A 110309-nucleotide genomic window follows, 5' to 3' on the forward strand; every position below is an offset into this window, starting at 1 on the left:
CGACAAGCGCTGATCCGGGCTGGCCGGGCGCCGTGCTGCCCTGATCAAACCGGCGGGGAAATCCGACAGCGGTGCGCTTCGTGTTTCGGCCGGCTGGTCTGGATCGTCTGCACGCGGGAACCCTGCGACCTGCTCGGCGCTTCTGGTTGACCCGACCAGAGGAGATGCAGGATGGACCGCTTCACGGGAGGCTGCCTTTGCGGCAGGGTTCGGATCATGGCGATAGGAAGGCCCTATCGCGTCGGGCTCTGCCATTGCCTCGACTGCCGCAAGCATCACGGCGCCCTTTTCCAGGCGTCTGCGATCTTTCCCGAACATGCCGTGTCCAGCGAAGGAGAGGTCGCAGAATATCGCGGCCGGTTCTTTTGTCCGCATTGCGGTTCATCCGTCTTTGCCCGCTCGGGTGACGAGGTCGAGGTGAATCTTGGATCGCTGGACGCACCTGACCAACTTGTTCCCACCTATGAAAACTGGACGATCCGGCGCGAGGCCTGGCTGCCATCGTTCCCGACCATCAGGCAATATCGGCGAGATCGGGACCCGACGAGCCGATTTGAAGATTAGGCCTTGCGCCGATCGGCAAGCAGCGCACCACAGGGATCTCCGGAAGCGAAAGCGATCCCGGCACATGATCGGGCTTACAGTCTCGAAGCAACGGGCCTATTCCGGGGCGAGAGCAATTGATCGGAGAACACGGATTTGGCTCCCTCGCGTCTGGCCTCCCCCTCATCCGCCGGTGCCGCTCCACCGCGACTGATCGAGATCGTCGCAGCGCTTGCGACCGGCAGTCTGCTCACGCTCATGCTCTTGAGCAACAGCACCATGGCCGCACATACCACGCCGCTTTTCTCGTCGCTGACGGCCCATGGCGTCGGAACGGTCGTCGCCGGCATCGTCCTTGCCGCGCTTTGGCCGATGCATCGAACCGGGACTGGCCGTTCTGCCCGCAGTCCTGGCCGCGCGCCGCTTTGGGCCTATCTCGGCGGTCTTTCCGGCGCATTGACGGTCATGCTGACATCCTCTGCCGCCAATTCCATGCTGGCGCTGACCGGGACGCTGGCGATCGGCCTTGCCGGGCAGGTCGTTCTTGCGTTGATATTCGACTGCTTGGGCGCGATGGGGCTGGAAAAGCGGCTGCCCCGTCGCAAGGATCTGTTTGCGCTGGCCGCAATCGTCGCCGGCACCATCCTGATCATCTTCGCCCGAGGAATGGGCTGATGGCGGCGATGATCCTATTTGCCTTTGCCGCCGGGATGCTGGTGACCCTGTCGCGCCAGATAAATGGCCGGCTGGCCGTTGAAACATCCGCGTTGCAATCCTCGTTCTGGAACCATCTCGTGGGATTTGTCGCCCTTGCGGTCGTCACGGTCTTTGCGGGCAGCTTCTGGCCCGACGGGGCGTCCGGCGCGCCTTGGCTTGCATGGATCGGCGGTGCGGTCGGCGTGGCTTTCGTGGGAGGTGGCAGTTGGCTGATCCCTCGACTGGGCGCGGCGATGACGGGAGGATTGCTGGTCGCGGGGCAGATGCTTTCGGGTGTCGTTCTGGATCTTGCACGCGGACAGGACGCGATCTTCTGGATGCAGATTGCTGGCGTCTGCCTGATCCTGACCGGTGTGTTCATCAGCCGCCGCTAACGCAGCCTCGCCGCCGCGATGGAAGGATTGAGTTTCGGGGCGCTTGGCCATAATGCGCAAGGACGGCCCCGCGACCACATCTTTCGAGCAGACCGAATGTCCGAAGCAGTTTTCCAATGGAGCCCGAATGCGCGCCTGAACGTCGCCGGCCGCTGGCTGGATGAGGGCGACGATGCCGTGACCGCGCTTGAACGCGATCTGGCCGACCTTCGCAGCGCGATCCGATCGGGGCAGGAATTCACGATAGGGCCGACTGGAATTCAGATCGTCGTGCCTGGCAAGCGAGGCTATTTCCGCAGCCTTTCCTCGGGGACGACAGGCGCCGCGAAATCGATCCGCCGCAGTCACACATCCTGGATCGCAAGTTTCGAGGTCAATCGCGCCTTTCTCGGACTGGGCCCAAGCGACCGCTACGGCATGCTGGGAATGCCGGCCCATTCCCTGACACTATACGCAATTTCCGAAGCGGCGCATCTGGGCGCCAATCTGCATTGCCTTGGCGGGCTCAGGCCGCGCCGTCAGGCCCAGCTGTTGGCCGATGCCGCTGTCACCGTGCTTTACGCCACTCCGACGCAGTTGCGCCTGATCTGCGAGACTCAGGTGCTCTTGCCTGACCTGCGCCATATCCTCTGCGGTGGCGGTCGCCTTCCGCCGGGCCTGCGTGCCCGCATCGCGGCGCTTTGCCCCCATGCCGTCATGCGCGAATTCTACGGCGCGGCCGAGACAAGCTTCATTGCCTGGGGCGACGGCAGCGGCCCTGAAAACGCGGTCGGACGCGCCTATCCGGGTGTCGAATTGAGGATCGGGAGCAAGGGGGAAATCTGGGTTCGCAGCCCCTATCTGTTCGATGGCTATGCCGAGGGCGACAGCCCGGACACGAAGTGGTCGGACGGCTATGTGACGGTCGGAGAGATGGGGGCGCTTGATGCGGATGGCTTCCTGACCGTATCGGGTCGGCAGAACCGCATGGTGACGATTGCCGATCAGAACGTCTTTCCCGAAGACATCGAGTCCCTGTTGCTGTCTGACCCGGCCATAACCCATTGCGCGGTCATTCCCAGGCCCGACCCAAGCCGGCTGGTGTCGCTGGTGGCGGTGATCGCAGGCAGGTCAGATCCGGAATTGCGCGATCAAATGCTTGGGGTCTGCCGCGAGGCATTCGGACCGCTTGCCGCGCCCAGACAAGTGATCGAACTGGCGGATTTTCCTGTGACCCCTTCAGGCAAGCCGGATCTGCGGGAAATCGCGCGGCGCCTGGGCATCGACGAATGACCGGGGTCAAGATCGTCGCCGCCTTGCGCTCTGCGGTCGCTCCGCGCGGGGGGGCGCTGGCGCGGCTGGATCTCCACGAGCTTGCTTCCCCGGTCCTGCGCAGCCTGATCGGCGCGGTTGGTCTATCACCTGATGATGTCGACGAGGTCGTTCTGGGCAATGCGCTGGGTGGCGGGGGCAATCCCGCCCGGATGGTTGCGCTGGCGGCCGGTCTGGCGGAAAGGGTCGCCGGGCTCAGCATCGACCGGCAATGCTGTGGCGGCCTGGATGCGCTGGTCATCAGTTCGACCATGATCACCTCGGGGCTGGCTGACGTGGTCGTTGCGGGGGGTGTCGAATCCTATTCGCGCCGGCCCCTGCGCCTGCGCACCGATCCGGACGGGGGCGAGCCGGTCGCCTATGATCGCCCGCCCTTTGCGCCCTGGCCCGCGCTTGACCCGCCAATGGATGCGGCGGCTGACGCCTTGGCTGCCGAGCTGGGGATCACGCGCGAGATGCAGGACCTATGGGCCGTCGAGAGCCACCGCAAGGCTCGTGCCGCCGACCTGGCGGCTGAGATCGTGCCGATCGGCGGGGTTGATCGCGACAGCTTCACCCGCGACCTGCCATTGCGCCTGGCCGCACGCGCGCCGAGCCTTGCCGGCACCATCACTGCGGCGAATTCGGCGGTCGCCGCAGATGGGGTCGGGCTTTGCCTTCTCGTCTCCGATCGGGTTTCCGCGCGGATCAAATGTAAAGGTTTGACCTATCGCGGCGGCATCACGCTTGGCGGTCGTCCCGAGCGGCCCGGCGCCGCGCCGGTCGTGGCGATGAAACGGGTGCTGTCCAATGCCGGGCTGTCCCCGGACGAACTCACGGTCGCCGAGATCATGGAGGCTTTCGCGGCGCAGGCCATCGCCTGCACCCGAGGCGTCGGGATCGATCCGGCGATCGTGAACCCCGGCGGCGGCGCGCTGGCCCGTGGTCATCCGATCGGGGCCTCGGGGGCGATCAACGCCGTGCGGCTTTTTCACGAACTGCAACGACGCGGTGGGACGGGGATCGCCGCGATCGCGGCGGCCGGGGGGCTTGGAACGGCTGTCCTGATGTCGCTTAGCTGAACCCTCGCAGGACGGCATATTCCTCAAGCGGATCGCGCTCGGTCCGGACATCGTTCACACGCGCTTCGGGGTCCGCGTAACCAAGCGCCATGCCGCAAACGACCATTTCTTCCGATTTCAGTCCAAGATGGGCATGGGCAATGTCGGCATAATTGGCAAGCGCCCCTATTCCGCAGGTCGCAAGCCCGCGATCTTGCGCGGCAAGCATCAGGGCCATGATCGCCATGCCGAGATCCATGAAGCAGCCCTTGCCCATGTCGCGCCGGATCGACACGACGATTCCGACCGGTGCGGAGAAGAACCGATAGTTCTCGAGGAACTGGGCCTTTCGGCCTTCGATATCCCGCCGCCCGATACCGAGCTGGGAATAAAGCGCATAGCCAGCGGCGCGTTGCTTTGCCTTCAGTTCAGCCGGCATCGGATTGGGGAAATAGGAATATTCCGCCACCGGGGGTCGGCCGCTTGCCGCCATGTCGACGAGCTCGCGGCTGAGCGCGGCCAGCGGCTCACCCGTCAATACATGGAAACGCCCGGGCTGCAGGTTGGCGCCGCTGGGTGCAGTGCGTGCGGCGCGCAGCACTTTCTCGACTTCCTCCCTAGGAACCGCGTGAGGAAGAAAGCCCCGCACCGAACGTCGATCACGCAGGAGTTCGTGCAGTGCCATTAATCCAACCTCCATGCCAAATGTCGCCACCCGGCTACCCGATCAGCCCCGCCCATGAGGCCTGTCGCGACTTGCGTCAGACAGCCAAGAGAGGCTCGTCCGACGGAGCGCGCTCTGAGCCATATTTCGGGCAGCGTCAACCATCACCGGCAGTCAAACACCTGAGGCAGCGGCGTCGCTTGTGGAGAAGCGGTCGGCTGCGGAACCCTTGCCGATACCGCGCAAGAGCCAGAGCCCCCAAAGCAGGTTGGGCAGCACGATCAGGAACGGTACCAGCAGTCGCGCGGGCCCCGCCGCGGTTGCGCCACCTGCTGTGTGGTCGTTGGCAATCGACTGGGCGCCGAGAACCACCAGAAAGCACACCCAATCCCACAGGGCGTGGAAGACGATGGCAACCCAAAGGGACCCGGTGCGAAGAAGGATCGCGACAAGCAAAAGCCCCGTGCAGGCAGCCGCGATCGCCTGGATGAATGCCGTGCCGAAACTTCCGGTCAGGAAACCGTTCAGAACATGAACGAGTCCGAAGCTCGCCGATGTCCAGATGATCGCTGGCCAGATGCGGAGCCGGAGGTTGATCGCCCGGAACAGCACACCGCGGAACATCACTTCTTCGGAAAAGCCGACAAGAAGGGTATTGGCCAGCACCATCATCATCACGCCGGGCGCAGGCAGGCCCAGAAAGACGGCCCACAGAAACAGCAGCAGGATGAACAATCCCGGCAGCCACAGAACCCTCAATGTGGCGGAGGCTGGCGCGCGAAATCCCAGATCGCGCCATCCGGCCCAAGACATCACGCAAACCAGAAGCAGGCTGGCCAACAGAACCTGCCAGGCGATGCCGCTCGTCGCAAGCTGCTCGAGCCGGATATGACCGTTGCCAAGTCCGGCGCCGAAAAGCGTGATTGCCGTCCAGAGGGCGAGCGTGGCGATCGCGATGGCCAGCCGGTGCCTGATGGGATAGGGGCGCGATAGCAGCGTCATTCTCATTTCCTGCCGACAGGATCATTCGATCGTGACGCGCAAATCGAATGCGTGGCTTGCGCTTTCCTTGTTGATGACCTCGATGACATGATCGCCGGATTGAGACAGCGGCTGCCGATATGCCGTCACGGCGTCGGTTCCTCCCTGCAGGACAGAACCGTCGGGATTGCGAAGGATGTAGTACATCTCCCCGCCCCTTGGCTCGATGCGCAGGTCAAGCACCTGTCCCTTTCGTGCGGCAAGCACGAATTGTGTCGCACCTCCCGCCTCAAGCTCGCCAGAAATTTCGGCTCCGCTGGTGCCGTCTGCAAGGCCGATACGCCGGGGTGCAAGAGCGTCCTGGGCATCAGAGCGTGCCAAGGCCGCCTCGGATTCGGCTGCATCGGCCGGCTCGAGCGTTTCGACCGTGCCATCCTTGTAGCCGAAGCATTTCCACATCCGGCCATCCGCATCCTGAAGGATGATCATCGAACCCGCCTCTGAATACATGCTGTCCACCACCTGACCTGCCGGGCGGGTGGTGCGATCGCTCTCGTCCAACTTGTCGATGCAGGCGTCAATGACCGGCTGGACAAGAGGATCTTCTGCCATGACCGGTTGGCTGGCGGAAATCAGCACGAAGAAAACGGGCAGCGACTTCATGGTCGTTCCTTTTCAGGCAGGAAACAGCGGGTGTCGCCATGATCTGGAACTGCTGGACGTCTCGGTGTCAATCCGCCCCAACATCGGCCCGGGAAAGGTTGACGCTCCGATCTGCCCGAGGGCTTGGCCGGTCGGGCATGGTCCGTCGGGCAAGCCGTTATGAGCCACCCCCTGCTAATGCGGGGGGTGGCTGCTGTATCGGATGATCGCGGTCGCCGTTCATGGGGGCCCCGCGAGTCTGGTGCCGCACGATTGGTGACGGGCGGCCAGGCACCTGCCGTTCAGGGGGCCTGAAACGACAGGCCAGATTCCTAGAAGTGAACCGACCGCGCGGTGCCCGATTTCTCGAGCGGAGGCGCGAACCTGGTCAGGTCGATGCCTTCGACGGCCGACTTGTATTCGTCGGCACTGGGCGTTCTGCCAAGGATCGCCGACAGCACGACAACCGGGGTCGAGGCCAACAGGGATTCACCCTTCTTCTCGGCGCTGTCTTCGACGACGCGGCCCTGGAACAGGCGGGTCGAAGTGGCCAGAACGGTATCGCCCTTCTCTGCCTTTTCCTGGTTGCCCATGCACAGGTTGCAGCCCGGGCGCTCGAGATAAAGGATGTTCTCGTATTCGGTCCGCGCGGTGTTCTTGGGAAGCAGGTCATCGAACTCGAAGCCCGAATATTTCTGCAGGATTTCCCAATCCCCCTCGGCCTTCAGCTCGTCGATGATGTTGTAGGTCGGGGCAGCGACCACGAGCGGCGCCTTGAACTCGACCTTGCCCTGAGATTTTTCAAGGTTTTTCAACATTTGCGCAACGATCTTCATGTCGCCCTTATGCACCATGCACGAACCGACGAAGCCCAGATCGACCTTTTTCGTGCCGCCGTAATAGGACACCGGACGGATCGTCTCATGGGTATAACGCTTGGACACATCGGCATTGTTCACGTCGGGGTCGGCGATCATCGGCTCGTCGATCAGGTCAAGATCGACGACGACTTCGGCGAAATACTTCGCGTTCTCATCGGGCGCGAGCGCGGGCTTTTCGCCCGAACGGATCTCGGCGATGCGCGCATTTGCCTTGTCGATCAGTCCGTGCAGGGTCTTGGCTTCGTTCTCCATGCCCTTGTCGATCATGATCTGGATGCGCGACTTGGCGATTTCCAGCGACTCGATCAGGGTGTCGTCCTGCGAAATGCAAATCGACGCCTTGGCCTTCATCTCGGCCGTCCAGTCGGTGAAGGTGAAGGCCTGGTCGGCCAGCAGCGTGCCGATATGGACCTCGATCACGCGGCCCTGGAAGACGTTGTCGCCGCATTGCTTGAGCATCTGCGCCTGCGTTGCATGGACCACGTCGCGGAAGTCCATATGCGGCTGCATCTTGCCCTTGAAGGTCACTTTCACCGACTGCGGGATCGGCATGGTCGCCTCGCCGGTGGCCAGTGCCAGCGCCACCGTGCCCGAGTCGGCGCCGAAGGCCACGCCCTTTGACATGCGCGTATGGCTGTCGCCGCCGATGATGATCGCCCAGTCATCCACGGTGATGTCGTTCAGCACCTTGTGGATCACGTCAGTCATCGAGTGATAGACGCCCTTCGGGTCGCGCGCCGTGATCAGGCCGAAGCTGTTCATGAACTTCATGAGCTTCGGAATGTTCGCCTGGGCCTTCTTGTCCCAGACGGATGCCGTATGACAGCCCGACTGATAGGCCCCGTCGACCAGCGGCGAGATGATCGTCGCGGCCATCGCCTCGAGTTCCTGGGCGGTCATCAGGCCGGTCGTGTCCTGCGAGCCGACGATGTTGACACGAACGCGCACGTCCGAACCGGCATGCAGCACCTTGCCCGGGGTCACACCGACCGCATTGCGGTTGAAGATCTTCTCGACGGCGGTCAGGCCCTGACCTTCAACCGAAATTTCCTTGTTCGGCGCAAAGACCGGGGTCGGCTCGACGCCCAGCGTTTCGGCGGCAAAGGTCTGAAGCTTCTTGCCGAAGACGATGGCATAGGAGCCGCCGGCCTTCATGAACTCGACCTTTTGCGGGGTGAAGGCAGCGGCCACGTCAACCAGCGGCTTGCCGTTTTCGTCGCAGAGAGTCTTGTCCTTGGCGTTGATCGTCAGAACCGTGCCGGTTTCGACCGAGTATTTCTGTTCAAGGATCGCATTGCCGTCATTGTTCAGGATCGGCTTGCCGTCCGCATCGGCCTTCTTGACCCAGTTCTTCAGGTTGATGCCGATGCCACCGGTCACGTCGACCGTCGTGGCGAAGATCGGCGAAATGCCGTTCGTGCCGGCGACCACGGGGGCGATATTGACGAAGGGCACATAGGGGCTGGCCTGCTTGCCGGTCCAGAGGGCCACGTTGTTCACGCCGGACATGCGCGAGGAACCGACGCCCATCGTGCCCTTTTCGGCGATCAGCATGACCCGTTTGTCGGGATGCTGGGCTTGCAGCGCCTGAATCTCGGCCTGAGCTTCGGGCGAGATCATGCATTTGCCGTGCAGCTCGCGGTCCGAACGCGAATGCGCCTGGTTGCCCGGTGAAAGAAGGTCGGTCGAAATATCGCCTTCGGCGGCGATATAGGTCACGACCTTGATCTCGTCCTCGACCGCTGGAAGCTTGGTGAAGAACTCTGCCTTGGCGTAGCTTTCAAGAATGCCTTTGGCGATCTCATCACCCGCCTTGAAGGCGTTGCCCAGCCGGGCCATGTCCGCGTCGTAAAGGAAGACCTGCGTCTTCAGCACTTCGCCCGCTTTAGTCGCGATTGCGGCATCTTCGCCAAGCGCCAGATCCAGAAGAACCTCGACCGAGGGGCCGCCCTTCATGTGCGACAACAATTCCAACGCGAAGGCCGGGGTGATCTCGGGAACGACCGCTTCGCCCAGGATGATCTTCTTCAGGAACTGCGCCTTGACGCCTGCGGCGCTCGTCGTGCCCGGAAGGGTGTTGTAGATGAAGAAATCCAGAGACGCCTTCCGGTGCTCGCTTCCGGCGTCTTCGATCTGCGTTATAAGCTCTTCGACCAGCGCACCATCATCGATGGGCTTGGGATGCAGGCCCTCACCTTTGCGGGTTTCGATTTCGGTTAGGTAGTCTGTGTACAAGCTCATGACGTTCCCTACATAGCAGTGCTGGATCAAGCTAGAACACCGGGCCGCAAGAACATCTGGCGAGCGATGGGCAAGCTAATTGTATACCGAAGTATACCAACCAGGTTCCGATGGCAAGATGTTCGACGCCGGATCATGGCCCTTCGGGCGCCGATCCCGCGCCCCACCAGGCCGGACCGCGGGTATCGCTGTCGCGAAAGGGGATACGACCATCGTGGTTTCCCGGCAAGATGAAGCTGGGGACCGGCGCTGCTGAAACGCCGCCTTTCAAATCCACATCGAAGGGGGCGTCTGCAGCAGGGTCGGGTCGCGTTCTTCGAGACATTTCAGGAATGTCGGAACAAAATCCGGCGGAAGCTCCTTTCCGGCCTCTCGTGAGATCGTCGTCCCGGCCTGGGGATCCGAGGCCATGACTGCGTCGAGTTCGTCTTGATCGAACGGTTTCCCTGACAGCCCAGACAGTTCCAGGCACAGTTCGCCGGGCCTGTCCTTCATGTCTGCATAGTCGATCACCCGGATGCCCAGCCCGCCTGCCTTTGCCTTCCGGATATCCGAAACCATTCGGGAAAGATTGTTCGCGAGAACCCGGGGATCGGCGCCGAAATGCTGTCCGAAGGACTTGGCCCATCCAACCGGCTCGCGCACGATGAACAGGCTTTTGCTGTCCGGGTTCAGCGATGAAAGGGTTTCACAAAGATGCGTCACGCGCGAGCGCAGCTTTACCGCGAAATACCGCTGCCCACCTTCTGCTTGAGCCTTCCACGCGAGGTCATTGAGCGCGACCCGCGCGAGACGAAGGCGCAGGTCGGGGTCCTGTCTGAGATTCTTGTCACTTGCCAGATTGGTAAAGGTATCCGGCTCTGACCAGGTCGCGACCCCGGCGACTTTGGCAATCTGCGAAAAGAGTGTGGAGCCGCACCTGCCGATCGAGAAAATCAAAATGGGGGTTGAGGGCATCGGTCCAAGCCAGGGCGCCAATTGACTGAAAGGCACGGAATAGGCCTCGACCGCGGCTGTCCTGATCGCCTGATAGTAGAACGGTGCTTCTCTGGGGTCACGCTGATCCCCGATCCGCAGCCAGACGGCCTCGGCTCGGGTCGTGTCGAAGTGATCAAGATGCAGGTCCGCGAATTCAGAAACCTCCATGTCGATCGCCGCAGATTGCGTGCAGTCGTAAATTCTCGGCGCCGCCATTGCGATTTCGGCACCTTTGATGCCCCTGACCTGCCGGTGGCCGACGCGAAGAGTGCGGTCTTGCCGTTGATGGCAGGCAAACGCCGCCTGCAAGACCTGCCTTTGATGGGGATTGACCATCCCCCAAACCCCACGAAGCCGGACCTTCTGCATCCGATCGCGGCGCTTGGGCCCCATGCGCAGGATCCGGTTCACCATCTGGTCGAGCGTCAGCGAAGGATGGCGGATGACATCCCGGCCAACCGGCCGTTGATCCGCCAGCTCAAGCACGGCAGAGCCAAAGTGCGCGGTATCGAAGAGTTCGGGAAGAAGTTCGCAGAGATTTCCCGCATCCACATTTCGCGCGGCGAGCGCTGTTTGCAAACAGGCGCGAAAATCGCGGGGCGATGCGTCAGGGCTGGTCTCCTCCCGCCGGATCAACATTGCTTCTTCGACAAGCGCGCGGGACGACCTGAAAAAAGCCATCTCGAACCGGTTCGCGGTATCTTCCCGGGCCGATTCACCCGGTCGAGAAACCATGAGAAAGTCCTGTTGAAGCGCCGCCATCCGATCAAGCAGCTTTCCGAGGTCGGGAACCGCTACCTCGTCCCGAAGATAGATGAAACGGTCCGCATCGGGGAAGGCCTTCAGCGCCAAAGCCATGACCAGATCGATATGAGACCTGCTTGACCGCCCGGCCCCGAATTCAGCCTTCGAGGCCGTCTCGTCCAGATGCAGTCGTGGCCATTCGCCCCGCCCGTTATCGTAAGCGTTCCGATCTATCGCGATGGCAAAATTCTGGGGACCGATCGCATCCGCGTATTGCTGGCAAATGGCCTCTTCGCAGTCCGAATAGCATTGCGTGTGGTAGATGATGATCTGTTTCATTCCGCAGTGGCCGCTCCGCAAGTTGGCGTCAGGTTAGTCGCTGGGGCGGGACAATCAACCATATCGCACTAGGCCTTCACGATCCGGCGGGCCTGCAAACCCAGCCTTGCCATCACGTTCCTCGTATCGACGATCAGGCCGGCACCCGCGACGGTCGAATAGTCGATCGCGTCATGATCCGTGGCGATCAGGACGGCATCCACGTGGTCGATCAATTCCGGGGTCAGCTCGGCCGAACGCCGTCCCCTGTAGGCGGAATAATCGCGCGTCGAAGGGATCTCTCGCACAAGAGGATCGTGAAAGATCACCTTGGCGCCGCGTTCCTCGAGAAGTTCCATGAGCTTGAGCGAGGGGCTTTCGCGCAGATCGGGCACGTTCTTCTTGTAGGCCATGCCCAGCAAGAGGATCGTCGACCGGCTCAGCGCCTTTCCCTCATGCCGGTCAAGCGCCTCGGCCAGCCGCGAGACGACATGACGCGGCATTGCGGCATTGATCTCTCCTGCCAGTTCGATGAAGCGCGTCGGCAATTCGTATTCGCGCGATTTCCATGTCAGGTAGAAGGGGTCGATCGGGATGCAATGCCCGCCCAGGCCCGGCCCGGGATAAAAGGGCATGTATCCGAATGGTTTGGTCTTGGCGGCCTCGATCACTTCCCAGATATCGATGCCCATCGCGTCATAGACGATCTTCAATTCGTTCACGAGCGCGATGTTGACCGCTCGGAATATGTTCTCGGTGATCTTCACGGCTTCTGCGGTTGCGGTAGAGGACACGGGTACGATCCGCTCCAGCGCCGCGCCGTAGAAGGCCGAGACGAGCTCTTGCGCGGCCGGGCCGTCCGCCGCAACGACCTTGGGGATGGCGGCAGTCGAAAAGCCGCGATTGCCCGGATCTTCGCGTTCTGGCGAAAATCCAAGGAAAAAGTCCTGCCCGGCCCGCAGCCCCGTGGCTTCCAGGATCGGTCGCAGGATCGTGTCCGTCGTGCCCGGCCAGGTTGTCGATTCGAGCACGATGAGCTGCCCCGGCCTGAGCACTTGCGCGATATCCCGGCCGGTCTGCTCGACGAAGCGAAGGTCGGGTTCACGATGCGCGGTCAGGGGTGTCGGGACGCAGATCGCAATGACATCGCATTCGGCGAGGCGGGTCAGATCACCGCTGGCCTCGAAGCGTTGATCATCCCGAGCCGCCTTCAGGGCATCTGACGAAACGGCCTCGATATAGCTTTCACCCTGGTTCAGTTGGACAATCTTGGGCGGGTCGATGTCGAAACCGATCACATGATACCCGCCTGAGACGAGCGTCATCGACAGCGGCAGACCCACATAGCCAAGTCCGATGACGCCGGCCTTCGCCTCGCCAGTCTTGATCCGGGACATGAGCGCGGCGGCAGTGTCAGGTCGGTTCATCGCATCATCCCTCTGGCTCCGCGCTGACGGTTGAAAATTTGCGGCGCGGCTGTCAAGCTCGGTTGGGCAAGCTTGGCATCGCGGGTGCCGGAATGCCGGAAGTGTTGCCTACAAGCGGACGACGATGCGCAATCTTGCCTTCAGCCTGTCTCTGGCCCTTGCCTGGGCGATTTGCCCGAACGTTTCATGGGCGGTGGAAGAAACCGTGCTGCATGACGGCTTCGATGGCTCGGATTTCACGCCCGAGGGTGGGCTCTATTATCGCGAGAATTTCGAGCAATCCGCCGGTGAGGTGGTGTTTCAGTCGAAGATCATCCGTTCCGGTGAGGGCGCATTGCAGCTGTCGGTCCGCCCGCTATGCCCCCCTCATGCCGAAGGATGCAGCGAGCGCGCCGAGATCTGGGAAAGGACCGGCTTGCGGGTGCCCTATGACAAGGGTGTCTGGTATGGCTTTTCCATGCGCTTTGACGACCCGGTTCCGGTCGATGACCACCGCTACGTCATGGCGCAATGGAAGCGCGAGATCGGCCCCGAGGCGGACGGAGATTTCAGCCCCTTCCTCGCCTTGCGGATGCGATCGGGCGTGATGTTCGCGACGGTCGAGACGAATTTCGTGGCCCCGCCGCCCGATGCGCCGCGCCCCGAAGCGGGGCAATGTCCCGCAGGTTGGGCCGCAGTCTGGTTGCGCCCCGAAACGCGGCAGATGCGCGTTCTGGTTGCGCGCGCCGAAAGCTGGTCTTCGAACACCGGACCGGAATTCGATCATTGCACGGATGCTGTCACGATCAACGGCCCCGCATTTCTGCCTGAAGCCACGGCGGAATGGCACGATTATGCCTTCTATACCCTTCCGGGCCCGAATGGCGGGGGCATGATCCATATCGTGGTGGATGGTGCCAGCGTCGTGACCGTGTCAGGTCGCATAGGTCACGACGATATTGGCCTGGGTGCGAACCAGTATTTCAAGTTCGGACCCTATCGCGATGCAGGTGAGGGGAAATGGTCGCTCTATTACGACAGCTTCGTTCGGGCGCCCGATTGCGACAAGCTGCTGCCGGCAGATCTGTGCAAAGGGCTTGAGTGAAAATCGCCTTCTACGCACCTTTGAAGCCGCCAACCCATCCGGTTCCTTCCGGGGATCGGCAGATGGCCATTCTGCTGATGACGGCTCTGAGACGAGCCGGTCACAAGGTCGAGCTTGCATCCGAGTTGCGTGCCTTTCTGCCCGATGACAGGGATGCGCGCGCCTTCTCCGATCTTCAGAGCGCAGCCGCCGCAGAGCGAGAGCGCCTTTCGCGACTGTGGCGCGACGGGGCGCCACCCGATGCCTGGTTCTGCTATCACCCCTATTACAAGTCACCCGATCTGATCGGTCCTCCGCTGGCACGGGAATTCGGATTGCCCTGGATCAGCGCCGAGGCTTCGTTGTCGGGCCGGCGAGATCGCGGGGTCTGGGCCGAATGCCAGGCCGCCGTGACCGAATCGGTGGACCGTGCTGCGGTGAATTTCGCCATGACGGCACGGGACCGCGACGGCTTGCGCGCGCGTGTACCTGCGGCCCGTATCTGCGCGCTTCCTCCGTTTCTCGATCTTGATGATTGGCCGCGACGCTCCCTGCCCAAGGGGGGGCGGATCGTCACGGTTGCAATGATGCGCAGGGGCGACAAGATGGAAAGCTACCGCGCGATGGCCGCTGCCCTGCAGATGCTGCCGCCTGCCATCGACTGGAAGCTGGGCATCGCGGGTGACGGGCCCATGCGAAAGGAGGTGGAAGCGCTTTTCCCGCAGGATCGCGTCGAATGGTTTGGGCAGGTTCCGTCGGACAAGCTTCCCGAGTTTCTGGCCGCGGGCAGCGTCTATTTCTGGCCCGGCTGCGGCGAGGCCTACGGCCTTGCCTATCTCGAAGCGCAGGCGATTGGTCTTCCGGTGGTTGCATGGTCGGCCGCCGGCGTGCCCGAGGTCGTGGCTGATGGGGAAACGGGCTTATTGGCGCCCGAGGGGGATATCGCCGCCCTTGCGGACAACCTCGCGCGCTTGCTGGGCGATGACGATTTTCGCGTCAGGATGGGCGCAACGGCGCGGGCAAGGGTTGCCGAGCGGCATGGGATCGCCACCGCGGCTGACATCCTTGATCGCGAATTCAGGGCGGCCATCGGATGATGCGGGAAAGGGACCTGGCCGAACGCGCTTTGGCTGATCGTGCCGTTGCGGGCGTGCCCGTGCAGTTCTGGTGGCGTGACGACGATGCGGTGTCCCCTGAACCCGCGCTTGATCGGTTGCTGGCGATGGCCAATGCCTTTGACGCGGCTCTGACCTTGGCCGTGATCCCCGCGCCCTGGAATTCCCGGGCGTCCGGGCCCGAGCTTGCAGACAGGCTTGCGGATGAGCCCCTGGTCCGTGTGGCCGTGCATGGCTGGTCGCATCGCAATCATGCGCCCGAAGGACGGAAACGGCAGGAATTCAGCCCCGACAGGGCGAACGAAGAGATGCGGGATGAATTGCGTCGCGGGCTGACGAAGTTGCAGGAACTGCATGGTGCACGCGCCCTGCCGCTGCTGGTGCCGCCGTGGAACCGCATCGCGCCTGCCCTGTTGAAGCATCTGGCCGAGGACGGCTTTCGGGCGATTTCCACTTTCGGGCCTGAAACGGAAGTGCGGGGCCTGCGTGTCGTCAACACCCATCTCGACGTCATCGACTGGCGCGGCGGCAGGGTCGCATGCGACCCCGAGGCGATGTGGCGCGAAATCAGGTTTCGGGCGGAATCCGGCCGTGCATTTTCGGGCCTATTGACCCACCACCTTGTTCACGGTGAGGATACCTGGTCCTTCATCGCCGAACTGATCGGCGCGACGAAAGCAAACGGGGCGGTCTGGTTGCCTTTCGACGAAATCAGCGACGCCTGAGTCGCCGCGCTTGCATTATCTGTCAGACGACATGGCTTTCTTTGCGACGTCTGCATCACCCAACTGCGCGCCCAGGGACCGAATGACGCCTTCGCTGCTTTTGCAGCAAGACGTCATGAGCTGCATGAAACAGCTGCTGTTGATGCGCAGGACTTCCACATCGGTCAGCGCCGTGACCGTCGCGCGCCGCGGCGTGTCGTTCAGCATCGATGATTGCCCGATGATGGCCACTGCGGCGTCGCTTCCTGTCTTGGTATAATGGCTGTCCTCGACGGATTTGAAAACGTCGACCGAGCCAGAAAGGATGACGTAAGCGCCCGCACTCGCTTCACCTTCCCGGAACAGGACCTCCCCCGGGGCGAAGCTTTCCCGATCAGAGGCGAAGCACAGAACCTTCAGCCGACCGGGATCGACCCTCGACAAGAGGGGAAGTTTCCGCAGAAGTGCAACCTCGTCTTCGAGCAGCATACGCAGCCCCTTTCAGCGCCTTCGCCATCCACGCCCTTCCTCTTCGGGGGACCCGTAAGAGGGTGTCATGTGCTGGCTACCTGAAAATCACCAAGATTCTTGTTCACGTCCCGCTTTCCAGAATCATCGGCCTGGACCAATCGTCCTCTGGAAAATTCTGCCTTTCTCACAAAGTGGTGTGCCAGAACCGGATTTGCAAGCACCCAGACAACGCCGGCAGGTTCTGGCTGATGCGCAAGAAATGCAAGGATGTCTCCGATCATGCGTTCCTGGAACACAGGATCGACACCGGACAGTGGCTCGTTGAAGACGTAGTAGTCGGACTTGCGCAGCAATGTGCGGGCCAGTGCCAGCCGCTGCCTTTGCAGCAGGTTCAGACGACGACCGCCCGCGCCGATATCATAGGCGAGCCCCAGCCCCATTATCCTGTCGCGCAGTTCCCTGTTCCCGGTCATCGCGTCGCGCAGGACCGACTTGACGCATTCCGCGATGCGGTCTTCGGACCTGCCCATGCGGCGATTGACCTTTCCGAACAGGATATTGTCCATGATCGTGGCCCGCTCCATGTAGACCGTCGGATCATAGGGTTGCAGATTATCGCGCAGGTCGGCGGGCATGTCGTCGTCCAATGTCTTGCGCCCGGCGACCAGCAGGTCGCGCAATTCGTCATCCAGAAGCCCGAAGCGGTATTTCGGCTCGATATAGGACATGGACAGTCTCACCAGGCGGACCCTGTCTGAATTGCTTGCCCTTTCCATTCCACCCGTCGCGGTTCGCGCGACGATCTGTTCGAACTCCGGCAATTCCTCGGGGGTCATGTAGGTGAGCCATTGCAGCAGATCCGGATTGTCGGCCATGCCGCCGAACAGGTCCAGCGTCACCTGCGCAAAGCTTCGGCCCAGATCAAAAAGGCGCGGCAAGAGGCCGGTCGATATCAGCGCCTCGCGGAAAAAGGGATGCCGGACGATCGCGACAATCGAGGCCTGCCTTTCGGTGGGAATGCCGAACAGAAGGTTCTCGCCAATCGTCGCCTCGCTGTTGTAGCGATCCGGTTCAAAGGGCAGGATCGCCGAAACGAGGTCGCGCTCGGCAAGTCGTTCACGCAGTTTGCGGCGCATCTCGAGAATGTCCGGAGCGATCATCGCTGCGAATTCCGGTGTGACCGTCTGATGGACCGCGAAGGTCATGATGTCGCCATGCAGACCAACGACCTCGAGCACCTCGTAGATCGACCCCATGATGTCGTTATCCGTCACGGCGGGTTGGATCGCGTCATAGTCGATCCAGTCGGAATCCTTCTCGAAGATCGGGTTCCCGGCCAGCCGGGCTTCCTTCAGCCGCCACTCGCGATCGAAATGACCCTGGGGCAATTCTTCGGCATGTGCCGCGCCGGGGCGACGTTTCAGGGCATAAGTGACGTTTTCCATGACAGTGCCGCCAAGCAGGTGGATGGCGGGCCCGGTATAGCCGATCGCACGCCCCGTCACGCGTTCGGGCAATTGGGCAAGATCGTGTTGACCCAGCAATATCCTGCCCTGTGACGGTGCGATCAATCCCGCCATGACGTCGCCCACAAGCGGGGCCCCGCCCGAGGATTCCCCGATCACGGCAAGCGTCTCTCCGCGGTCGACCTGCAGCGAGATATCATCCAGCAGTGTCGTGCCCAGATCATTGCGCACCGACAGCCGATGCATGGCCAGAGGGCCGATGCTGTCGGGGGGGATCTGGGCGTCGATATCGTGGCGCGCGGGATCGACCAGCCCTTCGGCCTCGAACTGCTCGATGACCTGCTCGTATTTCACCTGCATGTCCTGTCGCGCCAGATCCCAGTCGATCAGTTCCTTCAACGGTCCCGGAAGTTCCTTGTAGGCGTTGATGACGGCGATCAGTTGCCCGACGTCCAGCTTGCCCTGGATCGTGAGATAGCCACCGATCGAGTAGAACAGGAATGGCGTGAGCTGCGCGATGAAGTTGTTCAGGAACTTCACCAGAAATTTCCACTGGTAGATGTCATAGCGAATCCGAAAGATCCGACCCAGCCGCGAAACGATATCGGCCCTTTCCCAGTTCGTGGCATCATTGCTGTGAATGGTCTGAATGCCGTCGACGATCTCGGCCACGCGTCCAGCCAGTTCGCGCGCAGTCAATTGGCGCTCGCGGCCAAGCACGATCAGCCTGCGCCGCATGCGGGGAATGATCGCGACCTGCACCCCGGCCATCGCCGCGGCCAGCACGCCCAGCCAGAAATGCTGGACGAAGATGAAGGCCATCGCCGTCAGGGCCTGCCCGCCCAGCATCGCTGGCTGGGTGAAGGCATCTGCCGCGAAGCCGCCAAGCGGCTCGATCTCGTCCTTCACCAGGCTTGCCATCTCGCCCGATTTCGCCTGGCGAAAGCGTTGCGGCGGAAATCGCAGGATGCGGTCCACCAGTTCGTAGCGGGTCCGCCGCAGCAGCCTTTCACCAAGCAGCCCCTTGCGGACATTGACGAAGAATTTGAAAAGGCCGTTGATGATCACAAGCCCAAGAAACGTCAGGCTCAGCGCAAACAGCAGGGGCACGCGCTCAAGCTCGATACCGTCGAAGAACCGGACCTCCCCGATGAAGGGCAGGTTCAGGGCCAGATCCAGAAAGGGCTGTGTGCTGCCCGCTCCGTCGAAGCCCATGCCCTGAATTGGCCGGTTGACGATCTGCTTGGGCAGGTCCAGCGCGAGATAATAGGGTATCATCGACACAAGCACGATGCAGACGATCAGGATCTGCTCGCGCTTGGTATGCATCCAGATGTAGCGAAAGATATTCGGTTCCATCGAAGACGATCTCATTGCCGCGCCAATCCCGGCGGACTGTTGCTTGCGGTTCGAGGAGCACGTCCCCCTCAGCCGATGTTCCGGAGTTCTGTCAGATTGTACAAGATGTTGGCAGTCTTGGCCGCGCCGTCAAGGTCCAGACTGTCGGGCGACGGTCGCGGCGCGGACAATGCTCGGGCGATCGCGGCCGCGAGGCGTTCGCCGCTCAGGTTCTCTTCCGGCAGCAGAACGGCCCTGCCCTTCGCCTGCAAGAGACATGCGCGGGCCGTCTGCTCAGTCTCGCCGCCCGCGGCGAAGGGCACGAGGATCGAGCGGCATCCGGCTTGCAGAACATCGCAGACGGTGTTGTATCCGGCCTGCGAAATCGAAAGGCGCGCACTGGCAAGAACCGCGGCGAAATCGCTGCGAAAGGTTTCGATCGTCACCTGACCTGCCGCCATCGCCGCCGCCTGCTCAACCAGCACGCTGCGCGTCGCAACCTGAAGGTTCGGCCCGCAGATGATGCAATGGCGAAGTTGCGACGGAAGGATCGCGGCAGCCGCCATGGCCGCGAGGGCCAGTTCTGCCCCGACGGCACCGCCGCCCGCCGAGACGACGATATCGAACCGATCCGCCGAAGGCTCGGGCCGGGCAGGTGCCACAAGCCCGGTATAGACAACCCGAGAGGCAATTTCCGCGGCCCGCGAAAAGCTGTCCTCGAGACGCGCGAATGCCGGGTCGCCATGCACGAGAACCCTGTCATAGTGATGCAGGATGCGTGCGACCGTTTCCGCATCGCGTCCGGGCTTGGTTCTTGCTTGCAGGATATCGCGCAGGGAACAGCACAGGACTGGCCGGGGCCGCGTTGCTTCGATCACTTCAAGCAAAGGGTCAAGTTCGAACCGCATCTGCCTGCGACCAAAGGGAAAAGCCTCGGTAACGACGACATCCGGGCGGGACTGGCGGAAAAGCTCCAGCAGTCGATCGCGCCGCGCCTCCAGGAAAGCCGCGTCGACCGGGCGCCCTTCGGCATCGGCCAGTCCCGAAAACCCTTCCCCGGCGGATTGCACCGGGGGCAAGGTGACATGACGCAGGCCGGTCGGGGGAAAACCCGTAACGGGGAGCCCCCCGGTCACCAGCGTGACTTCGGCGCCGCGCGCGACGAGCGCCGAGGCGATGCGGCTTGCGCGGGCCAGATGCCCGATCCCCAGAAGGTGCTGGACGTAGAACAGGATATGTGGTGGGCGCGTGCTCGGGTTCATCGCGCCCTCCAGCTTTCTCGGAAAAGGGCGCTCAACTCGGCAATGCCGCAATTGTGGTCGAACTCATTGCGGACGCGTGCGAGCGCGGAGGCTCCCAGGGTTTCGCGCAAATGCGGATTGGAAATCAGGCGCTGCAATGTGATGGCCAGTGACTCGTCATCCTCCGGGGGCACCAGTACCCCGGTGTCGCCATCCCGAACGAATTCGGGGATCCCCGAGAGTTCGGTTCCGATGCAAGCCAATCCCTGGCTCGCGGCCTCGACAATCACATTGGGCAGGCCATCACGATCACCATCGGAAGTCGTCCGGCTGGCCAGGACGAAGAGATCGGCATCGCGGTAGGCCTGAAGCACCTCGGATTGGGATTGGGCGCCGCGCCATTCGACACGTCCGGATAGGCCAAGGCTTTCGGCCAGCGCTCGAAGCCGCGCCAGTTCGCCACCGCCGCCGATATGGACCAGACGCCAGTTCAGCGTTGCGGGCAGTCGCGCAAGGGCCTCAAGCAGGACATCAAAGCCCTTTTTGGGAACTGCACGGCCGACCGTAAGCAGGCGAACCGGGCCCTCGGCTTGCGCTCCGTCACGGGCAGGACGCGATCCCACAGGCGCAGGAAAGCGGTCAAGGTCAAGCCCATGATAAGACAGATGGACAGTTGCAGCCGGGGCCAGATCCAAAAGCCTTTTCCGACCCACCGCCGTGCAGGTGACCGCCCAGTCGGCGTCTTGCAGTTTTTCGGCCAATTCCCAGTCGGGCGAGGTCCAGATGTCCTTAGCATGGGCAGAGATGGTGAAAGGCAAGGCCAGCAGGCAAGCCGCGTAGCGGGTGACCGAGGCGGGCGTATGCGCAAAATGCGCATGCAGCCATACCGGGCCGGGCGGCATTTCTGCCACCATCACCATCGCCTGCCCGAAGCGTCGGATGCGGTTCGTGGTCGGGTCCCTTGCGAGGTCGCGCAGGAACAGCCGGGCAGCGCGCCCGATGCCCGGACGACGCAGGCAGTGCCAGAAGCTTCGCGTGACGCGCCAGGGTTCCTGATAAAGGTATTCCGGCAGATAGCTGACCGGAGCCTTGATCTCGTCATGGACGGGGTGGCGGCGGGTATCGGTGGGGTGGCGAAGAGACAGGATCCTGAGGCTGAAGCCCTGCCGCTCAAGTCCGAGGAGTTCTTGCGCAATGAAGGTTTCGGACAGGCGTGGATAGCCCTTGAGCACAACGACCAACAGGGGATCAGCACTCATGAGCTATTCTTGACCGCCTGCAGCAATGGATTCGGGGGCGCACGCAGCCACTTGCCGACATCTTGCGCGATGCTCTGCTGGCCATTCAGGTTCAGAAACCCTGCTTCGCGCGCTAGACGGGAAAGCGATGGGCGGGGCGCCGTGGGCAGGTCGCGAAGCATCTTTGCCATTCGTTCGGGATCGGTCGCCACTTCGCTGGGCATGACGCGGGCAAGTCCCAGTTCTTCGGCCCGCAGGGCGCGTATCGCCTGCTCCATCCTGGGCCGGGTGCGCGGCACGATCAGCGCGGGGCGGTCGAAGCTGAGGATTTCGCAGAACGTGTTGTATCCGCCCATCCCCACCACGCCGACCGAGCCCGCCACGAGGTCCTCCAACCGGTTGTCGAATTCGATCACCTCGATCCGCGGCAGATCCGCCGCTGCGGCGATGAACTCGGCGCGTTCCTTGATCGGCAGGTAGGGGCCCAGAACCACGAAAGTCGGACAAAGGCGGCGGTCCTGACGATGCGCCGCGAAGACGTTCTGGATAAGCTCGGCGCCATCCCCGCCGCCCCCGGTCGTGACCAGAAGGTAATCGCCTTGGGGTCGGATCTGCGTCCCCTCGGATTGGATCTGCGAACGCCGCAGAAAGCCCGTATAGCGCATGCGCGAGCGGATTGTTTCCGATACGGCGAGACCCGAGAGGGGGTCGTGGAAACCCTCCGGCCCATAGACCCAGATCGCGTCATAATAGGCCTCGACCTTGCGCAACAGATCCTTGCGTTCCCATTCAGGACCCAGAAACTCGGGGGCATCCATGATCTCGCGCAGACCCAGGACGAGGCGTGTGCCACGGGTCTTCAGAAAGGCCAGTGTTTCCTCGATCTCGCCATGCAGCCCCATCGGCTCCTTGTCGGTAATGAAGATGTCGGGGCGAAAGGTTTCGGCCGTGTGGCGGATGATCGCGCGACGGATCTCCAGCGTATCTTCAAGCGAGGTGTGCTGCGCCATAGACTGGTATTCGCCGTTTCTCAGCTTGATCACGCTGGGGATCTTCACGAAATCGACGCGCACGCGATAGTCGAAGGCGCCAGCGATCGTCGTGCCCGAGATGATCATGACCGACAGGCCATGATATGCATCGACAAGTGCATGGGCAATTTCACGGCAGCGTCGCAGATGACCAAGCCCGAACGTGTCGTGGCTGTACATCAAAATCCGTGCGTTATCGAGCCGGGGGATCATCGCTGCTCCTGCGTTGCGGATATGGTATTCTTCATTTCTCTGCTCCTCGCCAGAGCCACTACGGTCATCTGTACGGGTCCGCCGCATCGCGCAGGCCGTCGCCCAGGAAATTGAACGCAAGGATGACCAGCACAACGGGCAGCATGGGCCAAAGCAGCCAAGGATAAAGTGCGACGATATTGATCCCGCGTGCCTCGGTCAGCAGGATGCCCCAGCTTGTGACAGGCGGACGAAGCCCGAGACCCAGGAAGGTCAGCGCGGTTTCGCCAAGGATCATGCCCGGCACGGACAGGCTGGCACTGGCGATCAGATGGGACAGCACACCGGGAAGCAGGTGTCGCCCGATGATCCGGGGGCTTTTCGCGCCCATCAGTTCCGCCGCCAGGACGTAATCCTCTTCCCGAAGCGCGAAAAGCTTCGAGCGCACCGCCCGCGCCTGCCCCGTCCAGTCGAGCATCCCAAGGATCACCGTAATGCCCAGATAGACCAGCAACGGGCTCCAACTCAGCGGGATGATCGCCGCGAGCGTCATCCAGAGCGGGATCGAGGGAATCGACTGGATGACCTCGATCGAGCGCTGCATCATGTGATCGAACCAGCCCCCGCGATAGCCTGCGATCCCCCCGATCGTGATGCCCAGGACAAAGCTGACCAGCGTTCCCAGCAGTCCGATCGTCAACGAGATGCGTGCGCCATGCAGGATGCGCGAAAACACGTCGCGGCCCAGCCGGTCAGTGCCGAGCAGATTGAAGCGGCCACCCTCGGCCGGACAGAACAGGTGCAGATCGGCCGGGATGGACTTCCAGAAACGGTAGGGCTCGCCGTGGCAGAAGAAGCGCAGCCGCTGCACATCGGACGTGTCATCCGTATAGATCCGGCGCAGGTCGTTCATGTCGAGCCGCATGGTCTGACCATAGACGAACGGGCCGATCAGTTGGCCTTCATGAAACAGCCTGACCTTCTGCGGCGGGGCGTAGATGTAATCCAGGTCGCGGCTGTCGAGCCTGTAGGGGGCAAGAAACTCGGTGATGAGCAGCGAGCCATAGAGCAGGATCAGGAAGGCGCCTGAAATGACCGCCAGGCGATGGCGGCGGAATTTCAGCCAGGTCAGCCGAAGCTGGCTGGCGCTTCCTGTCATCGCGGCATAGCCCGCCGGTTCGGCCGCCGGATCGAAGGGAATGTCCGAGACATAATGTGGCAGATCGGTCCCGGGGGGTGGCAAAGGTGCGGTCATCCGCGCCTCCCCTGCAGGCGGATCCGCGGATCGAGCAGGCTTAATGCGATGTCCGAAACCAGCACCCCGACCACGGTCAACGCCGCGAGGAACATGAGGAAAGATCCAGCCAGATACATGTCCTGGCTTTGCAGCGCGTGGATCAGCATCGGCCCGGTGGTTTCCAGCGAGAGAATGATCGCGGTCACCTCTGCCCCCGAGATGATCTGCGGCAGGATCGAGCCGATATCCGCGATGAAGAAGTTCAGCGCCATGCGCAGCGGGTATTTCAGGACGACGCGACGGGGAGAAAGGCCCTTGGCCCGCGCGGTGACGACATATTGTTTTCCCAACTCGTCCAGCAGGTTTGCCCTGAGCCGTCGGGCCATGCCGGCCGTTCCGGCGGTCCCGATGATCAGGACCGGGATCCAGATATGCTCGAGAATGGATTGGAACTTCTGCCAACTCATTGGTTGGTCTAGGTATTTCAGGTCCATCATGTGTCCGATCGAGGTGCCGAACCAGACATTGGCGAAATACATCAGGATGATGGCCAGCATGAAATGCGGCACGGCGATCCCCAGCAGACCCAGCAGGGTCAGGCCGTAATCGCCCCAGCTATATTGCCGCGTGGCCGAATAAAGCCCGATCGGGAAAGCCAGGATCCAGGTGAAGACGATCGTGACCACGCTGATCAGCACGGTCAGCCAAAGCCGGTCCCCCACGACCTCGTTCACCGGCATGCGGTATTCGAAGCTGTAGCCGAAATCGCCATGCAGCATGCCGCCGACCCAATGCAGGTAGCGCACAGGGGCGGGCGCGTCGAAGCGATAACGCGCCTTCAGCTCCTCGATCTCCTGCAGGTTTGCCGGCTCGCCCAGCATCTTGAGTTCCTGCACATAGCTTTCGAAATAATCGCCGGGCGGCAGTTCGATGATGATGAAGATCAGGATGGAGATCACGATCAGCGTCGGGATCATCACCAGCACGCGCCCGAGAAGATAGCGCAGCATCGCCTAGTTCCCTTCCTTCAGCCAGAACGTGTCGGGCATGTAGATCCCAAGAAGCGATGTGGGCTGAAAGCCGATCAGGCCGGTTTCAGGCACGTTCTGCAGCCGCTCGTTGCGCACGACCGGCTGCTTGGCGCTGTTCACGGTTCCAATCGTAAATACCTGATCTGCATGGATTTCAAGCATCCTGTGCCAGATGTCGATACGTTCGTCATGGCTGCGCGACCACCGCCAGCGGCCCACCAGCTTGACCAGTTCCTGCGCCTCGGGAAGTGCAGGCGGAGCCCCTTGGGCGCCCTTCGAGGCATAATGCACCCCCCAGCGCGGCCAATGATACTGGTCCTCGCTCGTTGGGGCCAATTCATAGGGCGGCATCTCGGCCGTCGGGACGGCATTGTCGAGCCCCATCCAGACCGACATGCTTGTCAGTCCCGCCATATTGCGGCTGCGGAACAGGTCGCGCTGCGACACCCTTGTCCAAAGCGCGATTCCGATCGCATGAAAATGCTCGGCGATCAGTTCCAGCACATCGGTTTCGACCGTGCTTTCGCCGGCTGTCTCGGCCATGATGCCCGCGACGCGCCCGTCGGGCAGTCTGCGGTAGCCATCCAGACGGATCGCGGAAAGATCCGTCTGGTCCAGAAGCGCATTGGCCTGTTCCGGGTCGTGCTGCGCCCATGCGCGGGCGAATTCCTCGCGGTAGAGTGGGCTTTCCGGCATCACCGTATTGGCGCTTTCGCGGGCAAGTCCGAAAAACAAAGCCTTGTTGATTTCGGTCCGGTTGATCGCCAGCGACAGGGCCCGGCGGATACGGACATCGCGGTAAAGCATGCTCCAGACCGGATCGGCGCAGGTCATGTTCGGCAACAAGGCGACGCGTGACCCCTGGGTTCTGGTCCATAGATCGACCTTGATCGGAAACCGCGTCTCGGCCTCTTTCACGAGGGTATAGTCAGAGAATTCGACACCGACCGCCTGCAGGTCGCTTTCCCCGGTCGCAACCTTGGCCGGGATGATGTCGTAGGTCGAGACGTTCAGCACGACGCGATCGACATAGGGCAATTGGCGTCCGTCCTGGTCGATCCGGTGGAAAAAGGGGTTCCGGTCGAACACGAACTGCTGGGCAGGCGGCGCGGTGCGCGGACGCCAGGGGTCGAGCGTCGGCAGATCGGGGTTTTCGGGCCGGGTGATGCGGCTCATCTTCTGATGCAGTGCCTGCCAATCATCGACACGCTGCTCATGCACGTACCGATCCAGTTCGTCCCGCCGGGCGAAGGACACATGGAACTGCTTCATGTAATGGGCGGGCATGCAGATGCGCAGCGGTGAAGGCGCGGCAAGCAAGGGCAGGAAGTCGGGCAAGGGCGCGTGCCAACTGTAGCGAACCGTTAGCTCGTCGAGCAGTTCGAAGATCGGCCCCTTTCCTTCGAGCCGCATCTCGGGGGGCATCCCGCCCAGATCGTCGCGAAGGATCACGTCTTCCCAGCAGTAGCGGAAATCCTCGGATGTGAAGGGGTGCCCGTCCGACCAGCGATGCCCCTTGCGCAGGCGAAGCGTGAAGACCCGATCTTGATCCACCTCCCACGAATGCAGGATATCGGCAATGAAGTTCAGGTTCATATCGTAGCCGACCAGCCGGGCATAACCGTTGATCGGCATGTAGCGGATATCCCGCTGGCCGCCGATCAGCATGCGGATTGTCCCGCCATGTCGTCCCGGACTGCGTCCCAGCGCAGGCATGTCGACGATCCTGGGTTCCAGCGGCACGCGCTGCCCGGCGGGCGGCAGCTCGCCCGCTTCGATAGGGTCGTCGAGATAGGGCGAGCCGATCAATGCCTGCGCGGCTTGCGGCCCGACCAGAGCGCCTGACGCCATCATCACCAGCGTCTCGCGGCGGGTGATGGCTCTTGCGCTCATCCTGCGGCCTCCCTCGGGATCGTGTCGGCGAGGCGCGCGGTCGGGTTCATCCTCACCAGATGCCCGCCCCCAAGATCGATGAGGTGACCGGGTTGATCCGGCGTCTCGCGGAAGGCATCCGGCCATAGAAGCTCGGCCTGCTCGGCTGGAATGCGCGCGGCCAAGATGTCGAGGCGTCGGCCGGGATCAGGGACAGGGACCGCCGCCAGAAGCGCCCGAGTATAGGGGTGGACGGCGGCTTCCATGATGATCCGCCGGGGGGCGATCTCGACCAGCCTGCCGCGCCACATGACCGCGATGCGGTCCGCCATGTAGTTCACCACGGCCAGATCGTGCGAGATGAACAGATAAGTCAGGTGCAGTTCTCGCTGAAGATCCTTGAGCAGGTTCAGGATCTGGGCCTGCACCGATACGTCGAGGGCCGAGACGACCTCGTCGCAGACGATGAATTCCGGGGCCAGGGCGAGCGCGCGCGCGATCCCGATCCTTTGCCTTTGCCCCCCTGAGAAGCTGTGCGGAAAGCGCGTGGCCGCCCCGTCGCCCAGCCCGATCGCGTGCAGCAGGGCCGAAACCATGCGGCGCCTTTGCGCAGGGCTGCCCCGGCGGTGGATATCCAGCGGTTCGGCCAGGATGTTTCCGACCGTCATGCGGGGCGAAAGCGACGAAACAGGGTCCTGAAAGATCATCTGCACACGGGTGCGCAGGGCGTCGAGTTCGGCCCCGTCAGCTTCTGTCATGTCGATGACGCTGTCGCCGGAATCGAAGATGATGCTGCCCGTGTCCGGCTGCATGGCCCGCACAAGCAGCTTGCCAAGGGTCGTTTTTCCCGAACCGCTTTCCCCCACGAGGCCAAGACATTCGCCGCGCAGGATATCAAGGCACACATCGTCGACTGCGCGGGCGGGGGTCTGCTTGGGCGCGAAAAACGACCAGCTTTCATGGCGCGGCAGAAAGGATTTCGTGACATTGCGCAGTGAAATCAGCGCGCGCGGCCGAAGTGAGCTGCGCCTTGGCTCGGCGTGCAGCAACCCCATACTGGCCAGTTCCTGAATGCCTTCCGCGGGGATCTCGCGCAGCGGCCTGAGCCGTTCCCTGCCCTTTTCCCCAAGCACGGGGACCGCGTTGATGAGCCCGCGAAGATAAGGGTGGGTCGGGTCACGGAAGATCGCCTCGGTCGTGCCTGCCTCGACCACCCGGCCATGATGCATGACCACGACCTCATCCGCGACATTGGCGACGACCCCCAGGTCATGGGTGATCATCAGGACCCCGAGCCCCAGCTCCTCCTGCAGATCGCGGATGAGCGCGAGGATCTGGGCCTGTATCGTCACGTCAAGCGCGGTGGTCGGCTCATCCGCGATCAGCAGCGACGGACCGCAGATCACTGCCATGGCGATCATTGCGCGCTGTCGCATTCCCCCGGACAGCTCAAACGGATACATGTCGAAAACCCGATCGGGCCGACTGAAACCGACCCGGCCCAGCATGGTTTCGCAGCGTTCGCGGGCTTCGCGCGCGCTGAGCAGCCGATGCAGCCGCAATGCCTCGGAGACCTGGTTCCCAATCGTGTGCAGCGGCGAGAAAGAGGTCATCGGCTCCTGGAAGATCATGCCGATCTGCCCGCCGCGGATCGCGCGGATCTGCTTGCCGTCATGCGGCAGATCCAACAGGTTCACGGGTGCGTCCTCGCTGCTGTGGAACAAGACACGTCCCGTGACCCGCGCGATCCGGGGCTGCAGGCCCATGATGGTCAGACCGGTGATGCTCTTGCCCGACCCCGACTCTCCCACAAGTGCTGTGATGCGTCCCGGCAGGACGCGCAGGCTTGCCCCGTTGACGGCGTGCAATTCACCTTTTAGCAGAGGAAATGCCACGTTCAGCTCTTCCACGCGCAGCAGGTCACGAGTGTTCGGCAGCTTGTCCAAGCGCTTTTTCCCAGATCATGTGCGAGTGTCAGCTTATGGGCCCGCGCGCACCTGTCGAGAGCGAAGATGAGAAAATTGAGCAGGCAAGGAAAAATCCCCGACCAAACGACTGAAAACCGGTCCTTCCTGCCGGAAACGGAGCCTGCCATGTCAAGCAAGGACCGCCTCGTCCGGGACATTGAAATCGCGCTGGAGCTCGGCAAGGCCGGCAAGCTGTCCGAGGCCGAGATGCGGCTTGCCCGGATCGCGCAGGATGAGGATGCCGCAGTCCTTGGGCCGGTCACCGAACTTGGCTTGCCGCGCAAGCTGCATTCGGCCCGGCTGAAGCTTGCGAAACTTGGCGCGGATGTCGCTGCCCTCACCGGGCTGCGCGCGACAGCCGTCCCGCCGCACGCCCTTCTCGCGGACCTGTTTCCGATCAGCGACGATACAAGAGCGGCCATGGCGGAAGCCTGTTGTCGCAAGGTGCCACGCATCGTTCACCAGATATGGATCGGCGAGCGCATACCCCGGCCCTGCGAGACATGGCGGCAATGGGCGGCACGCCACGGCTGGGAATACAGGCTTTGGGATGAAGCCGCCCTGTCCCGGCTTGGCTTGTCGGACGATCCCGCCTGGTGTGTGATGCGACAGATGGGCGACTTGCCCGGGGCGGTCGATGTCGCGAGATACCATATCCTGCTGCGCGAAGGCGGGCTTTATCTTGATTGCGACTGGTATCCGATCAGGCCGGAGCTTGGCCCCACGGCGCTGTTTCCCGAATGCGGCATGTCGGCCATTGCCGAGGCCGGACCCCGCCTGGTCGGAGGGGGCGGCATGCTGCTTGCCAATGGCCTGATCGCGACCCCGGCGGGCCACCCTGCCCTGCGCAGGTTGCTGAATGCGCTGCCCGAAGTGGTTGAACGGCTTCGAGGTGGTCCGGCCTGGTGGCTGACCGGGCCGCTACCCTTTACCCTCGCCCTGCGAGGCGGACCGTTCACGGTTCTCGACAGCGCCTTCGTGGCCGGTCGCCTGCCCCGTGGCGCGGAGCTGCCCGAGGTCCTTCGGGCGGTCGAAGAGGCTCGGCAGGGTGCCGGCGTCCTCCTCGAGTGGAAGGACTGGTAGTTCACCGGGCGGGGGTTCCGCTTCTCGGACCGACAAGCGGTCGATCCGGCCATCGGGAAGCAGTCGAAAGATGGCGTCCTGCGGTGCCTCCAGCCGCAATGCCTCTGTCAGCGGAAGCCCGGCATGCAGCCCGCGCATCATGCGCCCGACTAAGCCGTGGCTGACAAGCGCAACAGTGGGTTCACGCGCCGCGTCCGCAAGCACTGACCCGATCCGGCCAAGGACGGCCTCCTGGCTTTCACCGGCAGGGGCGTGAAAGACCCATCGACCACCGGGATGGAGCTTGCGAAGTGACGGGGATTCGACCGCAATCTCGGCTCGGGTCTTCCCCTCCCATTCCCCAAGCGAGACTTCACGCAGCCGGTCGTCCTCGCGGATCGAAATGCCGGGGATAACCTGCGCAATCAATCGAGCGGTCTCGCGCGCTCGCGGCAAGGGGCTGACCCAGAGCATACGGGGTTTGTCGTGCCTTTCCAGCAGCTTGCCGCAGGCCAGGGCCTGCCGCCGCCCCTCGGCCGTCAAGGGCGAATCCGACCAGCCCTGATAGCGGCCCTGCAGGTTGAATTCGGTCTGGCCGTGGCGCAAGAGATAGATCATGGTCTTTCCTTCCCGGCCAAGTCCAGCGCGCGGCCCATCGCATCGGCAAATCGAGGTTTCGCGACAGGATCAACCGGCCGGGTGATCGCCATCCTGGCCGCAAGGCTCGATCAGGATCGGTTCGCCGCCCGTGCTGCCCAGCGTCACGCAATCCGCACCGCAAAGGCGCCAACCCGAACCGGTCGCGCCCGAGGCGGCAAGAACCAGACGCTGGATTGGCTGGCCCTTCGGTTGCCAGACCCACCAACGACCTTCCCAATGCCCGCCTTCGCCCGGCTCCATGCCGGCGCCCGATCCCTTTACCGCCGCGCGGGTGTTCGAAAGCCCCTCTTCGGTCAGCTGCCACTCCTCGCGCCAGCCTTCCTTTTCGACCGAGTGCACCCATTCCAGCGTGAACCGCCCTTCCGGCGCAAGCGCGATGATGAGTGTACCAGCCATCAGGCACAGGCTCATGCCGCGGCGCCCCTTTCCCGGCGTAGCCACAAAAGCAGGACGAAGCTCGCGACCAGCGCGAAACCAATTTCGTCCGTCAGGGGCAGCGCAGCAACCAGCGTGAAGGCTCCGGCCATGGCGAGTGCGCGTTCCCATAGGGCAAGCGGACGCCCAAGCCAGCCGATCACCGCAGCACCCCACAGCGCGAGCGCACAGACCGCCTTGAAGACGACATAGGCGACCGCAGCTGGATAGCCGATCTGGCTGGCCAGCGGCCCGCCGTCCTGCAGCATCAGCGCGGGAGTATAGACCGCCATGAAGGGCACGACGAAGCCCGCCGCCGCGATCTTGACGGCTTCGAGGCTGATCTTGAGCCCGCTTTCCCTGGCAATCGGCGCGGCGGCAAAGCAGGCCAGCGCTACCGGTGGGGTCAGGTCGGCGAGGATGCCGAAATAGAACACGAACATGTGGCTGACGATCAGCGGCACGCCCAAGCCCAGCAGCGCCGGCCCCGCGATCGACGAGGTGATGATGTAGTTCGGGATCGTCGGTATTCCCATGCCCAGCACGATGCAGGTGATCATCGTGAGAACGAGTGACAGCAGCAGGCTTGTTTCCCCGACCCCGACGATGAACTGGCCGAAGGTCGTGGCGGCGCCGGTCAGGGTCATCACACCGATGATGACCCCAACGAGCGCGCAGGCGATACCAACGGGCAGGGCCGTGCGCGCGCCATCCGCCAGACTGTCGCGGCAGGCGATCAGGGTTTCGCGGCCACCCCTGGAGATGGCGTTGATCGCAATGAGGACGGCGACGCCGCCAAGCACGACCTTCATGCCAAGCGCGAAGAACGATGCCGCAACCATGCCGAGCGCGATCCAGAAGATCGTGCGGATCACCCCTTCGGGAAGGCCGAGAGCCGCCGAGCTGCCCAGGATCAGCATGGCCGTCAGCCCCAGACCGACGGTGCCCGCAAAAAGCGGCGTGTAGCCCGAGAAAAGCAGGTAGACGAGCACTGCTAGCGGCAAAAGCAGATACCATCTTTTGCGCAGCGCGGTACGGGGCGATGGCAGCTCGGATTTCGCAAGGCCGCGCAGGTCACGCTTGCCGGCTTCCAGATGCACCATCCAGAACACGCCGAGGAAATAGAGGACCGCCGGGATCAGAGCGGCCTTGACGACCTCGACATAGGGAACCCCCAGCGTCTCGGCCATGATGAAGGCGACGGCGCCCATGACGGGGGGCATGATCTGCCCGCCCATCGAGGCCGTGGCCTCGACCCCGCCGGCAAAGGCGGGCCGATAGCCGAACCGTTTCATCAAGGGGATGGTGAACTGGCCGGTGGTGACCACGTTCGCAACGCCCGAGCCCGAGATCGTGCCCATCAGGCCCGAGGACAGCACCGAGACCTTGGCGGCACCGCCCATCTTGTGACCGACGAGCCCAAGCGAGACATCGGTGAACAGGCGGATCATCCCGGCTTTTTCAAGAAACGACCCGAAGAGAATGAAAAGAAAGATATATGTCGCCGAGACGTAGATCGGGATGCCGTAGATCCCCTCGGTGCCATAGGCCATCTGCTCGATCACCTGCGCGAAATCGTAGCCGCGATGGTCAAGCGGAGCGGGAAGATGCTCTCCCCATAACGCATAGGCAAGGAACGTGCCCGCGATGACAGGCAGCGCCGGCCCCATCATCAGCCATGCTGCGACGAAGACTGTGACAAGCGCGATCACCCCCATGACGATGTCGCGGGTTTCGAGATCTCCTGCACGCAGCAAGAGTTCGGTATAGTCGACCCATTGATAGGCGGCGACCGCAACCCCGCCAGCAGCAAGCAGGTAGCTGATCGTCCTCCCCAACCGACCGTGCCCCTTGGCCAGTGTCAGCAGTGGCAAGCCCAGGGTCAGCAGGAAGCCCACATGCACCGCACGCACGACCTGACTGGGCAGGTCGATGAGATGGGCGGCAATCGAGATCTGAAAGACCGAGAAGGCCACCGCGATCCAGAACAGGACGCGCCCCTCGGCGGTGGGCGGAAAGCCCTCATGCAATGCGTCGGGCCTGCCCTCGCTGGCCGGGGCATCGCTGGTCTTGGCCGTCATGATCTTCTCCCTGATCGTCCGCGGCCCAACCGGGCCGCGGCTTCGGCGAACTTACATCAGGCCATTTTCCTTGTAGTAGCGCTCGGCGCCGGGATGGAGCGGGATGGGCAGTCCCTTGACCGCGTCTTCGCTGGTGATCCCGGCGGCCGCCGAATGGGCAGCCTTCAGCGTCTCGAGATTTTCAAAGAGCAGCTTGGTCATCTGGTAGGCCGTCTCGTCGGATACCGCCTCGCTGGTCACCAGGAAGTTCACGACGGCCACGGTCGGCACATCGGCATCCTGCCCGTCATAGGTGCCGGCCGGAATGGTCGAGGCGACATACGGCGCCCCCAGCGTCTCGACCACCTCGGCGGGAACGGACAGGAAGCTGATCTGCTGCGAGGTCGAGAGGTCCTTGAGCGCGGCATTGCCCAGCCCCGAGGATTGCAGCGTCGCGTCGATCTGACGGTTCTTCATCAGTTCCACCGATTCCGCAAAGGGCAGGTATTCGACCTTGCCAAGGTCCTCATAGCTCATCCCCAGAGCCCCGAGGATCGCGCGGGCATTGAGTTCGGTGCCCGATTTCGCGGCGCCGACCGACAGGCTCTTGCCCTTCAGATCCGCGACGGTCATCGCGCCCGCTTCCTTCAGCGAGGCGATCTGAATGACGTTGGGATAGATTGCGGCGATGGCGCGCAGCTTGGTCAGGGGTTCCTTGAAACCGGCCTCGGCATTGCCCTCCCAAGCGTATTTCACGGAATCGCCAAGCGCGAATCCGATCTCGCCCTTGCCCTGCTGCAGCAGGTTCAGGTTCTCGACCGATGCCTTTGTCGCCTGCACCTGCGTCCGCGCGCCATCGATTCCCTTGGCGTAGATTTCCGAAAGCGCTACGCCAAGCGGATAATAGACGCCGGAAGTGCCTCCCGTCAGAACGTTGATGAATTCGCTGGCATGGATGGCAGGCGCCGAAACCAGCGCGGCACCGGCGAAAGCCATGCCAAGCTTGATGTTATGAAGCATTCCTATTTCCCCCCTGTTTGACCTGCCTCACCACAGGTCTTGGCCCAACCTTGGGAAAAATCGGTTGCTGCGTCATCCAAAATCTTGCCTGCGGCGGGAAAATCTGGCCGCAGTTCGGCCGGCTTGGTCGGTATCCGGAACTGGCTCGCCGCTCTGCCCTCTCGCGAAGTTCCGCAGATCGCCCCTTGCCGGAACGCGGCGGCGCATCAGGTCGGGTGCGGTGCCGTCAGTCGCGCTGCGATCGCCCTGAGATGGCGCAGATCCGTTCCGCAGCAACCGCCAAGAACACGAAGATTGGGCAAGACGCGCCTGAGCTCGGCGAGTTGTCCGGCAAGTTCCTCGGGATTCCCGTCATCCAGCGCTTCGGCCGCATCCAGTTCGGCATGGCTCTGACGGGATGCGTTGGCCACGATGCCCGCGAGCTTCGTCTGCCACGGCCCACCGTCGAGGCCGCTTGCCACGTGATCGGGATGGGCGCAGTTGACCACCACCGCCTCGGGCTCGGCTTTCTCGACCAGCTCCGCCACCGCGGCGGAAAGCGGCGTCCCATCCGCAAGCCTGCCATCCGTCTCGATGGTGAATGCGATCAGGGCGGGAATGCCCACCTGTCGCGCGGCGGCCGAAATCCCGATCGCTTCGCCCGCCGCGCCCAGCGTATAGGCGCTGACCAGATCGGCCCCCGCCTCGTGAGCCGCGGCGATCTGAGGCAGGTGATAGCGGGCAGCCGTCTCGGCAGCTGCGATGCCCGGTTTGTAACCATCGCCGCGCGGCCCGATCTGGACGCTAAGCCGTATCGCGACATCGGCACGGGCCGCGGCGGCATCGCGTGCCAGCGACACCCCGTCACGGGTCACCCGCGGCAGGTCTGGCGCCTTATAACCAACCGCCAGGGCGCGGTCGGGATTGGCCATCCATGTCGGCGTGTCGAGGATGATCCCGACGCCAAAATCACCCCCGATCTGGATTTGGGCGTCGTAATAACCTCTGAGCCGGGCTCGACCTTCCTCGCTGTCAAGCATCGGAAAGGCCGCGAAGCTTCGCAGATCGTAACCGTGATTGAAGATCAGATCCGTTTCCATGCCCGTCCAGGCGATCCAGATCCGATCCAGCGTGAGTGCCTCGGCGCTGGACATGGCTGCCCCTCCGTTGCTGAACGCAGGGCTGATGATACGCTTTCAGCGCGATCTTTTCAGCCCCCTTTCAGCCCTGCTCGGTTCCGACGGCCCAGTCCAAGGTTGCACAACTGGCAGCTTCCGGTCGGTCGCAGATCAGGACAAGCCTGTTCTGATGGTCGGAATACTGCACGAGGATGTTGACCCCTGCCTTTGCCACAGCCCGCGAAATCGCGCCAAGCTGGCCCGGCGTTCCCTGTTTCAGCTTTCGGATCACGGGCCTGCGCATTGCCGTCACCTTAATGCCCCCGGCTTCGGCGGCCTGTCTTGCGGCCTTGCCGTCGCGGAAAAGGAAATGGGCGGTGGCGCGTGTTCCCGTAGCGAAGACGCCCCCACCCTCGAAGGGGATGCCAGCCTGGCCCATCACCTCTCCCAGATGCGCCAATGAGCCGGGGCTGTTCTCAAGATCGAATTCAAGATCGTCCATGCCGACCCCCTTTCACTGATGAATGCGACGGCTGTCGTCCGGCGCTTCGCCGCGCGCTTCCATCCCGTAATCCCGCGCCACTTCTGCGATACGCAGCCGATAGTCGGAAAAGACATGATCCCGCCCTGCCGCCTGCGCCTTGCGATGCGCCGAAAGGTTGCGCCACGCCGCAATGGCCGCTTCATCCCGCCAGAAGGACAGTGACAGAAGCTTGCCGGGATTGGTCAGGCTCTGGAATCGCTCGATCGAGATGAAACCGTCGATCCCGGCCAGCAATGGCCTGAGCTCAGCCGCGAGATCGAGATATTCCTGACGTCTGCCTTCGGCCAGTTCGGCCTCGAAGATCACGGCGATCATGCGCCTGCACCGTTCGCGGTTGCGGGAATTGGCGCGGGGCGCCGCCCCCATCGGGAACGAGACGCCACGTCCGCGCGACGTTTGAAACTGATTGAATGGGACAATTTGGCCTGCCTTCCTGAATGCTCCGGCAAGAATAGCAGATTGGCGATGTGGGATGGTTCGATTAATATCGAACCATGAATGAAAGTCCCGATATCGCGCGGATCGCGGCGCTTGTTGCGGATGGTGCTCGCAGTTCCATGCTGCTTGCCCTGATGGACGGGCGGTCCATGACGGCCACCGAGCTCGCAGGGCGCGCCGGCGTCACGAAGCAGACGGCCAGCAGCCATCTGGCGAAGCTCGTCGATGGTGAGGTGCTTTTTGTCGAGTCGCAGGGGCGCCATCGCTATTTTCGGCTCGCTGGCGCGCATGTGGCGACGCTTCTCGAAGCATTGATGGTATTTTCAAGCGATGCGGCGGCGCCCCTTCGGACCGGACCCAAGGTCCCCGAATTGCGCCGAGCCCGCATCTGTTACGACCATCTGGCCGGAGAAATGGGCGTCGAACTTTACGATCGGCTTCGCGAAGACGGTTGTCTGACCGGAGATCTTGAACTTACAGCCCATGGCTGGGATCGGTTGCGCGAAATCGGTCTTGCACGTGATGTCCTGCCGCGCAGCAATCGCCCGCTCTGCCGGACCTGCCTTGATTGGAGCATGCGGCGCCATCATCTCGCCGGGTTGATCGGAAAGGCGATGCTCGACCGGTTTTTCGCGCTTTCATGGGCGCGCAGGCAGCCGGATTCGCGCATCATCCGTTTTTCGCCAGAGGGTGAGCGCCGTTTCCGGCAATGGCTTGGCGCAAGCCGGTAACGGCGGAACACTCTGAGAAGCGGGTGGGCAAACCGGATCTGCCCACCCGAGTTTTCTTGGCCGATCGGCGCAAGGCATTAAAGCGAACTGGAATCCTTCCAGTAATCCGTACCGCCATCCGTGGCATGACGATTGATCTCGGCCAATTCCTCGGGCGAGAAATCAAGCCCCCCGAGCGCGCCAAGCGAGTTTTCAAGCTGCCCGACGGTGCGGGCCCCGATCAGGGCGGAAGTGACGCGCGGATCACGCAGGGCCCAGGCGATTGCCATCTGCGCAAGGGTCTGACCACGGCGTTCCGCGATTTCGTTCAGGGCGCGGATGCGTGCCACGATCTCGGGCGACAGCGAGGCTTCGCTCAGGAGACGGCCTTTCGTCGCCCGCGTCTCTTCAGGGATACCATTGAGGTATTTCGAGGAAAGCAGACCCTGCGCCAGCGGCGAAAATGCGATGCAGCCGGTGCCCAACTCGTCTAGCGTGTCAAGCAGCCCGCCTTCGATCCAGCGGTTGAACATCGAGTAGTTCGGCTGGTGGATGAACAGCGGAACCCGTTCCTCGCGCAGGATGGCCGCTGCCCTGCGTGTCAGTTCGGGCGAATAGCTCGAGATGCCGACATAAAGCGCCTTGCCCTGCCTGTGCAGTTGGGCCAGCGCCCCCATCGTCTCTTCGAGGGGCGTCGTCGGGTCGACGCGGTGCGAATAGAAGATGTCGACATATTCCAGCCCCATCCGCTTCAGCGACTGGTCGAGGCTTGCAACCAGATATTTCCGGCTGCCACCGATGCCGCCATAGGGGCCGGGCCACATTTGCCAGCCAGCCTTGGTCGACACGATCATCTCGTCCCGATGCCGGGCAAAGTCCGAGGCCATGACGCGGCCGAACATCTCCTCGGCAGAGCCGGGCGGCGGACCATAATTGTTCGCCAGATCGAAATGCGTGACACCCAGGTCGAAGGCGCGGCGCAGAATAGACCGTCCGGTTTCGAAGACGTCGACGCCGCCGAAATTCTGCCACAGCCCCAGCGATATTGCCGGCAGGTCGATACCGCTCCGACCGCAGCGACGATAGACCATATCCCCGGCATAACGATCCGGGTTTGCCGCGTATGTCATGTTGATGCCTCCATATCCGAATTGCCCAGACGCCTGACTTCAGGCGGGATCTTTCCGGGGCAGCATTCTCGTGTCTTTTGCGCTGACGCAAGCCGTCTCGGCGGTCAGCCGCCGCATATTCGGCAATTGTTAGCCGAAGGGCTAAGTTTTTCTTGACTGCCGCGCGCCCATTGGGATAACTAAGCCATATGGCTAAGCATGATGCCCGGCTCGACCTTCTGTTCACGTCGCTTGGCGATCCGACTCGGCGGGCCATCCTGGCCCGTCTTGCCCGCGGCGAGGCAAGCGTGACCGATCTGGCCTCGGCCCATGACATGGCGCTGCCTTCGTTCATGAAGCATCTCCGTAAGCTGGAGGAGGCAGGGCTGATCTCGACGACCAAGGAAGGGCGGATCAGGTCCTGCGCGCTGTCGCCCGAGGCTTTCGCGCCGGTAGAAGAATGGCTGAGCGAGCAAAGGGCGATATGGAACGACCGGCTTGACCGGCTTGATGACTATGTCGGCAATCTCATGAGGGAGAGAATGCATGGAACTCGACCCGAAGACTGACCTGAAGCTGGAACGTATCGTGAAGGCTCCCCGCGCACTTGTGTGGGAATGCTGGACCACCCCGGAACATATCAAGCATTTCTTCGTTCCACGGCCGCATCGCGTGACAGAATGCGACATCGATCTTCGGGTCGGCGGAAGGTTCAACACCGTCTTCGATGTCGAGGGCAACGAGATGCGCAACGAGGGTGTGTTTCTTGAGGTCGTGCCCCAGCAGAAGCTCGTCTTTACCGATACCTATACAGAAGGCTGGAAGCCCACCGAGAACCCCTTCATGACCGCCATCCTGTTGCTTGATGAGATGGCCGATGGCGCCACCCGCTATACCGCGATCGCACGACACCGGACGCCGGATTCGCGCAAGACCCATGAAGACATGGGGTTTTTCAGCGGTTGGGGAACTGTGGTCGATCAACTCGAGGAATACGCCCGATCGCTTGCGCGATAATGGCAAAGGCGAGGTCAATGAGGCATCGTCGCTTGCGTTATTCCGGCCTCGCCCTTCACCTAGCGACGTGACCGCGAGAAGTTTTCCGCGAGCAGGCGGAATCGCTTCATCGCTGTCGTCTCTCGGCGGCTTGCGCGGGACAGAAGCGAGACCGGGAACGAGATCGAGTAGCTGTCCGTCACGCGCCGGATCTGGCCACGCGCGGCCAGGGGGGCAGCAGCATGGGGCGGAAGATAGCCTAACACGGGCAGCGCCCCGAGAATGATCGCGACAGCCTCGAGATTGGCGGCCGTTGCGGCAGCCGGGCCAAGCGACAGGGGAAATCCATCCTCGGGCGTGAGGTAGTAGCTGCGGCGCACCCATCTCTGCGCCTCGAGGGTCGCCGCGTCGACGACATGCGGTGCGCCGTGGAAAAGCGGGTGCGAGGGTCCGCAATGGATGAATTGTCGCTCGTTATACAATGGAACGAAGTCGAAATTCGGATCGTCCATCGGAAAGGCGCCAATCGCCAGGTCGAGCGCCTTCTTCTGAACCTGGTCGGCCAGCGCGGTCTGAATGTCCTGCACGATCTCGACATTCACATCCGGCGCGCGTTCGTGGAACTGGCGCAGCAACTCGACGACCGGGAAGCGGGGATCGGCCGACACATGGTCCATCAGGCCCAGACGCAACGTCCCCACCGCCCGGCGGGACAGATCGGCCGCCGTCTGGGTGAAATCCTCCATCGCGACATTCAGGCGGGCATTCGCTTCTAGCAGCGAACGGCCCCGCTCGGTCAGGCGAAATCCGCCCGGCCCCCGATCGCAAAGCCGAAAGCCCAAACGCTTCTCAAGCCCCGAAATCTGGGCGCTGATCGTCGATTGAGACACGTCAAGCTGGCGTTCGGCAGCAGCAAAGCTGCCGCATTGGTGGATGACTTCGAAAACCCTGAGCGCGCGAAGATCGGCAGCGGTCAATGATGTCAGCATTGGGCTCCCCCCCAAAGCATCGATCCGCAACGATGCTTTTTATCGAACTGGCATGATGGTTCTAGAGGCAAGTTACTGCTACCGCGTCAAGTCAAATCGGCGGGAGGGGCCATTCGCGATGGAGATACCCCATCCCCGAGGGAGGAAAACAATGGCCGGGCGACAGATATCGACCATCGCAAGATGGCCCGTTCCTGTCGACGCGCGTTCGTTGGCCGGTGCTGCGATGCCCCATCGACCAACGCTCATGGCCTTTACCACTTGGAACCGTCCGCAAGATCGGCGCGGGCGAGTCTGAAAGGAGACCTAATGACCGACATTGCTCACGTTTCGCAGTCGCGAAACCTCTGGCTGAAATTCGCGCTGCCCTCGATTCTGGGCGCCGTCGTCTTTCTCGCCCCAATCCCGAATGGCGCCAGTTTCACGATTCCCTTCGGCATTCTGATCGACTGGGTCAATGACAATTTCGGAACGCTGGTCAGCGCGCTGCTGATTGCCGTCACGGTGATTTCCGCCGCCGCGACGATCGCATTCTCGGTTTTCCGGCTTGGGCCCCAATCCGGTTTTCTGGCCGAGACCTTCCGGGTGTCGCCTGCATGGCTGGTGCTCCGCACGCTGGGCGCGGCATTCTGCCTGCTTTACTTCACGGGCACGGGACCGGCTTTCGTGACGGCGGATTCAACCGGGGGCACGGTCGTCGGCTTCCTGATGAAGAACCTTCTGGCGCTTTTCTTCTTTGCCGCGATCGCCTTGCCGCTGTTGACCGATTACGGATTCATGGAATTCGTCGGCGCGTTCATGTCGCGGATTTTCAAACGCCTGTTCCGCCTGCCCGGGCGTGCGGCCATTGACGGCCTCGCCTCTTGGCTTGGTGCGGCGCCGGTGGGTGTGATGCTGACCGTCCAGCAATATGACATGGGTGTCTATAACCGTCGCGAGGCCGCGACCGTCGCCACCACCTTCTCGATCGTTTCGGTGCCCTTCTGCTATGTGATCGCAAAGGTCGTCGGCCTGCAGGACATCTTCTTCAGCTACTATGCCTCGGTCGTGTTCATCGGCTTCGTCTGCGCCCTGATCCTGCCGCGGATTCCCCCGCTGAGCCGCCTGCCCGAAACTTTCGCCCATGGCCGCGCCAGCGAGGAGACCGATGTCATCCTGCCCGGTGAAACCGCGTTCCAGGCCGGAATCCGCATGGGCCTGGCCCGCGCCGATGCTGCTCCGGGGCCGACAGGGTTTTTGAAGAACGGTGTTCGGAACCTGATCGGCATCTGGTTCGGTCTTGTGCCTGCCACGCTAGCCGTCGCCATGATCGCGCTGATCCTCGCCGAATACACACCGCTTTTCACCTGGCTCTCGATGCCTTTCGTCCCGGTGCTTGAGTGGTTCAATGTCGCCGAAGCCCAGGCTGCCGCGCCCGCGCTGGTGATCGGCTTCGCCGACATGTACCTGCCCGCGCTGATCGGGGCCGAGATTGCCAGCCAGGAAACCCGTTTCCTGATCGCCATCCTCTCTGTCTCGCAGTTGATCTACATGTCCGAAGTCGGAGCGCTCTTGCTGCGCGCCAATCTGGGGCTCAATCTTGGCCATCTTGCGATGCTGTTCGTGATCCGCACGATCATTGCGACCCCCATCGCAATCTTCCTGGCCAAGGTCGTGATCTTCTGAAGAAAGGACATCCCATGGTCACCGCAATTCCTGCCACGCCCGGCTTGCCCGCCGAAAGCCGTCACGAAACGGCGATGACCGTGGGAGAGGCACTGCCAAGCCTGCTTGAAGCGCATGGCATCGACACCGTGTTCGGCATTCCCGGAGTTCACACCGTCGAACTTTACCGGGGCATGGCGAACACTTCGCTGCGCCATGTGACGCCGCGGCACGAACAAGGCGCAGGCTTCATGGCCGACGGCTATGCCCGCGCCAGCGGGCGGCCCGCCGCCTGCTTCATCATCTCGGGTCCGGGCATGACGAATATCGCCACTGCGATGGGCCAGGCCTATGCTGATTCGATCCCGATGCTGGTCATCTCAAGCGTGCTGAACCGCAACGAGCTGGGCCGCGGCGAAGGTCGGCTTCACGAACTGAAGAACCAGAGTGCGCTGGTTTCCGGGGTCTCGGCCTTCAGTCATACCGTCATGTCCGCCGAGGATCTTCCTGCGATCATCGACCGGGCTGCGGCCGTGTTCAACTCGGCCAGACCGCGACCGGTGCATATCGAATTGCCGCTTGACGTCATCGTCGAGCCGGCGGGACGGATCGCACTGGATCGGCCGCAGCAGATTTCGGTTCCCGCGCCCGATGCAGTCGCCGTCGCGCGCGCTGCCGAGTGGCTCGGGTCGGCGCGCCGGCCGCTGGTCATTCTTGGCGGTGGCGCGGTTGCAGCCGGCGATTCCGCGCGGCAGATGGTCGAGGCGCTGGGTGCTCCCACCCTGCTGACGATCAATGCCAAGGGGCTGCTCGTGCCGGGCCATCCCCTTCTTGTCGGCAGTCTGCTGCCCCAGTCGCCGATGCTTGACGAGCTGCGCGACGCGGACGTCGTCCTTGCCGTGGGAACCGAGCTGGGGGAAACCGACACGCTGTTGTTCGGCGCAAGGCCCCGGATCGACGGACGACTGATCCGCGTCGACATCGAGGCCGAGCAGATCATGCGCAACGCCCAGCCTGCACTTGGGATCGTGGCCGACAGCCGGAGCTTTTGCCCCGCGCTTATCGCCGCACTTGGCGACACGCCTGCCCCCCAGACGGACCGCACCGCCGCGCTAAGGGCCAAGTCGCTCGCCACCGTGACACCGGTCTATCACACGCATGGGCGCATCCTCGATCTTATCGCCAGCGCTTATCCCGATGCGATCTTTGCGGGGGATTCGACCCAGCCGGTTTACGGCGGAAACCTGACCTATGACGCACAGCGACCACGCAGCTGGTTCAATTCGTCGACCGGTTTCGGCACGCTCGGCTATGGGCTGCCTGCGGCGATGGGCGCCAAGCTTGCCTGCCCCGAAAGGCCGGTGATCGGACTGATCGGCGATGGTGGCCTGCAGTTCACCGTGGCCGAGATCGCCTCTGCCGTGGAGCTGGGCCTTTCGTTGCCGGTGATCGTCTGGAACAATCGCGGCTATGGCGAGATCAAGACGTATATGCGTGATCGCGGCATTCCCGAGATCGGCGTGGATATCCTGACCCCGGATTTCCAGATGATCGCACGCGGTTTCGGCGCGAAGGCAACAAGGGTCGAAACGCCTTCCGCACTGCTCGAAGCACTGGCTGCCGCTTTCTCGGAAAACGGGCCCACGATCATCGAGATCGAAGATCACGTGGCGCAATCCTGGTACCAGACGGCCTGATTGCCACAAATGACTGCGGGCGGGTGGAACGGCATGAAGGAAATGCCGTTCCGCCCGCCCCTTTCATTGGACGATCCGTCAAATTGCCGGAGGCGGGTCAGCCGCGTCGCGCGGCGTCGATCGTGGCGACGTCGATCTTTCGCATGGTCATCATCGCGGAGAATGCCCGTTTTGCCTCGTCACCCCCGGCGGAAAGCGCCTCTGTCAGGGTTCGGGGCGTGATCTGCCACGAGATGCCCCATTTGTCCTTGCACCATCCGCAGGCGCTTTCCTCGCCGCCATTGCCGACAATGGCGTCCCAGTAGCGATCAGTTTCGTCCTGGTCCTCGGTGGCGATCTGGAACGAAAAAGCCTCGCTATGCTGGAAGATGGGCCCACCGTTCAAGCCAAGGCAGGGAATTCCCGCTACGGTGAAGCTGACCGTCAGAACGTCTCCGGCCTTTCCAGACGGGTAGTCGGTGGGCGCGGTGTGGACCGAGGTGATCGCGCTGTCGGGGAACGTTTCGGCATAGAACCGGGCGGCCTCTTCTGCCCCCTTGTCGAACCAAAGGCAGATCGTGTTCTTCGCGACGGTCATGACATGTCCCTTTCGTTCGGTCCGCCCGATCGGCGAACATCCCGTCAGTGAACGTGCCCATGCCCGGAGGCGTTCCCGCCGAGCCGAGCGATCAGACGCCGCGCTTGTTGCCCCAGACCAGCACGTGAAGCTGCGGCAGCACGCGGGGTGTGAACCAGCGATCACCCGTCACCTTTTCGATCAGCCAAAGCAGCCGGTCCACAGCCACCTGCAGATCGACGGGATGGGTCGGATCGACATCAGGGTTTCCGGGCTGCAGGAACAGCGGCAGATCGGGGTAGCGTTCCGCTGCATCCCGCGCCCAGCCATAGTCGACCTCATCGAAAATCACGATCTTCATCACGGCCTGACCACATCCCCGCGCAAGCTCGAGACAGCGATCGAACTTGCCCCAATCGATCTGCTCGCCGCTCGACGGCGGCTTGGGGCTGAGGACCAGCGTGTCGAGCGCGGCGAACCATGGCTGCGCGACAGAGCCCTGGGTTTCGCAGGCGAACCGGTAGCCTTCCTCTTTACCCAATGCGATCAGCGGCCCGAAATCCTGGATGGCGGGGTTCCCGCCGGAAATGGAAACCGTCAAGGGCAGGCCGCCGGACAGGCGGCGGATCTCGGCCATCACCTCGTCATGGCCCATCGCGGCCCAATCATGGCGATAGGCGCTTTCGACGGCATGCAGGCTGTCGCACCAGCTGCAACGATAATCGCATCCGCCCGCACGCACGAAGACGGTGGGCTCGCCGATCAGGGCGCCCTCACCCTGCACCGTCGGTCCGAAGATCTCCGCGATGCGAAGCGTCACGGCCGATACTCCGCCCAGGTCTTTGGCGTTTCCGAGACGCGAACCGCCGAGGTTTCCGGCCAGCGCGAGTGGCACCATTCAAAGAAGTGCAGCGCCATGTTCTCGGCGGTCGAAGGGCCGTCCAGCACATCGTTGAGATGGCGGTGATCGAAGACCTCGTCGATATAGTCCTTGAGTGGCTTCAGCTCGTGATAGTCGCGCACGAAACCATCCCCGTTGAGCGAGGCCGAGGCCAGTTCGACGACCACCACGTAATTATGGCCATGAAGCCGCGCGCATTGATGATCCGCGGGCAGATGCGTGAGCTGATGCGAGGCCGAAAAATGAAATTCCTTGCTGATCCGAAACATCAGGCGCCCCCGTGATCGGCAATGGCCTGCCGCCAGAAGTCAGGATCTTCATATTCGGTCGGGTCCTCGACCCTGGCGAGATGAAATGCCTCGCGCCGTTCGACGCAGGTCCCGCAGCGGCCGCAATGCTGTGCGCCCCCCTTGTAGCAGGACCAGGTGGCGGCAAAGGGCGTGCCGTGATGGGCACCCTCGGTCACGATATCGGCCTTGGTGCGATGCACGAATGGCGTCCAAAGCGAAACATCGGCATAGCCGTCGAGCGCGGCGCGCTGCATCCGGTCGAATGCCTCGGTGAAGGCCGGGCGGCAGTCGGGATAGATGAAATGGTCGCCGCCATGCACCGCGGTCGCCACCGCCTCGTCGCCATTCGCGGCCGCGATGCCATAGGCCACCGCGAGCATGATCGCATTGCGGTTCGGCACGACGGTGATCCGCATGGTTTCCTCGGCATAGTGGCCGTCGGGCACGTCGATATCATCGGTCAGGGCCGAACCGGTCAGGGCCGCGCCTATGGTCCGCATGTCGATGACATGGTGCGGCACGCCAAGACGACGGGCGGCCGCGGCGGCGAAGTCGAGTTCCTTCAGATGTCGCTGGCCGTAGTCGAAGGACACGAGGCGTGTCAGTTCCCGCGTCCCCGCGGCGACATGGGCAAGCGAAACGGAATCCAGCCCGCCCGAGCAGATGACAAGTGTCTTCATTTTCTTCAGTCCTTGTTTTGATGACCGGGTAGGCTGCGACCGGTATGCGGGGCGTATAGGATCTGGGGGCGACGAACGCAATGACCGATGCCCCTGTCCCGCGGCGCCCCAATGTCCGAACGCATCACGATCCGCTGAATTTCGCTGGAACGGCTGAAACAATCGTCCCGTCTGCCGTGACCAGCAGGAAGTTGCCCGGCACCAGCAGCCAGCGCTGACCGCCCTCGGGCCTGCTCAGGTCGTGGTTCAGGTGATCGACGATCGTGCCCCCGCCAGTATAGCGCATGCCGGACTGGTAGCCTGATGCGGGGTCGGCCCCCTCGGCGTAGCGGTAGATCCGTCCGACCGGTTCCGGCGCGGAGCATGCAGAAAGAGTGCCCAGCAGCGCCAGCGCAAGTGCGATTTTCATGTCTTTCATTCCTGTTGCGACGACACGCCCGATCGCCAAAGGCCATCCGCATACTGCGTCGTTTGCGGCCTGTTCGTTTCAGCGCGGGCAGTCGCGGCGCCTCGCCGCGCTGACTAGTACGGAGCTGTTTCGCCGATTGGTCCCGACGGTGATCCTTCATTTCCAGGATCGCCGTTTTGTAAGCGGATGTTTCTGCCCGGCGGCCGGAAAAGCTTCCTTACAAATCTCTGGATGCGGTCCGGCGCGGATCGGGCATGTCTGGCCAAAGGGTATGCGACGCGCCCGCGATCGGGGGATTCCAGACCAGGCAATGCGGATAGGATCATGGCAACGACACAGGATCGTAACCGAAGACACCCAGTGCGGCTGCGGGATATCTCGGCCCACCGGCATCCGGGACGACCAGATAGACACATTCGCCCGGCGGCAAGGGTGTTCCCGCTTGGGATTGCGCCTTGGCCGACGCACAATCGCTTCAAGTCCCGCCCTTTCGAAAAAGGAAGACCTGCCATGATCCGCCGCGATCTCGCCCCCCTCGCCCGAATAGCGATCCTTCTTGCAGCCCTGTCGGCAGGTGCGGCACAGGCGCAGCAGCCCGCGCAGGGTCCCAGGCAGGTCGGAACGATCACCCTGCGCACGGAGTCCGTGCCACTGATCGTGACCTTGCCCGGCCGCGCCGTCGCAAAGGCCGAAGTCGATATCAGACCAAGGGTCAGCGGCTTCGTTACGGAAGTACTCTATGATCCGGGCAAGCCCGTCGAGGTGGGCACGCCCATGTTCCGTATCGACGCGACCACCTACGAGGCCGCAGTGGAAGAGGCGCGCGCCAACCTGGCCTCTGCCAGGGCAGCGGTGCCGCAGGCAGAGGCCGCCTATGACCGAAGCCGGCAATTGCAGGGGACGGGATCGACAAAGGCCCTGCTGGAAGAAGCGCAGGCCACGATGGAAAAGGCGCAGGCAGCCGAGCAGGCCGCGACCGCCTCTCTGCGCCTTGCCGAAACCGAACTGTCCTGGACCACGATCACCAGCCCTCTCGCGGGAATGCCCTCGGTCGCCGAGGTGTCACCCGGTGATCTCGTGACTTCGGGCCAGAGCGACGCGATGGCGACAGTCACCCAACTCGATCCGATAGATGTCGACATGTATGAGCCCTCGGCCCGGATGCAGCGCATCCGCGATCGGATCGATGCCGGACAGGTCAGCATCGCGCAGACATTGAACGCCCAACTGACGCTGGAAAACGGGTCCAGCTATTCCGTGACCGGCGAGATCGTCGCGCCGGGATACAATGTTTCGACCTCGACCGGCTCGATCGACTTCCGGTTTCGGTTCCAGAATGCCGAACTGCGCATCCTTCCCGGCATGTTCGTGCGCGGCCAGATCGAAATCGGCGAGGTCGAGGCGATCCTCGTGCCGCAGATCGCGGCGACGCGCGAGCGAGACGGATCGCTGACCGCCTGGGTTGCCGAGGATGGCAAGGCCGTGAAGCGCAGGCTGACCGACGAGGGTGTCTACCAGAATGATTGGATCATCGCGGACGGATTGCGCGACGGAGAGGAGCTGATCGTGAACGGGATCACCAACCTTGCCGAAGGGGCCGAGATCGCGCCGATACCGGTCGAGATCGACGAAAGCGGCGTCATCCGTGACACGCCCGCCCAGACCCCGGTAACGGAGTAAAGCGCCATGGCCCGTTTCTTCATCCACAGGCCGGTCTTTGCCTGGGTCCTTGCGATCGTCACCATGCTCGCCGGTTTCTTCGGCCTGTCCAGCCTGCCCATCGCACAATATCCCGACATTGCGCCCACCACGGTTCGGATCAGCGCAACCTATATCGGGGCCTCGCCCGATATCGTGGAAAACTCGGTCACCTCGGTCATCGAGGACGGCATGACCGGGCTTGACGGCCTGATCTACATGACCTCGACATCGTCGCAGGGCTCAAGCTCGATCTCGCTGACCTTCGATGACAGCGTCGATGCGGATATCGCGCAGGTTCAGGTCCAGAACAAGCTGCAGCTCGTCACCTCGCAACTGCCGGATGCGGTGCAAAGCCAGGGCGTATCGGTCACGCGCTCGACCTCGTCGATCCTGATGGTCGGGGCGCTGACCTCGACGGATGGCAGCCACAGCTCGATCGAGCTCGGCGATCTCGTCGAGCAGTCGATCAAGAACCCGGTGCAGCGCACGGCGGGTGTCGGTTCGATCAACACCTTCGGATCAGGCTATGCGATGCGGATCTGGCTCGATCCGGTCAGGATGGTGCAATATCGGGTGACCGCTTCCGACGTCGTCTCGGCCGTCTCCGAGCAGAACACGAATGTCACCGTCGGCAGTCTCGGCGCGCAGCCCACGGTCAAGGGCCAGCAATTGACGATGCAGCTTTCCGCGCAATCGCAACTGACCTCGGTCAAGGAGTTCGAGCGCATCCTGCTGCGGACCGAAACCGACGGCTCGACGATATTCTTGGGCGATGTCGCAAGCATCGAGATCGGCCAGGAGGAATATGGGACGCATTCACGGTTCAACGGCAAGCCTGCAGCCGGTTTCGGGGTCAACCTTGCCACCGGAGCGAATGCCGTCGATACGGCGAAGGCAGTGCGGGAGGTGCTGGACAAGTTGCAAACCTCGCTGCCGACCGGGGTCGAAATCGTCTACCCCTATGACACCTCTCCCTTCGTCGAGGAATCCATCAACCAAGTCTATCACACGCTCATCGAAGCCGTGCTGCTGGTGTTTCTGGTGATCCTCGTCTTCCTGCAGAGCATTCGCGCGACACTCATCCCGACCTTGGCGATCCCGGTCGTCCTGCTGGGCACCTTCGGCGTGCTGGCCTTCGCGGGCATGTCGATCAATACGTTGACGATGTTCGCACTGGTCCTGGCGATCGGCCTTCTCGTTGATGACGCCATCGTCGTGGTCGAGAACGTCGAGCGCGTGATGGAAGAGGAAGGGCTTGGACCTGTCGAGGCCACCGAAAAAAGCATGGACGAGATCTCGTCTGCGCTGATCGGGATCGTCATGGTGCTTTCGGCGGTGTTCCTGCCAATGGCCTTCATGTCGGGATCGACGGGGATTATCTACAGGCAGTTCTCGATCACGATCATCAGCGCCATGGTGCTGTCCTTGGGCGTGGCGCTTGTCCTGACCCCGGCGCTTTGCGCCACATTGCTGCGCCCGCGCAAGCATGGCGATGGCATCGCCCCGGCGCGCTGGTTCAACCGCAACCTGGAACGGGCGACCAACGGATATGCCGCCGTTGTCGCGCGCTTTGTCCTGCGCCCCTTCCGCTTCCTCGTCGTGCTTTTGGCCTTCGGGGCCGGAGCCTACATGCTTTACCAGAAGCTTCCCGGATCGTTCCTCCCATCGGAAGATCAGGGCGTTCTGATGGTCATGGTCGAGACACCGGAAGGATCGACCACGGCGCGGACCGAGGCCCTGATCGAAGAGGTCGAACAATATGTCCTGAACACCGAAAAGGACACGGCCGAAAGCGTCCACGCCGCGTTGGGCTTTGGTTTCGGCGGATCGAGCCAGCGCAATGCGATGATCTTCGTCAAGCTGAAGGATTTCGAGGACCGCGAAGGTTTTGATGCCGGCTCGATGGCGACGCGCGGTAACATCCATTTCATGTCGAACAAGAACGGCCAGGTGATCTTCATGCAGCCGCCTGCGATCCCCGGCATGGGCAACACATCCGGCTTCACCATGCAGCTCATCGACCAGTCGGGACGAGGCCAGGAGGCACTTGCCGATGCCGCAAACGAACTGGTCGAAAAGGCGACGGCCGACGGGCGCGTCACCAGCCTTCAGGGCAACGACCCGCCCTTCGAGACCTCGAGCAGGATCACCATCGACCAGCAGAAGGCCGCAGCTTACGGCCTGTCAATCTCGGATTTGAACGAAACCCTGTCGATCATCTTCGCAAGCGCCAATGTGAACGATTTCGCGCTTGGTGACCAACTCCGCCCGGTGATCGTCCAGGGCGAGGCCGAGGCGCGCATGCAGACGGAGGATATCGAGAAATGGTATGTCCGCAATTCGGACGACAGGATGGTGCCCTTCACCGCCTTCACGAGCCAGCAATGGGACCAGAAGGCGCAAAGCCTCGCGCGTTATGGCGGAACCCGGTCGATGGAAATCTCGGGCGCGGCGGCGGAGGGCGTGTCGTCAGGAACGGCGATGAATGTCATGGAGGAACTCGTCGCCGATATCGAGGGGGGCTATGGGACGGCCTGGACGGGCCTGTCCTACCAGGAACGGCTTTCCGGCAATCAGGCGCCGATGCTCTTCGCCCTGTCCGCGCTTGTGGTCTTCCTTGCGCTCGCAGCGCTTTACGAAAGCTGGACGGTGCCTCTTTCGGTCATGATGACGGTTCCGATCGGCATCGTCGGCGCAATGTCTGCAGCACTGGTCTTTGGCCAGTCGAATGACGTCTATTTCAAGGTGGGCATGCTCACGACGATCGGTCTTGCGGCCAGAAACGCCATTCTGATCGTCGAGTTTGCCGAGATGCTGCGCAAGCAGGGCAAGCCCCTTGTCGATGCGGCGATAGAAGCCTCGCGCATGCGGCTGCGTCCGATCCTGATGACCACGCTTGCCTTCATGCTGGGGGTCCTGCCCCTTGCGACGGCCACAGGTGCGGGGGCTGCCTCGCAGAAATCCATCGGGATCGGAGTGCTGGGCGGCATCGCTGCCTCGGCCGTGATCGGCATCTTTCTTGTCGCGGTCTTCTATGTCGCCGTGCTGACCTGCGTGGGATATTTCTCGCGTGCGAGATCCTAGAAAAACCCGCCCCAGTCATCTGCCGGCCCGGCGCAGTTACCAATTGCGCCGGGCATTTGCGTCAACCTGGCCGCAGGATCAGCCGATCATCTTTGCAGTCACCTCGACCAACCGCTTGGCCTGGTGGGCGACGGCGGCCCGCCCCTTGTCATCGAACTTTCCTGCCTCGGTCGAAAAACCATAAGGATTGCCTCCCGCTTCATAGAGGACTTCATCGGTATAGCCGGGTGGCACGATGATCGTGCCCCAATGCATCGCCGATGTGTAAAGCGACAGAATAGTCGCCTCTTGGCCGCCATGGGGGTTCTGTGCGCTGGTCGTGGCGGTGAAGGTCTTGTTCGCGAGCTTGCCCGCAGACCAGACACCGCCCAGCGTGTCGATGAAGGCGCGCAACTGGCTTGGCCCACCCCCGAAACGGGTCGGCGCGCTGAAGAAATATCCGTCGGCCCAGACCATGTCGTCCGGCGTGACCACGGCAATGTCCTGCACCTTCTCAAGCTGCTCCTTCCAGGCCTCCTGCCCGTTTACCACGGCCTCGGGTGCGGTTTCCGCGATCCGCAAAAGGCGCACCTCTGCGCCGGCCTCTTTCGCGGCCTCGACGGCGGCAAGGGCAACCTGATGGTTGGTCCCATAGGTCGAATAGAAGACAACTGCGATCTTGGGTTGTGACATCCCTGATACCTCTTTCTGTCTGCTGGGAAAGCTCTTGAGCGGGTCGAAACGGCAGCCGAGAGGATCTGCCGGAATTGTTTACTTCGGTCAGAGCATGGAAATATCCGCCGTCTGGACATTCTGTCGTCATAACGCAGCCTGCGCGCGATGGTTTCAGCCACCTTTACCGGCCCCCTTGGAAAACTTGGCGCAGCAAGCAGGGATGCCCGGCCGTGTTTTCCAGGTGCGGCACGTTTTTCAAAAGGGCGAGGGCACGCTTTGTCCCGCATTCCGGTCCTGTCATCTCCCGCAGTCAATGCCCGGCAGGACAGCCCTGCTCAATGATCATGCATGCCTTTTCCGGCGAGAATCCGCGCCAGTGCCTTCTCGATCCGGCCATGTCGTGTGGCTGGCATTTTTGGTTGCGAGAAATGCAGCACCCACCCACGGCGCCGCCCAGGTGTCAGCAATTCGAACGCATGTCGGAACTGGGGGTCGCTGTCCAATCGGTCGACAAGCTCATCCGGATAATCAAGATCATCCTTCGGAAGATCGACCTTTGCCCCCGACCGTTCGATTTCGATCGCCTCGTGCACATAAGCGCCGAGAACTGGCGCAAGCCGTTCGATCTCTGCAGCATCGGTAAAATTGGCGCAGCGCGAGGAACGCGAGTTCGGACCCGGAGCCTCAAGAATTCCCTCCGGGTCCCGAAGCAGCACGCCCTTGAAGAAACCAATGGTTGCGCGGTCCTTGAACCCCCAAAGGATCGCGACATTGCCGCCGCCATAAGTGTAGACCGGAGAGCTCCATTTGAATTCCTCGACCAGCGGGCTGTCGAGAAGAATCTTGCGCAAGAGAACGAGTTCGTCACGCCACGCGGTCTGAGCGGCGAAGAACTCATCGATTCTTTCGCGATTCCCTTTCATGTGCGCTCTCCGCAACGAGATCATCAATGTCGCGTGCGAAATTCGATCTGTCGAGTCCCGTCTGATATGCCCCGGCCGGGACTGTCCGGATGGGATGAAAACGCGAAGGAAGCGATGGGCCAAAGCGATCGCCGAGCGTTTTTCGGAAAGTGGGTTCGAGCAATTTCGTTATGAATATGCTTAATAATTTAATTTGAATTGCAATGCAATTTATATTGCACCATAATGGGCAGCATGACGCATAACCCGTCCCCCCGTTCTCGTTTTGGCATCCGCTTCTCTATCCTCGCGCGCCGATGGCGGCGCGCGCTGGACGCGCATCTGGCGGCTGCGGGCCTGACCGACGCAACCTGGGTGCCGCTTGTGCACCTGCGCGAAAGCGGCCATGCGATCACGCAAAAAGAGCTGGCATTGCTGGTGGGCGTCGATGGTTCGAGCCTTGTCCGCGTTCTTGACATCCTGTCGCGGCAAGGACTCATCGAGCGACGCCCCGACGCCAGCGACGGCCGCGCAAGATTGATCCACCTGACAGAACTTGGAGAGCAAAGGGTCACGGAAATCCTCAAGGCCCTGCGTGAGGGAGAGGAAAGGCTGCTCGTCGATCTTGCAGACAGTGATATCGCAACCATGCTCGAGTGCTTTGACAAGATCGAAGAACGCCTTGCCCCCGCGACTGACAGCAAGGACACCAGCCGATGACGAGCGCCGGACCGGGCCCGGAGCTTCGCCCTTCGGCGGAACGGCCTACAGGTCGGATAGAGGCGATGCGCCACCTGATGATGCGCCACCACCTGCGCGACAGCTTTGCCCTGGGCAAACAGCCGTTCCTTTACAATTCGGGCCTTGCCGGGTTGCAGGCCGGGCTGACCGTCGCCATTGCCCTGCCGCTGATCAACCTTTCTCCTTGGCCGCATCTGATCGGTTTCGGTTCACTTGGCGCGCTGATTGCGCTCTTCGGTCGTTTCGCACCGCATCGCGACCGCAGCCGCGTCGTTCTCGCCTGTGGCTTCTGGCAGGTCATGGCTGTTCTGGTCATGTCGACGACAGCCTTGCTGGGGGCGCCTCTGCCGCTCCAGTTCGCATTGTTGGCGCTGTCTTGCGGGTTCTTTTTCTTCGTCGCGGTCACCGGCAGCTTCGGCCCCCCGGGGGCGCTGATCTTCGTCTTTGCTGCAGGCGCCTCCATGGGTCAGGTCGGTTCACCGACCGAACTGCTCGAACGCGTTTCGGCTACGGCGGTGGTGGCGGCGCTCGCCTGGATGGTCTGTCGAACGACCGAAACCCTGCGCCGCCCTGCGCCGGCAGATCGGGCCTTTCCCGCAGAACCCTATCGTCCCATCGGCCATAGGCTTTTCGCGGCGGGCAGGATCGTGGCCGGATCGGCTGTCGCCATATTTGCCAGCCATGCTTTCGGCGCAGACCATCCGGCCTGGGCGGCGATGGGCGCACTGGCCGTGATGCAGGGCTCCCATCTGCACATCAGCCTTAATCGTGCCTTGCAGCGCATGGTGGGCACCATCCTCGGTGCCATTCTGGCCTGGCTGATCCTGTTTCAGGGTCCCTCGCTCTGGGCGATCATCTGCGCCCTGTTCCTGCTCCAATTTGCGACCGAGATGATCATCGGCGCAAACTATGGTCTGGGGCAGGTCCTGGTGACGCCGATGGCATTGCTGATGAGCCACCTGGCCGCACCACATGTCGCCGGAGCGGCCATGGCACCAGAGCGGATTCTGGACACCCTGCTTGGCGTTTGTGTCGGCATGGCCTGCGCGGTCCTGTTCTCAAGCAATGACGACAGGCGATATCTGGCCCGGCACAATGCCGAGAAGACCGGGACCCAAATGACCGCGCGTTGATCAGGGTGTCCCGACAAGGTGCCTGTTCACGCTCGGCGATCTCTTATCTGTCCGGGCCCCAAAACTCCGGCCCGGCGGCAGGCACCCCCGGTGACTGTCCAAACAGCCCGCCCTCACGACATTGTGCCGCGAATTCCGGGTCACTCGGGCCCCGATTCCTTGGGTGCTCGCCAATTCCCGGGTAAGATGAGGTCTGCCCGGGAAACCGCACGAATGTCAGGAGGCTTCTCATGACCAATATCCGACATGATCGCCGAACATTGCTGGTCACCGGTGGAGCCTTTCTGGTCACTGCCGCGTCTGGCCTGCTGGTACCCGCCAAGGCAAAGGGGCTTGCGCCTACGCCATCAATGCGGGGCGGTGCAAACAATTACCGGCCCGGTGCGCCGCTGGTCAATCGGATCGGCGGCGGCGGCTTCTGGATGACGGGGACGGTGCGGCGTGCGGGCGACGGCGCGCCGCTTGAGGGGCAGCGCATCCAGATCTGGGCGCATACGACCGAAGGGCATGAACGCGACCCGCATAGTCACGGCGCCACCCTGACCGATGCGAGCGGCATATTCCGCCTCGAGATGCCCCAGATCGTCCCGGCCTTCGGTCAACCTCATGGCCACCTCGCCTATGACAGCGGCCAGTTCCAGACCGTCTTCCTGCGTCCGGTGATGCGGAGCGCGCGCGACAAGAGCCTGGAGGCGCATTTCATCCTGCAGCCGGCCTGAGACTTGCCCGGCCAGGACAGACGCCCGTGGCGACACTTCGCGATCTGGATCGCGCTTGCTCTCGTCATTGCGGTGCCGCTCATGGTGGCGGCTGAAAGCCCTTTGCTCGCATGGCGCAGGCCGGTCTACATCATCGCCGGTTTTTCCGGCATCGTCGCCATGTGCCTGCTGCTGCTGCAACCCCTTCTGGCAGCGGGACACCTGCCCGGGTTCCGGGGGGGCCGCGGGCGCCGCGCCCACCGCTGGACTGGCGCGACGCTGGTGATGCTGGTGCTTGTCCATGTGGCCGGGCTGTGGATCACCAGCCCCCCGGACGTGATCGACGCGCTTCTCTTCGTCTCTCCCACGCCCTTCTCGGTCTGGGGCGTGATGGCGATGTGGGCTATTTTCCTCATGGCGCTTCTTGCGATACGGCAACGGCGCAGCCGGTCTTGGCATCTCGGTCATCGGGCGGCAGCACTGGTTGTCATCGTCGGAAGCGTGGTTCACGCCCTTCTGATCGAGGGAGCAATGGAGCCGCTGACCAAGGCCGTGCTTTGCGCGTTCGTTCTTGTCGCAAGCCTTCTGGTCATCTTTGGGCACCGGATCAGGGCGCCTTCACGTTGACGGCGAAGCTTTACGGCCGTGGCGCCCTTTACTCACCCCAACTGCGTTGCCGCTCACCCCATAGCTTTTCGCCGACAAGACAATCGGCCGCAGGCAAGGCCTGTGCCCGGATCAGTTCTTCTCGGACCAAGGGCGAGCGCCCCGCGACCTCAAGGACCAGCTTATGGCGCACGGCGGCCGCGAACTGGTCCCAGCTGGTGACCGAAATTGAAAAAGCGCCGGTGCCTCCGATTACGCAATCGACATAATAGCGATCCAGGTCGGGAATGCTGCTCCAGCCGCCATATCCGTCCTCTGAATCCGTCATCAGCGGCAAGCCGTTGATGGTGATGCCCCGCATGACCGCCGCATCGCGGGCCTCGGTCACGCTTCCGCCCTGATTGTTGGGCCCGTCGCCGGAAATGTCGATGACCCGCCGCGTGCCGGCAAATCCGTTCCCCTCGAAGAGATCAGAGGCAAAATCGATCGCGCCCGAAATGGAGGTGCGCGAAACCGGCGGAGAGACGCCCGACTCTATCAGCGTGGCGAAAGCCTCTGCCCCAGCAGCGCTGTCGATCAGCGTCCATGGTATCGCGACGCGTTGAGACTGCGCCCCTGCCCATTCGACATAGGTCACCGCGATGCGCTTCCAGTCCCCGTAAAGGATCGCCTTCTGCAGCTGGATGCTGCGGAAGGCCGCGGCATATCCCTGGCGCTGAATTGCCCTCTCGTCCGGATCGACCGAGCGCGAAACATCCACAGCCAGCACCAGCTCGACCCCGACGCCCATATCGCCCGCAGGCGTTTGCGCAAGTGCGGGACTGGTCAGCCCGGCCAGCACCAGAAGAGACGCCACGGAAGAGTGAAAGGGAACTTGCATGTCTCCAGCCTCGCCAAAACCGGCGCGTGCACCAAATCACAAATGCGAAACATCGCCTGGCTGCCCCAATTAGCCCAGAAACTTTTCGAAGTTGCCAGATCCCGCTTCGGATGCAGAGGGGGCACGGGCCCGCTAGAAATTTCACAAAACAGTCACGCATTTATAACCTGTTTGTTACCAATCGGCTCAAAACACGCGCTCCGCAAGTCCCCTGTCCCGCAGGGTTTCACTGGAGATACAATACATTGCCTAAACTAACGACCACGGTGTCCGCGACCGCCCTCGCGCTGGCACTTGTGCAAGCCAGCGCCGCTTCTGCCGACGCTCTCGACACCGTCCGCCTGTCGTCCGTCGACAATTTCCGCGATGTAGCTGGCACGACGACGGCCTATTCCACGGCCAAGAATGGGGTGATGCGATCGGGCGTCTTCTATCGCTCGAATGCGCTGACCCTTTCGGACGAGGATCTCGCCACGATCGAGACGCTGGGCATCAGCGACGTCTATGACCTGCGCACCACCAGCGAGATTGCTTCGACCCCTGACCGGATGCCCAGGGGCGCGAGCTACACGAACGTGAATATCATCGGCGATATCGGGACCGGCTTCAGCCTGACCAGCGCCGAGGCCTCGCGTGCGATGATGGAGGATGCCGAGCGTTCCTTTGTCAATGACAGTGACGTGCAGGATCGTTTTGCGACGCTGTTCAACGGACTGGCCTCGGCCGAGGATGCGGCGCTTTTCCACTGCACTGCGGGCAAGGACCGGACGGGCTGGACTGCGGCAGTGCTGCAAGGCATTGCTGGCGTGAGCGATGCCGACATCATGGCCGACTATCTCGCCACCAACGCATACACCGCCGACCGCGTGGCCGAAACCTATGCCTATTACGAGTCGCATTACGGGACAGCCTTCGCCGAGGCCATGGAACCGCTTCTGGGTGTCGAGGCGAGCTTCCTGCAGGCCGGCCTCGACGAAGTCGCGGCAAACTACGGGACGATGGAAAACTACGTCACGCAGGGACTTGGGCTCTCGCAAGAGACGCTTTACGTCCTGCGGGGCAAGATGGTCCGCTACGCCCTGCCCGGCCAGGAAGATCTGACCGGCAACGCCGCGGCCGGTGCGCGCGTGCTCAGCGACCTGCAGGACAGCGATCTTTCGGGGGCCTACACGAACTACAACTACTACCTGCAATCCGCGATAGATGCCGGCACTTTGGGCGGGGTCGAGACGACGGTTGGCGGGCAAGTCCATGCCGATGCGGCCAGTTCGTTGCTGCGCGAGATTTCCCTGATCGACGCTGCCGTTCCCCATGCGTCGGGCCGCGCGATGGAAGACGGGCAGCAGCAAGTCTGGACCAAGGGTCTGACCTTCCACGAGGAAAATGACGCTCGCCCGGGCATTGCGCGCAGCGAAGGCGACGTGACCGGCTTCATGTTGGGTGCCAGCAAGCGCTTCGACAGCCAGATGTCCGGCTATGTGGGTGCGGGCACGCTGAACGGCTCGACCTCGTCAGCCGCGGGCGAGGTCGATACCGATCAGGTCTTCGTCACGCTGGGTGGTCGTTACGGCTTCGAAAGCCTCGACCGGGGCGCGTTCGCCGCGGTGAACTTCACGGCGGCCCAGTTCGATTATGACAGCAAGCGCCGGATCGGCGGAGGCCTTGGCACGGCGACAGGCAGCACCGATGGCAACCTTTACGGCGCCAGCCTGAAGCTTGGCTACGACTATGTCACGCCTGCCTATCGCGTGACGCCGACCGTCGGAATTCGCTTCAGCCATCTCAAGCGCGATGCTTTCACCGAGACCGGCAGCGAACTCGCCCTGGACATGGACGAGCTTTCCGAAAACCGCCGCGACTTGCTGCTTGGCGTCGAATTTGAAGCCGCCCCGACCCAGCTTGGCAAATGGAGCATCTCTCCCGCCGTCAGTGCCGCCTATGAGCATTCTCTGGATGACGGTGCCACAAACAGCCGCGGCTTCATCGAGGGTCTGCCGATCGACCAGGTCTCGGCCTTCGACAGCCGCGACATTTTCCGCATCGGAGCTTCGGTCAACGCAAAGATCGACCAGATCACGATATCGGCCGAGGGTACCTATCAGGATGAAAATCCGGGTGGTCTGATTTCGGTCAGCTACGCGTTCTGACAAACCTGCTTCCGGCGGTGGTGATCCAGACCCCGCCGGAAGCTCGCCGCGGCAATCCATTGCCGCATGGCTGCGTGGGTGCTTTCGCACGCTTTTGGCACCCGCGCATCACAGCGTGACGAAGCTTATTTTCCGCAGGCACAGCAGCGTCTCGATCGCCGAACATCTGGGCGTCACCGAAGGAACGTTGAAAATTCATCCTTCTAACATCTATCGGCGGTCGGGAATCTTCAGCCAGAGCGAAGTTTTCCAGCGTTTTATCGATCATCTGTCCGAATAGCCGCGCAACCTCTTTCACGGGGAAAATGAACCGGTCTGGCTTTCGGTCATTATCATCTAGAGAGCCCAACACGAAGGACAACGCATGTCGCGCTGGCAATGGATGCTGCGACAATTGACACGCAGGCTTTGGTTCCGAGCCTCACTCATCGGTTTGCTCGGTGTCTTTACCGCCATTTTCGCGGCATTCGCCGAAGAATTCGTGCCCTGGAAACTGCCCGGAAAGATCGGGGCGGATGCGGTCGAGAGCCTGCTCAACATCATCGCATCAAGCATGCTCGCCGTGACCACATTCTCGCTGAGCGTGATGACCTCGGCCTATGGCGCGGCGACAAGCAATGTCACGCCGCGCGCCACGAAATTGCTTGATGAAGATCGCGTGACCCAGAATGTCCTTTCGACATTCATCGGCACCTTTCTCTTCAGCATCGTGGGCATCATCGTGCTGAAGACCGGGGCTTATGGTGAACGCGGCCGGCTGATCCTGTTCGCGGTCACGATCGGCGTGGTCGCGCTGATCGTCATCACGCTCTTGCGCTGGATTGATCACCTGACGCGACTGGGACGCGTGGGCGAAACGACGAACCGGGTCGAACAGGCAACGCGGAACGCGATCGAACAACGCCTGGCGGCGCCCTGCCTGGGGGGGCTGCCGCTTCGTGTCGGAAGCGCTGTCCCCGATCACGCCATTTCGGTGATGTCAGAGGAAATCGGCTATCTGCAGAACATCGACATGCCTGCGCTCGCGGAATGCGCCGATAAGATCGGGGCGACGATCAACGTGCCGCTCAACCCCGGAAGTTTCGTCTACCCGGACATGGCGCTGGCCTGGCTGGACGTAGACGAGGGGCGGCCGGACGATGAGGTCATCGACAAGATCCGTGCGGCCTTCACCATAGGGATCGAGCGCAGTTTCGACCAGGACCCGCGCTTCGGACTGGCTGTCCTGAGCGAGATCGCCTGCCGCGCCCTTTCGCCGGCCGTGAACGATTTCGGCACGGCGATTGACGTCATCGGCAGGACGACCCGCCTGATGGCCCTGTGGGGGAAAGAGAAAAGCTCCGACGAGGTGGACTATCCGAAGATCCGCATCCCGCCCCTGCAAGACGATGATCTTTTCGAGGATGCGTTCATGCTTGTGGGACGGGACGGGGCGGGCCTGATCGAGGTTCAGCTTCGCCTCCAGAAGGTTCTTCTCGCATTGTCGCAGATGGGTGGTCCCGAGTTCCGGGCTGCCGCCGCCAGGCAAGCTGAAATGGCCATGGATCGCAGCGCCGAATGTTTGGCCTTCGAATCCGACAGGCATCGCCTGACGGTCGAACTGGAAGCACGAAAAGCGATAGGTCCGCGACGGAGCGGTTAGTCAGAAAAAAGCCTCCAACCAGCACCGGACGATGATCGGATCTGCGCTCACCTGTTCTTGGGATTCGTCTTCTTCGTCGTTTTCGCCGCCCCGCGGGTCGCGGGTTTTGACCTTGTCTTCACCGAGGGTGCGTCGGCCGCCTTCAGCGTCGCACCGAGCTTGCCAAGCCGGTCTGCCGTATCCTTGCCGACAGCTTCGCGCGGTGGGTTCGGGCGGATCGCCGCGATCTGCTTCAGGGCTGCTTCCTCGGCGGCGATGGCTTCGTCATATCGTGCGAGAACCGCCTTTTTCTCGGCGTTCAGCCGTTCGATCCGGATTTCGACCCGCTTGATCATCTCGGCCGCCGCATCCACCCTGACCGAAGTTTCCCGGACGTCGCTGCCGAAGCGCTTGCCGGCCTCCTCGAATATCCTCTTCTGCTCTTCGATCACCTTGCTCACGCTCATCGCTCGTCTCCTTCAGAAAATCAGGTTGAAGCTGGACTCGGGCGCGGGGAAGTTCGGACCGTTGACGATGCCGGATGCCGTGACATTGCCGATCACGGTTCCCGGCATATTGCCAAGGTTCATCGACGGATGGGCGAAGCTCAGGGCCTTTACCTGATTGCCCATGACGACACCCGCAGTGCCGTCGAGGATCACCGATGCGTTCCCTGCCCCGGCGACGCCCCCCTGGTGCATCACGTAGTTGTTGCAGAAGAACACCCGTTCGAACCTGATGGCCACATTGTCGGAGATGTTTGATTGCCGCAATTCGACCAATGCCCTGTTGCCCTTGCCGATGAACTTGTTGTCGACGATCTGGCAGGAAAAGCCGAAGCTGATCACGCGATCGCCGAAGGTGAACCGGATTTCCAGCAGCCCCTGCATCAGCAATGCACGATCTTCGCGACCATCGGGAACGCGCGCGAGGTCTGAACAGGACACCAGATTGGATTCGACGCGGGCCTCGAGGATCAGGAAACCCATGATCCCGGCCGCGGCCTGGGGATTGGCGTCGCCTTCGACGGGAAGCCCGGTATCCAGCACCTCATTGGCTTCGACATGCCATTCGCCAAGAATGAAGAAGGCGCCGATCCCGCAGGGGAACGGCCCTGCCGTCCCGCAATTCGCAACCCGGTTCTCGACCACGGTGATGCGCCCAAGGCAGTACATCGCGAGCACACCAAAGGACCGGCAATCCGTCACTCGATTTCCGCGCACGCTCGCGCCAAGTTCGCCGCTCAACCCGATCGCGATTTCAGTGCCGCTGATGGCATTCGCCTCGATCACGGCGTTTCGGCCATTCGTGGCTATGATCGCGTTTGCCCTGCCGGAAATGGTGTTGCCGGCGATGCGGGGCGACAAGGCCTCGTCACATGCCACGGCCGGCGCTCCTTCTGCCGCCGCAGGCGTCATGTCGTTATCCGAGAGATCGACCCCCATGGCATCGCGGATGAAGACTGCCGTCGTCATGCCCGCAAGCATGTTGGCCGAGAGGTTCACCCCCGTTGTGAGATGCGCCACATCGTCGGGCACGCCGATCAGGATGCCAATATTGCGCGCCGCGTCGGTGGCGGTCACGTCGATGCGGTTTTCAACGATGACAAGCCCCGAGCCCGTCGCGCGGATGCCGGCGCGGGCACTTCCCCGGAAGCGGATGGTGTTTCCGCGCAGCACGGTTCTGTCAGCCGCGCTGTCGATGCCGTGCCGGGAAATTTCGGCATCAGGCGCTTCTTCGGTTTCGGAAAGCGAGACGAGATTATCCGCGACCAGCGATCCGAGAGCGAGCGAGAAGCGCTCTTGCCCGGTGGCGTCATCATTCAGACTGACGCCCGTGGCCGCACCCGCGATACGGTTCCCGGTGATCGTCAGGCGCCCGATCGCACCGGGCGCGGCGATGCCGCTCAGCCCTTCGAAACCCTCGCCCCCGAGGTCCAGGCGGTTCGTCGCAAGGATGATTTCCTCGGAGCGGTAGCCGGCAATAATGCCGATCACCGTGCCCGCAATCGAGCAATCGCGTATCGTGACGTCATAGCATGCGACGACGACGATCCCCGAAGACGATGTGCCGCGTTCGGCGGCACAGGCGCAGTCGTGAACACTGATCCCGCTGCTGTCGAGAATTTCGACGACACCCTGGCTGCCCTCGGCCGCCCGGTGGGAAAACGCGATGGTGTGGACCTCGATCCCCGTCGTGCCGAGGATGCTGAGCGCCGGTCCCGATCCATCCAGCCGGACGTCCACCCCATGGCATTCGCCATGAAGCGTGATGTTCGGTGCCGAAACGACGATCGGGACCTGCAGGACATGTTCGCCGGGCTTGAGACAGACGCATCCGCCGACATCGTCGGGCAAGCTGTCGATCGCTGCCTGGATATCCTCTCCGGGACGCACGACGACCGTGCAGCAGCAGACCTCTTCGATCGGATCGCGGCAGTCCGAGAAGACCTCGGTCCACACCCCACCTGCCGCCTCGGCCAAGGCAAGTCGGCAGTAATGAAGCTGGTTGTCCTGCGGCGGCGCAAGATCCAGCTCCTCGACCGAGCTGTCGGCATAGCGCGCGATAAAGCTCCAATTGTCCCCCGGACGGAAATCGCCGCCGAAGGGGTCGAGGGTCAGCGCGACCTCGACGCCGTCTTCGAGGTGAAGGAAGGTGCCATCCGTCGGCGCTGGGATCAGGCCGTCCGCACCAGGCAGGTCCAGATCGACGACCAGCGTGCCTGTTTCATCGCGCACCTGTCCCGTCTGGTCCCAGCGCCGGACCACCGGAAAGAAGCTCTGGTCGGCATCGGGACCCGCGCCGTGCAGCCGGATGGTCCCGGCTGGCAATGCGGCTTCCAAGGTGATCGTGTCGGACGGATCGTCGACCGAAAGGATGCGCGCGATGACGCCCGGAGTTTCGGTCAGGACCCGCACCTCATCGGTGATCTCGACCCAGTCGCCGGGATTGAAGCGCAGGAAGTCATCCTTGGCGACCTGCGCGACCTCAAGGACATCGGACGCCGGTTGCGAAAGGATCGCGGTGGCGACAACGGCATTCGTGCGCGAGAACTTGACCAGCGGCGTGCCGTCCGGCGCAATGTTATGGATAGCAAAGAAATAGGTGCGATTGTCAGTGCCGCGAAAGGCGGCGTCGGGCGGCAACAGGCAGGGGTCGGGATCGGTGGCAGCCGGGTTCGCCCGCGTGGTCAGGCGCGCGGCCGAAGGCGCGATCAGGGCGCTCCAGCCAGGGATATCCTCATCATCGGTATCGCAATCGATGCCAGGGCCGACAGGGCCAAAGCTGCGCACCTGCCAGACGGTCTGTCGACGCGCGAATGTATCGGTGAAGATCGCCGGATCGAGGATGGACGGGTCGTTGAGAAAGGTCGTGTCCCGCTGCCATGTGACCAGATAGATCAGATGCGTCCCGTCTTCGGGCGGGTCGGGCGTCACTCCCGGCAGGTAGGGCTGATCGTCGAAGGGAACTGGCTCGAGCCCCCACATCTCGGACAGGATGTCGTCGAAGACCGGCGTCCCGGTGCCGAAGTTCTCGGCCGGATGGCCATCGACATACATCGTCCCCGGACCGATGGTCAGTGCTCCGCCGGAAAGCCCGATGAGAAAGCTGTCGGGCTGGGTTGCGGGATAGCCCGCCCGGCCGATCAGATGGGTCATCATCGCGCGAAGCCGTCGGTCGCGAAGGCTGCGGTCCTCGTTGATCGGGGCATCCGTTGCGACACGGCCCTGCATGGTCGTGGTCCAGGCCGTATTGCGGTGCGAATTGAATGTCTTGCGGCTAATGTCGATCGTCATTTCGATTCCCCCGTGATGGGTGGTCGCTCATGTCGCGTAGAAGAAGCTGGCCTCGAGGCCGTTCGGAACGAATTCCTCCAACCTTGTGGACAGATTGCTTTCCCGTTGAGGCTGGTGGATGTGGTGCCACACACCCATTTCGCCCTCGTCATCGGCACCCGTTCGGATCGCGGTCGGGGACGAGGTGAGAAGCTGCAGATAGGCCGGTCTCGGCCATTGTCGCTGGACAAAACCCGGCACGATCCGCGCAAGGATACGTGTGCGGATCGCCGCCCGCTCCGGATCGGTGAGCAGCGGATTTGCCTCTTCGGCGGCACGGATGGCCTCGCCAAGCGCAAGGCTGGGCTGGCAGCGATAGCGTCTTGGCACCCTGCTGCCCGGAGGTATCCATGAAAAGCGCGCGCAGCCTCTCTGGGTGTCCTCGGCCTCGACAGCGAGGGTCCAGCTATCTGCAGGTGCAAGACGGGCGATCAGGATCGAGTTCGAAACAAGGGTGAAGGCGTGAACGGCAAGCTTGCCGATCACGGTGACTTCCTCAAGCGTGACCTGCCCCGCTGGGGAAAGGTGATCAAGCCCGGCAATGGCCACATTCGACGGCTCGCAGGCATCAATCGCCGAATCCCGCGCCACGAAGACGGTCGAGGGATGGCAACGAATGCCGCCAACAACCGAGCTTTCGATTTCGACAATCACATTCGAGGCCTCGATCACCAGCGAGGGTTCGGTTGGTGAAACGGGCGCGCCGTCGGCTGCGGCGGATAGACCCGGGACCAGCGTGACATGGCGCAAGCTAAGCCTGCGCAGTTCGTTCCCGGCGGCAGGGACTACCACCGGGGCGCCGCCGATCAGCAGCCCATCCAGCGTGACCTCACTGCCAGTCCCACCGCTGATTTCAAGCGGGGCCGTCAGTCGCAAGCTGGGTCGCTGCCCATCGGCGGCGCGCAGTTCGAACAGCGCGTCCGGATCCGCCGCAATCGCGAAGCTGCCGTCGAATGTGGCGCTATCCGAGATTTCGACGACCCCACCCTGCGCGCTCGCATCGACTGCCGCCTGAAGGTCGTCCCCGCTCGCAATCGTGTCGGCCACGCCCGAGGCGAACGCAGCGGCGCGACCATAGGCCCCGCCGCCGATATCACCCGGAAAGCCTGTATGCAGCATCACCTCGACCCGCGTCGGAACGGCCGAGGCGGAGGGCGTGGCGATCCGGCCCAGAAGCGGGTCGAAGGCCACGGCCACGGCCGGGGCATGTGCCCATCCCGGCCCGTCATCCTCGAGATTGCAGATCACAAGCGCGGGCGGGACGATTTCGGCCCCATCCACCCAGATGCGGAAGGCGCGCGGATGGAAATCCGCGAGTTCCGCGCCGAGCTCTCTCCGGCCCATTGGCACGGGCAGATGCGGCCTCAGCGCCAAAGACCTACGGTCAGCTTCGGTCAGGGGCAGGTTGAAGGCCTGAACATCAAGGCCAAGCGGGTGGGCGGCATAACGGCGCGGACCGATCTCGACCGCATCGTGGCGCGGGAACTCCTGCGCCTGCAGCCGCCAAAGCCAGATCGACAGATTCGCGATATTGCGCTGGCCTTCATGTCGGGGAATACGTCCGACATCGACGGTCGCATGGGCATCGTCGAAAGCGCCGCCGATCGCCTCGCAACGTTGCGCATGGCGCAGATCCAGCGCGCCATGGACCTGCGGTCGCAGGTGGTTCATGAACTGCGGATGCGACAGCAGGCGAAACTCCTCGACCACGCGCGCGGGCCAGCCCGTCGCGCCGCGCGCCACCTCCTCCAGCGTCGCGGCCGTGCCTTTCGAGCGGATAAGGGCAAGCCATCTGCCCACCAACGCACGCTGGCTGACCGCGCCGATATCATGGACCGGCCGATAGCCGACCAGCGCGCCGATATAGGGAACCAGCCAGTCGTCGCAGGTTTCGATGAACTGGTTGTCGTAAAGGCGCATTGCCTCGTCCCAAAGGACATCGCCCTGCTCGCCCAGCACATTGAGAAACGATTTCAAGGGATAGCCCTGATCCGCGTCGCGGCTTCGATAAACCTGCGGCAGGGAGTCGTAGAGAAATGCGCCGGTCTCGCTCATGACATCAACTCCAGATGATCAAGGGGCCCGGAATGAAGCGTCAGCAATTCGGCCCCCTGCGTGGCAGAGGCCGGGGCCGCCAGCAACGCAGCCGCGCTCGCAGGAACGGCGCCGGTGTAGAGCAGGTCCAGCACCACCCCTTCGACGCCCGGCACATCCTGCATGGTTGTCAGGATCTCGGAGGCGAAGACGGTCTGGGCGAAGCTCCGGCCTTCGAACCCGTAAGCCGTTCTCAGTGCGGCTTCGGCGGCGGCCAGCACCTCGTCGGGAAGATATTCCTCGAACACCTTGATCTTGGCCCCGATCCGGAATGTCTGCGGGCGGTAGTTCAGCAGCCGGAAGCGGACATAGGGGATGCCGTCCTTGCGCAACCCGCCGACCAAACCGTCGTAGATGGCGCTTCCCGGCAGGATTTCGGCACCCAGATCGCCCGCAACGGTTAGTACGATGCCCGGCTGCCCGAGCCCCGGTATGCGGACGCGTTCGGCCCGCGCCTTGGCGATCCCCGCATAGGTCAGCGCATAGTCGGCATAGTCCGACAGGGACACGACACGTCCCAGCGTCCGGCAGGAAAGCGGCAGATTGCGGCGCAGGTCGTTCAGTGGTTCTGGGTTCGCCCCGCCCTCGGCAGGCAGCGGATTTTCCGCGGCCTCCACCCCCAGGGGACGCGTCATCAGGATGTTGAGCTGCCCGGCACGCACCCGTCCAGCCAATCCAAGGCCCGTGCGGTAGGTCGCTCGGATCTCCTGCCCCGAGGCCGGCATGGCCCCGGTCACACCATCTCCGAAACCGTAGGTGGCAATGCCCGTCTCGTCGACGCGCAGGGTATAGACGCGGTCACCCTGCCGCGCATCAAGCAAGTTCGGCACCTGCTTCCAAAGGATGCCCCCAACCCGCAATTCGGTCGTCGGTGCAGCTCCGCCCACAACCTCGGCCGTGATATGGGTCAGGGGACCCTGCCTGGCGACAAATGTCGGAAAGACCCGCGCGGGATCTCCCTTGCCGAGCAGGTCGACCGTTGTCTCTCCATGCGTTGCAGGGGCGACATTACCGCAGATCCGCAGCGCGTCGCGTGCGTGGTCATAAGCCAGACCTGTGGCAAGCGTGATTGTCGTGCCACCGCCTGCCTGAAGGTCGTGGAACACGTCTTGGATTTCCGCAGCCTCGACGGCAGGGGCATCCAGCCCATCGGCATATCCCCCGCGCAGCGCCAGTCGCTGGCCGGGCTGAAGGCCGGGTGACCAGCCGTTCAGCGCGATCTGGGTATCCCCCGCCTTCAACGGATCGACAAATCGCCTGCGTGGCAGATCCAACCATTCGCTGCTTGTCCAGACAGTCGTGCCGCGGATCGTAAGCTGATCAAATCCGGTCGAACCATCCAGCCCCAGCCGCGTGCTGCGCCCCTGGATCGCGAACCTTGCCAAGGCCAGTTCGGCGACGTTCTCGACTTCATACAACCCCCAGTCGTCACCATCCTTCAGGGCGACGACTGAGCCTGCGGTCACGTCCTTGAGCACGCGGTCAAGGTAGATGTTGCCTGCTTCATCCGAAAGGACTTCAAGCGTGCCATCTGCCCAGTGATCCTGCTGCCCGAAATAGGGACCCTGTTCCATGTGGTCGATGACGATGACCCCGTCGTCATTGGGCCCATAGACCGGAAACTCCCCCGTCAATGCCGTCGGCAATGACGCAAAGCCTGGCGCCGCATTGCCGAATATCCCCGTGCTTTGCCGAAAGACGAGAACGCGTTTGCGTGGTTCGGGCAGCCCGATCAGGGGATCGAAGAACGCATCGTCATCGACCCCCGCCTCGTCGAGGATCTTGGCCAGATCGCCCGCGCTCAACGTCTGGCCCAGATGGTCTGCCAGCGGCGGCTGGACCACGGGGGGCATGGGATCTGGCGGAGGGGCAAAGGCGAAATGCGCGGGAGTGGTCGCGATCGGGTCTATCACAAGATGCGTCAGATCAATCGCATCCGGATCAAGCGCGGGGTTCGCGGGCTCGATCGTAACCGAAGACACCCTCGCGAAAACCGGCGTGCCGTCATCTGCCGCGAAGGCCACGCCGTCGCCTGATTTCAGACCGGTGCGTGTTCCCGCCAGCGCCAGCCTCGTCGTGCCCGCAGTCAATTCCTGGGGTGCATCCAGAAGCGGGCGCATCGCGTTCCATGCGCTGCGCGCCGGGATGGAGGCCGTGGTCTCGAAGATCACAGGCGCTTCGTCGGGGCCGGGCGTGCTTTGCACCTTTACGCCCGAAGGCAGCTTGATCGATCTGGGCGACCCCTCCACCTCGGACATGCGAAAGGCGATTTCCACCTCGGCCGCGACGCCCGGTGAAGGCGCATAGCCGACAAGCATGGCCAGCCCGTGCAGCGAGTTCAGCTCGCGCGCGGTCGGAAGCAAGGTCTCGACTGTCAGTCTTTCGGCATAGAAGGTCAGGATATCGCCCACGACCGCCCATGCATCCAGCGCGGCGATCGAGAAATCCACCGCCGGATCGCGCGTGCGAAGATCAGCCAGCGCGCCGTGTTCGGACGATGAGAGCCGAGCCAGCATCGTGTCGAGAAAGCTCGTGTAAGTCCCCGCCCTTACCGAGATATTGGTCAGACCCGGTCGGTTCCAGGCCGCTTCCGGCGTGGAAACCATGATGCCTTCGCATGCGCAGCAACTGTCCGCCATCAGCGCCCCCCTTTCATCCTGAGCCGCAGCACGCCCCGCCCGGGATGGCTCGGGTCGTTCTGAAGCTGGGCCACCTCGCGCCTGCCGAAAAGCAACCGCCCCGCCCCCAGCCCGCTCGATCCGGGATCGTTGAAACGTCGAAACAGGATAGCCGTGACGCCGCAGACCCCTTGGACACGCTGCGCGAGCGCGACGAGAGGTGACAGGTAAAGTGTCCTGCCAAGCTCCATCCGGTCAGGGTGGAACGCGCCAAGACTGCCATCGGGCAGGACCCGGGCCGAAAACACATCGGCAAGCGCGGCCTTCACCTGTCCGCTCAGATGCCCGCGGCATACACAGATCTCAAGGTCGATCTCGATCGGGACATAGATCGGGCCCTCGACCTCGATGTCGCGGCCGGCCATGCGATAGGGTTCGATATGGGCGCGCAGGTCCGTTTCGAAATCCGGATCGACCGCCAAGCCGCCCCGACGGTCCACCGTAAGCAGCGTTGTGTGCCATGACCCGGTATGCATGACATCGGTGACGCTGCCCTGCAGGGGGCCTTCGGGCGGCAGGAATCGGCGCGCAATCTCGTCATGGTCGGGCCGGTTGACCGCGCGGTCTTGGCGGCGGAACGCGAACGGTGCGCGACGCCGCATCGAACGGATCGTTTCGGCCGCGATTCCGCCCACCCCTGCGGTGAAGTTGCGCAATGCGGCAATCTCGGCCGGGCCGCCCAGGACATGCACAAGCCGGTCCTCGCCGATATTTCCGGTAGGCCCCTGCCCGATCCTGTAACGGGCTGAAAAGCTTACGCCGGCAGCCGGTCGCTGGCCGTTCACGTCATTGCCGAACCGCAGATGGGCGCGACCCGCGCTATCGATTTCCGCGACCACGTCGCGCGCAGCCGGGCCACTGCCCAAAAGGTCGCGCTGCGCCGTCCAGGGTTCGACCACCGCACCGATCACGCCCGTCGGCCAAAGTTGCGGCGCAGGCAGTCCCTGCGCCGCGAGTAGCGCACGCGCCCCCAGCGCCGCGTCGAGCGGCACGGCAAATGTCAGGGGGCCTTTTGCAAGCACGGGGGCAAAACGGCCGGGCATTCTTTCGGGCGGATCTTCCTCGCATTCGCAGCAAGGTCCGACCTTCCCGGCTCCGGCCGCCCTTTCCGGCCCCCGACCCGGAGCCCAGGATTTCGTCGATCCGGGCACGTCGCCAATATCTTCATCGAGAATGCTGCGCCCGTGGTCGGCCAGGACGATGTTGCCACGCGCGACCGAGACGCGGGGCAGATAGATCCGGCCGAATTCCAGCGCGGTCTCGGCGCTCAGGCATAGCGGACGATCCAGCGCATCGGCGGGGTCCCACGCGATCTCGGTGATCTCTTCAGTCGTGACCGGGTCGGTCAGTGGAACGCCCGCTGTTTCAAACGCGTTGACCGCGATCAGTCGCACCACCTGGCGGTTGGCCCGGTCACGATCCGCGGGATTGCCAGTCCGAGGCCCGACCACCTCTTCGAAGCCCAGGAAGTCGCCGATTTGCAGGTTGGGGAAATGGCCCGAAAGCGTGGCCGAGGTTGCCCCCGCAGGCAACGAGCAGCGTTGATCCGACCAGGTATGAAAGCCCATTTCGTTATGATCGACGAACAAGGCCTGAAGGGGCGTCATGGCCTCGAAGACCACTCGGGCCCGGTCCAGCGTCGCGGCACCCGTCAGTCGCACATCCTCGCCTCCGATCCGCGTGGCGAAGGCGGTGCCGGCCATGACGACCGGATCGAAATCCGGTGCGACCGGCAGCGCATCGGATGCCGCCGTCAGGTGCACGAAACATCGCGCATTCCTGCCTTCATCCATCCGGTAATCGACCAGCAGCGCCAGCCGGCGCGCCGAGATGCGATCCTGCACATGGGCCAGCCAGCCGGCGGTATGCCCCGCATCCTGCGCATAGGCGATGCGATCCGCGACGACCGCCAGCGCATCGATGATCGCCATGCGTTGATCCACCGGGTTGGGTGGCGGCATGCCGGGCTGAAGCGTCGCTATCCGGTCCAGCATCACGGTGCGAAAGCTGTCGATGTCACGCGCGAGATAGCTGAATTCGGGAAGCGCGGGCACATCCGGGACGCAGCCGCATGACTTCAGGCAATCGAAATCCGAAGGGCATTCCACCTTGAACGAGAAGGCGACCGAGGCGAGCTGCGGGTCAAGCTCGGGCGGGGGGCGATCATCCAGAAGTCCACGCCTGATCGCCAGCACATGGGTTTCGAAATCTCCGGCCGCGGTCAGTTCGACGACAAGGACGTTCGCCTGGCTTCCCAGTCCGGTCTGCACATCGAGCACCTCGATCACGCCCGAAGGCCCAGTGACCGTGATCTGGTCGCCGGCATAAACAACGGGCGCGGGGTCCTTGAGCAGATGGACATGCAGGAAGCGCTGACGGTCGGCCTCGACCGGCGCGGCATGGTCGATCACCTCAAGAAAATCTATTCCGTTCAGGGCACTGGCGCGGGTCTCTTCGCGGCGAAGCAGGTCACAGCAACGATAGATCATGCCAGCCCCTCCACCACGATCTCGGCGGATGTCTCGCTCCCGGTCGCGCGGATGCGATAACGAATGTCGATGAACAACGCCGAGCCTTCCATTCGCACGTCCAGACCGCGCAGCTCGATTTCCTGCGCCAGATGGCGCTGCAGCGCGAGGTCGATCGCGGTCCGGGCGGCATCGGCGGATTCGGGCGTCAGCGGGGCAAAAAGCAGATCGGCAAGACCGCAGCCAAGCGCGGGTCGGACCAGCCGCTCGCCCGGACGGGTGAACAACAATTGCTCGATCAGGTCGCGGACATGGTCTTCGTACCTGGTGCGTGCCGTCATCCCGTCACTGGCCAGGCGATAGGGGTAGTCGGTATGGAATATCCCTGTCATGTGGCGATCACCCTTGGCTGGGCAAACGACGCGATCAGCGGCGTTCCGGTCGGGGTGCAGATCGAGATGCCGGTAAAGATCGCAAGCGGCGTCCCCAGAGAGGTGACGCGCGTCGTGCCCATGATGAACGAGGCCGTGACGCAAGGCCCGTTCGCGGCCGGCGGAGGAGGCAGGGCGCAACCGGCGACCGACCAGACCGCCGGCAGGGGAACGACCGGCTGGCCCGAGACAGTGACGCGCGGATTGGTCGTCGTCGGCATTGCCTGCCCCCCGTGCGAGCAGGTGACGATCGCGCCCATATGCAGCAACTGTCCCGGCATCATTGCCTCCTTCGCAACGAAAATCAGGTGATGATCAGCGCTCCCAGGTTGATGTCGACGGCATTCCCGACGAGCGAGATCACCGCCCCCCGGCCGTTCATGATGACGATGCCCGTGTCGTTCACGGTAATGGTCGCGCCCGAGGCGCTTTGTATCGTGATGCCGCCCACCCCTGACGGCCCGAGCCCGTCCGAGATGACGATGCCGTTCTTCAACGGCGTCTGGATCGTCACGGCGGGGGTAGGCGGCGGCGCGGTATTGGCAAGCAAGGGCTTGTCGGCAACCGTCCCGAGAAAGCAGCCCAGCCAGACGGGCTTGTCCGCGTCGCCCTGCTCGAACTGGATCCACACGCCCGAGCCAACCATGGGAACCGAGAACAACCCCTGCTGAAGTCCCGCCACCGGCAGGCAGGGCTTGACCCATGTCGAGGGCGAAAAGGCGGTAATGCCCGGGATCTCGACCTGGATATGCCCGGTCTGGTTCGGATCGGCGTTCTGGGTGACGGTCGCCCGGTACAGGCCGACAAGAGGACGGTTCATGCTGGCACCTTTTCGACAGTGGAAACGAGTCCGTTCCGCGACAGAACGAAGGATTGGGTAAGCTGCCCACCCGAGAAGCTCGTGGTGACCTGCTCGACGTAGAAAAGACCGGTATAGGCAGGTCCGGCGCCGCGCAGGCCGACGAGCTTGTAAGGTTCGAGCATGCGTCCATAGGTCTGCACGTCCAGCGAACCGGTGACCTTCAGCGGGCCGCTTTGCGCCCTTGCCGCCCGCGCCATGCCGATCAGGGCCGCCTGAACGGGGTTCAGATGGCCCGTGTCATTCATCAACTCGACGCGCAGCGGGATGGGCGGCACCGCCCCGAGCGGCGGGTTCAGAACGGGATTCACGACCACCGGAATCGGGATCGGCACCTTGGTTTCGGGGTTCTGGATCACCACGATCGGGATCATGCCCTTCTGGGTGTCGAAACTGGCCGAGGCATCGCGGATGTTGCGCCAGGCATCCATGTCGAGGTTCAGCGCCGGCTGAACATCGCCCATCTGCACATCCGGCCCCCAATAGGCGATCGAGGTTCCGACCGTCGGCCCCGGTCGCATCATGAAGACATAGCCAACCTTCTCGGCCAGCTCCTTCATGTAGCCCAGATCCTTGCCGTGATGCTGCGGGATCGACGAGGTGGGCAGGGGCACATCCAGAAGCACCGAGGGAATGACCATCGGGATCACACCCAGAAAGGCGTATTTCGCCAGGATCAGGTTTACCCGCGCGAAGTCGGGCATCGCCGGATAGCGGATGAAGTCAAAGGGGATGTAGTCCATCACCCGGCTCATATCTTCGCCCGTCACGGAAAGCCGCGACGTACCAGGCGACGGGCCGGGCGTGACCTCGTGATGCGTCATCACGCCGTCGATCAGGATTGTGTCGACCCCGGCCATGCGTGCGGCGATGACGACCCGCACCATCGGGATCGGTGCACCACCCGAGAGCACGAACAGCGTCGTCAGCGGCGATCGCTGGTCGATGTCGAAGATCAGCTGGAATACGCCCGGCGCATCCGGGGTGGCGCAGGTCACCGATGCCGATACCAGCGCCTCGAGGATATCCTGCGACACCGGCAAGGGGACCACCGGCCCGATGAACAGGCGCATTTCGACGCCGCTGGTCATCCTGCCCCCCTATTCATGGCTCTGCCCTCGGATCTGGACCGCAGCGCCGATGACCAGCCGCGAGCCTGTATCCTTCAGGGCCTGCCGCGCATCGCGGATGCCGTTTGCGTCAAGAATCTTCCAGCCCTGCGACGGATTGCCGAAATAGGCCGCCGCAAGAAGATCCAGTCGGTCGCCGTCGCGGATCTCGTGGATTGACGTCACCTCGACCGCTTCCAGCGGCGGCACGAAGCGCCGGGCCAGCACCTTGACGTCGCGCCCGTCAGGGAGCGTCAGGGTCATGACCGGCAGGCCGGCATAGCGGCTGTCAGGCGGAAACGGGGCCTTTTCGTCGCCCGCAGGCATCAGGAGTGCGGCGATCTCGTTCATAGCGCCCCCTCGATGCCCAATGTGGCAAGCTGCGTATTGGCGACCCGGGCCGCGCTCGCCTCGATATTGCGCAGATAGGCCCGATAGATCGCGCCACCGCGACTGGAATAGCCAAGATCGTCGACGGAAAGCGCGCGGAGCGTCATCTGGACCGTCGCCGCCAGCGGATAGAGACGCGCGTTGAAGAATTCCTCGGTGTAGCTGAAGGCGACCAGCCGGAACGGAATGATCTGTGTCCGACCCCAGATGAACAGGCTGAGCGGCTGCGTCATCGGCACGATTTCAAGCGCGCCGCTTTTTTGCAGCGCGTCATTGGCATCAAGCATCGCCGTGGTCGGCGTGACGAGCATCTGCAATGCCGCAAGCTGCGGCCTGATCCCCTCATCGATCGCGACCGCATCACCCCGCGCCAATGCGTCCGACACTTCCATCCGGGCTTCGAAACTGATCGTTTCCACCGCCGGTCCGGTCAGCCGAAGGGGCGAGGAACGGCCGGTTTCCTCGCCCATCGACTTGACCTCGAAGCTGTGCTGCAGGCTCGCCGGATTCACCAGCATGGGCAGAGCCCGAACGACCGTTCCCGCATCGTCCAGAAGCACGATCCCGCCCTTGAGATATTTCGCCCCGTTCGTCATCCGCCACGCCTCCGCCTGCGCCGGGAGGTCCCGCCCTCCGGTCGGTCCGGACGCAGGATGCCGCCCAATCCGTTCCTGAGCGGATGGAACGAAATACGGGCTTCGCGCACCTGCGGCACGAATTCGGGGGTCTCGGTCCGGGTCCGGTCGGTGACCGACGTGCCTCGTTCGCTTTCAAGCACCTGCAGCCGGCGCTGGATCGCTTCCAGTTCGCTTCGCCGGGTGGCGGAATTCGAACCGCCCTGCCGGCCGGTAACTTCCTGCTCGCCCTCGACCTGACGACCCTGTTCGGCGCGCAGTTCTGCGGATTGCTGGCCGCTGACAGTGGTCTGACCGCCGACGCTGTTCGTCGTGGTGGTCGCGTTTCGCTGTTCGGCCGCGCCGCCAAGGCGGTAATTGCGCCGCCTGACCTCGCCCCAGAGACGCTTGGCGCGCAGGTCGCCCGACAGGTCGCCCGACAGCGAAAGCGCCCCCTCGGGCGAAAGGCTGAGGCTGATGCCCCCGGTCAGTTCCGGAAAGATGCTGAGCAGGCCCGCAAGCGCCGGTATCTCGGGGACAGCAAGGCCCGCAAGGTCGGCAATGGGGCCCAGCACATCCCCCAAGGCCGACAGGTCCATGGTCGTGCCAAGCTCGATCCCGAGCTGGGTCGCAAGACGCAGCGCCGCTTCGGCGCCGATCCCGGCATGAATGTCGATCCCGGCCTCGGTCTGGGTCGATTGCTCGGTTTCGCCCCCCATTTCGCCTTCGATGCGCAGCATGTTCTCGCGCATGGTCTGGACCTGGTTCTGCCAGTTCTGCTGCGATTCGAAGCCACGGATCGCGCCTTGGGTCGCGCCCACTGCGCTGTTGAGCTGTTCGCGCCGCCGGTTGCGCTCCTCCACGCTCCAATTTCCGCTTTGGGTCGTCTCTCCGATCTGCGCCTCGCGCTGCTGGCGTTCGTTCTCGGTGCGCTCTGTCACCGAGCTGGTACGGGTTTCGCTATGCTCGGTCTCGACCCGGCGCCGCTCCTGCGCGGCAAGCATGACCTCTATCCTGGCCTCGACTTCCTGATTGTCGGCGGTGGGAATGGCCGGGTAATGCGCCCCGAGCGAGCCCTCGCCCTCCTCCTCCACCTGAGGCAGCGAGGTCCGGGTTGCCGTGGCATAGGCGGGCCAAAGTGCCGTGTCGCGCGGCACCACCCAGAAGATCGCGCGGGCCAAGCCGTCCTTGTTCTTCGGATGCGCCGCGGTCGCTATGTTCAGCCCGCCCGGCCGTGTTCCCTCGGAAAACATGGCATTCTGCCGAAGCTGCTCGAATTCCGCGGTCCCGTCAGGACGTATTTCGAAGGTGTCCAGCGCCAGACCGGCAATGTCCTCGGGCAGGTTGGGGTCCTTGCGGATATTGTAGGACAGCTTCCATTTCACATCCTGCGGCTGTGCCCCGGACTGCTCGGTACCGACGACCCGCGCGCCGCCGCTGGTTCCGCCGTAGATCAGCGTGGTCAGTTCGTCGAGACGCGCACCGTCGAAACGGTCAATCAGCGCATCGACCCCGAAGCTGTTCACCAATTGCTCGCGCTCAAGCTGCGACGCGTCGCGCAGAATCCTCAGCACCGCATCCTGATCCCCGTCCGAGGAATAGCCATCAAGCAGATGGCGCATCAGCTTCAGCCGCACCGGCAATTCGGCGGCGCGCGCAAGCGTCGTGCCACTGATCGCCGCCGAGTGGGTCGATGCGTCATGCAACCCCCGCGCTACGATGGCCCTTGCCATGTTGTCCGAAACGGTCGAGGAGAGATCGCCCGGTCCGCGCGTCAACTCGCCGATGAACCGCGTCAGTTCGGCATCCGAAAAATCGTCGCTGCGAAAGAGGCCCGCGAACTGTTCGAAGATATTCGCGCCCCGCAGCACCTTCGGATCGTCCCGGCCCGACCGCGCCTCGACGGCATGGGCCAGCTCATGCGCGATCAACCCTTTGCCCGGCGCGCTTTCCGGCGCCCACGCCCCCGCGGCGAAGCCGACATGTCGTCCCACCGCGAAACCGGCGCTGCGGATGTCGCGCGCGACCGAAGCGGCGGCCTGTCCACGGTGTAACCGGATATCGCCGAAGGGCTCGCCGAAGGCACCTTCCATTTCGGCGCGAACATCGGGGGAAAGGGTTTCCCCGGGCTCGTCCAGCATCCGGTCCAGGTTTTCGGGTGCCATTGCCTGGTCACGTTCGGCCCCCTCGGCGATGCCGTCCAATGCGCCGTCATGCATCGCACGGATCGCGGGATCGGCCAGCCGCCCTTGCACGCGCCGTTCGGCCGCATCGCCGCGTCGGCCCAGCTTCATTCCCGCTGTCTGGACATGTCGCTGGCTCACGGCTTCCTCCCCGGCAATCTGGAAAGGATCGCCTGCGCCGCCGCGCCCGCCTTGCCCTTGGCAGGTAAGCCTTCCCGGCCAGATTTCAGCGCCGCGGCAAGCTTGTCGCCGAAATCGCGATCGGCGCCCTTCGGCAGGACAAGGCGGTCGATCCTGACGGCAATCGGGCGATCGTTCATCGTGCCATCCTCCTGCGCAGCAGCCCGAGGTCGATCGGCTGATTGTGCTTGGCGTTCTCGAAATCGAGCGCGGCAAGAATGTCGCCCATGCAGATTCCCTCGCCCCGTTCGGCCGCAAGAAAGGCCGCGTTCAGCGAAACCGTGCGGATTGCCCCGCCCGCGAGCGGCAGTTCCGCAAGCCGTTCGAGGTCCAGCGCGCTGGCTGGCGCTCGCGCCGGAAAGGCCATCGCCCATAGCCGCCGACGTTCGGCAAGACCGGGGAAGGGAAACGGAATGACGAAGCGCAGCCTTCGCAGGAAGGCGTCGTCCACGGCCGAGCGCATGTTCGTCGTGAGCAAGCAGACACCCGGCGTCGTCTCGAGCCGTTGCAACAGGTAGGCAACGGTCATCGAGACGAAGTGCCTGCTGCTGCCCTCGCCCTCGCCGCGTTGGCGGAACAGGGCTTCGGCCTCGTCGAAAAGGAGGATCGCGCCGGACCGCTCGGCAAGGCCGAACACGCGGTCGAGATGTTTTTCCGTCTCGCCGAAATACTTGTCGACCACCTGAGCAAGGTCCACCCGCAGCAGATCCAGCCCCAGTTCGGCCGCGACCGCTTCAGCGGCATATGTCTTGCCGGTTCCGCTGGGGCCGCAGAATAACGCGGTCACGCCAAGCCCGCGATCGGTTGCGCCCCCCATGCCCCAATCGCGATAGACGGTTGCCCGGTGCTTCACCTGTGCCGTCATCGCCCTGAGTGCCGCAAGAGTCTGCGTCGGCAGGACAAGATCGCTCCACCGGGCACGGGCGGGAAGACGAAAGATCAGAGGATCGGGCTGTGGCGCCTGTGCCGTGCGCGCAGCTGACCAGGCCGCGGCAGCCCGCTTGCGGGGTGGCATGTCGGGCAGACAGGCTGCGATCCGCGCGATGTCGTCGGCCCCAAGTGCGAAGGTTTCGGCCAGTTCGGCGACCATCCGGTCGCTTTCCAGTTGCAATGCCGCCCGCCACAAGCCACGCCGTTCCTGCGGGCCGGGTGGAGAAAGCAGGACGGTGTAGGGCAGATCCGGGCCGCCAGTCTCGACCGCAGGCCCAAGCATCAGCGCCGGGACCTCCAGCCGGGCCGCCGCGCGCAGCAAATCGGGCTCAAGCACATTCGCCTCGAAGACTGGCAGCACACGATCCAGAACGGTTTCGCGGGCAAGGGCGCGCAAAAGCGCAGCGCGGCGGTCGGCGGGCTCGAAAAGCAGCGCGGGATCGAAAGCCACGGCCTGCATGTCCAGGGCCCGGGCAGCCTCAAAGGCAACCTTCACCCTCGTCCTTGAGCCCTCGCCCGCAATCACGACAATTCCCTGATGGATCAGGATGTGGCGATAGATCCCTTGGGCAATTTCGGCATGGCGCGGCAGCAGGCCGGTTGCGGGAACAAGCGTCGAAAGCCAGGGCAGCAGCCGGGGGTCCAGCGACTGCAGGCCGCGCAGCCAATCCGTTATCCTGGGATCGAGCACGGGCCCGTCTGGCCCCCAGCGAACCAGTTGCCAGGCGGAAAGCACGGCCGTCGGGCGCAGCCGGCCCGCGTCCATGCCCGAAAGCCGCGCCAGCTCATCCGCCGTCGATGTTGCGGCCCGCGCCGCCGGATCGCTTGCCGCCGCCGCCAGAAGGCCAAGCGCCAGCATCTCTGCCCCGGTCAACCCGAACCGCTCGGCCAACCTCTCGAACGGAGTCCCCGCAAGGTCCGTCGCATCGGGCCTTTCGCCTTCGGCAAGGCGAAGCGACAGCGATGCAACCGCCTTGGCAAAAGCGAGGCGGGCCTTGTGGGCGACGGGATCAAGCGCGGTCATGCCGGCACCGTGATGGTTTGCGCCGGATCGAAGATCGGCGGCTCTGGCAGGAAGTCGGGGGGCTGTGGCAGGCGCTCGCGCAGGATCAGCCAGCTTTCCGCTCCCTCGACGCGAAGCCGCACGGGATAGGCCCCGGCAGGGAGATCGCCGAAAGTGAAGACCGCATCTCCCTGTGCCGCTGACCGAGCTGGCGCCACGGCCAATGCGCCGCCCAATGCCAGTTCGACGCGTTGGCCGGGCCACAGGTTCGGCCGCATCGATAGGGTGACTTCGACCGCACCGCCGACACCGCGCGCCACATTGTCGGGCGGCAGCGTCGCGATCGGCGCGATCTGGATGGCGGCCGTGTTCGAGCCATAGAGCGGCGCCCCGGGCTGGGCCCGCGCAAAAAGGCTGACCCTGTAGGGGCCGGCAGCCCAGTTCGGCGGATCGTCCGGGATCGTGACCGTGCGCCGTCCCGCCGTTCCCCCGGGATCGGGGGGGATTTCGATCACACCCGGCAGGATCGGGCTGTCGAAGCGGACGAACATCTCGGCGCCTTCCAGCCCCCGGCCGAGAAGCGTGACCACGTCCCCGGGTCTCGCGCTTGGCTGTCCTTCGGGCAGGTTCACCCCTGTGATCAGGGGAAAGCCTCCGCCAAGGCTCGCCGCGACCATCGGGCCCGAATTGCCCGCCCCGATGGTCAGGACAGGCAACACCAGCGAAGACGGCTCCTCGCGCGAGATGACCACGGTCGAGACGCGATAGGCCATCGAGCTGCGATAGTTGGTCTGGAACGCGGTCCAGAGCTTCGACGCCTCGTCCAGCCCCAGATAGACCGGCGCGATCGCAAGCGCCTCGATCTGATCGGCAAGCCCGGTCTGCGCCAGCGCCTGCAGGGCGGGCGGCAACCCGCCGGCGATCACCGGTGAAGGGTTCAGCCCGCTCATGATCTCGTCGCGCGTAAGGCCGGGATGCTCGTGCAGGATCTGCATCGCATAGCCCAGCAGGATGTCGGCATGCAGGTCCTCGGGGCTCGAGGCCGAGATCAGATAGTAGAGATCCAGCGTCAGCGGCGTATTGGCCACGCGGTTGCCGATGCTGTCGCGGGTCGGCAGGACCTGGTTCGCCCAGTTCGGCTGGTTCGAAACCTGATAGAGGAACACGTTCAGGATCGACGCACCGTCGGCGACCTCGTCCAGCCTGTCGGGTGCGCGGGCATGAACGGTGACATTCGTGCCGATGGCCGCGGCCACGTCATTGTCGACGATCCCGTCATTCAGGAGATCCCTGAGCAGCTGGGTCACCCCGGCGATGGCAAGCGCAGTGCTCATCGCTCACCTCTCTGGCGCTGTGACCGGTATTCGCCGAGGGAAAGCGCGGGCTGCCATTTCGGACGCTCTGCGCGGGGCATGGCAGCCAAGGGGGCGGCCGAAGGAACCGGGTCCGGAGCGATGTGGATTTCGCCGATGTGGATGACGAAGGTTTCCTCGGTCTCGGAAGGCGGCTCCGTATGCATGTCCGGCAAGGGCCGAGGCGCGGGCGCGGCAGGTGGCATCAGCCGCGGCTCTGACCCGCTTTCCATACGCCTTGTTTCTGCCGGCGGCGGCGGGGGGCTTGCAGCCGTCATCTCACCCGCGGCAAGCCGGGCAAGGACGCGGGCTAGTTCGGCAGTCGGGTCCGGCGGCGCGGGCCGATCGCGCGCGCGCGCAGGGTCGGGCGGACTGCCGCGTTCGGTGCTGCGCATCGTCTTTTCCGACCTGGGCTCGGGCACGGGTGCGCGAGCCAATCGCGCCGCCTCGGGTTCCGGCGGCCCTGCTCGTTCCAGAGGCGATTGCGGCAACGGAGCCGGGGCTGATCGCGGCGGATCAGTCGCGATCGAAGGCGCGATTTCGGCAGATTTCGGCGGCATCAGCCGAGCGGCGCCGACTTGGCCGATCTCGGGCGCGATCTTGTCGCTCGTGCGTTTCCGCGCTTTTGGCGCAGGCTCGCCGGGGGCGGATCGGACCAGATGAAAATCGGGCTCGGGGATGTCCATGGCGTGGCCTTCGGGGGCGAAATAGGGCGCGGTTTTCGGGCGAAGCTCGCGGATCTCGCCCTTGGCTCGGGCCAGAAGCCCGTCAAGATAACCCGGCGCGCTCATGGCGCGATCATCGCGACATGGGCGGCGCGGCGCGTCTCGCTCAGGTTCAGGATCTCGGCCGTCGTCCAACCATAGGCCGAGGCGATGACATGAATGTCGCGCAGCAGGCGTTCAGCCTGCCCGCCAAGGCGGCGCCACAGGTAGTCGAGGATGTCGAATGCATTGCTTGCCGTCGCCCCGCAGGCCGCACAGGTCCAGGAAAGCGTCATCGCCTCGACGCCGGCCCGCCGGGCCAGGTCGGCTTCGACCGCCGCGAGCACGTCGGAATCGTCGAGACCGCCCGAAAGGCGCGCAAGAAGAATTTCCCGGCCGCGGTCCCCGGCCGACAACGCAGCTGCCATGTCCCGACTGTCCGGCAGTCGATAGTGGATCTTGCCACCCCGGAATGTGAGATAGGGCGCATCGTCGGCTGCGGGAAGTGCAAGCACCTCGTCCACGGAAAAGCTGACATCCGTAAGCTCGGCGCAGAGGGCGCATCTCGCCTCAAGCACGATACGCGGCCCGAAGAGCATTCCCGCCACCGCGTAAAGGCGTCGATCGCGCTCGCCCAGAGAAAGCGCCGACAGGCTGTCGCGCTCCTCGCCCTGCGTGACGGCAAGAATTGTCAGCGCCCGGTCAAGGGGGTGTTCCAGCGCGGCCCGCTCCCAAAGGGCAAGCCGAGCATTGTCGGACAGGGACAGCACGGCATCACCTCGCAGCGGCACCAAGGCGTGGCTCGGCCGGGACTTCGACCTGATCGTCGCGTTCCCAGCCTTCGTTCTCGAGCTTGACGGACTGGATGGCAAAGGACGAGCTGCCGGCATCGGCATCCGGGAAGGCGCGCCATTCCGAGACCCAGCAGCGATAGATCTTGTAGACCAGCACGATCTGGCCGGCCTCGTTCATGATTTCGAGCTGGAGATCCTTGCGGAAATCGGCCAGCGAGACCTCGCCGCCCAGGCCCGCGCCATAGGTCCAGACCTTGTTGGCCCATTCCTCCCATTGGGTATTGTTGGTCACCCCGCGTTCCAGGGTGATCGCCTCGTATTTCGCCTGGCCGGGGGATTTGCGCATCAGCGAGGGATCGCCGCCCTCGCGATATTCCATCACCTCGACGCTGCGGCTGAGCGCCGAGACCTTGTTCACGGCGAACATGTAGTCGCCGCCGATCTCCTTGATGCGGAACTTGTAGCCGGCATAAGGCATAACGCGCTGACCGGCCGTGTTCAGCTGGGTCATGTCATTTCCTCCCTCATGCGGCCTGCGCCGCCTGCAGCTGCAACTGCAGGCTGACAATGACGAATTCGGCCGGTTGCAGCGGCGCGAAGCCCACGAAGACGTTGACGATGCCGGCATTGATGTCGGCCTGGGTGGTGGTGTCGGGCCCGCAGCGCACGATGAAGGCATCCGAGGGCGAATTGCCCTGGAAGGCCCCCTGGCGGAACAATTGCTGCATGAAGGACGTCACCGCGGCCCGGATCTCGGTCCAGAGCGGGCTGGCATTGGGCTGAAACACCGCCCATTGCAGCCCGTCGAACAGTGAGCTTTCGACGAACAGCGCCATGCGCCGCACCGGGACATACTTGGAATCCTGGATCGCCAGTCGATCCGCGCCATTCAGCGTCCTCGCGCCCCAGACCACGTTGCCCGGAATGCTGAAGTTTCGCAGCGCGTTCAGGCCCAGCGGATTGATGATCCCGTTCTCTGCATCGGTCATCACATGGTCGAGCGCGGGCGCGTTCCTGAGCGAGGCGGTCGTTCCCGCCGGCGCCTTCCAGACCCCCACCGCGCCATCCGTGCGCGCCCATATGCCCGCCACCGATCCCGATGGCGCCACCGTGATCAGGCGATTGTCGTCATCGGGATTGGGGACGCGAACCCGGGGATAGTACGAGACACTGTTACCCGAGCGGAGCCCGGCATTGGCTATCTCCTCCAGCCAGTTTTCGGCCTCGGGGATGGTATCGATCGCAGCAGGCGGATCGATGAAAAGCATCGCGCGCTTCTCGATGCAATAGGTCAAGGCCGCCGCCATCACCGAGGAAAGATCGGCCGTATCGCCAAGATCGGATGCTTCGGGGATCAGCAGCATGTTGAAATCGCCGGCGTCGTCGAGCGCATAGAAGCCGGTGCGCGCGCCGCGATCTCCGCGCAGTTCCGCCGCGTCCGCTGGGTCCCCGTCATCCCCCGCAGTGACTGCGCCAACAAACCCGGCAGGCAGGGTCGCCCCCGAAGAATATTGCTCGACATTCGCGCTTGCCGAGGCAGCATCGAGATTGAGTGTCGCGACCAGCGTATCGGGGCCTACATCGGCAATCGCAATCACGGTGCTGGCGTTCCAGTCGGGCGAACTTCTGCCGCCTGCGATGCGGATCCTGTCACCTTCCGCCGTCACGGTTGCCTGCGCGAATAGCCGATCCGCAGGATAGGCATTGCGGATTGCGCCCTGCAGTGCCGAGGCCGCAGCGGCCACGGTTGCCGGCGGTGCAGCGAATGTCGCGGTCACGGGTTGGGCGCCCGTTCCCAGATCCAGCGTGAGATCGTAATCCCCAGCCGCGACGGCCGCCAGGTTTGCCGGAGTGATCGCATCGGAATAGTATCCCGTCGCGGCTGGCAGTTCCTCGGGCCAGCCGCCATCGCGGGACAGCTGCACCAGGGACGATCCGTCATTGACCACCGCCAGCGCGTTCTGCGGTCCCGCCGTGATCGTCAGATTGCGAAATATCTCGGTTCGAACCGCCTGTTCGATGCCGTCATTCACCCTGATTTCCGAGACGGAAAGATTGAACTGGGTCGCCGGATCGGCGGTCCTGTAGTCGACGTCCAGTCGAAGATTGTTGCCATGTTCACCCGGATCATCGCGCGAGACACCGGCGACCTGGATGCCCGCCGTGGCACGCAGCACCGCGTTGCCATCGACGCTTTGGATCGTCACCGAAGCGGCTTCGGCATTCGGACTGACTCGAACCGCCCATGACTGGCCGCCGCCATTGATGAAGAATTGCGAGACGGCGAAGCTTGTCGGCCAATCTGCCGAGACGCCGCCGAAGATGTTGCTGAAGTCGCCCTGCGTGAACATCCGCATCGGAGTGTTCAGCGGCCCTCGGGCAAAGCCGCCCACGAAGGCCGCAATCGAGGTGGGCGCTCCGGCGATCGACCGTGCTCCACTTGCGATTTCGCGGATGATGACGCCGGGGGTAGTTGGAATGCTCAAGGCCACCTCCCATTCGCTCGGGCGGGGCAACCGCCCAATAATCAATGACCGCCGAAGAAGCTTCGGTCGGTTGGAAAAATGCGCTTCTGGAGCCTGCGATGTCAGTGCTTGCTGAATGCCCGTCGAGAAGATGTCGCTACCGGGCTACGATCATCATATAGCACAAATCATGGCTATCATCAATCTGGCTTTGTCTGAAGAAAAGGCACGATGCGAACCAAACCCGCCTTGCAAAATCAATGAAAAACAGAAATTTGAGCCGATCCCGCGACATGCGTGGCGATCCTTGGATGCGCAGATCGCCGATCCATAAGATCCGGACAAATCGGATCGAAGGGGCTTAGACCCCCGTGCTTCCCGGCACGCCCTGAACCCGAAGCTCTTTGAAATGCCGCGGCCTGCATTTCAGCCCTTGCGCGCATCGCCCATTTGCCTGACTAAAGTCAGGAAACATCCATCAGGTGCATGATGATTGCTGACCCCATTTCCCGCATCCGCCGGTTTCACCGGGCCGTCACCTCCGAGGTCGGGCTGCTCGACAACTCGTTTCTTGGGCGTGGTCGACCGCTTGGGCCGGCCAGGGTCCTGAACGCCGTCGGCGGGGGAATGGCCGAGGTTGCCGAGATTCGCGCCTATCTTGGGCTCGATTCAGGGCTGATGAGCCGGCTCCTGCGAGGGCTGGAGGCCGAGGGGTTGATCGAATTGGAAACCGATCAGGGCGACAACCGTCGACGGCGGGTCAGACTGACCCCGGCAGGCCAGCAGGAACATGACGCCTACGAGGCGCTTTCGGATGCACAGGCCGCCCAAATCCTGGGAAAACATAACTCTCGGGAACGGCTTCTGGCAGCAATGGATATCGTGGCCACAACCCTGGGCCGGGATCGGATCGTGGTGCAAGAGGTAGACCCCGCCGCTCCGGATGCGCAGCTTTGCCTGACGGCCTATTACGCCGAGCTGTCCCAGCGCTTGCACCAGGGCTTCGAAGTCAGCCTGTCATGTGATCCCGAAGCGCGGGACATGATGCGCCCGCGCGGCAGCTTCCTGCTTGCCGTTTCAGACGGCTTGCCGGTGGGATGTGCCGGGCTCAAGGGAACAGAGAAGGGGTATGCCGAGGTCAAGCGGGTCTGGGTTGCCCCTTCTGCCCGTGGTCTTGGCGTGTCGCGGGTCATGATGAAAAGGCTCGAAGAAGCGGCCGTTTCCCTTGGGATCGGGGTGCTGCGTCTGGACACGAACAGCGCGCTGCCCGAGGCGGTGGCGCTTTACCGCAATTCTGGATGGACCGAGATCGCGCGTTTCAACGACGATCCCTATCCCGACCTGTTCTTCGAAAAGCAGCTGAGCATCAGACCAGGGAAATGATCAGCCCCCGATGCCTCGGTTCAAGCGGTGGCGGGGGAGATCACGCCCAGCAGATACAGGATGACGCCCAGCAGCGCAGATCCGGCAAGGACATGCGCCATGCCCAGCCTCAGGCGAAAAACGGCAATCAGTGCAAGGGCCGCCAACACGGCAGAGGCCCAGTCGATCGAGCCTGGCACCGGCAGTTCGATTGCCAGCGGGCCAGCTTCGAAAAGCCGCACGTCTTGCCAGATCACATGCAGCGCGAACCAGATCGCAAGATTCAGGATGACACCGACAACGGCCGCCGTCACCGCCGTCAGCGCCGATGACAGCGCCCTGTTCGTCCTGAGCCGCTCCATGTAGGGTGCGCCCAGGAAGATCCAGGCGAAGCAGGGGGCAAAGGTGACCCAGGTGGCCAGCAACCCGCCCAAGGCACCTGCAAGCGCCGCACTGTCCCAGCCCGCCTGCCGGAAGGCACCCAGATAACCCACGAACTGCAGCACCATGATAAGCGGCCCGGGCGTCGTCTCGGCCATTCCCAGTCCGTCCAGCATCTCGCCGGGCGCGAGCCAGCCATAGGTTCCCACGGCTTCCTGCGCGACATAGGCCAGCACCGCGTAGGCCCCGCCAAACGTCACCACCGCCATCTTCGAGAAGAAGACCGCGATATCGGCGAAGACATTTCCCTGCCCGCCAAGCAGCACGAGCATTGCGACCGGCAGCAGCCACAAAACCAGCGCAATCGCACCCGCGACCAGCGCCGATCGGCGCGCCGCGCGAGGAAGCGCGGCCATCTCTTCCCCAAGCAAGGTCGTTCTGTCCGCGACATGCCCCGAGCCGGATGCAGCATGGCCGCCCGCCGGCTGAAATGCCCTCAAGCCAGCCCGCGCGCCCAGAAAGCCGATAAGCCCGGCACCCAACACGATCAGCGGAAAAGGAGCATCGAAGGCAAAGATCGCGACGAAGGAGAGGGCGGCGATCATGCGCATCGCATCATTCTTCAGGGCCCTGCGACCGACGCGCACCACGGCCTGCAGGACGATCGCCAGAACCGCCGCCTTGAGCCCGAAGAACAGCGCCGAGACATATCCCACGTCTCCGTAGGCCACATAGATCCAGCTCAGCGCCATGATCGTGACGACTCCGGGCAGAATGAACAGCAGCCCCGCGACGAGCCCGCCCCATGTCCGATGCATCAGCCAGCCGATATAGGTCGCAAGCTGCTGCGCCTCGGGGCCGGGAAGCAACATGCAGAAATTCAGCGCGTGCAGGAAACGATCATCGCCGATCCAGCGCTTTTCCTCGACGATGATGCGATGCATCACCGCGATCTGCCCGGCCGGCCCCCCGAATGACAAAAGCGCGATGCGCGCCCAAACCCGCACCGCTTCGGCCAGCGTCGGATATTCCCTGTCTGGAGTTTCCCCTTCCCGCACCGTGGATGAGCCATTCGTCATGTTGCGCCTCGGAGCAGGTCTATTTGCCGCTCATGCTTAACCCGAGCCCCGGCAGCGACCTAGCGGATTTCACATGCGTGCCAATCCTTTCCCGCCCGGCGTGATCGTTGCATCCGGCTACGACAACGCGCGGCACCGTCCGCAACTCAAGAAAAGATCTCAAGTTGTTGAGTCAAAACACTTGTCCAATTGCGCAGAGGCCGTTTCGGCGATCAGATCCGCCAGTTCTTGCATCAGCGCCGTCTGGCTTGTCGATTTGCGCCAGAACAGCCCGATCCGGCGCCGAAACTGGGTCGAAGCAAAGCGCAACGCCACAAGGTCATCGGCCGGCCGGCAGGCCATTTCCGGAAGCAATGTGACACCCACTCCGGCAACCACCATCTGGCGCAATGTCTCAAGGCTCGTTGCACGGAAATCGTCATATTCGAGCGCACCGATATCCCGGCACAGGGCCAGCGCCTGATCGCGCAGGCAATGCCCCTTGTCGAGAAGCATCAGCTTCTCGCCAGCAAGCTCGGTCGGGTTGATCGCGCCCTTGTGACCGGCCAACGGGTGGGTGCGGGGCACCGCAAGGCGGAATGGTTCTTCGAAAAGTTGCCGACCTGCCAGCTGACTGTCGGTCACCGGAAGAGCAAGCAGAGCCGCGTCCAGCTTTCCTTCGACCAGCTTGCGCAGAAGAACCTCGCTTTTCTCCTCGGTCAGCATCGGTTCGACGCCGGGAAAGCGTCTCAGAAACTGCGGCACGACATGAGGCAGGAGATAGGGCCCGAGCGTGGGAAATACGCCCAGATGCAGGCTGGGCGTGAGACGGTTTCTCAGATTATCGGCCTCGACCCGCATCTGGGCGACCTCGTCGAGCACCCGTCGGGCACGTGCAAGGATGACGCCGCCCGCTGGGGTCAGCGACACGTTGCGGGGCGATCGTTCGAACAGGACAAGGCCCAGATCGTCCTCGAACTTGCGGATCTGCGCCGACAGCGTCGGCTGGCTCACGCCGCAGACTGCTGCGGCGCGATGAAAATTCTGCTGTTCCGCCAGTGCGACCAGATATTCCAGATCCCGCAGTTTCATGTCACGCGGCTCACGCGGCCTTTTCACCCACGGGCAGGCGGATCAGGTGGTCAAAGGCCGCCAGCGAGGCGCGGGCCCCTTCGCCCATGGCGATCACGATCTGCTTGTAGGGTGCGGTGGTGCAATCACCTGCCGCGAAAAGACCCGGCAACGAAGTTGCGCCATGACCGTCGGTCACGATCTCGCCGCGCGCCGACAGCGTCACCACTCCCTTCAGCCATTCGGTATTCGGCACCAGTCCGATCTGGACGAAGATCCCTTCCAGCGCCAGTTCGACGATCTCGCCGGTCACCCGGTTTTCATATGCCAAGCCCGAGACACGGCTGCCATCGCCTTGCACTTCGGTCGTGCGCGCATTGGTCAAAACCGTGACATTCGGCAGGCTGCGCAGCTTTCGTTGCAGCACGTCATCGGCGCGCAAGACCTTGTCGAACTCGATCAGCGTTACATGGGCGACCAGACCGGCCAGGTCGATTGCCGCCTCGACACCAGAATTGCCGCCTCCGATCACGGCGATGCGCTTTCCCTTGAAAAGCGGGCCATCGCAATGCGGGCAGAAGGCCACGCCCTTGTTCAGATACCGATCCTCACCCGGCACGCCCATGCGCCGCCAGCGCGCGCCGGTCGAGAGGATCACGGAAGACGCCGTCAGCGCCGCGCCCGAGGCAAGCGTGACACGAAATCCGCCTGCGATCTCTTCCAGCTTGCTGGCCTGCTGACCGTTCATGATCTCGACATCATAATCGCGCACATGGGTTTCCAGCGCACGGGCCAGCTTGGGGCCCTCGGTATGGGGAACCGAGATCAGGTTCTCGATCGCCATGGTGTCGAGCACCTGCCCCCCGAAACGCTCGGCGACGACACCCGTGCGGATGCCCTTGCGCGCAGCATAGACCGCAGCGGCCGCCCCGGCCGGGCCGCCACCCACGACCAGCACGTCGAAAGGTGCCTGGGCGTTGATGGTCTCGGCCGCGCGCGCGGATGCGCCGGTGTCGATCTTGGCCAGGACTTCCTCGACGCCCATCCGCCCGGCCCCAAAGCTTTCGCCATTCAGGAAGATCATCGGCACGGACATGACCTGCCGCGCTTCGACTTCCGACGGGAACAACGCGCCGTCAATCGCCACATGTTCTATGCCCGGATTCAGCACGGCCATCAGGTTCAGCGCCTGCACGACGTCGGGGCAGTTCTGGCAGGACAGCGAGAAATAGGTCTCGAAACGGAAGCTACCCTTCAGCGCGCGGATCTGGTCCAGCAACGCCTGTTCGACCTTCGGGGGATAGCCGCCGACCTGAAGCAAAGCCAGCACCAGCGAGGTGAACTCATGCCCCATCGGAAGGCCCGCGAAGGCCAGGCGTATATCATGTCCGGGAGAGGTCAGCGCAAAGGACGGGATGCGCTCGTCGCTCTGCCCGCGCGTGACCGAAATCTTGTCGGAAAGTTCTCGAATATCGTCAAGCAGTGCCAGCATGTCGCGCGATTTCGCACCGTCATCCGCATAGGCCGTGATTTCGACCGGGCGAACCAGCCGTTCCAGATAGGCCTTGAGCTGGGTCTTCATGTTCGCATCAAGCATGGCGCATCCTTTCCGAAAGAGGGAGTGGCGGGCCGGAGCAATCTCCGGCCCATCCGCATCAGATCTTGCCGACGAGGTCGAGCGAAGGCGCCAGGGTTTCCTCGCCTTCCTGCCACTTTGCGGGGCAAACCTCACCTGGATGCGAGCGGACATACTGGGCCGCCTTGATCTTGCGCACGAGATCGCTCGCATCACGACCGATGCCCTCGGCGGTGATTTCCATGGCCTGGATCACGCCGTCGGGATCGACGATGAAAGTGGCGCGGTCGGCCAGCCCCTGATCTTCGCGCATGGCGTCGAAATTGCGCGTGATGATGCCGACCGGATCGCCGATCATGGCATAGCCGATCTTGCCGATGGTCTCGGAGCTGTCATGCCACGCCTTGTGCGTGAAATGCGTGTCGGTCGAGACCGAGAACACCTCGACGCCCAGCTTCTGCAACTCGGCATAATGGTCGGCCAGATCGCCCAGCTCGGTCGGGCAGACGAAGGTGAAATCTGCGGGGTAGAAGAAGAAGACGGACCACTTGCCGAGCGCATCCGCTTCGGTCACCTCGATGAACTTGCCCTGCTTGAAGGCCTGGGCCTTGAAGGGCCGAATTTTCGTGTTGATAAGCGCCATGTCGCGTCCTTTCGTCAATCGGATGGCCTGTCGTAGGCAGCAGCCAGACAGGTGTAAAATCGATTGAGTCGGAGAAGTTGATAGGCGGGATCTATCACTTATGCTGCGACTGCGAAATCATGGGGAAAATCGCGCTTCCGGGAATGCCTTGTACGTGATGAATATCGCCTATGTGCCTGACACATGGCTCTTTTACGGACAATTTGGCCGGAATGCAGGGCTCAGACAGGGCCTCTGCCCGTCTCTGGTCGCTCTGCAATAAGAAACGCTGCCCGAGCCCCGCCCGGGCAGCGAAATGGTCTATTGCGTCAAGGCAACCGCTGCCTTCTCGACGAAGGCGTTCGTGTAGGTTTTGTCGAGATCGACATTGGCGCCCGCGATTTCCGGCGAATTGAAGCTCATGACCTCGAGAACCGCCTTGGCCGCTTCGGGGGACATCACGCCATCTTCGGAAATCATCTCGAGGCTGTTCTGAAGCGAGTCGATATAGATCTGCACATCCGCACCGACCAGTTCGGGCGGCATCTTCGCCGCGATCTCCTCGGGCGTCGAGCTATGAATGAACTTCAGCGTATCGACAAGCGCCGCGGCCAGGGCCTGCGCTTCCTCGGGATGGGCGTCGATCCATTCCTGGCGCGTGTAAAGCGCGCCGCCTGCATAATCGGCGCCGAACAGATGGCGGGCATCCGCTTCCTTGCGGGTATCGACGAGGATGTTCAGGTCGGGATACATCTTGCCCAGCTGCGAGATCGCGGGATCAAGCGTCACGACTGCATCGATCTGGCCTTTCTCGAGCGCGGCGACCGCCGTGGCGCCAAGCCCGACCCCGACCACTGAGGCGGCATCGGGCTCAAGCCCCTCGCGAGACAACATGTATTTCAGGAAAAAGTCCGTCGAAGAGCCCGGAGCGGTCACGCCGACCGTCTTTCCCTTCAGGTCCGCCACCGATTTGATCGTGTCGGTATTCTTGGGCGAGACAACCAGCGCAAGGCCCGGAAGGCGATCCATCACGACAAGTGATGCCAGTTGCTGCTTTTTCGCAGCCAGGCTGATGGTGTGCTCGTAATAGCCAGAGACAACGTCCGCGCTGCCACCGACAACGGCCTTAAGCGCAGCCGATCCGCCCTTGAAGTCGATCAACTCCACATCGACCCCGTGCTTCTCGTAATTGCCAAGCTGTTCGGCCAGGACGGTGGGCAGGTAGCAGATGCAGCTCGATCCGCCGATGGCGATCTTGACGGTGTCCGCCTGAGCCGAACCCGCCGCCGCCATCGCAAAGATGCCGGCCATGATGCTGTATTTCAGTTTCACGTCTTTCCTCCCTCGAAAAATCAATGATGCGACTGGCTGTCGGGACGCCAGACCAGCAGGCGCCGTTCGGCCAGAGTGACCAGCCAGTCGATGACAAGCACGAAACCCGACAGGACGAACATGCCTGCAAAGACCCCTGCGATATCGAACATCCCCTCGGCCTGGGCGATCAGGTAGCCAAGGCCCGCCGCCGATCCAAGATATTCGCCGACCACGGCCCCGACGACGGCAAACCCGATCGAGATGTGCAGCGACGAGAACACCCAGGTCAGCGCCGATGGCAGGTAGACATGGCGCAGCAGTTGGCGCTCGGTCATGCCCAGCATCCGCGCGTTCTGCAGCACGGTCTGGTTCACCTCCTTCACGCCCTGATAGACGTTGAAGAACACGATGAAGAAGACCAGCGTGAAGCCCAGGGCGACCTTGGACCAGATCCCGAGACCGAACCAAAGCGTGAAGATCGGCGCCAGAACCACGCGCGGCAGCGAATTGGCGGCCTTGATATAAGGATCGAACACCGCGGCCAGCCCTGGCCGTCGCGCAAGCCAGAAGCCAAGGATCAGCGCCGCGACGGTCCCGATCACGAAGGCGAGAGCCGCTTCCAGCAAGGTGATCCAGAGGTGGTACCAGATGTCGCCCGAGGCAAACCAGGCAAGGATCTGGCGCGCAACATCGCCGGGCGTCGAAAAGAAGAACTGCGTTCGTGCCGGATCGCCGAACAGGGCAGTATTCGTGAGCACCCACCAGAACAGGACTGCGACGACCGCCACGAGAGCCTGCAGAAGGAAAAGGACAGATCTGCGCATCAGGCGGTTTTCTCCGTGCTGTAACCGTAAGCTTTGAGCACCTGCTCCTTGAGAATGTGCCAGATGTCCCTGTGCAGGTTCTGGAATTCCGGGGTCAGCTTGATCTCGGATACGTCGCGGGGACGTTCGAGAGGGATCGGAAAATCGCCGATGATCCGTGCATCCGGCCCCGTCGACAGGATCACGACACGGTCGGAAAGCGAGATCGCCTCTTCCAGATCATGCGTGACGAACATCACCGCCTTGCGATCCTGTTGCCAAAGCTCAAGCAGAAGATCCCCCATGATCAGCCGTGTCTGCGCGTCAAGCGGCCCGAACGGCTCATCCATCAGCAGGATCTCGGGGTCACGGATCAGCACCTGTGCCATGGCCACGCGCTTGCGCTGGCCACCCGAAAGCATGTGCGGATACCGATCGCCAAAGCCGCGAAGACCGACCTTGACCAGCCATTCATCCGCTCGCGCCAGGGCTTCACGGCGGGGCACGCCCTCGATTTCAAGCGAGATCGCGACATTGTCTCGCGAAGTCTTCCACGGCATCAGCGCATCCGCCTGAAACAGGTAACCGGCGCTGCGATTAAGACCGGACAATTGCTTGCCGTCTATTTCGACCGCGCCGGCCGAAGGACGAAGCAGGCCGGCCGCGGCATTCAGCAAGGTGGATTTTCCCGACCCGGTCGGTCCGACAATCGCGACGAATTCTCCGCGACCTACGCTCAGATCCGCTCCGGCCACTGCTCGAAATACCGGCTTTCCCTTGACCGCAAAACTGATGTCCACAGCCTTTAGTTGAATGGCTGCTGTCATGCGCCCTCCTTGAAACATCCCCTCAATCCTCGGACGGTTCAACCGGCCCGGGCTCCCAGCCACCACTTAGCCTGTCTGACAACCGGGGAGCAAGGCAATGCGGCCCTTTCCGTGACAAGAGATTGCCACTTGAGGCTTGTATTCGTGAGAAAACGTCGTGCCAGTCGTGCATTTCCCACCGGGTTCGGTGATCTTTGGCAAGTCTGGCGCGTTCGGGGCGATCACCGAATTACGCAGGGCGCGGCCTCGCCGGGTCGTTCAGATCCGGCGCAGAGGCGCCGCCGCGACGACGGGACCGGTCGCAACGCCCGTTGGCGTTCCTCCGGCAGGCTCGTCGGTGATTGCCAGGGTCGCATTGGCGACCAGCTCGCGCAGTTCATCCGGGATGGGCATGGCCGCCTGGCCCTGATGCGGCATGACCCCGAGCGAAATCGGCGCGAGATCGCCCTGGATCAGCCAGAGCTCGAAATCCCGTCCATCGGCAGGTTCTGCGCCGCCGACCGAAACCCGCATCTCGCCGCTTTTTTCGTCGTAAAGCGCAGCCAGCCGCACTGCCCCATCCGCCGAGACCATGTCGGAAACCCACAGGCTGGGCGCCTCGGGCTCGTGCGCGGGGCCAAGCCAAAGCACCCCGGCCAGCATGACCGCCGCAAGGCTTGCCCCCAGGCCGAGCCAGCGCCAAAGCCGATCAACCCCCGCACGCACAGTGCTTGCCGATGCAGAGAACAATCGCCGATCGATCCTTGACCAGACGCCAGCGGGTGGTGTCACAGGTTCGAACGCTTCTGAGAGCGGATCAAAATGTGCCTCCCACCTTTCCACCTCGGCCTGCAATTGCGGCTCGCGCGCCAGCCGGGCGCGAAATCGCTGCCTTTCGGCATGGGGCAAGGTGCCAAGAACATATTCACCCGCAGTGGCGGTGTCGCCGGGATCGGGGGCGCCGGATTCTTCGATCATCGCGACAGGCACTCCCTCAACTGGATCAGGCTGCGTCGCAGCCAGCTTCGCATGGTGTTGAGAGGCACGGTAAATCGCTCGGCCAGTTCGAGATAGCTTTCGCCCTCGACATAGGCGAGGCGGACGGCCTCGGCGCGTGGCGGAGCCAACTCGGACATGCACATGTCGATCTGCCGCCCTTCCGAACGCAGGATCGCCCGGTCTTCGGGACCCGGCGCACTATCTGCAACGGGCTCGGTTTCTTCGATCGTACCGCCGCCGGGCTTGCGGGCCCGCAGCAGGTCGATCGCATGGTTGCGCGCGACCGTGTTCAGCCATGCCTGCGGGCTCGAAACATGCGGCAGGTAGCGGTCGGCGCTGTACCATATCTTGACGAAAATTTCCTGCAAGGCGTCCTCGGCTTCCTGCCTGTCACGAAGGATACGAAGACAAATGCCGAAAAGTTTCGGAGCAGCCAGATCATAGAGCCTCGCGAAGGCCGCCCGGTCACGCAAGGCGGTGCGGCCCAGCAATTCGGGCAACTCCAATGATCCATCGGTCATCTGTTCAAGCTCCGCCTCGTCAGGGGCAGGATGCCGCAAGCCCGGATGGCACGCAAGCAGCCGACCCCACTCGCCAGAAGATCACGAGCGCGTGATGCGTGCAACTTCCCTTGTCGCGGTCCCGTCTCGGAAATCACTGGTCAAAATGGAGGTTTGACATGACTTTCGCTAAATTCGGTGCGGCTGCGGCCGTCGCCCTTTCGCTGAGCACGGTGGCCGCGACGGCCGACATGCATGGCTCCATGCCCGCCACTGTGGTCGAGATCGTCACGGGTTCGGAGGATCACGAGACGCTGGAACAGGCGGTCATCGCGGCGGGCCTTGCCGATACCTTGTCGGGCGCCGGCCCCTTCACCGTCTTCGGGCCGACTGACGCCGCATTCGCCGCGCTGCCGGAAGGCGCGCTGGACGATGCGCTGAAACCGGAAAATGTCGAGACATTGCAGAAAATCCTTGGCTGTCATGTTGTCGCCAGCAAGGCGATGGCCGCCGATGTCATTGGGCTCGTGGAACAGGGCGGCGGAATGGCCGAAGTCACCACGATCGGCAATTGTCGACTGCGCCTGTCGGTGATGGACGGCAAGGTGATGATCAACGATGCCGTCACGGTAACGGCGGCGGATCTGGCAGCCGGGAACGGCGTGGTTCACGTCATCGACGGCGTGCTTCTGCCGGCAAGCTGATAAAGGCCGATCCCGCGGCGCGGGGAGCCAACATCCCGCGCCGCATTCTCTGCACGACATTTCGGAAAAGCGGATATTCCATGGCACAAGAAGGCAGGCTGCGAATTGCCATCATCGGCTCGGGCATTTCGGGGCTGGGGGCGGCATGGCTGATGGACGATCACCACGACATCGTCCTTTTCGAGGCCGAGGGCCGAGCCGGGGGCCATGCCCGGACAGTCCGCGCCGAGGGCGTCGAGGTCGATACCGGTTTCATCGTCTGCAACCGGCGCACCTATCCGCTTTTCGTCTCCCTGATGGATCATCTTGGCGTCGCCCTTGAACAAAGCGACATGTCCTTTTCCGCCAGCTTCGGCGCGGGCAAGTACGAATATGGTACTTTCTCGACCCGCGCGCTGTTCGCCCAACCCATGTGCCTTGTCGATGCCGGCCACTGGCGGCTCATCCGCGACATTCTTCGATTTTTCCGAGAGGCGCCCGCGCATCGAGAACATGGCGGCAGCATCAGCGATCTGGTTCGCGCGCTGAACCTGGGCGACGAGTTCCGCGATCGCTTCCTGCTGCCTATTTCCGGCGCGATCTGGTCCACCTCGATGGCGCGGATGCTGGATTTTCCTGCGGGACCACTGGTGCAGTTCTTCGACAATCACGGGCTTCTGGCTGTGAACGGACAGCCGCGATGGCTGACGGTCAACGGGGGGTCGCGCAGCTATGTCGACGCCATCTTGTCCCGTCTGCGCGGATCTGTGCGGCTTGCCACACCGGTTCATCGTGTCCGGCGTGACCCTGACGGCATGGTTCGGGTCGTGAGCCCACGTGGAGAAGAACGATTTGACCGGGTGATCTTTGCCACCCACGCGCCACAGACGCTTGCCCTGCTTGAACGACCCGACCCGGACGAGGCGCACATCCTGGGGGCCATCACCACGCGACCGAACCGAATGGTCCTGCATTCGGACCCCCGGTTCATGCCGCGGCGCAAGACTGCCTGGGCGTCGTGGAACTACGTGACCCGTGACGATCAGCCACTGCCCGATCAACCAATCAGCCTGTCCTACTGGATGAACCGTTTGCAGAACCTCAGGACCGCACGCCCGCTGATCGTGACCCTGAACCCCGAATTCGAACCGCTTCATGTCCTGGACGAGGCCGTTTTTGCACATCCCCAGTTCGATGCCCCCGCCATTGCGGCACAGGCGCGACTGCCCTCGATCCAGGGTCGTGGCGGCGTCTTTCACGCCGGGGCCTGGACGCGTTACGGTTTTCACGAGGACGGCCTGCTTTCGGCGCTTCGTGTCGCACAGTCGATGGGCATCGCCTGGCCACTCGGGCCCGATCCATGGACCATGCCAAGGGTCTTGTCGGCATGAGCGCGGATCTTTGGGATGGCGCATTGATCGATTGTGCGATCTGGCATGGTCGGACCGGCAAGCTGTCGCGTTCATTTCGTTACGACGCGACCTACATTGCCCTTCCGCTTGAAGAGTTCGAGCGCGGGACCCTTGCCCTGCGCCCCGACAGGCGCGGGATCTGGTCGGTTCGCCCGTGCGACTACGGTTGGCGCGACGGCAGGGATTTGCGCGGCTTCATGCGGGAAAGGCTTGCCCCGGCCGGGCTGGACCATTGCCGCGTCACGCTGGTCACCATGCCACGCAGCCTAGGATATGGATTCAACCCGGTAAGTTTCTGGCTGGCGCGCGACCACCATGGACTGCGCGCGGTTCTGGCCGAAGTGTCGAACACGTTCGGAGAACGCCACGCCTATCTCGTGCGCCATACCGACAACCGGGTGATCATGGCTTCGGATCGGATCGAAGGGGAAAAGCTTTTCCATGTCTCGCCCTTCCTGCCGCGACACGGGCGTTATGTCTTCCGCTTCGACCACGGACCGGACAGGTTCGGCGCTTGGGTGGACTGGCTCTCTCCGGGTGATGGAACGACGCTGCGCACCTCGATGGTCGGGCCTGCACGCGCGCTCGACCGAAAAAGCCTGAACCGCGCCATGCTGCATCATCCGGTCCAGGCCCAGAAGGTCATCTGCCTGATCCATTGGCAGGCGGCCCGGTTGGCCCTGCGCGGCGCAGGATATCGCAGAAAGCCCGCCCAGCTTGATGTAACATCATCCGAGGCAACCGCCGAAACCGGAGCCCGCGATGTTTGAGCGACAGATCCAGGATGAGTTTCTTCGCAGTCTGCAGGCCATTTCGCATGGCAGCCTGCGGCTGACCACGCCGGACGGGGTGGTCCACGACTTTGCGGGCTACCGGCCGGGGCCGCAAGCCGTTCTTGAAATCCGTGACTGGCGCATGGTTCCGGCGCTTGCCGCGCGGGGCGATGTGGGGCTGACCGAAGCCTATCGCGACGTCTGGTACGACACGCCCGATCTGACCGGTTTGCTGACCTTTGGCCTGCTGAACGAAGCCTCGCTTGACCGGTTCATCTATGGCGGGCGGCTGAACCGGCTTGCCATGCGCGTGCTTTACCTGCTCAATCGCAATTCGCGGGCCGGTTCTCGGCGCAACATCTCGTCGCATTACGATCTGGGAAATGAATTCTACCGGCTGTGGCTGGATGAGACGATGACCTATTCGTCGGCGATCTTTGGCCCCGATGATGACCTGGCTGCCGCTCAGGGGCGCAAGTACGATCGCATCCTGGATGGGCTTGGAGCAGGGTCTGGGCGGCTGCTGGAGATCGGCTGCGGCTGGGGTGGCTTCGCGGAACGTGCGCTGCAGCGCGGCGACTTCGCAGCGAAGGGCCTGACCCTCTCGGTCGAGCAGGCAAGCTATGCGCGCAATCGGCTTGGCGATACGGCCGAAATTGCGCTGCAGGACTATCGCGACGAGACGGGGCGCTTCGACCATGTCGTGTCGATCGAGATGTTCGAAGCCGTGGGCGAACGTTTCTGGCCGGTCTACTTTCGCAAGCTCGGTCAGGTCCTCAGCGACCGGGGCCGCGCGATGATCCAGACGATCACTCTCGCCGACCGCTATTTCGATCGCTACCGGAAAGGCGGCGACATGGTCCGAAGCTTCATCTTTCCGGGGGGCATGTTGCCTTCGCCAGCGCGGTTTCGCGCCGAGGCAGAAAAGGCCGGCCTGCGCATCGAGGAGGCTCATGGCTTCGGCCTGGATTATGCCCGGACGCTGTCGCTGTGGCTGGACCGGTTCGACGCGCGCCGCGCCGAAATCCTGGCGATGGGTTTTGACGAGGCTTTCATTCGCATCTGGCGCTTCTATCTCTCGGCCTGTGCGGCCTCTTTCTCGGTCGGTCGAACCGATGTCGTGCAATACCGCCTAGCCCATGCAGAGGCCGCATCAGGTTATCGTCCCCGCAGATGAAACAGCGCATCTGGATCATGGGTGCCTCGGAGGGGATCGGCGCGGAGCTTGCCCGCCAATGGTCTGGCCATGGTGCGGATCTGATCCTTTCGGCACGTTCGGAAGATGCCCTGGCAAGCATCGCGGCAGAGATCGGGGGAGCAGAGGTGCTGCCGGCAGACGTCACAGACCCGGCAAGCCTTTGCCGCGCCGCCGAAGCCATCGCGAGCCGCGGGTCGATTGACCGCGCGATCACCCTGGCCGCGCTTTATGAGCCCGGGCAGGTCATGCAGGTTGACCCCGAGCTTGCGGCACGGATCGTCGAGGTCAACATGACCGGTACTTTCAACTTTGTGCGCGCCGCGGTGCCGCTGTTGCGGCCCGGTGGACAATTGGTGCTGACCGGCTCGATCGCGGGCTATGTCGGGCTACCGCAGGCGCAGATCTATTCCGCAACCAAGGCGGGGGTCACGAACCTGGCTGAAACGCTGCGCGCAGAACTTGCGCCGCAAGTCGATGTCCGATTGATATCACCGGGCTTCGTCGATACGCGAATGACGCGAAAGAACGACTTCGACATGCCCGGCATAATTGCCGCGAACGAAGCCGGGCGACGGATCATCAAGGGCCTGGATGCGCGCGGGTTCGAGATCCATTTCCCACGCCGCATGACCTTTCTTTTCAAGCTGCTCCGCGTTCTGCCCTATCCACTGGCGCTGCGGCTGACGCGACGGCTCGTCCGCTAGGCCCGTGTCACCACTCGACCGGTTCGCCGCGCCAGTCGTAGAAACCGCCGTTGTCCTCGGGGGTGAGCCGAGCGATCACGTCCAAAAGGCCGCGCGCGGAAACTTCTGCCGAAATCGTGGGGTGGCGCACGGCATATGGCGCGCTCAGTCGGGTGCGGACCGTCCCCGGATGCAGGGCGATGACAATGACCTGCGGGTTGCGCCGTGCGAGTTCGATAGCGGCCGTGCGCAGGATCTGGTTCTGGGCGGCCTTTGCCGCACGATAGCTGATCCATCCCCCCAGCCGATTGTCGCCGATAGATCCGACCCGCGCCGAAAGCGATGCAAACACGGCCGGCCCATGTTGCTGCAGCAGCGGGCTGAAATGGGACAGCGCCAGCGCAGTTCCGGTCGCGTTCAGGGCAAACTGTGCGGCCATGCCCTCGGCCCGGATCGCCGAGATGGTCTTTTCGGGGGCATGGCTTTCGATTTCCAGCGCACCGATCGCGTTGAAGATCAGCCCGAAACGCTGCGGCTCAAGCGCTCTCGCCATACGGATTACACTGTCCTGCCGGGTCAGGTCCAACCCGTCTCGTCGCGACAATCCGGTGACCTCGGTCCCCCGCCGACGCAACTCGGCCACCACGGCAGAACCAATGCCGCCTGTGGCGCCAAGCACCAGCGCCCTCATGCCAGCCAGCGCGCAACCGCAACGCCTGCCCAGGCCGAGAACCCGGTCAGCAGCCCGCCCCAGATCGTATCCACCACGACCTGCTGGATCGACCAATCCCGTAATGTCGCCAGATTTGTGAATTCATATGTGCCGTAGCACATGAGTCCAAGAAGCATTCCGTTCAAGAATATCGCGCCGCCCTCGGACCGCCCGATCCCGGGCAGCGAGACAAAATAGAGCAGTCCGGCGATATAGGCTGCATAAAAGGCTACGGCCGGGCCCAGTCGAAAAGGATCGGCCAGCAACTCACCCACCTGCCGCTCGAAGACCGGCCGGATGATCAGGCTGATCCCGGCGATATCAATCGCCAGGAAGATCACAAGGGTGGCAAGATAAAGGATGACAGTCTGCATGATGCGGATCTCCGAAGCCCTTTGGCGAGATGGGACGGAAAAGCCGCGAGAATAGTTGCAGGAAAAGCCATGCTTCTGATTGGCGCCGGAAGCTCGAACATCCAGCAAGGAAACAGCCGCCCGCGCAGGATCGAGCGCGACCGCGCCGGCCCAAGCCAATCACGTCGATCCGCTCACCGCTCGAAAACTGTCGTCTCCTGCCGCCATGTCGCGCGAACCGTCCGGCCCTAGCCGGGACAAACCGCGCCAGTGTCGATCCAGGCTCGTGTCAGTGCGCCGAAGATTTCCTGGCTGCCAGGGGCGGGTTCCCTCCCTTCGCCGGGCGCCCATCCCCAACCGACCAGACCGTCATGGGCATTGTGTTCGTGAAGTTCCTCAAGCGTCTTGCCGCCATTGCGCTCGGGGTCCTTGATCTGCGCGCAGATCTCGCCAAGGCTCAGCCCGACCCACCCCATGCTCAACGGCGCAAGTGCCCATGGCTCATGGCCGGGAATGCTGCCACGGCCAGAGGTCAGCGCGACGTTTTCGGCCCCGTGGCACACGTTGCAATTCATCCCCGCCGCACCGAAATCCGCCTCGCCTCGGACGACCGGGGGCATGTGCGGCTGCATCTCGTCGCCCTGCGTTGGCCCGCCTGTGACGGGATGGCAGTTGAGACAGCGCGGATGGGTCAGAACCTTGCCCATCTCTTCGAAAAGCGCGGCGGATCGCGCAGGTTCGTCAGCGATTTCGGCGAATGCCTCGGGCCCGGACAGATCGTCCTGCGCCGCCGCAGCAGAGGCCAGCGACATCGCGGCAAGCATCGCTAGCCATCCTGCTTTCATGACATGGCCCCGCCGAACGGCAGGACATATCGCGCTTCGCCATTCAGCGCACGCCAGGCGTTCGCCATGGCAGGGGCAAGCGGAGGAACACCCGGCTCGCCCACACCTGTCGGATCAGCATCGCTGGCGATGATCGCGACCTCGACGGCAGGCATCTCGGACATTCTCAGCATGGGATAGTCGTGAAAGTTGGATTGTTCGATCTCGCCGCCCGGGGCAAGGGTGATGTGGTTGTGCAGAGCCGTGCCAAGCGCATAGCCGATGCCGCCCTCCATCTGCGCCCGGATGACATTCGGGTTGACCGCAACGCCGCAATCGACGGCACACCAGACCCGCGTGACCCGAGGGCGACCGCCCTGATCCTCGACCTCGACGACCTGGGCGACATAGGTGTCGAAACTTTTCGCATAGGCGATGCCATAGCCCTTGCCGTCATGCATCCGTCCCTGCCAGCCCGAGATCTCGGCGACCTTTTCGATCACGCCGCGCTCGCGCCGGGCTTCAGGGGAAAGCAGCTCCAGCCGCCCTTCCACCGGGTCCTTTCCCGCCGCTTCTAGCACTTCGTCCAGGAAGGTCTCGACAGCATAGGCGGTATGGGTATGACCTACGGATCGCCACCACAGGACCGAAACCGGGCTTTCCATGCGCGCCCAGCCGATGCGGCGGGCGCCGAACTGGTAGGGCAGGCCCGTCGATCCTTCGAACGAAGTATTGTCCGGCCCGCCCTGCAGCATCGGCTCCATCGGCGTTCCCACCATGATCGACTGGTTCGCGATCGTGTTTTCCCAACCGATGATCTTGCCTTGCTGATCGATCCCCGCGCGAAAGCGGTGGACGGTCATCGGGCGATAATAGCCGCCACGGATGTCATCCTCGCGCGTCCAGACCAGCTTGAAGGCGCCGTTCCGGCCGGCGGCCTTGGCGATCTCGGCCGCTTCGGCAGCGAGATGTGCCGAACCCTGCGCCCGTCTCCCGAAGGAGCCACCGGCCAGCAGAACATTGATCGCGACCGCATCGACCGGCAGGCCAAGCGTGGCCGCCACCGTGGGGCGGTCAAAGGCCGGGAACTGGCAGCCATACCAAAGTTCGGCTCTGCCATCGCTCAATTCGATCACCACATCCAGCGGTTCCATCGGGGCATGGGCAAGGTATGGAAAGTGGTATTCTGCCTCGATCACCTTCGCCGCGCCGGAGATGGCGGATAGATCGCCCTGTTCCTCGACGGTCTGGCCACCCTCTGCCGCTGCTTTTGCGAAGCTTTCGAACATTTCGGCCGAACCCCGCGTTTCGGCTTCGCTGTCGTCCCAGGTGATCGACAAAGCATCTCGGCCCTTCAGCGCGGCAAAGGTGTTCGCCGCATAGACGGCAATCCCGGAAGGGATTTGCCTGACCATTTCGACACCCTTTACCGCAAGCGCGGCACTGTCATCATAACTGGCGACCCTGGCCCCGAATTTCGGCGGGCGGGCAACGATGACGGTCACCATCCCCTCACGATAGACATCGAGCGCGAACTGGGCCGAGCCATCCGTCTTGTCCCGTGTGTCGAGCTTGGGCCTGTCCTTGCCGATCAGCACGAAATCGGCTGGCGACTTGACTGGCGGGTCCTCGGGAACGGGCTGGGTTGCCGCGGCCTGAGAAAGCGCCCCGAAGCCAGAGCTGCGCCCCGAAGGGGCATGCGAGACGATCCCCGCCTTCACTGTGATCTCGGCTGCAGGCACGCCCCATTCCTGTGCCGCTGCGGCGACCAGCATGCTTCGCGCCGCCGCCCCCGCCTTGCGCATCTGCATGTAGCTGTTAGCGATCGAGGTCGATCCGCCCGTCCCCTGCGCCCCGAAAGCGAGATTGGCATAAAGTGCGTCATCTGCGGGCGCCCCCTCGGCCCGCATCTGTGACCAGTCGGCATCAAGCTCTTCGGCGGCAAGGGTCGCAAGGCCGGTATAGGGCCCCTGCCCCATTTCCAGATGCTTGACCAGGACGGTCACGAGATCATCCGAGCCGATGCGGATAAAGGCGTTCGGTGCGAAAGGACCGATCGCGGTCGCCTGCGCGCGCGCCCGTCCCAGCGGCAAGACCAGCCCCAAAGTAAGCCCCGCCCCGGCTGCCAGAAATCCCCTGCGGGTCGTCGCCATCTGCATGGCTCAGCCCTCCAGCGTCTTGGCGGCGTCATGGATCGCCTGCCGAATGCGGACATAGGTGGCGCAGCGGCATATGTTGCCTGCCATCGCATTGTCGATATCTGCGTCCGTGGGATTGTTGACCATCTGCAGCAGGGCGGTCGCCGACATGATCTGGCCCGACTGGCACCAGCCGCATTGCGGCACGTCGATCGCCGTCCAGGCCGCACGGACCGCCTGGATCTCGGGCCCTTCCATTCCCTCGATCGTCGTGACCTCGCGGCCCTCCACCATCGAGATGGGGGTGACGCAGGATCGTCGTGGCATTCCGTCTAGCATGACGGTGCAGGCGCCGCATTGCGCGATGCCACACCCGAACTTGGTCCCGGTGAGACGAAGTTCGTCGCGCAGCACCCAAAGCAGCGGAGTGTCCGGGTCGATGTCGAGCTCATGGTCCCGACCGTTCACACGGAAGCTGGTCATACCTCGCCTCGATAGCTGGGCAGCGGTTGAATGATGCGCGTCTCGATGCCGAGGTCAAGGGTTCTTGGCCCTAAATCCCGGCAGCCGCGATCACAACTTCGCTCTTCGGGGCTCGACGGCCCAACGGTTCTGACCTTCCCCCGGCGCTCTGGCATCCCCGCAGGGTGACGGGCTGCTCTGGGCCGGCACGGCCGAAAGGATGAGGCCGAGGAACGCCTGGGACGTGGCGGCGGCCCCAGGACAATTTGCGTTTCCCTGAGCGGAAAGTCTCAAAGCCGAGTCGGCGGAGACGCCTTGCAATCGTGTCTATGCTGGCTCGCGCTGACGCATGGCCCGACCCTCGACGATCAGTTGCGGCGCGCCTCTGGAACAGGGCTCGACGCGCGCCTCGACATCAAAGACCTCGCGAAGCAGCATTGGCGTGACGACTTCGTCGGTGGGGCCGCAGGCGGCAAGGCGGCCCTGGTCGATCACCATCGCGGTATCGGCAAAGCGCAGCGCATGGCCAAGGTCATGCAGCGCGATGACGATCAGCAGCCCTTCGTCCTGCGCCAGGCGACGCAGAAGTGACAGAAGGTCCAATTGCCGACTGAGATCCAGCGCCGAGGTCGGCTCATCCATCAAAAGGATCTGCGGCTGCTGCGCGAGCGCCTGCGCCGCGTTCACCATCTGGCGTTGGCCTCCGCTCAGATCACCCACATTCTGGCTGCGCAGATGGGCGATGCCCAAAAGGTTCAGCACGCGCTCGACCTCGGCATGATCCTCGGACAGGACCTTCAGGCGACGGCCCTGCATGCGGGCCAGCAGGATCGATTCATAGACCGACAGCACAGGCCGCGCGCCATTGTCCTGCGGCATGTAGGCGATGGGTCGGGCTGACGTTACGCCCTCGACCAAGATCTTGCCCGGACCAGAAAGCAGGCCGAAGATGCGTCGGAACAGGGTCGATTTCCCGGCCCCGTTCGGCCCCAGAAGCGCAACCAGTTGCCCGCCTTGCAGCGCCGGGGTCGAGATGCCCGAAAGCACTGTCTTGCCCCGATAGGCGGCGCTCAGATCGGTCAGCTGCAGGCTTACCACGATGCCCCCCTGCGGCTCAGGATCAGATACAGGAAGAAGGGAATCCCCACGATCGAGGTGATGATCCCGATGGGGATGATCGTGCCCGGGATGATCATCTTCGAGAACACCGAGCCGACCGAAAGGATCAGCGCGCCACACATCGCCGCGCCGGGCAAAAGGAAACGCTGATCTTCGCCCAGAAGCATCCGCGCAATATGCGGACCGACCAGTCCGACAAAGCCGATGGTGCCCACGAACGAGACCGAGATGGCCGCGAGCAGGCTGACGATGACCAGCACCTCGAGCCGCAGCCTGCGCAGCTTTACGCCCATGCTCTCGGCCTTGGCGTCGCCCAGCCGCATCGCGGTCAGCGCCCAACCGCGCCGCGCCAGCAGGGGCAGCGACAAGACCAGAACCGCAAGCGAGATCCAGAGCTTGGGCCAGGTCGCTTTCGTCAGGCTTCCCATGGTCCAGAACACCACCGCGGCGACGGCCTGCTGGCTGGCAAAGAACTGGATCAGCGACATCAGCGCGTTGAAGATGAAGACCAGCGCGATCCCCAGAAGCACGATGGTCTCACTGCTGACACCACGACGCAGGCTCAGGCCATAGATCGCCAGCGAGGTCAGCATTGCCATCAGGAAAGCATTGACCGGAATGACATATTCTATGGCAAACGGAACGATCGCCACGCCGAAGGCCAGTGCCAAGGCCGCCCCGAAGCCCGCGCCCGCCGAAATTCCCAGCGTGAAGGGGCTGGCCAAGGGATTGTTCAGGATCGTCTGCATCTGCATGCCTGCAATCGACAGGCTTGCCCCCACCGTCATCGCCATCAGGGCAACCGGCATGCGGATTTCCCACAGGATGACGCGGATGCGTTCATCTACGGCACCGGGGCGCAGCAGCGCATCGACCACCTCACCCAACGAATAGCGAGCCGGGCCAAGTGCCAGATCGGTGCACAGGCTCAGGATCAGCGCCGCCGCCAGGGCCACAAGGATCAGTTGTTTGCGAATGACGAGGGCGCGATAAAAATCGCGCCCCGCCACATGCTGATCCTGAGGCTCGGCTTTACTCGTCATTGAGCGATACCCAATAGCCCGGTTGGTAATCCACCGGCAGGAATCGGGTGTGCAGTTCCTTCAGCGTAGCCTCGGGATCGAGATCGGCGAAAAGTTCCGGCTGCAGCCATTTCGCGAGCTGCTGGACCGCGACGAAATAATAGGGGTTGTCATAGAACTGGTGCCAGATGGCGTGGAAATTGCCGGTCTCGACCGCCTTGATGCCGGTCATCGCGGTGCGCTTGGTCAACGCCTCCAGCTTTTCATGCGCAAGCTTCACGTCCGAGCCGGGGCCGACACCGACCCATGCGCCGCCGGGCACATAGGCGTCCCATTGGCCGCCGGTCACGATGACCTGATCAGGGTTTGCAGCGATGATCTGTTCGGGGTTCAGCGTGCCGAAAGTGGTCGGCAGAATGTCCTTGGCGATATTCGTGCCGCCCGCCATCTCGATATATTCGCCGAAATTGCCATTGCCGAAGGTCATGCAGCAATCATCCGAATAGCCGCCGGCGCGATCGACAAAGACCATGGGGCGCGTGATCTCGGATTGGGCGATGACATCGGTCACACGCTTCATCTGCTGATCGACGAAATCGAGATATTCCTTGGCCTTGTCTTCCTTGCCAACCAGCTTTCCGATGATTTCCATGGACTTGACGCTATGGGCCACCGGGTCTTCGCGGAAGTCGACATAGACGATCGGAATGTCCAATTCCGACAGTTTCTTGTCATAGCCTGCATCCTCGGTCGCTGCCTTGGATTCAAGATTCATCAGGATGACATCGGGCTTCAGCGCGGCGGCCTGTTCAACATCGAACGTGCCGTCCTTGAAGCCGCCAAAGGTCGGCAGGTCCTTCAGCTGCGGGAATTTCGCGGCATAGGCGGCATAGGTGTCGGGATCGGCCTGCAACAGATCCTCGCGCCAGCCGACGACGCGGGCGAAGGGGTTTTCACGTTCCAGTGCGCCCAGCAGATAGATCTGTCGCCCTTCGCCCAGGATGATGCGCTCGGCGGGCGCCTCGATGGTGACTTCGCGTCCCGCAATATCGGTCAGGGTAAGAGGATCGGCAAATGCCGCCGAGAATTGGACCGCACAAAACGCGGTGGTCAGGGCGAAAAGGCGCGCAAGCATGGGACAACCTGTATTTGGCAAGAGGTTCTGCGTGGCTTAGACGAATCTTTATCATTGAAGTCAAGATTGACTTGACAAAATCAGTCGGATTCGGCGTGGACTGGCCGATCTCGCGTTCAGATCCCGGCGAGGAATTACAGGGGCTATCCCACCCTTGGATCATCGGCCATGAGGCGGTCAAAGGCCTGAAGAAGCATGGACCAGCCCGCGGCAAGGATCGCGGCTTGCAGGAACAGGAACGTTGCAGCGAAAAGAAGGGGTGTGGCGAATGAACCTGTCATGCCGCGTCCTTCAAGCCCGTAGCTGAAGGCAAACCGAACCGGGCGCCTGTTCAAGGGAGGGCGATCATGAGGATCCTGCTGATTGAGGATGACGCCGGGCTGGGCCCCGCCGTACGTGAACAGATCGTCGCCGACGGTCATCTGCCCGATTTGGTGCGCGCGCTGGCCGATGCAGAAGCTTGCGTCGCGGCTGTCGATTACGACCTGATCTTGCTGGACCTGATGTTGCCCGATGGGCGGGGCATCCCGTTTCTCCGAGCCCTGCGTGGGCGGGGTGCGACGACACCGGTGATCATCCTGACCGCGATGGACCGTATCTCGGACCGGATCGAAGGGTTGAATGCCGGGGCGGACGACTATCTGGTCAAACCCTTTGATCTGTCCGAGCTTTCTGCCCGGATCGGGGCGGTCGCCCGACGCTATAACGGCAATCCCAATCCCCTGATCGCGCTTGGTGCGTTCCGCGTCGATCTGGCGGCACGACAGGTCTCGGGGCCGGATGGGCCGGTCGATCTGGGCCGACGGGAATGGATCGTCCTCGAGACGCTGTTGCGCAACGCCGGCCGCTACGTCTCGCGCGCCGAGATCGAGGACCGGCTTTACAGCTTCGAGGAAGGCGCCCTGAGCAACACGGTCGAGGTCTATGTCAGCCGCCTGCGCCGCAAGCTGGGCCGAGACCGCATCCAGACCCAGCGCGGCCTGGGTTACCGCATCCCGAAATAACCTGTCCGGCGTTCAGCTTCGCTTCAGCTTGGCCCGTTAATCCGACCGCAGAAACGATGATCCGGGCCGCGCGAGCGGTTGCCGGAGCGGAACTGCATGGACAGGAACATGACCTCATCCAATCTTTGGCTTGGCATCGGCCTTTTGGGCCAGATGCTGTTCAGCGCCCGATTTCTGATCCAGTGGATCACCAGCGAAAGACAGGGCCGCAGTGTCATCCCCCTGGCCTTTTGGTGGCTTAGCCTTGCAGGCGGGGTCACGCTTCTGTCCTATGCGCTGGCGCGGCACGATCCGGTCTTCATCATGGGTCAGGCCTCGGGGCTGATTGTCTATCTGCGCAATCTGCGCCTGATCCGGGCCGAGGGCACGGCCAAGGCCCCCGCATGAGCGACCAGATCTCGCAGATCCGAGGCGACTCGCTGGTGGTTCCGCCGCTGGCACTGGCGATGATGCTTTTCGCAGGACTTTCGGTGCTGGGCGTCCTGCTGCGCCCGGCGATGCCCATCGACGAAACCCGTTATCTGACCGTCGCATGGGAGATGCGGCTGTCCGGCGATTGGCTGGTGCCGCATCTGAACGGGCTCTCCTACAGTCACAAGCCGCCATTGCTGTTCTGGCTTATCAACCTTGTCTGGCTGGTGACAGGCCCTTCCGAGACCGCTGCGCGTCTGGTCGCGCCCGCTTTCGGGTTCGCCTCGGTCTGGGCGACGGCGCGACTGGCGCGCAAGCTCGTCCCCGATGAGCCCGAAATCAGCGGCCATGCCGCGCTGGCTTTGTCGGGGATGCTGGGCTTCAGCTTCTTTGCGGGGCTGACCATGTTCGACGCGATGCAGGTGCTCGCAACGGTGCTGGGTGTCACCGCGCTGACGGGAGTGGCATCGCGCGGGCGGGCGGCATGGCTAGGCTGGGGAACGGCGCTAGCGCTTGGCGCCCTGGCCAAGGGCCCCGTCACTCTGGTGCATCTTCTGCCTGTGGCGCTGACCACGCCCCTTTGGGCCGGAACGGATTGGAGATCGACTGCCAAGGGGCTGGCACTGGGCCTGCTGACCGGCCTCGGCCTTGTCGCATTGTGGCTGGGTCCGGCGCTTGTTGCGGGCGGGTCAGAATACCGCACCGCTGTCCTTTGGACGCAAAGCGCGGGGCGCGTCGTCGATTCCTTTGCCCATCAAAAGCCAATCTGGTTTTTCCTTGCCATGATGCCGCTGCTGATCTGGCCATGGGGCTGGTCCCTCGCCAGCTGGCGCGCGGCGCGGCTGACAGGGCCTCTGGCCGTCTGGGCCCTTGCCGATTTCGCGATCTTCAGCCTGATCAGCGGCAAGCAGGCGCATTATCTTTTGCCGATGCTGCCCGCCTTGGCCATCGCCTTTGCCCCGACGCTGGCTGTGCCACGCATGCCGATGCGATTAGCGGCGATCCTTCCCCTGGACTTGGCCCTGCTGCTGGGAGCGATCATGCTGGGCCTTGGGCCCAAGGAATGGGGAATTGCCGCGCAACCGCTCGCGCCCGCGCTTCTGGCGACCGCCCTGGCCCTGACCGCTGCCCTGCTGGTCTGGAGCGGAGGCATTTATGCCGCCATGGGGAGCTGCGCCCTCATCCTGTCGCTGTCCGTGCTGTTTCTGGGTCAGATGACCAAGATCTACGACGCGGGCAATCTGGGCCACCGGCTTTCCTTGCATGACATGGCAGGCGTGGGTCTGGTCAGTGGCGATTACGCGGGCGAGTTCAACTATGCCGGGCGGCTGGAACATCCAGTCAGGCTGTTCGACACGCCCGAAGCGGGCCTTGCATGGCTGGCCGAATGCCCCGCGCGCATTCTTGTCATGCCCGGCGAACACGGGCCGCAAGACCGCGCGGCTTCGGACGTCATCACCTTCCGCAGCCAGAATTACGGGCTGTGGCTTTCCCCTGACCAAGACCAACAAGACCATGAGGCATGCCG

Annotated in this window: 101 protein-coding genes and 1 pseudogene (1 of these 102 only partly in view); 33 read left to right on the forward strand and 69 right to left on the reverse strand. The window is 63.2% G+C overall.

Annotation, left to right across the window (positions count from 1 at the left end; genetic code table 11):
* The 6 genes from cydX to RGQ15_RS21205 form a co-directional block, all read left to right on the forward strand.
* Positions 1–13: the 3' end of a cytochrome bd-I oxidase subunit CydX gene (gene cydX / locus RGQ15_RS21180; RefSeq protein ID WP_311162867.1), read on the forward strand. It extends 137 nt beyond the left edge of the window; only the last 13 of its 150 coding nucleotides appear in the window; its start codon lies beyond the left edge, outside the window; it ends in the stop codon at positions 11–13.
* A gap of 158 nt (positions 14–171) precedes the next feature.
* On the forward strand, positions 172–564 hold the full coding sequence (locus RGQ15_RS21185; protein WP_311162868.1) for a GFA family protein: 393 nt from the start codon (positions 172–174) through the stop codon (positions 562–564).
* Positions 565–699: 135 nt separating this feature from the next.
* Positions 700–1218: a DMT family transporter gene (locus RGQ15_RS21190; protein ID WP_311162869.1), complete on the forward strand. Its 519-nt coding sequence runs from the start codon at positions 700–702 to the stop codon at positions 1216–1218.
* Complete coding sequence (locus RGQ15_RS21195) at positions 1218–1634, forward strand: DMT family transporter (RefSeq protein WP_311162870.1); 417 nt, start codon at positions 1218–1220, stop codon at positions 1632–1634. Before RGQ15_RS21190 ends, RGQ15_RS21195 begins: the two co-directional genes overlap by 1 nt.
* 96 nt (positions 1635–1730) lie before the next feature.
* Positions 1731–2906: an AMP-binding protein gene (locus tag RGQ15_RS21200; protein ID WP_311162871.1), complete on the forward strand. Its 1176-nt coding sequence runs from the start codon at positions 1731–1733 to the stop codon at positions 2904–2906.
* Positions 2903–4006, forward strand: a complete 1104-nt coding sequence (locus RGQ15_RS21205) for a thiolase family protein (protein WP_311162872.1) — start codon at positions 2903–2905, stop codon at positions 4004–4006. The genes RGQ15_RS21200 and RGQ15_RS21205 overlap by 4 nt, the downstream gene beginning before the upstream one ends.
* Here the strand turns inward: RGQ15_RS21205 and RGQ15_RS21210 are convergent.
* From RGQ15_RS21210 to RGQ15_RS21230, 5 genes are all read right to left on the reverse strand, one after another.
* Positions 3999–4670, reverse strand: coding sequence for a nitroreductase (locus RGQ15_RS21210; protein WP_311162873.1), 672 nt, complete (start codon positions 4668–4670; stop codon positions 3999–4001). The two genes, RGQ15_RS21205 and RGQ15_RS21210, sit on opposite strands and share 8 nt — an antisense overlap.
* Positions 4671–4823: 153 nt before the next feature.
* The gene (locus RGQ15_RS21215; protein WP_311162874.1) at positions 4824–5651 is read right to left on the reverse strand and encodes a CPBP family intramembrane glutamic endopeptidase; all 828 of its coding nucleotides are present in this window, start codon (positions 5649–5651) and stop codon (positions 4824–4826) included.
* Between the two features lie 21 nt (positions 5652–5672).
* Entirely contained in the window at positions 5673–6293 is a 621-nt protein-coding gene (locus RGQ15_RS21220; RefSeq protein ID WP_311162875.1) for a hypothetical protein, read from the reverse strand.
* Positions 6294–6604: 311 nt separating this feature from the next.
* On the reverse strand, positions 6605–9394 hold the full coding sequence (locus RGQ15_RS21225; protein WP_311162876.1) for a bifunctional aconitate hydratase 2/2-methylisocitrate dehydratase: 2790 nt from the start codon (positions 9392–9394) through the stop codon (positions 6605–6607).
* 267 nt (positions 9395–9661) lie between these two features.
* Positions 9662–10540 carry a hypothetical protein gene (locus tag RGQ15_RS21230; protein WP_311162877.1) on the reverse strand — a complete coding sequence of 293 codons (879 nt, stop codon included), beginning with the start codon at positions 10538–10540 and terminating at the stop codon, positions 9662–9664.
* On the opposite strand from RGQ15_RS21230, the gene RGQ15_RS21235 reads away from it, so the two are divergent.
* On the forward strand, positions 10511–11257 hold the full coding sequence (locus RGQ15_RS21235) for a hypothetical protein (protein ID WP_311162879.1): 747 nt from the start codon (positions 10511–10513) through the stop codon (positions 11255–11257). The two genes, RGQ15_RS21230 and RGQ15_RS21235, sit on opposite strands and share 30 nt — an antisense overlap.
* Before the next feature lie 266 nt (positions 11258–11523).
* Here RGQ15_RS21235 and RGQ15_RS21240 read toward each other — a convergent pair whose 3' ends face one another.
* Positions 11524–12861, reverse strand: coding sequence for a nucleotide sugar dehydrogenase (locus RGQ15_RS21240; protein ID WP_311162881.1), 1338 nt, complete (start codon positions 12859–12861; stop codon positions 11524–11526).
* A gap of 124 nt (positions 12862–12985) precedes the next feature.
* Between RGQ15_RS21240 and RGQ15_RS21245 the strand changes: the two genes are divergently transcribed.
* The 3 genes from RGQ15_RS21245 to RGQ15_RS21255 all read left to right on the forward strand — a co-directional run bounded on the left by RGQ15_RS21245 (position 12986) and on the right by RGQ15_RS21255 (position 15764).
* On the forward strand, positions 12986–13945 hold the full coding sequence (locus RGQ15_RS21245; protein ID WP_311162882.1) for a polysaccharide lyase: 960 nt from the start codon (positions 12986–12988) through the stop codon (positions 13943–13945).
* Between the two features lie 62 nt (positions 13946–14007).
* Positions 14008–15021 (forward strand): glycosyltransferase family 4 protein, encoded by a 1014-nt coding sequence (locus tag RGQ15_RS21250; protein WP_311162883.1) that lies wholly within the window; start codon positions 14008–14010, stop codon positions 15019–15021.
* The gene (locus RGQ15_RS21255; protein WP_311162884.1) at positions 15021–15764 is read left to right on the forward strand and encodes a polysaccharide deacetylase family protein; all 744 of its coding nucleotides are present in this window, start codon (positions 15021–15023) and stop codon (positions 15762–15764) included. Before RGQ15_RS21250 ends, RGQ15_RS21255 begins: the two co-directional genes overlap by 1 nt.
* A 15-nt stretch (positions 15765–15779) precedes the next feature.
* Here RGQ15_RS21255 and RGQ15_RS21260 read toward each other — a convergent pair whose 3' ends face one another.
* The 9 genes from RGQ15_RS21260 to RGQ15_RS21300 all read right to left on the reverse strand — a co-directional run bounded on the left by RGQ15_RS21260 (position 15780) and on the right by RGQ15_RS21300 (position 28806).
* Positions 15780–16232: a cyclic nucleotide-binding domain-containing protein gene (locus RGQ15_RS21260; RefSeq protein ID WP_311162885.1), complete on the reverse strand. Its 453-nt coding sequence runs from the start codon at positions 16230–16232 to the stop codon at positions 15780–15782.
* Between the two features lie 65 nt (positions 16233–16297).
* Positions 16298–19039, reverse strand: a complete 2742-nt coding sequence (locus RGQ15_RS21265; protein WP_311162886.1) for an ABC transporter transmembrane domain-containing protein — start codon at positions 19037–19039, stop codon at positions 16298–16300.
* A gap of 68 nt (positions 19040–19107) precedes the next feature.
* A complete protein-coding gene (locus tag RGQ15_RS21270; protein WP_311162888.1) occupies positions 19108–20280 on the reverse strand; it encodes a glycosyltransferase family protein in 1173 nt (390 codons plus the stop codon).
* Positions 20277–21518 (reverse strand): glycosyltransferase family 4 protein, encoded by a 1242-nt coding sequence (locus RGQ15_RS21275; RefSeq protein ID WP_311162889.1) that lies wholly within the window; start codon positions 21516–21518, stop codon positions 20277–20279. Before RGQ15_RS21275 ends, RGQ15_RS21270 begins: the two co-directional genes overlap by 4 nt.
* Complete coding sequence (locus tag RGQ15_RS21280; RefSeq protein WP_311162891.1) at positions 21515–22741, reverse strand: glycosyltransferase family protein; 1227 nt, start codon at positions 22739–22741, stop codon at positions 21515–21517. Before RGQ15_RS21280 ends, RGQ15_RS21275 begins: the two co-directional genes overlap by 4 nt.
* Before the next feature lie 64 nt (positions 22742–22805).
* On the reverse strand, positions 22806–23975 hold the full coding sequence (locus RGQ15_RS21285) for an ABC transporter permease (RefSeq protein WP_311162892.1): 1170 nt from the start codon (positions 23973–23975) through the stop codon (positions 22806–22808).
* Positions 23972–24967: an ABC transporter permease gene (locus RGQ15_RS21290; RefSeq protein WP_311162893.1), complete on the reverse strand. Its 996-nt coding sequence runs from the start codon at positions 24965–24967 to the stop codon at positions 23972–23974. Before RGQ15_RS21290 ends, RGQ15_RS21285 begins: the two co-directional genes overlap by 4 nt.
* Before the next feature lie 3 nt (positions 24968–24970).
* Positions 24971–26881: an ABC transporter substrate-binding protein gene (locus RGQ15_RS21295; protein ID WP_311162896.1), complete on the reverse strand. Its 1911-nt coding sequence runs from the start codon at positions 26879–26881 to the stop codon at positions 24971–24973.
* Positions 26878–28806, reverse strand: a complete 1929-nt coding sequence (locus RGQ15_RS21300) for an ABC transporter ATP-binding protein (protein ID WP_311162899.1) — start codon at positions 28804–28806, stop codon at positions 26878–26880. The genes RGQ15_RS21295 and RGQ15_RS21300 overlap by 4 nt, the downstream gene beginning before the upstream one ends.
* A gap of 147 nt (positions 28807–28953) precedes the next feature.
* On the opposite strand from RGQ15_RS21300, the gene RGQ15_RS22420 reads away from it, so the two are divergent.
* Complete coding sequence (locus tag RGQ15_RS22420) at positions 28954–29910, forward strand: glycosyltransferase family 32 protein (protein WP_409201364.1); 957 nt, start codon at positions 28954–28956, stop codon at positions 29908–29910.
* A 72-nt stretch (positions 29911–29982) separates the two neighbouring features.
* On the opposite strand, the pseudogene RGQ15_RS21305 reads toward RGQ15_RS22420, so the two are convergent.
* The 7 genes and pseudogenes from RGQ15_RS21305 to RGQ15_RS21335 all read right to left on the reverse strand — a co-directional run.
* A pseudogene (locus tag RGQ15_RS21305) lies at positions 29983–30507 on the reverse strand (histidine phosphatase family protein); the annotation flags it as partial.
* A 69-nt stretch (positions 30508–30576) separates the two neighbouring features.
* A complete protein-coding gene (locus RGQ15_RS21310) occupies positions 30577–30945 on the reverse strand; it encodes a DUF1850 domain-containing protein (protein ID WP_311162902.1) in 369 nt (122 codons plus the stop codon).
* A gap of 11 nt (positions 30946–30956) precedes the next feature.
* Positions 30957–33044, reverse strand: coding sequence for a TRAP transporter permease (locus tag RGQ15_RS21315; RefSeq protein WP_311162904.1), 2088 nt, complete (start codon positions 33042–33044; stop codon positions 30957–30959).
* A 51-nt stretch (positions 33045–33095) separates the two neighbouring features.
* Entirely contained in the window at positions 33096–34043 is a 948-nt protein-coding gene (locus tag RGQ15_RS21320; RefSeq protein WP_409201365.1) for a TAXI family TRAP transporter solute-binding subunit, read from the reverse strand.
* 206 nt (positions 34044–34249) lie between these two features.
* Entirely contained in the window at positions 34250–35176 is a 927-nt protein-coding gene (locus tag RGQ15_RS21325) for a homocysteine S-methyltransferase family protein (protein ID WP_311162905.1), read from the reverse strand.
* A gap of 67 nt (positions 35177–35243) precedes the next feature.
* Positions 35244–35642, reverse strand: a complete 399-nt coding sequence (locus tag RGQ15_RS21330) for an amino acid-binding ACT domain-containing protein (protein ID WP_311162906.1) — start codon at positions 35640–35642, stop codon at positions 35244–35246.
* A 12-nt stretch (positions 35643–35654) separates the two neighbouring features.
* A complete protein-coding gene (locus RGQ15_RS21335; RefSeq protein ID WP_311162907.1) occupies positions 35655–35999 on the reverse strand; it encodes an antibiotic biosynthesis monooxygenase family protein in 345 nt (114 codons plus the stop codon).
* A 179-nt stretch (positions 36000–36178) separates the two neighbouring features.
* Here RGQ15_RS21335 and RGQ15_RS21340 point away from each other — a divergent pair, with 179 nt between their 5' ends.
* Positions 36179–36853, forward strand: a complete 675-nt coding sequence (locus RGQ15_RS21340; protein ID WP_311162908.1) for an ArsR/SmtB family transcription factor — start codon at positions 36179–36181, stop codon at positions 36851–36853.
* A gap of 77 nt (positions 36854–36930) precedes the next feature.
* Here the strand turns inward: RGQ15_RS21340 and mgrA are convergent, their stop codons facing one another.
* Positions 36931–37962, reverse strand: coding sequence for an L-glyceraldehyde 3-phosphate reductase (gene mgrA / locus RGQ15_RS21345; RefSeq protein ID WP_311162909.1), 1032 nt, complete (start codon positions 37960–37962; stop codon positions 36931–36933).
* A 188-nt stretch (positions 37963–38150) separates the two neighbouring features.
* On the opposite strand from mgrA, the gene RGQ15_RS21350 reads away from it, so the two are divergent.
* A complete protein-coding gene (locus RGQ15_RS21350; RefSeq protein ID WP_311162910.1) occupies positions 38151–38510 on the forward strand; it encodes an ArsR/SmtB family transcription factor in 360 nt (119 codons plus the stop codon).
* Positions 38488–38958: an SRPBCC family protein gene (locus tag RGQ15_RS21355; protein ID WP_311162911.1), complete on the forward strand. Its 471-nt coding sequence runs from the start codon at positions 38488–38490 to the stop codon at positions 38956–38958. The genes RGQ15_RS21350 and RGQ15_RS21355 overlap by 23 nt, the downstream gene beginning before the upstream one ends.
* A 59-nt stretch (positions 38959–39017) precedes the next feature.
* Here RGQ15_RS21355 and RGQ15_RS21360 read toward each other — a convergent pair whose 3' ends face one another.
* Positions 39018–39926, reverse strand: coding sequence for a LysR family transcriptional regulator (locus tag RGQ15_RS21360; protein WP_311162912.1), 909 nt, complete (start codon positions 39924–39926; stop codon positions 39018–39020).
* A 309-nt stretch (positions 39927–40235) separates the two neighbouring features.
* Here RGQ15_RS21360 and RGQ15_RS21365 point away from each other — a divergent pair, with 309 nt between their 5' ends.
* Together RGQ15_RS21365 and RGQ15_RS21370 are read left to right on the forward strand one after the other, a co-directional pair.
* Positions 40236–41591 (forward strand): YjiH family protein, encoded by a 1356-nt coding sequence (locus RGQ15_RS21365; protein ID WP_311162913.1) that lies wholly within the window; start codon positions 40236–40238, stop codon positions 41589–41591.
* Positions 41592–41605: 14 nt separating this feature from the next.
* The gene (locus tag RGQ15_RS21370; protein ID WP_311162914.1) at positions 41606–43267 is read left to right on the forward strand and encodes a 5-guanidino-2-oxopentanoate decarboxylase; all 1662 of its coding nucleotides are present in this window, start codon (positions 41606–41608) and stop codon (positions 43265–43267) included.
* Between the two features lie 97 nt (positions 43268–43364).
* On the opposite strand, the gene RGQ15_RS21375 is transcribed toward RGQ15_RS21370, so the two are convergent.
* The 5 genes from RGQ15_RS21375 to RGQ15_RS21395 all read right to left on the reverse strand — a co-directional run bounded on the left by RGQ15_RS21375 (position 43365) and on the right by RGQ15_RS21395 (position 46103).
* A complete protein-coding gene (locus tag RGQ15_RS21375) occupies positions 43365–43844 on the reverse strand; it encodes a VOC family protein (RefSeq protein WP_311162915.1) in 480 nt (159 codons plus the stop codon).
* A 91-nt stretch (positions 43845–43935) separates the two neighbouring features.
* Positions 43936–44643 (reverse strand): 7-carboxy-7-deazaguanine synthase QueE, encoded by a 708-nt coding sequence (queE, locus tag RGQ15_RS21380; RefSeq protein ID WP_311162917.1) that lies wholly within the window; start codon positions 44641–44643, stop codon positions 43936–43938.
* The gene (gene queD, locus RGQ15_RS21385) at positions 44640–44993 is read right to left on the reverse strand and encodes a 6-carboxytetrahydropterin synthase QueD (protein ID WP_311162918.1); all 354 of its coding nucleotides are present in this window, start codon (positions 44991–44993) and stop codon (positions 44640–44642) included. Before queD ends, queE begins: the two co-directional genes overlap by 4 nt.
* Positions 44993–45694 (reverse strand): 7-cyano-7-deazaguanine synthase QueC, encoded by a 702-nt coding sequence (queC, locus tag RGQ15_RS21390; protein ID WP_311162920.1) that lies wholly within the window; start codon positions 45692–45694, stop codon positions 44993–44995. The genes queD and queC overlap by 1 nt, the downstream gene beginning before the upstream one ends.
* A 124-nt stretch (positions 45695–45818) precedes the next feature.
* Positions 45819–46103: an RcnB family protein gene (locus RGQ15_RS21395; protein WP_311162922.1), complete on the reverse strand. Its 285-nt coding sequence runs from the start codon at positions 46101–46103 to the stop codon at positions 45819–45821.
* A gap of 510 nt (positions 46104–46613) precedes the next feature.
* Between RGQ15_RS21395 and RGQ15_RS21400 the strand changes: the two genes are divergently transcribed.
* Together RGQ15_RS21400 and RGQ15_RS21405 are read left to right on the forward strand one after the other, a co-directional pair.
* Positions 46614–47783 (forward strand): efflux RND transporter periplasmic adaptor subunit, encoded by a 1170-nt coding sequence (locus RGQ15_RS21400; RefSeq protein WP_311162923.1) that lies wholly within the window; start codon positions 46614–46616, stop codon positions 47781–47783.
* A 6-nt stretch (positions 47784–47789) separates the two neighbouring features.
* Positions 47790–50888, forward strand: a complete 3099-nt coding sequence (locus RGQ15_RS21405) for an efflux RND transporter permease subunit (RefSeq protein ID WP_311162924.1) — start codon at positions 47790–47792, stop codon at positions 50886–50888.
* 78 nt (positions 50889–50966) lie between these two features.
* Here the strand turns inward: RGQ15_RS21405 and RGQ15_RS21410 are convergent, their stop codons facing one another.
* Both RGQ15_RS21410 and RGQ15_RS21415 read right to left on the reverse strand, forming a co-directional pair.
* Entirely contained in the window at positions 50967–51560 is a 594-nt protein-coding gene (locus RGQ15_RS21410) for an NAD(P)H-dependent oxidoreductase (RefSeq protein ID WP_311162925.1), read from the reverse strand.
* A gap of 317 nt (positions 51561–51877) precedes the next feature.
* The gene (locus RGQ15_RS21415) at positions 51878–52465 is read right to left on the reverse strand and encodes a YdeI/OmpD-associated family protein (RefSeq protein ID WP_311162926.1); all 588 of its coding nucleotides are present in this window, start codon (positions 52463–52465) and stop codon (positions 51878–51880) included.
* Between the two features lie 234 nt (positions 52466–52699).
* On the opposite strand from RGQ15_RS21415, the gene RGQ15_RS21420 reads away from it, so the two are divergent.
* The 4 genes from RGQ15_RS21420 (at position 52700) to RGQ15_RS21435 (ending at position 55643) form a co-directional block, all read left to right on the forward strand.
* Complete coding sequence (locus RGQ15_RS21420; RefSeq protein WP_311162927.1) at positions 52700–53164, forward strand: MarR family winged helix-turn-helix transcriptional regulator; 465 nt, start codon at positions 52700–52702, stop codon at positions 53162–53164.
* Positions 53161–54318, forward strand: a complete 1158-nt coding sequence (locus tag RGQ15_RS21425; RefSeq protein ID WP_311162928.1) for an FUSC family protein — start codon at positions 53161–53163, stop codon at positions 54316–54318. The genes RGQ15_RS21420 and RGQ15_RS21425 overlap by 4 nt, the downstream gene beginning before the upstream one ends.
* Positions 54319–54548: 230 nt before the next feature.
* Positions 54549–55037 carry a peptidase associated/transthyretin-like domain-containing protein gene (locus RGQ15_RS21430; protein ID WP_311162929.1) on the forward strand — a complete coding sequence of 163 codons (489 nt, stop codon included), beginning with the start codon at positions 54549–54551 and terminating at the stop codon, positions 55035–55037.
* A gap of 81 nt (positions 55038–55118) precedes the next feature.
* Positions 55119–55643 carry a ferric reductase-like transmembrane domain-containing protein gene (locus RGQ15_RS21435; protein ID WP_409201369.1) on the forward strand — a complete coding sequence of 175 codons (525 nt, stop codon included), beginning with the start codon at positions 55119–55121 and terminating at the stop codon, positions 55641–55643.
* A gap of 28 nt (positions 55644–55671) precedes the next feature.
* On the opposite strand, the gene RGQ15_RS21440 is transcribed toward RGQ15_RS21435, so the two are convergent.
* Entirely contained in the window at positions 55672–56502 is an 831-nt protein-coding gene (locus RGQ15_RS21440) for a DUF1194 domain-containing protein (protein ID WP_311162931.1), read from the reverse strand.
* 245 nt (positions 56503–56747) lie between these two features.
* Between RGQ15_RS21440 and RGQ15_RS21445 the strand changes: the two genes are divergently transcribed.
* A complete protein-coding gene (locus tag RGQ15_RS21445; RefSeq protein ID WP_311162932.1) occupies positions 56748–58649 on the forward strand; it encodes a tyrosine-protein phosphatase in 1902 nt (633 codons plus the stop codon).
* Positions 58650–59013: 364 nt separating this feature from the next.
* Positions 59014–60291 carry a DUF2254 domain-containing protein gene (locus RGQ15_RS21450; RefSeq protein WP_311162933.1) on the forward strand — a complete coding sequence of 426 codons (1278 nt, stop codon included), beginning with the start codon at positions 59014–59016 and terminating at the stop codon, positions 60289–60291.
* Between the two features lie 47 nt (positions 60292–60338).
* Here the strand turns inward: RGQ15_RS21450 and RGQ15_RS21455 are convergent, their stop codons facing one another.
* The 19 genes from RGQ15_RS21455 to RGQ15_RS21545 are packed head-to-tail and all read right to left on the reverse strand — an operon-like array spanning position 60339 to position 84381.
* On the reverse strand, positions 60339–60737 hold the full coding sequence (locus RGQ15_RS21455; protein ID WP_311162934.1) for a hypothetical protein: 399 nt from the start codon (positions 60735–60737) through the stop codon (positions 60339–60341).
* A gap of 12 nt (positions 60738–60749) precedes the next feature.
* Complete coding sequence (locus RGQ15_RS21460) at positions 60750–64067, reverse strand: DUF6519 domain-containing protein (RefSeq protein ID WP_311162935.1); 3318 nt, start codon at positions 64065–64067, stop codon at positions 60750–60752.
* Positions 64068–64094: 27 nt separating this feature from the next.
* On the reverse strand, positions 64095–66161 hold the full coding sequence (locus RGQ15_RS21465) for a hypothetical protein (RefSeq protein ID WP_311162936.1): 2067 nt from the start codon (positions 66159–66161) through the stop codon (positions 64095–64097).
* Positions 66158–68839 (reverse strand): baseplate J/gp47 family protein, encoded by a 2682-nt coding sequence (locus RGQ15_RS21470; protein WP_311162937.1) that lies wholly within the window; start codon positions 68837–68839, stop codon positions 66158–66160. The genes RGQ15_RS21465 and RGQ15_RS21470 overlap by 4 nt, the downstream gene beginning before the upstream one ends.
* Positions 68839–71367 (reverse strand): baseplate J/gp47 family protein, encoded by a 2529-nt coding sequence (locus RGQ15_RS21475; protein ID WP_311162938.1) that lies wholly within the window; start codon positions 71365–71367, stop codon positions 68839–68841. Before RGQ15_RS21475 ends, RGQ15_RS21470 begins: the two co-directional genes overlap by 1 nt.
* Positions 71364–71738 carry a GPW/gp25 family protein gene (locus tag RGQ15_RS21480; RefSeq protein ID WP_311162939.1) on the reverse strand — a complete coding sequence of 125 codons (375 nt, stop codon included), beginning with the start codon at positions 71736–71738 and terminating at the stop codon, positions 71364–71366. Before RGQ15_RS21480 ends, RGQ15_RS21475 begins: the two co-directional genes overlap by 4 nt.
* The gene (locus RGQ15_RS21485; RefSeq protein ID WP_311162940.1) at positions 71735–72058 is read right to left on the reverse strand and encodes a hypothetical protein; all 324 of its coding nucleotides are present in this window, start codon (positions 72056–72058) and stop codon (positions 71735–71737) included. The genes RGQ15_RS21480 and RGQ15_RS21485 overlap by 4 nt, the downstream gene beginning before the upstream one ends.
* A gap of 23 nt (positions 72059–72081) precedes the next feature.
* Positions 72082–72597 carry a phage baseplate assembly protein V gene (locus RGQ15_RS21490; RefSeq protein ID WP_311162941.1) on the reverse strand — a complete coding sequence of 172 codons (516 nt, stop codon included), beginning with the start codon at positions 72595–72597 and terminating at the stop codon, positions 72082–72084.
* Positions 72594–73727, reverse strand: coding sequence for a hypothetical protein (locus tag RGQ15_RS21495; protein WP_311162942.1), 1134 nt, complete (start codon positions 73725–73727; stop codon positions 72594–72596). The genes RGQ15_RS21490 and RGQ15_RS21495 overlap by 4 nt, the downstream gene beginning before the upstream one ends.
* Positions 73728–73736: 9 nt before the next feature.
* Positions 73737–74096 carry a hypothetical protein gene (locus RGQ15_RS21500; protein WP_311162943.1) on the reverse strand — a complete coding sequence of 120 codons (360 nt, stop codon included), beginning with the start codon at positions 74094–74096 and terminating at the stop codon, positions 73737–73739.
* Entirely contained in the window at positions 74093–74731 is a 639-nt protein-coding gene (locus tag RGQ15_RS21505) for a hypothetical protein (RefSeq protein ID WP_311162944.1), read from the reverse strand. Before RGQ15_RS21505 ends, RGQ15_RS21500 begins: the two co-directional genes overlap by 4 nt.
* Complete coding sequence (locus RGQ15_RS21510) at positions 74728–77073, reverse strand: eCIS core domain-containing protein (protein WP_311162945.1); 2346 nt, start codon at positions 77071–77073, stop codon at positions 74728–74730. The genes RGQ15_RS21505 and RGQ15_RS21510 overlap by 4 nt, the downstream gene beginning before the upstream one ends.
* A complete protein-coding gene (locus tag RGQ15_RS21515) occupies positions 77070–77252 on the reverse strand; it encodes a hypothetical protein (RefSeq protein WP_311162946.1) in 183 nt (60 codons plus the stop codon). Before RGQ15_RS21515 ends, RGQ15_RS21510 begins: the two co-directional genes overlap by 4 nt.
* Positions 77249–79066, reverse strand: coding sequence for an ATP-binding protein (locus RGQ15_RS21520; protein ID WP_311162947.1), 1818 nt, complete (start codon positions 79064–79066; stop codon positions 77249–77251). The genes RGQ15_RS21515 and RGQ15_RS21520 overlap by 4 nt, the downstream gene beginning before the upstream one ends.
* Positions 79063–80379 carry a DUF4255 domain-containing protein gene (locus RGQ15_RS21525; RefSeq protein WP_311162948.1) on the reverse strand — a complete coding sequence of 439 codons (1317 nt, stop codon included), beginning with the start codon at positions 80377–80379 and terminating at the stop codon, positions 79063–79065. Before RGQ15_RS21525 ends, RGQ15_RS21520 begins: the two co-directional genes overlap by 4 nt.
* Entirely contained in the window at positions 80376–81188 is an 813-nt protein-coding gene (locus tag RGQ15_RS21530; RefSeq protein WP_311162949.1) for a hypothetical protein, read from the reverse strand. The genes RGQ15_RS21525 and RGQ15_RS21530 overlap by 4 nt, the downstream gene beginning before the upstream one ends.
* On the reverse strand, positions 81185–81871 hold the full coding sequence (locus RGQ15_RS21535) for a hypothetical protein (protein WP_311162950.1): 687 nt from the start codon (positions 81869–81871) through the stop codon (positions 81185–81187). The genes RGQ15_RS21530 and RGQ15_RS21535 overlap by 4 nt, the downstream gene beginning before the upstream one ends.
* Positions 81872–81875: 4 nt before the next feature.
* Positions 81876–82406: a phage tail protein gene (locus RGQ15_RS21540; protein ID WP_311162951.1), complete on the reverse strand. Its 531-nt coding sequence runs from the start codon at positions 82404–82406 to the stop codon at positions 81876–81878.
* A gap of 13 nt (positions 82407–82419) precedes the next feature.
* Positions 82420–84381, reverse strand: a complete 1962-nt coding sequence (locus tag RGQ15_RS21545) for a phage tail sheath subtilisin-like domain-containing protein (RefSeq protein ID WP_311162952.1) — start codon at positions 84379–84381, stop codon at positions 82420–82422.
* A gap of 465 nt (positions 84382–84846) precedes the next feature.
* Between RGQ15_RS21545 and RGQ15_RS21550 the strand changes: the two genes are divergently transcribed.
* Positions 84847–85743 carry a helix-turn-helix domain-containing GNAT family N-acetyltransferase gene (locus RGQ15_RS21550; RefSeq protein ID WP_311162953.1) on the forward strand — a complete coding sequence of 299 codons (897 nt, stop codon included), beginning with the start codon at positions 84847–84849 and terminating at the stop codon, positions 85741–85743.
* Positions 85744–85763: 20 nt separating this feature from the next.
* Here the strand turns inward: RGQ15_RS21550 and chrA are convergent, their stop codons facing one another.
* The 9 genes from chrA to RGQ15_RS21595 form a co-directional block, all read right to left on the reverse strand.
* Positions 85764–87182: a chromate efflux transporter gene (chrA, locus tag RGQ15_RS21555; RefSeq protein ID WP_311162954.1), complete on the reverse strand. Its 1419-nt coding sequence runs from the start codon at positions 87180–87182 to the stop codon at positions 85764–85766.
* Positions 87183–87341: 159 nt separating this feature from the next.
* Entirely contained in the window at positions 87342–88253 is a 912-nt protein-coding gene (locus RGQ15_RS21560) for a LysR substrate-binding domain-containing protein (protein WP_311162955.1), read from the reverse strand.
* A 10-nt stretch (positions 88254–88263) separates the two neighbouring features.
* Positions 88264–89829 carry an alkyl hydroperoxide reductase subunit F gene (gene ahpF / locus RGQ15_RS21565; RefSeq protein WP_311162956.1) on the reverse strand — a complete coding sequence of 522 codons (1566 nt, stop codon included), beginning with the start codon at positions 89827–89829 and terminating at the stop codon, positions 88264–88266.
* Positions 89830–89887: 58 nt separating this feature from the next.
* A complete protein-coding gene (ahpC, locus tag RGQ15_RS21570; protein ID WP_311162957.1) occupies positions 89888–90451 on the reverse strand; it encodes an alkyl hydroperoxide reductase subunit C in 564 nt (187 codons plus the stop codon).
* A gap of 300 nt (positions 90452–90751) precedes the next feature.
* Positions 90752–91762 carry an ABC transporter substrate-binding protein gene (locus RGQ15_RS21575; RefSeq protein WP_311162958.1) on the reverse strand — a complete coding sequence of 337 codons (1011 nt, stop codon included), beginning with the start codon at positions 91760–91762 and terminating at the stop codon, positions 90752–90754.
* Between the two features lie 20 nt (positions 91763–91782).
* The gene (locus RGQ15_RS21580; RefSeq protein WP_311162959.1) at positions 91783–92568 is read right to left on the reverse strand and encodes an ABC transporter permease; all 786 of its coding nucleotides are present in this window, start codon (positions 92566–92568) and stop codon (positions 91783–91785) included.
* Positions 92568–93374, reverse strand: coding sequence for an ABC transporter ATP-binding protein (locus tag RGQ15_RS21585; RefSeq protein WP_311162960.1), 807 nt, complete (start codon positions 93372–93374; stop codon positions 92568–92570). Before RGQ15_RS21585 ends, RGQ15_RS21580 begins: the two co-directional genes overlap by 1 nt.
* A gap of 258 nt (positions 93375–93632) precedes the next feature.
* Complete coding sequence (locus tag RGQ15_RS21590; RefSeq protein WP_311162961.1) at positions 93633–94331, reverse strand: anti-sigma factor; 699 nt, start codon at positions 94329–94331, stop codon at positions 93633–93635.
* Positions 94328–94873 (reverse strand): sigma-70 family RNA polymerase sigma factor, encoded by a 546-nt coding sequence (locus tag RGQ15_RS21595; protein WP_311162962.1) that lies wholly within the window; start codon positions 94871–94873, stop codon positions 94328–94330. The genes RGQ15_RS21590 and RGQ15_RS21595 overlap by 4 nt, the downstream gene beginning before the upstream one ends.
* A 158-nt stretch (positions 94874–95031) precedes the next feature.
* On the opposite strand from RGQ15_RS21595, the gene RGQ15_RS21600 reads away from it, so the two are divergent.
* The 5 genes from RGQ15_RS21600 to RGQ15_RS21620 all read left to right on the forward strand — a co-directional run bounded on the left by RGQ15_RS21600 (position 95032) and on the right by RGQ15_RS21620 (position 99622).
* Positions 95032–95556, forward strand: coding sequence for a fasciclin domain-containing protein (locus RGQ15_RS21600; protein WP_311162963.1), 525 nt, complete (start codon positions 95032–95034; stop codon positions 95554–95556).
* Between the two features lie 80 nt (positions 95557–95636).
* The gene (locus RGQ15_RS21605; RefSeq protein ID WP_311162964.1) at positions 95637–96926 is read left to right on the forward strand and encodes an NAD(P)/FAD-dependent oxidoreductase; all 1290 of its coding nucleotides are present in this window, start codon (positions 95637–95639) and stop codon (positions 96924–96926) included.
* Positions 96896–97717: a DUF1365 domain-containing protein gene (locus RGQ15_RS21610; RefSeq protein WP_311162965.1), complete on the forward strand. Its 822-nt coding sequence runs from the start codon at positions 96896–96898 to the stop codon at positions 97715–97717. Before RGQ15_RS21605 ends, RGQ15_RS21610 begins: the two co-directional genes overlap by 31 nt.
* Positions 97710–98897 carry a cyclopropane-fatty-acyl-phospholipid synthase family protein gene (locus RGQ15_RS21615; RefSeq protein WP_311162966.1) on the forward strand — a complete coding sequence of 396 codons (1188 nt, stop codon included), beginning with the start codon at positions 97710–97712 and terminating at the stop codon, positions 98895–98897. The genes RGQ15_RS21610 and RGQ15_RS21615 overlap by 8 nt, the downstream gene beginning before the upstream one ends.
* The gene (locus RGQ15_RS21620) at positions 98894–99622 is read left to right on the forward strand and encodes an SDR family NAD(P)-dependent oxidoreductase (protein WP_311162967.1); all 729 of its coding nucleotides are present in this window, start codon (positions 98894–98896) and stop codon (positions 99620–99622) included. Before RGQ15_RS21615 ends, RGQ15_RS21620 begins: the two co-directional genes overlap by 4 nt.
* 7 nt (positions 99623–99629) lie before the next feature.
* On the opposite strand, the gene RGQ15_RS21625 is transcribed toward RGQ15_RS21620, so the two are convergent.
* The 9 genes from RGQ15_RS21625 to RGQ15_RS21665 form a co-directional block, all read right to left on the reverse strand.
* Entirely contained in the window at positions 99630–100280 is a 651-nt protein-coding gene (locus tag RGQ15_RS21625; protein WP_311162968.1) for an SDR family NAD(P)-dependent oxidoreductase, read from the reverse strand.
* Between the two features lie 8 nt (positions 100281–100288).
* On the reverse strand, positions 100289–100687 hold the full coding sequence (locus RGQ15_RS21630) for a DUF2177 family protein (protein WP_311162969.1): 399 nt from the start codon (positions 100685–100687) through the stop codon (positions 100289–100291).
* 227 nt (positions 100688–100914) lie between these two features.
* Positions 100915–101490 carry an Isoquinoline 1-oxidoreductase subunit gene (locus RGQ15_RS21635; RefSeq protein WP_311162970.1) on the reverse strand — a complete coding sequence of 192 codons (576 nt, stop codon included), beginning with the start codon at positions 101488–101490 and terminating at the stop codon, positions 100915–100917.
* A 17-nt stretch (positions 101491–101507) separates the two neighbouring features.
* Positions 101508–103649, reverse strand: a complete 2142-nt coding sequence (locus RGQ15_RS21640; protein ID WP_311162971.1) for a xanthine dehydrogenase family protein molybdopterin-binding subunit — start codon at positions 103647–103649, stop codon at positions 101508–101510.
* A 3-nt stretch (positions 103650–103652) separates the two neighbouring features.
* Positions 103653–104111 (reverse strand): (2Fe-2S)-binding protein, encoded by a 459-nt coding sequence (locus RGQ15_RS21645; RefSeq protein ID WP_311162972.1) that lies wholly within the window; start codon positions 104109–104111, stop codon positions 103653–103655.
* Between the two features lie 306 nt (positions 104112–104417).
* Positions 104418–105188 carry an ABC transporter ATP-binding protein gene (locus tag RGQ15_RS21650; protein WP_311162974.1) on the reverse strand — a complete coding sequence of 257 codons (771 nt, stop codon included), beginning with the start codon at positions 105186–105188 and terminating at the stop codon, positions 104418–104420.
* On the reverse strand, positions 105182–106252 hold the full coding sequence (locus RGQ15_RS21655; protein WP_311162975.1) for a FecCD family ABC transporter permease: 1071 nt from the start codon (positions 106250–106252) through the stop codon (positions 105182–105184). Before RGQ15_RS21655 ends, RGQ15_RS21650 begins: the two co-directional genes overlap by 7 nt.
* Positions 106242–107366, reverse strand: a complete 1125-nt coding sequence (locus tag RGQ15_RS21660; protein ID WP_311162976.1) for an ABC transporter substrate-binding protein — start codon at positions 107364–107366, stop codon at positions 106242–106244. The genes RGQ15_RS21655 and RGQ15_RS21660 overlap by 11 nt, the downstream gene beginning before the upstream one ends.
* 143 nt (positions 107367–107509) lie before the next feature.
* Complete coding sequence (locus RGQ15_RS21665) at positions 107510–107647, reverse strand: hypothetical protein (RefSeq protein WP_311162978.1); 138 nt, start codon at positions 107645–107647, stop codon at positions 107510–107512.
* A gap of 66 nt (positions 107648–107713) precedes the next feature.
* Here RGQ15_RS21665 and RGQ15_RS21670 point away from each other — a divergent pair, with 66 nt between their 5' ends.
* From RGQ15_RS21670 to RGQ15_RS21680, 3 genes are all read left to right on the forward strand, one after another.
* A complete protein-coding gene (locus tag RGQ15_RS21670) occupies positions 107714–108370 on the forward strand; it encodes a response regulator (RefSeq protein ID WP_311162980.1) in 657 nt (218 codons plus the stop codon).
* Positions 108371–108478: 108 nt separating this feature from the next.
* Positions 108479–108757 carry a lipid-A-disaccharide synthase N-terminal domain-containing protein gene (locus RGQ15_RS21675; RefSeq protein WP_311162982.1) on the forward strand — a complete coding sequence of 93 codons (279 nt, stop codon included), beginning with the start codon at positions 108479–108481 and terminating at the stop codon, positions 108755–108757.
* Positions 108754–110309 (forward strand): ArnT family glycosyltransferase (locus RGQ15_RS21680; RefSeq protein ID WP_311162983.1); only part of this gene is annotated, 1556 nt, incomplete at its 3' end. The genes RGQ15_RS21675 and RGQ15_RS21680, both read left to right, overlap by 4 nt.

The organism is Paracoccus sp. MBLB3053, from assembly GCF_031822435.1.
Classification (GTDB): Bacteria; Pseudomonadota; Alphaproteobacteria; order Rhodobacterales; family Rhodobacteraceae; genus Paracoccus; species Paracoccus aurantius.

Coding starts and splice junctions, on each gene's coding strand:
- RGQ15_RS21280 (WP_311162891.1), bottom strand. CDS start 22,741: ATGATCCCCCGGCTCGATAACGCACGGATTTTGATGTACAGCCACGAC.
- RGQ15_RS21230 (WP_311162877.1), bottom strand. CDS start 10,540: ATGGAGGTTTCTGAATTCGCGGACCTGCATCTTGATCACTTCGACACG.
- RGQ15_RS21225 (WP_311162876.1), bottom strand. CDS start 9,394: ATGAGCTTGTACACAGACTACCTAACCGAAATCGAAACCCGCAAAGGT.
- queC (WP_311162920.1), bottom strand. CDS start 45,694: ATGAAGACACTTGTCATCTGCTCGGGCGGGCTGGATTCCGTTTCGCTT.
- RGQ15_RS21185 (WP_311162868.1), top strand. CDS start 172: ATGGACCGCTTCACGGGAGGCTGCCTTTGCGGCAGGGTTCGGATCATG.
- RGQ15_RS21660 (WP_311162976.1), bottom strand. CDS start 107,366: ATGCTTGCGCGCCTTTTCGCCCTGACCACCGCGTTTTGTGCGGTCCAA.
- RGQ15_RS21470 (WP_311162937.1), bottom strand. CDS start 68,839: ATGGCGGACAGTTGCTGCGCATGCGAAGGCATCATGGTTTCCACGCCG.
- RGQ15_RS21455 (WP_311162934.1), bottom strand. CDS start 60,737: ATGAGCGTGAGCAAGGTGATCGAAGAGCAGAAGAGGATATTCGAGGAG.
- RGQ15_RS21255 (WP_311162884.1), top strand. CDS start 15,021: ATGCGGGAAAGGGACCTGGCCGAACGCGCTTTGGCTGATCGTGCCGTT.
- RGQ15_RS21630 (WP_311162969.1), bottom strand. CDS start 100,687: ATGCAGACTGTCATCCTTTATCTTGCCACCCTTGTGATCTTCCTGGCG.
- RGQ15_RS21640 (WP_311162971.1), bottom strand. CDS start 103,649: ATGCAGATGGCGACGACCCGCAGGGGATTTCTGGCAGCCGGGGCGGGG.
- RGQ15_RS21595 (WP_311162962.1), bottom strand. CDS start 94,873: ATGACCGATGGATCATTGGAGTTGCCCGAATTGCTGGGCCGCACCGCC.
- RGQ15_RS21530 (WP_311162949.1), bottom strand. CDS start 81,188: ATGAGCGCGCCGGGTTATCTTGACGGGCTTCTGGCCCGAGCCAAGGGC.
- RGQ15_RS21330 (WP_311162906.1), bottom strand. CDS start 35,642: ATGGACGATCTTGAATTCGATCTTGAGAACAGCCCCGGCTCATTGGCG.
- RGQ15_RS21490 (WP_311162941.1), bottom strand. CDS start 72,597: ATGAACCGTCCTCTTGTCGGCCTGTACCGGGCGACCGTCACCCAGAAC.
- RGQ15_RS21480 (WP_311162939.1), bottom strand. CDS start 71,738: ATGACAGGGATATTCCATACCGACTACCCCTATCGCCTGGCCAGTGAC.
- RGQ15_RS21395 (WP_311162922.1), bottom strand. CDS start 46,103: ATGAAAATCGCACTTGCGCTGGCGCTGCTGGGCACTCTTTCTGCATGC.
- ahpC (WP_311162957.1), bottom strand. CDS start 90,451: ATGGCGCTTATCAACACGAAAATTCGGCCCTTCAAGGCCCAGGCCTTC.
- RGQ15_RS21560 (WP_311162955.1), bottom strand. CDS start 88,253: ATGAAACTGCGGGATCTGGAATATCTGGTCGCACTGGCGGAACAGCAG.
- RGQ15_RS21600 (WP_311162963.1), top strand. CDS start 95,032: ATGACTTTCGCTAAATTCGGTGCGGCTGCGGCCGTCGCCCTTTCGCTG.
- RGQ15_RS21365 (WP_311162913.1), top strand. CDS start 40,236: ATGACCGACATTGCTCACGTTTCGCAGTCGCGAAACCTCTGGCTGAAA.
- RGQ15_RS21340 (WP_311162908.1), top strand. CDS start 36,179: ATGAATGAAAGTCCCGATATCGCGCGGATCGCGGCGCTTGTTGCGGAT.
- RGQ15_RS21335 (WP_311162907.1), bottom strand. CDS start 35,999: ATGATCGCCGTGATCTTCGAGGCCGAACTGGCCGAAGGCAGACGTCAG.
- RGQ15_RS21285 (WP_311162892.1), bottom strand. CDS start 23,975: ATGACCGCACCTTTGCCACCCCCCGGGACCGATCTGCCACATTATGTC.
- RGQ15_RS21310 (WP_311162902.1), bottom strand. CDS start 30,945: ATGGCTGGTACACTCATCATCGCGCTTGCGCCGGAAGGGCGGTTCACG.
- RGQ15_RS21525 (WP_311162948.1), bottom strand. CDS start 80,379: ATGAGCACTGCGCTTGCCATCGCCGGGGTGACCCAGCTGCTCAGGGAT.
- RGQ15_RS21195 (WP_311162870.1), top strand. CDS start 1,218: ATGGCGGCGATGATCCTATTTGCCTTTGCCGCCGGGATGCTGGTGACC.
- RGQ15_RS21500 (WP_311162943.1), bottom strand. CDS start 74,096: ATGAACGAGATCGCCGCACTCCTGATGCCTGCGGGCGACGAAAAGGCC.
- RGQ15_RS21645 (WP_311162972.1), bottom strand. CDS start 104,111: ATGACCAGCTTCCGTGTGAACGGTCGGGACCATGAGCTCGACATCGAC.
- RGQ15_RS21635 (WP_311162970.1), bottom strand. CDS start 101,490: ATGCTTGCCGCGATGTCGCTGGCCTCTGCTGCGGCGGCGCAGGACGAT.
- RGQ15_RS21360 (WP_311162912.1), bottom strand. CDS start 39,926: ATGCTGACATCATTGACCGCTGCCGATCTTCGCGCGCTCAGGGTTTTC.
- RGQ15_RS21655 (WP_311162975.1), bottom strand. CDS start 106,252: ATGACGAGTAAAGCCGAGCCTCAGGATCAGCATGTGGCGGGGCGCGAT.
- RGQ15_RS21265 (WP_311162886.1), bottom strand. CDS start 19,039: ATGGAACCGAATATCTTTCGCTACATCTGGATGCATACCAAGCGCGAG.
- RGQ15_RS21215 (WP_311162874.1), bottom strand. CDS start 5,651: ATGACGCTGCTATCGCGCCCCTATCCCATCAGGCACCGGCTGGCCATC.
- RGQ15_RS21410 (WP_311162925.1), bottom strand. CDS start 51,560: ATGTCACAACCCAAGATCGCAGTTGTCTTCTATTCGACCTATGGGACC.
- RGQ15_RS21205 (WP_311162872.1), top strand. CDS start 2,903: ATGACCGGGGTCAAGATCGTCGCCGCCTTGCGCTCTGCGGTCGCTCCG.
- RGQ15_RS21320 (WP_409201365.1), bottom strand. CDS start 34,043: ATGCTTCATAACATCAAGCTTGGCATGGCTTTCGCCGGTGCCGCGCTG.
- RGQ15_RS21295 (WP_311162896.1), bottom strand. CDS start 26,881: ATGAGCGCAAGAGCCATCACCCGCCGCGAGACGCTGGTGATGATGGCG.
- RGQ15_RS21420 (WP_311162927.1), top strand. CDS start 52,700: ATGACGCATAACCCGTCCCCCCGTTCTCGTTTTGGCATCCGCTTCTCT.
- RGQ15_RS21290 (WP_311162893.1), bottom strand. CDS start 24,967: ATGCTGCGCTATCTTCTCGGGCGCGTGCTGGTGATGATCCCGACGCTG.
- RGQ15_RS21270 (WP_311162888.1), bottom strand. CDS start 20,280: ATGAACCCGAGCACGCGCCCACCACATATCCTGTTCTACGTCCAGCAC.
- RGQ15_RS21435 (WP_409201369.1), top strand. CDS start 55,119: ATGGTGGCGGCTGAAAGCCCTTTGCTCGCATGGCGCAGGCCGGTCTAC.
- RGQ15_RS21515 (WP_311162946.1), bottom strand. CDS start 77,252: ATGAACGATCGCCCGATTGCCGTCAGGATCGACCGCCTTGTCCTGCCG.
- RGQ15_RS21245 (WP_311162882.1), top strand. CDS start 12,986: ATGCGCAATCTTGCCTTCAGCCTGTCTCTGGCCCTTGCCTGGGCGATT.
- RGQ15_RS21485 (WP_311162940.1), bottom strand. CDS start 72,058: ATGCCGGGACAGTTGCTGCATATGGGCGCGATCGTCACCTGCTCGCAC.
- RGQ15_RS21220 (WP_311162875.1), bottom strand. CDS start 6,293: ATGAAGTCGCTGCCCGTTTTCTTCGTGCTGATTTCCGCCAGCCAACCG.
- queD (WP_311162918.1), bottom strand. CDS start 44,993: ATGTTTCGGATCAGCAAGGAATTTCATTTTTCGGCCTCGCATCAGCTC.
- RGQ15_RS21580 (WP_311162959.1), bottom strand. CDS start 92,568: ATGCGCAGATCTGTCCTTTTCCTTCTGCAGGCTCTCGTGGCGGTCGTC.
- chrA (WP_311162954.1), bottom strand. CDS start 87,182: ATGACGAATGGCTCATCCACGGTGCGGGAAGGGGAAACTCCAGACAGG.
- RGQ15_RS21675 (WP_311162982.1), top strand. CDS start 108,479: ATGACCTCATCCAATCTTTGGCTTGGCATCGGCCTTTTGGGCCAGATG.
- RGQ15_RS21665 (WP_311162978.1), bottom strand. CDS start 107,647: ATGACAGGTTCATTCGCCACACCCCTTCTTTTCGCTGCAACGTTCCTG.
- RGQ15_RS21440 (WP_311162931.1), bottom strand. CDS start 56,502: ATGCAAGTTCCCTTTCACTCTTCCGTGGCGTCTCTTCTGGTGCTGGCC.
- RGQ15_RS21400 (WP_311162923.1), top strand. CDS start 46,614: ATGATCCGCCGCGATCTCGCCCCCCTCGCCCGAATAGCGATCCTTCTT.
- RGQ15_RS21315 (WP_311162904.1), bottom strand. CDS start 33,044: ATGACGGCCAAGACCAGCGATGCCCCGGCCAGCGAGGGCAGGCCCGAC.
- RGQ15_RS21505 (WP_311162944.1), bottom strand. CDS start 74,731: ATGACGAACGGGGCGAAATATCTCAAGGGCGGGATCGTGCTTCTGGAC.
- RGQ15_RS21450 (WP_311162933.1), top strand. CDS start 59,014: ATGTCGCGCTGGCAATGGATGCTGCGACAATTGACACGCAGGCTTTGG.
- RGQ15_RS21275 (WP_311162889.1), bottom strand. CDS start 21,518: ATGAGTGCTGATCCCCTGTTGGTCGTTGTGCTCAAGGGCTATCCACGC.
- RGQ15_RS21200 (WP_311162871.1), top strand. CDS start 1,731: ATGTCCGAAGCAGTTTTCCAATGGAGCCCGAATGCGCGCCTGAACGTC.
- ahpF (WP_311162956.1), bottom strand. CDS start 89,829: ATGCTTGATGCGAACATGAAGACCCAGCTCAAGGCCTATCTGGAACGG.
- RGQ15_RS21590 (WP_311162961.1), bottom strand. CDS start 94,331: ATGATCGAAGAATCCGGCGCCCCCGATCCCGGCGACACCGCCACTGCG.
- RGQ15_RS21405 (WP_311162924.1), top strand. CDS start 47,790: ATGGCCCGTTTCTTCATCCACAGGCCGGTCTTTGCCTGGGTCCTTGCG.
- RGQ15_RS21350 (WP_311162910.1), top strand. CDS start 38,151: ATGGCTAAGCATGATGCCCGGCTCGACCTTCTGTTCACGTCGCTTGGC.
- RGQ15_RS21475 (WP_311162938.1), bottom strand. CDS start 71,367: ATGATCTATCGTTGCTGTGACCTGCTTCGCCGCGAAGAGACCCGCGCC.
- RGQ15_RS21370 (WP_311162914.1), top strand. CDS start 41,606: ATGGTCACCGCAATTCCTGCCACGCCCGGCTTGCCCGCCGAAAGCCGT.
- RGQ15_RS21605 (WP_311162964.1), top strand. CDS start 95,637: ATGGCACAAGAAGGCAGGCTGCGAATTGCCATCATCGGCTCGGGCATT.
- RGQ15_RS21210 (WP_311162873.1), bottom strand. CDS start 4,670: ATGGCACTGCACGAACTCCTGCGTGATCGACGTTCGGTGCGGGGCTTT.
- RGQ15_RS21260 (WP_311162885.1), bottom strand. CDS start 16,232: ATGCTGCTCGAAGACGAGGTTGCACTTCTGCGGAAACTTCCCCTCTTG.
- RGQ15_RS21610 (WP_311162965.1), top strand. CDS start 96,896: ATGGACCATGCCAAGGGTCTTGTCGGCATGAGCGCGGATCTTTGGGAT.
- RGQ15_RS21620 (WP_311162967.1), top strand. CDS start 98,894: ATGAAACAGCGCATCTGGATCATGGGTGCCTCGGAGGGGATCGGCGCG.
- RGQ15_RS21325 (WP_311162905.1), bottom strand. CDS start 35,176: ATGTCCAGCGCCGAGGCACTCACGCTGGATCGGATCTGGATCGCCTGG.
- RGQ15_RS21355 (WP_311162911.1), top strand. CDS start 38,488: ATGGAACTCGACCCGAAGACTGACCTGAAGCTGGAACGTATCGTGAAG.
- RGQ15_RS22420 (WP_409201364.1), top strand. CDS start 28,954: ATGTCAAGCAAGGACCGCCTCGTCCGGGACATTGAAATCGCGCTGGAG.
- RGQ15_RS21235 (WP_311162879.1), top strand. CDS start 10,511: ATGCAGGTCCGCGAATTCAGAAACCTCCATGTCGATCGCCGCAGATTG.
- RGQ15_RS21250 (WP_311162883.1), top strand. CDS start 14,008: ATGGCCATTCTGCTGATGACGGCTCTGAGACGAGCCGGTCACAAGGTC.
- RGQ15_RS21460 (WP_311162935.1), bottom strand. CDS start 64,067: ATGACGATCGACATTAGCCGCAAGACATTCAATTCGCACCGCAATACG.
- mgrA (WP_311162909.1), bottom strand. CDS start 37,962: ATGACATACGCGGCAAACCCGGATCGTTATGCCGGGGATATGGTCTAT.
- RGQ15_RS21425 (WP_311162928.1), top strand. CDS start 53,161: ATGACGAGCGCCGGACCGGGCCCGGAGCTTCGCCCTTCGGCGGAACGG.
- RGQ15_RS21465 (WP_311162936.1), bottom strand. CDS start 66,161: ATGAGCGAGACCGGCGCATTTCTCTACGACTCCCTGCCGCAGGTTTAT.
- RGQ15_RS21615 (WP_311162966.1), top strand. CDS start 97,710: ATGTTTGAGCGACAGATCCAGGATGAGTTTCTTCGCAGTCTGCAGGCC.
- RGQ15_RS21585 (WP_311162960.1), bottom strand. CDS start 93,374: ATGACAGCAGCCATTCAACTAAAGGCTGTGGACATCAGTTTTGCGGTC.
- RGQ15_RS21430 (WP_311162929.1), top strand. CDS start 54,549: ATGACCAATATCCGACATGATCGCCGAACATTGCTGGTCACCGGTGGA.
- RGQ15_RS21540 (WP_311162951.1), bottom strand. CDS start 82,406: ATGACCCAGCTGAACACGGCCGGTCAGCGCGTTATGCCTTATGCCGGC.
- RGQ15_RS21495 (WP_311162942.1), bottom strand. CDS start 73,727: ATGACCAGCGGCGTCGAAATGCGCCTGTTCATCGGGCCGGTGGTCCCC.
- RGQ15_RS21550 (WP_311162953.1), top strand. CDS start 84,847: ATGATGATTGCTGACCCCATTTCCCGCATCCGCCGGTTTCACCGGGCC.
- RGQ15_RS21520 (WP_311162947.1), bottom strand. CDS start 79,066: ATGACCGCGCTTGATCCCGTCGCCCACAAGGCCCGCCTCGCTTTTGCC.
- RGQ15_RS21415 (WP_311162926.1), bottom strand. CDS start 52,465: ATGAAAGGGAATCGCGAAAGAATCGATGAGTTCTTCGCCGCTCAGACC.
- RGQ15_RS21240 (WP_311162881.1), bottom strand. CDS start 12,861: ATGAACCGACCTGACACTGCCGCCGCGCTCATGTCCCGGATCAAGACT.
- RGQ15_RS21670 (WP_311162980.1), top strand. CDS start 107,714: ATGAGGATCCTGCTGATTGAGGATGACGCCGGGCTGGGCCCCGCCGTA.
- RGQ15_RS21375 (WP_311162915.1), bottom strand. CDS start 43,844: ATGACCGTCGCGAAGAACACGATCTGCCTTTGGTTCGACAAGGGGGCA.